The sequence below is a fragment of the Cryobacterium serini genome, from assembly GCF_004404025.1.
Lineage (GTDB): Bacteria > Actinomycetota > Actinomycetes > Actinomycetales > Microbacteriaceae > Cryobacterium > Cryobacterium serini.
This window is the reverse complement of the sequence record NZ_SOHN01000016.1, coordinates 282160-396705: the sequence shown is the minus strand read 5'-3', so window position 1 is coordinate 396705 and position 114546 is coordinate 282160. Positions and strand designations below refer to the sequence as shown.

The 114546-nt window shown below is 63.6% G+C and carries 105 protein-coding genes, 3 tRNA genes and 3 pseudogenes (2 of these 111 cut by a window edge); 51 read left to right on the top strand and 60 right to left on the bottom strand.

All coding sequences use genetic code 11. The features are described from left to right. Together E3T51_RS13840 and E3T51_RS13835 are read left to right on the top strand one after the other, a co-directional pair. On the top strand, positions 1–59 hold the 3' end of the coding sequence (locus E3T51_RS13840; protein WP_134530319.1) for an ABC transporter permease. Its footprint begins 805 nt before the window's first position; the window shows 59 of its 864 coding nt (coding positions 806–864); its start codon lies off the left edge, out of view; the stop codon is at positions 57–59. Beyond that, entirely contained in the window at positions 56–1057 is a 1002-nt protein-coding gene (locus E3T51_RS13835) for an ABC transporter substrate-binding protein (protein ID WP_134530318.1), read from the top strand. Before E3T51_RS13840 ends, E3T51_RS13835 begins: the two co-directional genes overlap by 4 nt. Positions 1058–1212: 155 nt before the next feature. Here the strand turns inward: E3T51_RS13835 and E3T51_RS13830 are convergent, their stop codons facing one another. After that, on the bottom strand, positions 1213–2223 hold the full coding sequence (locus tag E3T51_RS13830) for a PDR/VanB family oxidoreductase (RefSeq protein ID WP_134530317.1): 1011 nt from the start codon (positions 2221–2223) through the stop codon (positions 1213–1215). A 12-nt stretch (positions 2224–2235) separates the two neighbouring features. Further along, positions 2236–3357: an aromatic ring-hydroxylating dioxygenase subunit alpha gene (locus E3T51_RS13825; protein ID WP_134530316.1), complete on the bottom strand. Its 1122-nt coding sequence runs from the start codon at positions 3355–3357 to the stop codon at positions 2236–2238. 97 nt (positions 3358–3454) lie between these two features. Here E3T51_RS13825 and E3T51_RS13820 point away from each other — a divergent pair, with 97 nt between their 5' ends. The 3 genes from E3T51_RS13820 to E3T51_RS13810 all read left to right on the top strand — a co-directional run bounded on the left by E3T51_RS13820 (position 3455) and on the right by E3T51_RS13810 (position 6447). Next, a complete protein-coding gene (locus E3T51_RS13820) occupies positions 3455–4054 on the top strand; it encodes a PadR family transcriptional regulator (RefSeq protein WP_134530315.1) in 600 nt (199 codons plus the stop codon). Positions 4055–4438: 384 nt separating this feature from the next. Then, positions 4439–5659: an NRAMP family divalent metal transporter gene (locus E3T51_RS13815; protein WP_241989332.1), complete on the top strand. Its 1221-nt coding sequence runs from the start codon at positions 4439–4441 to the stop codon at positions 5657–5659. Further along, positions 5656–6447, top strand: coding sequence for a putative hydro-lyase (locus tag E3T51_RS13810; protein WP_420898442.1), 792 nt, complete (start codon positions 5656–5658; stop codon positions 6445–6447). Before E3T51_RS13815 ends, E3T51_RS13810 begins: the two co-directional genes overlap by 4 nt. A 24-nt stretch (positions 6448–6471) precedes the next feature. Here the strand turns inward: E3T51_RS13810 and E3T51_RS13805 are convergent, their stop codons facing one another. The 4 genes from E3T51_RS13805 to E3T51_RS13790 are packed head-to-tail and all read right to left on the bottom strand — an operon-like array spanning position 6472 to position 11239. Next, positions 6472–7152 (bottom strand): GntR family transcriptional regulator, encoded by a 681-nt coding sequence (locus tag E3T51_RS13805; RefSeq protein ID WP_134530314.1) that lies wholly within the window; start codon positions 7150–7152, stop codon positions 6472–6474. A 25-nt stretch (positions 7153–7177) separates the two neighbouring features. Continuing rightward, the gene (locus E3T51_RS13800) at positions 7178–8908 is read right to left on the bottom strand and encodes an acetyl/propionyl/methylcrotonyl-CoA carboxylase subunit alpha (protein ID WP_134530313.1); all 1731 of its coding nucleotides are present in this window, start codon (positions 8906–8908) and stop codon (positions 7178–7180) included. 3 nt (positions 8909–8911) lie between these two features. Beyond that, positions 8912–10477: a 5-oxoprolinase subunit B/C family protein gene (locus E3T51_RS13795; protein WP_134530312.1), complete on the bottom strand. Its 1566-nt coding sequence runs from the start codon at positions 10475–10477 to the stop codon at positions 8912–8914. 3 nt (positions 10478–10480) lie between these two features. Further along, positions 10481–11239: a LamB/YcsF family protein gene (locus tag E3T51_RS13790; RefSeq protein ID WP_134530311.1), complete on the bottom strand. Its 759-nt coding sequence runs from the start codon at positions 11237–11239 to the stop codon at positions 10481–10483. 226 nt (positions 11240–11465) lie between these two features. On the opposite strand from E3T51_RS13790, the gene E3T51_RS13785 reads away from it, so the two are divergent. Then, positions 11466–12446, top strand: a complete 981-nt coding sequence (locus E3T51_RS13785; protein ID WP_134530310.1) for a trypsin-like serine peptidase — start codon at positions 11466–11468, stop codon at positions 12444–12446. Continuing rightward, positions 12427–12642 carry a hypothetical protein gene (locus tag E3T51_RS13780; RefSeq protein ID WP_134530309.1) on the top strand — a complete coding sequence of 72 codons (216 nt, stop codon included), beginning with the start codon at positions 12427–12429 and terminating at the stop codon, positions 12640–12642. Before E3T51_RS13785 ends, E3T51_RS13780 begins: the two co-directional genes overlap by 20 nt. A gap of 56 nt (positions 12643–12698) precedes the next feature. Here the strand turns inward: E3T51_RS13780 and E3T51_RS13775 are convergent, their stop codons facing one another. Continuing rightward, complete coding sequence (locus E3T51_RS13775) at positions 12699–13346, bottom strand: CoA transferase subunit B (RefSeq protein WP_134530308.1); 648 nt, start codon at positions 13344–13346, stop codon at positions 12699–12701. Between the two features lie 15 nt (positions 13347–13361). Further along, positions 13362–14078, bottom strand: coding sequence for a CoA transferase subunit A (locus E3T51_RS13770; protein WP_134530307.1), 717 nt, complete (start codon positions 14076–14078; stop codon positions 13362–13364). A gap of 170 nt (positions 14079–14248) precedes the next feature. Here E3T51_RS13770 and E3T51_RS13765 point away from each other — a divergent pair, with 170 nt between their 5' ends. Beyond that, positions 14249–15088, top strand: a complete 840-nt coding sequence (locus E3T51_RS13765) for an IclR family transcriptional regulator (protein WP_134530306.1) — start codon at positions 14249–14251, stop codon at positions 15086–15088. Between the two features lie 410 nt (positions 15089–15498). On the opposite strand, the gene E3T51_RS13760 is transcribed toward E3T51_RS13765, so the two are convergent. The 4 genes from E3T51_RS13760 to galU all read right to left on the bottom strand — a co-directional run bounded on the left by E3T51_RS13760 (position 15499) and on the right by galU (position 18286). Next, positions 15499–15571: transfer RNA gene (locus E3T51_RS13760), tRNA-Ala, on the bottom strand. Positions 15572–15635: 64 nt separating this feature from the next. Further along, complete coding sequence (locus E3T51_RS13755) at positions 15636–16577, bottom strand: hypothetical protein (RefSeq protein ID WP_134530305.1); 942 nt, start codon at positions 16575–16577, stop codon at positions 15636–15638. A 105-nt stretch (positions 16578–16682) separates the two neighbouring features. Beyond that, positions 16683–17342, bottom strand: coding sequence for a GNAT family N-acetyltransferase (locus tag E3T51_RS13750; RefSeq protein ID WP_134530304.1), 660 nt, complete (start codon positions 17340–17342; stop codon positions 16683–16685). Between the two features lie 50 nt (positions 17343–17392). Beyond that, positions 17393–18286, bottom strand: a complete 894-nt coding sequence (galU, locus tag E3T51_RS13745; protein WP_104192076.1) for a UTP--glucose-1-phosphate uridylyltransferase GalU — start codon at positions 18284–18286, stop codon at positions 17393–17395. A 34-nt stretch (positions 18287–18320) separates the two neighbouring features. Here galU and E3T51_RS13740 point away from each other — a divergent pair, with 34 nt between their 5' ends. From E3T51_RS13740 to mscL, 3 genes are all read left to right on the top strand, one after another. Continuing rightward, on the top strand, positions 18321–18899 hold the full coding sequence (locus E3T51_RS13740) for a 5-formyltetrahydrofolate cyclo-ligase (RefSeq protein ID WP_104192075.1): 579 nt from the start codon (positions 18321–18323) through the stop codon (positions 18897–18899). A gap of 107 nt (positions 18900–19006) precedes the next feature. Next, entirely contained in the window at positions 19007–19381 is a 375-nt protein-coding gene (locus E3T51_RS13735) for an FmdB family zinc ribbon protein (RefSeq protein WP_134530303.1), read from the top strand. Between the two features lie 4 nt (positions 19382–19385). Next, on the top strand, positions 19386–19871 hold the full coding sequence (gene mscL / locus E3T51_RS13730; protein ID WP_241989330.1) for a large conductance mechanosensitive channel protein MscL: 486 nt from the start codon (positions 19386–19388) through the stop codon (positions 19869–19871). Between the two features lie 218 nt (positions 19872–20089). Here mscL and E3T51_RS13725 read toward each other — a convergent pair whose 3' ends face one another. Together E3T51_RS13725 and E3T51_RS13720 are read right to left on the bottom strand one after the other, a co-directional pair. Continuing rightward, positions 20090–23872 (bottom strand): ATP-binding protein, encoded by a 3783-nt coding sequence (locus tag E3T51_RS13725; RefSeq protein ID WP_134530302.1) that lies wholly within the window; start codon positions 23870–23872, stop codon positions 20090–20092. Between the two features lie 77 nt (positions 23873–23949). Further along, on the bottom strand, positions 23950–24966 hold the full coding sequence (locus tag E3T51_RS13720; RefSeq protein ID WP_134530301.1) for a magnesium and cobalt transport protein CorA: 1017 nt from the start codon (positions 24964–24966) through the stop codon (positions 23950–23952). 62 nt (positions 24967–25028) lie between these two features. On the opposite strand from E3T51_RS13720, the gene E3T51_RS13715 reads away from it, so the two are divergent. Beyond that, a complete protein-coding gene (locus E3T51_RS13715; protein ID WP_166806486.1) occupies positions 25029–25637 on the top strand; it encodes a 4'-phosphopantetheinyl transferase family protein in 609 nt (202 codons plus the stop codon). 177 nt (positions 25638–25814) lie between these two features. Here E3T51_RS13715 and E3T51_RS13710 read toward each other — a convergent pair whose 3' ends face one another. From E3T51_RS13710 to E3T51_RS13670, 9 genes are all read right to left on the bottom strand, one after another. Next, entirely contained in the window at positions 25815–26879 is a 1065-nt protein-coding gene (locus E3T51_RS13710) for a type IV toxin-antitoxin system AbiEi family antitoxin domain-containing protein (protein ID WP_134530299.1), read from the bottom strand. Positions 26880–27190: 311 nt separating this feature from the next. Further along, entirely contained in the window at positions 27191–28519 is a 1329-nt protein-coding gene (locus E3T51_RS13705) for a M1 family metallopeptidase (protein ID WP_134530298.1), read from the bottom strand. A gap of 17 nt (positions 28520–28536) precedes the next feature. Next, positions 28537–32496 (bottom strand): Pls/PosA family non-ribosomal peptide synthetase, encoded by a 3960-nt coding sequence (locus E3T51_RS13700; RefSeq protein WP_134530297.1) that lies wholly within the window; start codon positions 32494–32496, stop codon positions 28537–28539. Positions 32497–32956: 460 nt separating this feature from the next. After that, positions 32957–33298, bottom strand: coding sequence for a DUF1129 domain-containing protein (locus tag E3T51_RS13695; protein WP_134530296.1), 342 nt, complete (start codon positions 33296–33298; stop codon positions 32957–32959). 34 nt (positions 33299–33332) lie between these two features. Next, entirely contained in the window at positions 33333–33497 is a 165-nt protein-coding gene (locus tag E3T51_RS17550; protein ID WP_166806485.1) for a hypothetical protein, read from the bottom strand. A gap of 436 nt (positions 33498–33933) precedes the next feature. After that, positions 33934–34008 (bottom strand) — tRNA-Arg (locus E3T51_RS13685). Positions 34009–34146: 138 nt separating this feature from the next. After that, the gene (locus tag E3T51_RS13680) at positions 34147–34644 is read right to left on the bottom strand and encodes an HNH endonuclease (RefSeq protein WP_134530295.1); all 498 of its coding nucleotides are present in this window, start codon (positions 34642–34644) and stop codon (positions 34147–34149) included. Between the two features lie 346 nt (positions 34645–34990). After that, positions 34991–35704 carry a C40 family peptidase gene (locus E3T51_RS13675; RefSeq protein WP_241989329.1) on the bottom strand — a complete coding sequence of 238 codons (714 nt, stop codon included), beginning with the start codon at positions 35702–35704 and terminating at the stop codon, positions 34991–34993. Positions 35705–36077: 373 nt separating this feature from the next. Further along, positions 36078–36797, bottom strand: coding sequence for an iron-dependent transcriptional repressor DtxR (locus E3T51_RS13670; protein WP_134530294.1), 720 nt, complete (start codon positions 36795–36797; stop codon positions 36078–36080). A gap of 133 nt (positions 36798–36930) precedes the next feature. Between E3T51_RS13670 and serC the strand changes: the two genes are divergently transcribed. Next, the gene (gene serC, locus E3T51_RS13665) at positions 36931–38049 is read left to right on the top strand and encodes a phosphoserine transaminase (RefSeq protein ID WP_134530293.1); all 1119 of its coding nucleotides are present in this window, start codon (positions 36931–36933) and stop codon (positions 38047–38049) included. A 183-nt stretch (positions 38050–38232) separates the two neighbouring features. Here the strand turns inward: serC and E3T51_RS13655 are convergent, their stop codons facing one another. Together E3T51_RS13655 and E3T51_RS13650 are read right to left on the bottom strand one after the other, a co-directional pair. Then, complete coding sequence (locus tag E3T51_RS13655; protein ID WP_134530291.1) at positions 38233–38970, bottom strand: DUF3027 domain-containing protein; 738 nt, start codon at positions 38968–38970, stop codon at positions 38233–38235. Beyond that, complete coding sequence (locus tag E3T51_RS13650) at positions 38963–39343, bottom strand: cold-shock protein (protein ID WP_104192184.1); 381 nt, start codon at positions 39341–39343, stop codon at positions 38963–38965. Before E3T51_RS13650 ends, E3T51_RS13655 begins: the two co-directional genes overlap by 8 nt. A gap of 93 nt (positions 39344–39436) precedes the next feature. Between E3T51_RS13650 and E3T51_RS13645 the strand changes: the two genes are divergently transcribed. From E3T51_RS13645 to E3T51_RS13635, 3 genes are all read left to right on the top strand, one after another. Beyond that, complete coding sequence (locus E3T51_RS13645; protein WP_134530290.1) at positions 39437–39712, top strand: hypothetical protein; 276 nt, start codon at positions 39437–39439, stop codon at positions 39710–39712. Then, entirely contained in the window at positions 39712–41604 is a 1893-nt protein-coding gene (locus tag E3T51_RS13640; protein WP_134530289.1) for a helicase-associated domain-containing protein, read from the top strand. Before E3T51_RS13645 ends, E3T51_RS13640 begins: the two co-directional genes overlap by 1 nt. 226 nt (positions 41605–41830) lie before the next feature. After that, on the top strand, positions 41831–43486 hold the full coding sequence (locus E3T51_RS13635) for a DNA repair helicase XPB (protein WP_134530288.1): 1656 nt from the start codon (positions 41831–41833) through the stop codon (positions 43484–43486). Between the two features lie 99 nt (positions 43487–43585). Here the strand turns inward: E3T51_RS13635 and E3T51_RS13630 are convergent, their stop codons facing one another. Both E3T51_RS13630 and folP read right to left on the bottom strand, forming a co-directional pair. After that, complete coding sequence (locus E3T51_RS13630; protein WP_134530287.1) at positions 43586–44308, bottom strand: pyrimidine reductase family protein; 723 nt, start codon at positions 44306–44308, stop codon at positions 43586–43588. After that, the gene (folP, locus tag E3T51_RS13625) at positions 44308–45216 is read right to left on the bottom strand and encodes a dihydropteroate synthase (protein ID WP_134530286.1); all 909 of its coding nucleotides are present in this window, start codon (positions 45214–45216) and stop codon (positions 44308–44310) included. The genes E3T51_RS13630 and folP overlap by 1 nt, the downstream gene beginning before the upstream one ends. A gap of 143 nt (positions 45217–45359) precedes the next feature. Between folP and E3T51_RS13620 the strand changes: the two genes are divergently transcribed. The 3 genes from E3T51_RS13620 (at position 45360) to E3T51_RS13610 (ending at position 48256) form a co-directional block, all read left to right on the top strand. Then, the gene (locus E3T51_RS13620; protein ID WP_092112483.1) at positions 45360–46052 is read left to right on the top strand and encodes a response regulator transcription factor; all 693 of its coding nucleotides are present in this window, start codon (positions 45360–45362) and stop codon (positions 46050–46052) included. Positions 46053–46098: 46 nt separating this feature from the next. After that, on the top strand, positions 46099–47832 hold the full coding sequence (locus tag E3T51_RS13615; protein WP_104192057.1) for a sensor histidine kinase: 1734 nt from the start codon (positions 46099–46101) through the stop codon (positions 47830–47832). A gap of 133 nt (positions 47833–47965) precedes the next feature. Then, a complete protein-coding gene (locus E3T51_RS13610) occupies positions 47966–48256 on the top strand; it encodes a WXG100 family type VII secretion target (RefSeq protein ID WP_104127599.1) in 291 nt (96 codons plus the stop codon). A gap of 158 nt (positions 48257–48414) precedes the next feature. Here E3T51_RS13610 and groL read toward each other — a convergent pair whose 3' ends face one another. The 5 genes from groL to E3T51_RS13585 all read right to left on the bottom strand — a co-directional run bounded on the left by groL (position 48415) and on the right by E3T51_RS13585 (position 52732). Next, positions 48415–50043, bottom strand: coding sequence for a chaperonin GroEL (groL, locus tag E3T51_RS13605; RefSeq protein ID WP_104127600.1), 1629 nt, complete (start codon positions 50041–50043; stop codon positions 48415–48417). Positions 50044–50184: 141 nt separating this feature from the next. After that, the gene (locus tag E3T51_RS13600; protein ID WP_134530285.1) at positions 50185–51237 is read right to left on the bottom strand and encodes a DUF3048 domain-containing protein; all 1053 of its coding nucleotides are present in this window, start codon (positions 51235–51237) and stop codon (positions 50185–50187) included. A 71-nt stretch (positions 51238–51308) separates the two neighbouring features. Next, a complete protein-coding gene (locus E3T51_RS13595; protein WP_035834941.1) occupies positions 51309–51512 on the bottom strand; it encodes a cold-shock protein in 204 nt (67 codons plus the stop codon). Positions 51513–51794: 282 nt separating this feature from the next. Beyond that, positions 51795–52358, bottom strand: coding sequence for a LytR C-terminal domain-containing protein (locus E3T51_RS13590; protein WP_166806484.1), 564 nt, complete (start codon positions 52356–52358; stop codon positions 51795–51797). 56 nt (positions 52359–52414) lie between these two features. Next, positions 52415–52732, bottom strand: a complete 318-nt coding sequence (locus E3T51_RS13585; protein ID WP_134530283.1) for a DUF3263 domain-containing protein — start codon at positions 52730–52732, stop codon at positions 52415–52417. Positions 52733–52962: 230 nt separating this feature from the next. Here E3T51_RS13585 and msrB point away from each other — a divergent pair, with 230 nt between their 5' ends. Further along, positions 52963–53364, top strand: a complete 402-nt coding sequence (gene msrB, locus E3T51_RS13580; protein ID WP_104192053.1) for a peptide-methionine (R)-S-oxide reductase MsrB — start codon at positions 52963–52965, stop codon at positions 53362–53364. A gap of 10 nt (positions 53365–53374) precedes the next feature. Next, positions 53375–53950, top strand: coding sequence for a nitroreductase family protein (locus E3T51_RS13575; RefSeq protein WP_134530455.1), 576 nt, complete (start codon positions 53375–53377; stop codon positions 53948–53950). A 26-nt stretch (positions 53951–53976) separates the two neighbouring features. On the opposite strand, the gene E3T51_RS13570 is transcribed toward E3T51_RS13575, so the two are convergent. The 4 genes from E3T51_RS13570 to E3T51_RS13555 all read right to left on the bottom strand — a co-directional run bounded on the left by E3T51_RS13570 (position 53977) and on the right by E3T51_RS13555 (position 57853). Then, the gene (locus tag E3T51_RS13570) at positions 53977–55002 is read right to left on the bottom strand and encodes a DMT family transporter (protein ID WP_198417873.1); all 1026 of its coding nucleotides are present in this window, start codon (positions 55000–55002) and stop codon (positions 53977–53979) included. 64 nt (positions 55003–55066) lie between these two features. Then, positions 55067–56662 carry an ABC-F family ATP-binding cassette domain-containing protein gene (locus E3T51_RS13565; RefSeq protein WP_134530282.1) on the bottom strand — a complete coding sequence of 532 codons (1596 nt, stop codon included), beginning with the start codon at positions 56660–56662 and terminating at the stop codon, positions 55067–55069. A gap of 93 nt (positions 56663–56755) precedes the next feature. Beyond that, a tRNA-Thr gene (locus E3T51_RS13560) sits at positions 56756–56831 on the bottom strand. Positions 56832–56944: 113 nt separating this feature from the next. Beyond that, a complete protein-coding gene (locus tag E3T51_RS13555; RefSeq protein WP_134530281.1) occupies positions 56945–57853 on the bottom strand; it encodes a DsbA family protein in 909 nt (302 codons plus the stop codon). 210 nt (positions 57854–58063) lie between these two features. Here E3T51_RS13555 and E3T51_RS13550 point away from each other — a divergent pair, with 210 nt between their 5' ends. Continuing rightward, positions 58064–59161 (top strand): ABC transporter ATP-binding protein, encoded by a 1098-nt coding sequence (locus tag E3T51_RS13550; protein WP_134530280.1) that lies wholly within the window; start codon positions 58064–58066, stop codon positions 59159–59161. Between the two features lie 68 nt (positions 59162–59229). Next, positions 59230–60540 (top strand): DUF4032 domain-containing protein, encoded by a 1311-nt coding sequence (locus E3T51_RS13545; RefSeq protein WP_134530279.1) that lies wholly within the window; start codon positions 59230–59232, stop codon positions 60538–60540. A 121-nt stretch (positions 60541–60661) separates the two neighbouring features. Here E3T51_RS13545 and E3T51_RS13540 read toward each other — a convergent pair whose 3' ends face one another. From E3T51_RS13540 to E3T51_RS13520, 5 genes are all read right to left on the bottom strand, one after another. Beyond that, entirely contained in the window at positions 60662–61648 is a 987-nt protein-coding gene (locus tag E3T51_RS13540; RefSeq protein ID WP_166806482.1) for a type IV toxin-antitoxin system AbiEi family antitoxin domain-containing protein, read from the bottom strand. A 223-nt stretch (positions 61649–61871) separates the two neighbouring features. Then, positions 61872–63023 carry a 23S rRNA (guanosine(2251)-2'-O)-methyltransferase RlmB gene (rlmB, locus tag E3T51_RS13535; protein WP_134530277.1) on the bottom strand — a complete coding sequence of 384 codons (1152 nt, stop codon included), beginning with the start codon at positions 63021–63023 and terminating at the stop codon, positions 61872–61874. After that, on the bottom strand, positions 63023–64438 hold the full coding sequence (gene cysS, locus E3T51_RS13530) for a cysteine--tRNA ligase (RefSeq protein ID WP_134530276.1): 1416 nt from the start codon (positions 64436–64438) through the stop codon (positions 63023–63025). Before cysS ends, rlmB begins: the two co-directional genes overlap by 1 nt. Continuing rightward, positions 64435–65796, bottom strand: a complete 1362-nt coding sequence (gene ispD, locus E3T51_RS13525; RefSeq protein ID WP_134530275.1) for a 2-C-methyl-D-erythritol 4-phosphate cytidylyltransferase — start codon at positions 65794–65796, stop codon at positions 64435–64437. Before ispD ends, cysS begins: the two co-directional genes overlap by 4 nt. Before the next feature lie 123 nt (positions 65797–65919). Beyond that, positions 65920–66402, bottom strand: a complete 483-nt coding sequence (locus E3T51_RS13520) for a CarD family transcriptional regulator (protein WP_104192043.1) — start codon at positions 66400–66402, stop codon at positions 65920–65922. A 177-nt stretch (positions 66403–66579) separates the two neighbouring features. Here E3T51_RS13520 and E3T51_RS13515 point away from each other — a divergent pair, with 177 nt between their 5' ends. Then, the gene (locus E3T51_RS13515) at positions 66580–67095 is read left to right on the top strand and encodes a hypothetical protein (protein ID WP_134530274.1); all 516 of its coding nucleotides are present in this window, start codon (positions 66580–66582) and stop codon (positions 67093–67095) included. A 62-nt stretch (positions 67096–67157) separates the two neighbouring features. On the opposite strand, the gene E3T51_RS13510 is transcribed toward E3T51_RS13515, so the two are convergent. Both E3T51_RS13510 and E3T51_RS13505 read right to left on the bottom strand, forming a co-directional pair. Then, the gene (locus tag E3T51_RS13510) at positions 67158–67841 is read right to left on the bottom strand and encodes a response regulator transcription factor (protein ID WP_134530273.1); all 684 of its coding nucleotides are present in this window, start codon (positions 67839–67841) and stop codon (positions 67158–67160) included. After that, the gene (locus tag E3T51_RS13505) at positions 67838–69028 is read right to left on the bottom strand and encodes a sensor histidine kinase (protein WP_134530272.1); all 1191 of its coding nucleotides are present in this window, start codon (positions 69026–69028) and stop codon (positions 67838–67840) included. The genes E3T51_RS13510 and E3T51_RS13505 overlap by 4 nt, the downstream gene beginning before the upstream one ends. Before the next feature lie 180 nt (positions 69029–69208). On the opposite strand from E3T51_RS13505, the gene phoU reads away from it, so the two are divergent. Beyond that, on the top strand, positions 69209–69865 hold the full coding sequence (gene phoU / locus E3T51_RS13500) for a phosphate signaling complex protein PhoU (RefSeq protein WP_134530271.1): 657 nt from the start codon (positions 69209–69211) through the stop codon (positions 69863–69865). 323 nt (positions 69866–70188) lie between these two features. Here phoU and E3T51_RS13495 read toward each other — a convergent pair whose 3' ends face one another. The 4 genes from E3T51_RS13495 to E3T51_RS13480 form a co-directional block, all read right to left on the bottom strand. Then, the gene (locus tag E3T51_RS13495) at positions 70189–70941 is read right to left on the bottom strand and encodes a phosphoglyceromutase (protein WP_104192038.1); all 753 of its coding nucleotides are present in this window, start codon (positions 70939–70941) and stop codon (positions 70189–70191) included. A 30-nt stretch (positions 70942–70971) separates the two neighbouring features. Then, positions 70972–72234 (bottom strand): CAF17-like 4Fe-4S cluster assembly/insertion protein YgfZ, encoded by a 1263-nt coding sequence (ygfZ, locus tag E3T51_RS13490; protein WP_420898441.1) that lies wholly within the window; start codon positions 72232–72234, stop codon positions 70972–70974. Positions 72235–72489: 255 nt separating this feature from the next. Further along, complete coding sequence (locus E3T51_RS13485) at positions 72490–73185, bottom strand: heme-binding beta-barrel domain-containing protein (RefSeq protein WP_134530269.1); 696 nt, start codon at positions 73183–73185, stop codon at positions 72490–72492. 142 nt (positions 73186–73327) lie between these two features. Then, on the bottom strand, positions 73328–73579 hold the full coding sequence (locus E3T51_RS13480; RefSeq protein ID WP_104192035.1) for a hypothetical protein: 252 nt from the start codon (positions 73577–73579) through the stop codon (positions 73328–73330). Positions 73580–73651: 72 nt separating this feature from the next. On the opposite strand from E3T51_RS13480, the gene E3T51_RS13475 reads away from it, so the two are divergent. The 8 genes from E3T51_RS13475 to pstB all read left to right on the top strand — a co-directional run bounded on the left by E3T51_RS13475 (position 73652) and on the right by pstB (position 82839). Further along, positions 73652–74344, top strand: a complete 693-nt coding sequence (locus E3T51_RS13475) for a response regulator transcription factor (protein ID WP_134530268.1) — start codon at positions 73652–73654, stop codon at positions 74342–74344. Then, positions 74313–75185: a mycothiol synthase gene (gene mshD, locus E3T51_RS13470; protein ID WP_166806481.1), complete on the top strand. Its 873-nt coding sequence runs from the start codon at positions 74313–74315 to the stop codon at positions 75183–75185. The genes E3T51_RS13475 and mshD overlap by 32 nt, the downstream gene beginning before the upstream one ends. A 254-nt stretch (positions 75186–75439) precedes the next feature. After that, a complete protein-coding gene (locus tag E3T51_RS13465) occupies positions 75440–77611 on the top strand; it encodes an RNA degradosome polyphosphate kinase (RefSeq protein ID WP_134530266.1) in 2172 nt (723 codons plus the stop codon). Then, a complete protein-coding gene (locus E3T51_RS13460; RefSeq protein ID WP_241989327.1) occupies positions 77611–78558 on the top strand; it encodes an NUDIX hydrolase in 948 nt (315 codons plus the stop codon). The genes E3T51_RS13465 and E3T51_RS13460 overlap by 1 nt, the downstream gene beginning before the upstream one ends. Positions 78559–78766: 208 nt before the next feature. Then, entirely contained in the window at positions 78767–79858 is a 1092-nt protein-coding gene (pstS, locus tag E3T51_RS13455) for a phosphate ABC transporter substrate-binding protein PstS (protein WP_134530265.1), read from the top strand. Positions 79859–80002: 144 nt separating this feature from the next. Beyond that, positions 80003–80944: a phosphate ABC transporter permease subunit PstC gene (gene pstC, locus E3T51_RS13450; RefSeq protein WP_134530264.1), complete on the top strand. Its 942-nt coding sequence runs from the start codon at positions 80003–80005 to the stop codon at positions 80942–80944. Then, on the top strand, positions 80944–82032 hold the full coding sequence (gene pstA / locus E3T51_RS13445; protein ID WP_134530263.1) for a phosphate ABC transporter permease PstA: 1089 nt from the start codon (positions 80944–80946) through the stop codon (positions 82030–82032). Before pstC ends, pstA begins: the two co-directional genes overlap by 1 nt. 27 nt (positions 82033–82059) lie before the next feature. Continuing rightward, positions 82060–82839 carry a phosphate ABC transporter ATP-binding protein PstB gene (gene pstB, locus E3T51_RS13440; protein ID WP_104192028.1) on the top strand — a complete coding sequence of 260 codons (780 nt, stop codon included), beginning with the start codon at positions 82060–82062 and terminating at the stop codon, positions 82837–82839. A 182-nt stretch (positions 82840–83021) separates the two neighbouring features. Here pstB and E3T51_RS13435 read toward each other — a convergent pair whose 3' ends face one another. Next, entirely contained in the window at positions 83022–84524 is a 1503-nt protein-coding gene (locus E3T51_RS13435; RefSeq protein ID WP_134530262.1) for an amidohydrolase, read from the bottom strand. Between the two features lie 441 nt (positions 84525–84965). Here E3T51_RS13435 and E3T51_RS13430 point away from each other — a divergent pair, with 441 nt between their 5' ends. Further along, a complete protein-coding gene (locus E3T51_RS13430; protein WP_134530261.1) occupies positions 84966–85280 on the top strand; it encodes a hypothetical protein in 315 nt (104 codons plus the stop codon). Positions 85281–85390: 110 nt separating this feature from the next. Here E3T51_RS13430 and E3T51_RS13425 read toward each other — a convergent pair whose 3' ends face one another. Beyond that, on the bottom strand, positions 85391–87856 hold the full coding sequence (locus E3T51_RS13425; RefSeq protein WP_134530260.1) for a DUF262 domain-containing protein: 2466 nt from the start codon (positions 87854–87856) through the stop codon (positions 85391–85393). Between the two features lie 234 nt (positions 87857–88090). On the opposite strand from E3T51_RS13425, the gene E3T51_RS13420 reads away from it, so the two are divergent. The 8 genes and pseudogenes from E3T51_RS13420 to E3T51_RS17425 all read left to right on the top strand — a co-directional run bounded on the left by E3T51_RS13420 (position 88091) and on the right by E3T51_RS17425 (position 96674). Continuing rightward, positions 88091–89560: a sugar transferase gene (locus E3T51_RS13420; protein WP_134530259.1), complete on the top strand. Its 1470-nt coding sequence runs from the start codon at positions 88091–88093 to the stop codon at positions 89558–89560. Positions 89561–89586: 26 nt separating this feature from the next. Then, positions 89587–89718, top strand: a pseudogene (locus E3T51_RS13415) (sugar transferase); the annotation flags it as partial. A 1-nt stretch (position 89719) separates the two neighbouring features. Then, positions 89720–90829 carry a glycosyltransferase gene (locus tag E3T51_RS13410; RefSeq protein WP_166806480.1) on the top strand — a complete coding sequence of 370 codons (1110 nt, stop codon included), beginning with the start codon at positions 89720–89722 and terminating at the stop codon, positions 90827–90829. A gap of 51 nt (positions 90830–90880) precedes the next feature. Next, on the top strand, positions 90881–92065 hold the full coding sequence (locus E3T51_RS13405) for a glycosyltransferase family 4 protein (protein ID WP_134530256.1): 1185 nt from the start codon (positions 90881–90883) through the stop codon (positions 92063–92065). Next, positions 92046–93173, top strand: coding sequence for a glycosyltransferase (locus E3T51_RS13400; RefSeq protein ID WP_134530255.1), 1128 nt, complete (start codon positions 92046–92048; stop codon positions 93171–93173). The genes E3T51_RS13405 and E3T51_RS13400 overlap by 20 nt, the downstream gene beginning before the upstream one ends. Before the next feature lie 83 nt (positions 93174–93256). Beyond that, positions 93257–94516: an O-antigen ligase family protein gene (locus E3T51_RS13395; protein ID WP_241989348.1), complete on the top strand. Its 1260-nt coding sequence runs from the start codon at positions 93257–93259 to the stop codon at positions 94514–94516. After that, complete coding sequence (locus E3T51_RS13390) at positions 94513–95535, top strand: hypothetical protein (RefSeq protein WP_134530253.1); 1023 nt, start codon at positions 94513–94515, stop codon at positions 95533–95535. Before E3T51_RS13395 ends, E3T51_RS13390 begins: the two co-directional genes overlap by 4 nt. A gap of 119 nt (positions 95536–95654) precedes the next feature. Continuing rightward, complete coding sequence (locus E3T51_RS17425; protein WP_338145161.1) at positions 95655–96674, top strand: glycosyltransferase; 1020 nt, start codon at positions 95655–95657, stop codon at positions 96672–96674. Positions 96675–96922: 248 nt separating this feature from the next. Here the strand turns inward: E3T51_RS17425 and E3T51_RS13380 are convergent, their stop codons facing one another. Beyond that, positions 96923–97282: an ATP-binding protein gene (locus tag E3T51_RS13380; protein ID WP_277613344.1), complete on the bottom strand. Its 360-nt coding sequence runs from the start codon at positions 97280–97282 to the stop codon at positions 96923–96925. A gap of 53 nt (positions 97283–97335) precedes the next feature. Here E3T51_RS13380 and istA point away from each other — a divergent pair. Beyond that, a pseudogene (gene istA / locus E3T51_RS13375) lies at positions 97336–98106 on the top strand (IS21 family transposase); the annotation flags it as partial. Between the two features lie 171 nt (positions 98107–98277). On the opposite strand, the gene E3T51_RS13370 reads toward istA, so the two are convergent. Both E3T51_RS13370 and E3T51_RS13365 read right to left on the bottom strand, forming a co-directional pair. Continuing rightward, positions 98278–99201 carry a glycosyltransferase family 2 protein gene (locus tag E3T51_RS13370; RefSeq protein WP_166806478.1) on the bottom strand — a complete coding sequence of 308 codons (924 nt, stop codon included), beginning with the start codon at positions 99199–99201 and terminating at the stop codon, positions 98278–98280. Position 99202: 1 nt separating this feature from the next. Continuing rightward, positions 99203–100675 carry a lipopolysaccharide biosynthesis protein gene (locus tag E3T51_RS13365; RefSeq protein WP_241989347.1) on the bottom strand — a complete coding sequence of 491 codons (1473 nt, stop codon included), beginning with the start codon at positions 100673–100675 and terminating at the stop codon, positions 99203–99205. A gap of 537 nt (positions 100676–101212) precedes the next feature. Here E3T51_RS13365 and E3T51_RS13360 point away from each other — a divergent pair. Next, complete coding sequence (locus E3T51_RS13360; RefSeq protein WP_134530248.1) at positions 101213–102496, top strand: IS256 family transposase; 1284 nt, start codon at positions 101213–101215, stop codon at positions 102494–102496. A 120-nt stretch (positions 102497–102616) separates the two neighbouring features. On the opposite strand, the gene E3T51_RS13355 is transcribed toward E3T51_RS13360, so the two are convergent. Both E3T51_RS13355 and E3T51_RS13350 read right to left on the bottom strand, forming a co-directional pair. Next, positions 102617–103612, bottom strand: a complete 996-nt coding sequence (locus tag E3T51_RS13355) for an adenosine deaminase (protein WP_198417872.1) — start codon at positions 103610–103612, stop codon at positions 102617–102619. Between the two features lie 193 nt (positions 103613–103805). Beyond that, on the bottom strand, positions 103806–104147 hold the full coding sequence (locus tag E3T51_RS13350) for a hypothetical protein (RefSeq protein ID WP_166806476.1): 342 nt from the start codon (positions 104145–104147) through the stop codon (positions 103806–103808). A 580-nt stretch (positions 104148–104727) separates the two neighbouring features. Between E3T51_RS13350 and E3T51_RS16890 the strand changes: the two genes are divergently transcribed. Both E3T51_RS16890 and E3T51_RS16815 read left to right on the top strand, forming a co-directional pair. Continuing rightward, positions 104728–105093 carry a VapC50 family PIN domain-containing toxin gene (locus E3T51_RS16890; RefSeq protein WP_174844597.1) on the top strand — a complete coding sequence of 122 codons (366 nt, stop codon included), beginning with the start codon at positions 104728–104730 and terminating at the stop codon, positions 105091–105093. Beyond that, entirely contained in the window at positions 105087–105248 is a 162-nt protein-coding gene (locus E3T51_RS16815; RefSeq protein WP_166806475.1) for a hypothetical protein, read from the top strand. The genes E3T51_RS16890 and E3T51_RS16815 overlap by 7 nt, the downstream gene beginning before the upstream one ends. A 409-nt stretch (positions 105249–105657) precedes the next feature. Here E3T51_RS16815 and E3T51_RS13340 read toward each other — a convergent pair whose 3' ends face one another. After that, positions 105658–105978, bottom strand: coding sequence for a GIY-YIG nuclease family protein (locus E3T51_RS13340; protein WP_134530246.1), 321 nt, complete (start codon positions 105976–105978; stop codon positions 105658–105660). 225 nt (positions 105979–106203) lie between these two features. Here E3T51_RS13340 and E3T51_RS13335 point away from each other — a divergent pair, with 225 nt between their 5' ends. The 5 genes and pseudogenes from E3T51_RS13335 (at position 106204) to E3T51_RS17200 (ending at position 108354) form a co-directional block, all read left to right on the top strand. After that, positions 106204–106884, top strand: a complete 681-nt coding sequence (locus tag E3T51_RS13335; RefSeq protein WP_134530245.1) for a hypothetical protein — start codon at positions 106204–106206, stop codon at positions 106882–106884. 272 nt (positions 106885–107156) lie between these two features. Continuing rightward, a complete protein-coding gene (locus E3T51_RS16960) occupies positions 107157–107474 on the top strand; it encodes an RCC1 domain-containing protein (protein ID WP_198417871.1) in 318 nt (105 codons plus the stop codon). Beyond that, a pseudogene (locus E3T51_RS17545) lies at positions 107422–107550 on the top strand (hypothetical protein); the annotation flags it as partial. The gene E3T51_RS16960 and the pseudogene E3T51_RS17545, both read left to right, overlap by 53 nt. Positions 107551–107593: 43 nt before the next feature. After that, a complete protein-coding gene (locus tag E3T51_RS17205) occupies positions 107594–107953 on the top strand; it encodes a hypothetical protein (protein ID WP_241989326.1) in 360 nt (119 codons plus the stop codon). Continuing rightward, on the top strand, positions 107950–108354 hold the full coding sequence (locus E3T51_RS17200; RefSeq protein WP_241989325.1) for a hypothetical protein: 405 nt from the start codon (positions 107950–107952) through the stop codon (positions 108352–108354). Before E3T51_RS17205 ends, E3T51_RS17200 begins: the two co-directional genes overlap by 4 nt. 472 nt (positions 108355–108826) lie before the next feature. Here E3T51_RS17200 and E3T51_RS13320 read toward each other — a convergent pair whose 3' ends face one another. The 5 genes from E3T51_RS13320 to E3T51_RS13300 form a co-directional block, all read right to left on the bottom strand. After that, positions 108827–111412: a hypothetical protein gene (locus E3T51_RS13320; RefSeq protein ID WP_134530243.1), complete on the bottom strand. Its 2586-nt coding sequence runs from the start codon at positions 111410–111412 to the stop codon at positions 108827–108829. 477 nt (positions 111413–111889) lie between these two features. Further along, positions 111890–112210, bottom strand: coding sequence for a hypothetical protein (locus tag E3T51_RS13315; protein ID WP_134530242.1), 321 nt, complete (start codon positions 112208–112210; stop codon positions 111890–111892). Between the two features lie 110 nt (positions 112211–112320). Continuing rightward, on the bottom strand, positions 112321–113295 hold the full coding sequence (locus E3T51_RS13310) for a hypothetical protein (protein ID WP_134530241.1): 975 nt from the start codon (positions 113293–113295) through the stop codon (positions 112321–112323). Next, complete coding sequence (locus tag E3T51_RS13305) at positions 113295–113918, bottom strand: arsenate reductase/protein-tyrosine-phosphatase family protein (RefSeq protein ID WP_134530240.1); 624 nt, start codon at positions 113916–113918, stop codon at positions 113295–113297. The genes E3T51_RS13310 and E3T51_RS13305 overlap by 1 nt, the downstream gene beginning before the upstream one ends. Next, positions 113915–114546, bottom strand: the 3' portion of a protein-coding gene (locus E3T51_RS13300) for a tyrosine-protein kinase domain-containing protein (protein ID WP_134530239.1). It continues 805 nt past the right edge of the window; 632 of the gene's 1437 nt are visible here — the last part of the coding sequence; its start codon lies beyond the right edge, outside the window; the stop codon is at positions 113915–113917. The genes E3T51_RS13305 and E3T51_RS13300 overlap by 4 nt, the downstream gene beginning before the upstream one ends.

Sequence of the window (114546 nt, the reverse complement as noted above, 5' to 3'; positions counted from 1 at the left end):
GGGTGTTGCTGCCATGGCGTCATTCGAACAGCCCCAAGAAGAAGGAAATGAAAAAGTGAAGAAACTGAAAATCGTCGCAGCACTGTCGCTGGTCGGGTTGGCGATGTCGGGGTGCGCCACTTCAGAGGCTCCGGCAACATCGTCGGATGCCCTGCAGACGGTGAACGTGGGGCACGTTCAGCTCGCGATCTTCTCGCCGCTCTATGTGGCCGACGCCAAGGGCTATTTCGAAGACGAGGGAATCGAGCTCAAGCTCGAGGCGATCAAGTCGGGGCAGGATGCGGTTCCGCTCGCCGCGAGCGGCAAGCTCGACGTCGTCGTCGCCGGGTTCTCTGCCGGACTGTTCAGCGCGGTCGAAACCGGTCTCGACGTCAAGGTCGTCGGCTCGATGGGCGTCTCCGCCGGAGACGAAGAAGAACCGCCCTCGGCGCTCATCGCGTCGAAGAAGCTCGTGGATGATGGCACCATCAGCGATGTCTCCGACCTCGAAGGCCGCACTGTTGCGGTCGCCGGCGGCGCCGGCGGCACCGGGGCGTTCTACGTGGGAATGGCCCTTGAAGAAGCCGGCCTATCCATTACTGACGTAGAACTGGTAACGCTCGGCAACCCGGACATGCCCACGGCGCTGGCGAACGGAAGCATTGACGCTGCGTTCGCGTCGGCACCGTTCTGGAACATGCCTGTTGAGGACGGTACCGCGGTGAGCCTGTGGACCACGCCCGCCGGGACATCCGGCACCGGGGTCATCTACGGCGGAGATTTCGCGTCCTCGGACCTCGCGCAGAAGTTTTTCACCGCGCTGGCCAGAGGCGCGCAGGATCTGCAGGGTGATGACCGCTACACCGACGAGCATCTCGGCATGATCGGTGCCGCAACCGGCCAGACCGCCGAGCAGGTGGGCGCCGTGCCGCTGTACCGCTGGCTGACCGACCTCGCGCCGCTGCCGGAGCAGCTCGCAGCGATGGAACGCATGTGGATGGAACTCGGGGCGATCGTCTACACCGACCCGATTCCTGAAGCCGATTATGTCGACGCTACGTTTGCGCAGAACTCCTAAAAGCTGACTTGCGGCGTGGTGCGGTAGCTCCACCCGCGCAGCATCTGCGGTCCGCGCTCACGCGTTCGAAAGCTGCACGCGCGCACGGCTAATGGTTGCCAGCCGCGCGTGCAGCAATCGCGGGCGCAACCGGCGGCAGGCGTGCGGCGAGACGCCTAGGAGACGCCGATGGTGACGATCGCGGGGCCGCCGTGCGCGGCATCCGCGTGGAGGCCGGACGGCGAGGTGACAGCGCGGGAGACGCAGCAGCACATCGTGGCGGCGGTGTGCTGCTGACGTTCGCTGTAGAACACGTCGCGGTGATCGATGGCTCCCTCCAGGGCGAGCACCTTGACCTCGCACAGGCCACATTCGCCCTTGCGGCAGTCGAACATCATCTCGACGCCGGCGTCTTCGAGAGCTTCGAGCATTGAGCGGCCAGCCGACACGCGCGTTTCAACGCCGAGTCGCGGCACCCGCACGATGAACTCCTCCGGGTCGTACCAACCGCTGTTGCCGAAGGTTTCGAACCGCAGGTTGGGATAGGTGAGCTCGCGTTCGCGCCAGGCGCGGCGCACCGCATCCATCAGGCGGATCGGCCCGCACATGTAGAGCTCGGTCTGCTGGTCAACGCTGCCGACCAACTCGGCCACCGACAATTCGGTGCCCTCGTCGTCGATATGCACCCGCAGGTTGTCGCCGTGCAGCGCATGCAGCTCAGGCAGGTAAGCCATGCGCTCCCGGCTGCGGGCCGCGTAGACGAGTGTGTACTTCGCGCCGAGTTTCCTCAGTACCCGCGCCATATTGACGATCGCGGTCACACCGATGCCGCCGGCCAACAGCACGTAGCTTGGTGCGCCGACCCGCAGCGGAAAGTTCTGCAGCGGCTGGGTGATCTCGAGCGTATCGCCCGGGTTCAACGAGTGCATAAAGATCGAGCCGCCGCGGGACAGCGGCGCCTGCAGCACGCTGATCGCCACCCGCGAGCCATCGTCGGTAGAGTCGACGACGGAGTACGAACGCTTCTGCCGCTCGCCATTGACCGTGACGAATACGTCGAGGTGCGTACCCGGTTCGGCCCGTTTGGGTGAGGCTGGCTCCAGCACGATGCGCTGGATGTTGGTGGCAACGGCCACGGTCTCGATGACCGTCGCCTGCTGCCAGACCTCAATATTGGTGGCTGCCATGGTTGTGCCCGCCTAGTTGGCGTCGCTCACGCGGCCAGTGCGGCCGGCGGAGACCGATCGGCCTTCGTCCTCGAGCATCTTCTCAATGAGGCGGCGCACCCACAGACCGCCGGCATCGATATTGAGGTTGTAGAACTCGTAGTCGGGGTTGGCGTCGATGGCGGTCTGCTGGGCCAGGAGCATGTCCTCGTCCTCCTTGAACACGCCGGAGACGCCGGCGCGCAACTGTGAGGTGATCAGCTGGCTTTCCAGGCGGTAATTGCGCATGAAGGCCCAGAAGTAGTGCGCACTGCGTGCTGTTTCCGGGGTGATGGTGTTCATCACATAGCCGTTGACACCCTGGCTGCGGTCGCCTTCAGGCGCGCCAGTACCGGCCTTGGCAACTCCCACATCAATGTTGATGGTCGAGGGCGCTTCAAAGTGGATGATCTGCCACCGGTCGACCTTGCCAGTGAAGCCCGGAAACTTGTCCCGCATGTTCTTCAGCCAGAACGGCGGCGCGTCGATGCCCCGCATCCAGCGTGAGACCGTGACGGTGGTGTCGTCGTGCGTGACCTCGAAGTCGGATTCGCTCAGCTCAGCCTGGCCAATGCTCGAGCCGTGCACGAATTCTTCGTGGGTCAGGTCCATCAGGTTGTCCAACACGAGCTGGTAGTTGCAAGTGACCGGAATGGTGAGGCCGTCGCCGGCCCACTCGGGGTGGTCCATCTGGTGCATGTCGGGAATGGTGTCGGGGTTGGCGAGGCTCGCGTCGCCGAGCCAGACCCAGACAAAACGGTGGCGTTCGACGATCGGGTACGAGGGCACGGTCGCGCTCGGGTTGATGGTCTCCTGCGCGGGCATCGACACGCAGCGGCCGGCGGAGTTGTAGACGATGCCGTGGTACGGGCACTGAATCTCGTCCTTGGTGAGCAGCTTGCCCTGCGATAGCGGGGCGAGGCGGTGCCAGCATGCGTCGGCGAGCGCCACCGGCCGACCATCTTCGGTGCGGTAGATGGCCAGCGGCTTATCGGCGACCTTTCGGGAGATCAGCTTGCGGGTGACCTCGTGGTCCCAGGCGGCGACGTACCAGGTATTGAGCGGGTAGTTGAGTACCTTGTTCGTGGTCGAACTCTTGGTCTGGATGATCGTCATTGATAACCTCCGGTCAGCTAACTATCCCCATAGATAGTTAGCGCAGGTTCAGACTATCTATGCTGGTAGTTACTCACAAGACCGAAATGAGAACGCCTTGAGCCTTCGACACGCCCTGTTGGCGCTTCTCACCGTGGAACCGATGACCGGCTACGACCTGTCCAAGGCGTTTCAGGCATCCGTTTCGCATGTCTGGCATGCCCCCGACTCGCAGATCTACCCGGAATTACGCCGCATGGAAGCCGACGGCCTGCTCATCGGCGCCGAGGTTCCGTGGGGGCCGCGCGGCAAGAAGCGCGAATACCACGTGACGACGGCCGGCCTCGACGCCTTTCGCGCCTGGATGAACGAGCCGCTCAGCTACACCCGCGAACGCGACCCGGCCCACCTCAAGGCCGCCTACCTCGAGTGGGCCGAGCCCGACGCGGCGCGCGCTGCGCTGCACGCCCATATCGCCAACTTCGACGAACAGCGGGTCGAGTGGCTCGAGAAGGTGCGCGAGATCGACACCGGAACGAGCGCCATGCTCGAAAAACGCCTCGTCCACGCGCCGGCGAGCGAGCACGCGAGCATCCGTGCCTATAAGCGCTATACCTATGAGGGCTTGATCGCACGGGCCGAGCACGAGATCCAATGGGCCGAGCGGGGGCTCGCGCTCATCGATGAGCTCAATAAAACGGATGCCCCACTTGGTTGACCACCTGGAAAATCGCGGCGTGGGTACCCGCGAGCAGGATCCGCGCGATCGCCGCTCCAGGGTGATCGCGGCCGCGCCGGCCGGCCGCCGGCATCCGTTCCACCCGCCGTGCGCATAACTCCTGCAATCTGCACGGTCGCGGGAATCCCACTGCGGAATCCTGCGGAAGCCTGTGGCGCTCCCCACGATTTGCAGGAGTTATGCGCCGGGAAACCCGTGCAACAACCGAGTGCGCGCGCTCCAACCGGCCGCCGCGTTTCAAGCAGATTACAAGATGACCCAATTCGTGCAGAAGAGTTGCGATGATTGTTGAACAATCATAGGCTTTCTCACAATCAGTGACCGCCGGTGGTGACTCGTATCCCAAAGAAGTGAGCAGCACCTATGGCCACGACCGTTACACGCAAACCAAAGAAGCTGAAGAACAAACACCGTGGCGCACTCCTCGGGGCGATGTTTCTCATGGCGACCAGCGCGGTCGGCCCCGGCTTCATCGTGCAGACCACCACCTTCACAGTGCAGCTCGGCGCCGCCTTCGCTTTCGCCATCGTGGTGTCGATCCTGGTGGACATCGCCGTGCAACTGAACGTGTGGCGAGTGATCGGGGTCAGCGGCAAGCGCGCCCAGGAACTCGCCAACACCGTGTTGCCCGGCGCCGGCTGGTTTCTCGCCGCCCTGATCTTCACCGGTGGACTGATCTTCAACGTGGGAAACATCGCCGGAACCGGCCTCGGCACGAACGTTCTGTTCGGCATCGATCCGAAGATCGGCGGACTCGTGTCGGCCGCCGTGGCCATCGCCATCTTCCTGAGCAAGCGCGCCGGCGTGGCACTCGACAAGATTGTGGTCGTGCTCGGCGCCGTCATGATTCTGCTCATCGGCTACGTGGCCATCGTGTCGCAACCGCCGCTCGGCGAAGCGCTCAAGAACGCCGTCATTCCCGACAACGTGGACTTTCTCATCATCACGACCCTCATCGGCGGCACCATCGGCGGGTACATCACCTATGCCGGCGCGCACCGCATGATCGATGCCGGCGTTTCCGGCCGCGAGAACGTGGGCGAGATCACCAAGAGTTCCATCCTCGGCATCATTATCACCGGCGTCATCCGCGTGCTGTTGTTCCTTGCGATTCTCGGCGTTGTCGCCGGCGGCGTTGCCCTCACCAGCGACAACCTCGCGGCCGAAGCGTTCCAGTCCGCGGCCGGCGACATTGGCCTCCAGTTGTTCGGTGTGATCCTCTGGGCCGCATCGATCACCTCGGTGATCGGCGCCGCGTACACGTCGATCTCGTTCGTCACCACCGCCAAGACCTCGCCGCGGGTGCGCAGCATCGCCACCTGCGTGTTCATCGCGGTGTCGGCAACGGCCTTCACTCTGCTCGGCCAGGCTCCGGCCACCCTGCTCATCATGGCCGGCGCTGTGAACGGGCTGATCCTTCCGGTTGGCTTTGCGGTCATCCTCTGGGTGGCGTGGCGCCGCCGCGACCTACTCGGCGGCTACGTATACCCGAAGTGGCTGCTCGTCGTCGGTGTCGCCGCCTGGCTCCTCACCCTCTATCTCGGCTACCGCTCGCTCGGCGGCCTCGTGCAGCTGTGGGCGTGAGTACCATCGACCGGGCCAATCTCTCGCCTGCCCAGGCTCGCGCACTGTTTCGCGACGGCCTCGCCACGCCGACGGCGGGCTGGTCGAGCGGTTTCACCCAGGCGAACCTCGTCATCGTGCCGAAGGAGCAGGCCTTCGACGTTCTGCTGTTCGCCGAACGCAATCCCAAGCCGTGCCCGATTCTCGGCGTGCTCGAGGCCGGGCAGACGACTGGCCCGCTGCTGCTCGGCGGTGACATTCGCACCGATGTCGGGCGCTACACGGTCTATCAGAACGGGGTGCTCGTCGATGAGCCCACCGACCTTTCGGCGTGGTGGTGCGACGACCTGGTGACCTTCATCGTCGGCTGCAGTTTCACCTTCGAGGCGGCTCTTCAGGGCGCGGGCATTCCGATCGCCCACATCGAGCAGGGCCGGAACGTGCCAATGTACCGCACCAACCGGCGCTGCGCATCCGCTGGCAGCATGGCGGGCCCCCTCGTCGTGTCGATGCGCCCGATCGCCGCTGACCGGGTAGCAGATGCCGCGCGCATCACCGCCCAGTACCCCGCCGTCCACGGCGCCCCCGTACACATCGGGGATCCGACCGATCTGGGAATCCGTGACCTCGCCAACCCCGATTTCGGAGACCCTGTGACGGTGGCCGACGGCTTCGTTCCCGTGTTCTGGGCCTGTGGAGTCACACCGCAAGCAGCCGTGATGGAGTCCCGTCCGCCGCTGGCGATCGGCCACGCCCCCGGCCACATGCTCATCACGGACGCCCGCGACTCCGATTATCTGGTGCTGTAGCGCGCCTCAACGGATGCCGCAGCTTTACGTGCGGGCGTGCGCCTCGAGCAGCTGCTGCTCGGCGCGACGCAGGTAGTCGACCATGAGTGCGGCAGCCGCCGGCCGCTCCCCCGCCTCGAACTTCGCCAGAATGACGGCGTTGTCGTCGATGTAGGGCGAGTGAAACAGCGGATCGGCCACCATCGAGTGGAACACCAGCCGCATCTCGGCGAGCACCTGGGTCATCTGCGCGTTGAGGCGGTCACTTCGAGTCAGCGCGACGACGCCCGCATGAAAGTCCTGGTTGGCGCTCGCCATGCCCGGCACCGAACCGTCACTTCGAGCAGCCCGGGCGCGCGCGATCGCGGCGTGGAGGGCATCCGTTGGCGACGCGGTCGACCAGGTGAGCGCGGCCGGTTCCAGAAAGCGTCGTACCCGGTAAATCTCACGGATATCGTCGGCGGTCGGCCGGGCCACGAAGACACCACGATTGGGGATGCGGGTAACGACGTGCTCGCCGGCGAGGGTGGCGAACGCCTCGCGCAGGGTGTTGCGAGAAACGCCGAGCACCTCGCAGAGCGGCTCCTCCGACAGTTTCGCGCCCGGCGCGAGCTGGCCGGCCGAGATGCGGTCGCGCAGCATCGACGCCGCCCACAAGCCGGTTTCGGCGTGGCGCACGTCGACGCTCTGGCGACGCAGGTCGGGAAGGATCTCGTCGAGGGTCATAGCCACACAGTATCGACTCTCGCGCTCAAGCCTCGATCTCAGCGACGACGGCGTGCACCGTCACGGCGTCGCCGGCCGCCACGAAGAGTCCAACGAGCGTTCCGGAGCGGTGTGCGGCGACGGTCGATTCCATCTTCATGGCCTCGAGCACCAGCAGAGCCTCGCCCTCGGTCACCGTGGCGCCGGGCTCAACGAGCCATTTCACAACGGTGCCACTCATAGTGGAGCGCAGTTCGGCCGGGTCGGATTTCGGGATCGACGGCGCCACGGCAGCAGCGCCACCCTGCACGAGCCCACCAAGCAGGTTCTCAGGCAGGCCCAGGGCCATCCTCCGCCCGTCGAGTTCGATCGTGACGGTGCGGCGGCTCACGAGCGGGGCGGCCGGGGCGAGCGAGGGATCGTGCGCGAGTTGCTCGGCGAACTCGGTTTCAATCCAACTCGTGTACACACCGAGCCGGTCGGGCCCGGCGAATACGGGCAGGTCGACGACCGCCCGGTGAAACGACAACACGGTCGGCAGGCCCTCGATCTCGAACTCGGCGAGCGCCCGGCGGGCACGTCGCAGGGCCTGCGGGCGGTCAGCGCCGGTGACGATGAGTTTGGCGAGCAGCGAATCGAATTGCGGGGCAACGGCATCACCAGAACGGATGCCGGAATCCACCCGGATTCCCGGCCCGGTCGGCACGGTGAACGTCGTCACGGTGCCGGGTGACGGCAGAAATCCGCGGCCGGGGTCTTCGGCATTGATGCGGAATTCAAACGAGTGGCCGCGCGGCACGGGGTCTTTCGACACCGGCAGCCCTTCGCCGGCCGCGATGGCGAGTTGGGCGAGCACGAGGTCGATTCCTGACGTCTCCTCGGTGATTGGATGCTCCACCTGCAGCCGCGTGTTGACCTCGAGAAAGGAAACGCTGCCGTCGTCGGCGAGCAGGTATTCCACGGTGCCGGCGCCGACATAGCCCGCCTCACGGCAGATGGCTTTCGCCGAGGTGTAGATGAGATCGTGCTGGTCTGTGGTAAGAAAAGGGGCTGGCGCCTCTTCGACCAGTTTCTGGTTGCGGCGTTGCAGCGAGCAGTCGCGGGTGCCGACGACGATCACGTTGCCGTTCCCGTCGGCCAGAATCTGAGCCTCGACGTGCCGGGGCTTGTGCAGAAAGCGCTCAACGTAGCATTCGCCGCGGCCGAAGGCTGCAACGCTCTCGCGCACCGCCGAGTCGAACGATTCCTCGATGGCGTCGAGTTCCCAGACCACCTTCATGCCGCGACCGCCGCCGCCGAACGCCGCCTTGATGGCAACCGGCAGGCCATGTTCCTCAGCGAACGCGCGCACCTCGGCGGCGGTCTCGACGGTGCCGTTCGAACCGGCCACGAGTGGAGCGCCCACCCGCACGGCAATCTCGCGTGCCGAGACCTTGTTGCCGAGCACCCGGATGCTTTCCGGGCTCGGGCCGATCCAGGTCAGCCCTGCGTCCTGCACGGCTTGGGCGAAGTCGGCGTTCTCGGAGAGAAAGCCGTACCCGGGGTGCACCGCATCCGCGCCGGCCCGGCGAGCGATGGCGAGCAGTTTCGGAACGTTGAGATAGGTGTCGGCCGGGCTGTTGCCGCCCAGGGCGTAGGCCTCGGTGGCCAGGCCAACGTGCAGCGCGTCGGCGTCGACGTCGGCGTAGACGGCCACGGAGTCAAGCCCGGCGTCTGAGCAGCCACGAATGATGCGCACGGCGATTTCGCCGCGGTTGGCAATGAGTACTTTCTGCACGGTTCAGCTCTCGTTCGGGGTTTCAGTGGTGACGGCGGCAAAGCGGATGCGCGCGCCCGTGCCGAGTTGCGCCGCCCGGTCCAGGTCGGCGTGCAGCACGACGCCGAGCACCGGGTAACCACCGGTGACCGGGTGGTCGGCGAGGAACAACACCGGAACGCCCGAGGCTGGCAGCTGGATGGCGCCGGACACGGTGCCCTCGCTTGGCAGTTCGCCGCCGTGCGCGCGTTCAAGGGCCGGCCCGTCCAGACGCAGGCCGATGCGGTTCGACTGGGCGGTGACGGCCCAGTCGGTGCGGTCGAAACCGGCGAGCGTGTCGGCGCTGAACCAGTCAGCACGGGGGCCGAGAACATAGCGCAGCACGGTCACCGCGTCCGGCGGGTCGACCGCGGGTTCAGCAGCACCGACCACGCTCGTTGGAGGGGCCGGCAACACCCGTAATCCGGTGCCGGCCACGAGCGGCCGCGGGCCGATGCCCGACATCGAGTCGGTCGAGCGGCTACCGAGTACGAGCGGCAGGTCCAAGCCGCCGCGCACGGCGACGTAGCTGCGCACGCCCCACGCGGGGGCGTCGAGGGTCAACCGTTCGCCGGCGTGCAGCGCGAAGGGCGCGTTGGTGGGCACGACGCGGGGGGCGGCATCCGTTTTGCTGATCGTGATGAGAACGGAGGCTCCCGCCACCGCTACCACCTGCTCGGTGCGCGCGTCGAGTACGAGGCCGCCGAGGGCGTTTTCGAGCGCAGCGGCGGAGGCGGGGTTACCGACCAGGCGATTGCTGCGCCGCAGGGCTCCGCGGTCGAGGGCGCCGGCGCCCGCCACGCCGAGGTGAGCGAGACCAGGGCGACCGAGATCCTGCACGATGGTCTGCGGCCCGGGTTGTACGACGAGGAGGTCGGGCGGGAGGTCGAGGGCTTCGGTCCCGCTGGGCGTCGGCGCGGCACGCACGAACTCGCGCACAGCGCGGAACTGTACCCGATTGCCCGGTTGAATGAGCGCCGGCTGCTCGCGGTCGAGGCTCCATAGGGCGGCATCAGTGCGACCGATCAGCTGCCAGCCACCGGGAGTGACCCGCGGATAGACAGCCGAATAGGCGTCGGCGAGCGCCACTGCACCGGCCGGCACAGCCGCACGCGGACTGTTGCGCCGGGCGACCCTCAGTCGGTCGTCGCCGACGAGGTAGGCGAAACCGGGGGCGAAGCCGCCGAACGCGGCGGTCCACAGCTGCCCGGTGTGCACTGCGATCACGCCGTCTGGGCCGAGGCCGGTGACTTCGCCGACCTCGTCGAGGTCATCCCCGTCGTAGATAACGTCGATGGTCACGAGCTCGTCGCTTTCGGCGGCGGCCGTGCGCGATTCGATCGCGCGCAGCCTGGCGGCGAACCCGCGTGCTGCCGCCGCGGTGTCGGCCATCACGAGCACGGTTTCGGCGGCGGCAACCAGGTCCACCTGTCCGGGCAGCGGATGCTCGCGCAGCGCCTCGTAGAGCCCGAGCACTTCGCTGAGGCCCCCGAGCTGCACGAGTACGGCCCGGTCCCCAACGGGACGGATAGATCGAATGGGGGGCGGCATCCGCTATACGAAACTGGTGATGGAGATGCCGGCCGCCAGCAGCGCGGAACGCACCGCTGCGGCGAGGTGCACAGCGTCGGGGGTGTCGCCGTGCAGGCAGATGCTCTCTGCAGGCATGGCGATGACCGAGCCGTCGACGGCGACCACTGTGCCCTCGAGGGCGAGGCGAACGACCTGAGCGGTCACAGCCTCAACCGAATGCAGCACGGCTCCGGGCAGCGTGCGCGACACGAGACTGCCGTCGGGGTTGTAGGCGCGGTCGGCGAACGCTTCGGCCACTGTGCGCAGCCCGGCGGTCTGGGCGATTCGTTCGATGTCGCTGTTGGGCAGAACCATCAGCGGCAGGGTCGGGTCCACGGCGATTATGGCGTCGACCACAGCCTGCGCCTGCACTTGGTGGTGGGCGATGGTGTTGTAGAGGGCGCCGTGTGGCTTCACGTAACGTACAGCGGTGCCGGCTGCGCGCGCGAGGGCCTGCACCGCGCCGATCTGGTAGATCACATCGTTGCTGAGTTCGGCTGGATCCATCTCGATGAAACGGCGGCCGAAGCCGGCCAGGTCGCGGTACCCGGGGTGTGCGCCCACCGTGACGCCGGCGGCGGCCGCCGCAGCGCAGGTCGCGCGAATTGTCGTTGGATCACCGGCATGGAAGCCGCCAGCCACATTGACGCTCGTGACCGAGGCGATGATGGCAGCGTCGTCGCCGAATGTCCAGTTGCCGAAGGACTCCCCGACGTCGCTGTTCAGATCGATGGTTGGCATGGTCCCCGTCTTTCGTTCCCCTTAGACTGCCGTATTTCCAACTATTGTTCAACAATCGAGTCGAAATCGAGTGTTCTTCCGACCAGATCCCGACAAAGATACCCGCGCTTGCACCCCATAATAGGCGCCGCCCATAAGGGGTGGACAACGAATGCACTGCCGAATATTGTATGAATACTCGCGGCAAAACAGTCCGCTGGATGCGATCGATAACTGGAGTGAAGCAATGATGCGCAGCAAAGTGAAATCTGGCGCCTTCTCGGCGCTTCTGATCGGCACGTTGGTCGCGACCGGCGGTTTCTTGTCGGCTGGCGCTGCCTCCGCCGCCATCGCACCGGAGTCAGTAGTTTCTTCTGCGTCCTCGGATGTCGAACGCTGGGTCGTTCCGCAGACCCAACAAGGCGGCAACTATTGGACGTCCGAACGCATGCAGTCCGCCATCCCCGGCGAAGTCCTGGTGCAAGATAATGTGGCCGCAGGAGCAATCGGCGCGGTCGCGGCCGGAGCAACGTCTCTGGTGTCCCCACAGAAGGCCGACCCCGAGCCGTCACCCACGGCCTCTCGGGTCTCCCCCATCTCCCACATCGGCAAAATTTTCTTCACCCTCGGCGGCACCGACTACGTTTGTTCCGGCAACTCGGTCTCGGCCGCGAATGAAAACACTGTCGTCACCGCAGGACACTGCGTCAACGAGGGCCCGGGCAATTTCGCCACACGACTCATCTTCGTGCCAGCCTACGAGAACGGCTCAGCACCGTTCGGCCAGTGGAATGCCACCGTGCTGTACGCTCCCACCCAGTGGAGCAACAGCGGTGACATCAGCTATGACACCGGCTTCGCCATCGTTTCCTCACCCACCGGCTCGTCTCTGAGCGACAGTGTCGGCGCGTCGGGCGTCACCTTCAACCAGAGCCGCGGCCTTACGTACACCGCCTACGGCTATCCGGCAGCCGCGCCGTTCAACGGTGAGACCCTGCAGTCCTGCTACGGCACCGCCACCCCTGACCCCTACGGCCAAACCCAGTCGCAGGGCATCCCCTGCGACATGACCGGCGGATCGTCGGGCGGCCCGTGGATGATCGGCAGCGGTTCCACCGGCCTGCAGAACTCGGTCAACAGTTTCGGCTACAACAACATCGCGAACACTATGTTCGGACCCTACTGGGGGTCTGTCATCGAGAACACCTATGTCGCCGCATCCGCGTGACCCGAGCGACAAACGCCCAGCCGCCCGGCAGCGCCTCAACTCCGATGTCGAGGACTGGACTGACGAACGGATGCGCGCGGCCCGGCCGCGCATAATCCGCCTCAACCCCGACGGGTCACGCGAGCTCGACGACGCCACGACCGTGCCAGAGGCCAAACGGGCCGCCGACGCGGAAACCCCGCCGACGGAATCCTGAACCAGTGAAAGCCCCGTCCGAGACTTGGACGGGGCTTTCACTGGTTGATCGGATGACTAGACCGGAGCAGTTTCCCCGATCGTGAACGCTGCCTCTGTGGTGTCTTCGATGTCTTGCAGGCTCACACCGGGGGCCCGCTGTCGGAGCACGAGGCCGGTCGGCGTCACGTCGAAGACGGCCGTGTCGCTGATGATGCGATCGACGACCCGCACGCCGGTGAGCGGCAGGGTGCACTCGGTGACGATCTTCGGCGTTCCGTCTTTCGCGACGTGTTCGGTGAGCACCACTACGCGCGGGGTGCCGGCTACGAGGTCCATCGCGCCGCCCATGCCCTTGACCATCTTGCCGGGAATGGTCCAGTTGGCGAGGTCACCGAGCGCGGAAACCTGCATAGCGCCGAGAATGGCAACCTTCACATGACCGCCGCGGATCATGCCGAAGGAGGTCGCCGAGTCGAAGATCGCCGCCCCCGGCAGCACCGTGACGGTCTGCTTGCCGGCGTTGATGAGGTCGGCATCTTCCTCACCCTCAAACGGGAACGGCCCCATGCCCAGCAGCCCGTTCTCGCTCTGCATCGTCACGTGGATGCCCTCAGGCAGATTGTTGGCAACGAGCGTCGGGATGCCGATGCCGAGGTTCACGTAGTCGCCATCGTTGAGTTCCTGCGCCGCGACCGCGGCCATTTCATCTCTAGTCCAAGCCATGGTTCTACTCCCTCACTACAGGCTGGCCAGAACAGGCCGGCTGCGCACTGTGCGCTGTTCGATGTCTTTAACCCGCGCCGAGGACTGGATCAAACGCTGCACGTAGACGCCCGGGGTGATGACGTGGTTCGGATCGATGCCGCCGGGCTCAACGATTACCTCGGCCTCAGCGATCGTCACGAGGCCGGCGGTCGCCACGACCGGGTTGAAGTTGCGGGCGGTGAACCGGTACTCGAGGTTACCGAGGGTGTCGGCGCGCCACGCCTTAACCAGGGCGACATCGGCGACGATGCCGCGTTCCTGCAGGTAGGTTTCACCGTCGAAGTCGGCGAGCGGTTTGCCCTCGGCGATGAGCGTGCCGACGCCGGTCTTGGTATAGAAAGCCGGAATGCCAGCGCCCCCGGCCCGCAGCCGTTCGGCGAGCGTGCCCTGGGGGCTGAATTCAACCTCGAGCACGCCGGCCAGAAACTGCTCGGCGAACAGCTTGTTCTCACCCACATACGAGGCGATGACCTTCCGCACCTGACCGGCTTCGAGCAATACGCCCAGTCCCTTGCCGTCGACACCCATATTGTTCGAGACGACCGTGAGATCTTTCACCCCGGATGCCCGCACCGCGTCGATGAGGTCGGCCGGAATACCGCTCAGGCCGAATCCGCCGACCGCGATGACCATCCCGTCGCGCAGAACGTCGCGCAGCGCCTCACTCGCGCTGGCCTGAACCTTGAACATACATTCTCCTCATTGAGTGATGGTCATTGCTACGTGTCCACCTTGTGGACGCTACTGCCTAACGCCATGGTATTCAGCGCCAACAAGCCCTGTCAATCGTTATAGCATTGCGACTCCATGTCATGAACAGTAGGCTTCGAATTATCCACATTATGGACAAAGGAGTCGATATGACCGGTCAGTCGGCCACACCTGCGGCGCTGAAGGCCCGCGGCGGCCAGCTGGCCCGCCTGGCCCAACCGGTGCAGGGCGCACAGGTTGTCGGGCGCGTTGCCCTACTGCTGCGTCTCGTCGGTCAAAATCCTTTAGGCACTTCCCTGGCCGAGATCGTGCAGCACTCCGGCCTGACCCGGCCCACCGTGCACCGGCTGCTCACCTCGCTCGCCGCCGAGGGCCTGCTCGACCACGATGTCGTGCGCCATACCTGGCACTACGGCCCCGAGGTCTTCGTCATGGGAACTGTCGCCGCCGCCCGCTACCCGATCGAAGAGCTTGCCCGGCCGAGCCTCGTGCGCCTGGCCGAAGAGACCGGGGAGAGCGCGTTCCTGTCTATCCGGCGGGGCGGTGAAACCGTGTGCCTCCTCCGCGAAGAGGGCAGCTTTCCCATCCGCTCCTTCGTGCTGCACGAGGGGGTGCGATTTCCGTTGGGCGTCGCATCCGCTGGACTGGCCATTCTGGCCTATCTGCCCACAGCAGAAGTGGATGCCCTCCTCGACGACACCGACGCGTTCTCGGCTCGCTGGGGCGCGCAGCACTCACCCGCCAGCATCCGTGCCAATCTCGAACGAACCAGGGAAACCGGCTATGCGGTGAATCCCGGACTCATCCTGGAAGGAAGCTGGGGCATGGGCGCCGCGATCTTCGACCGCAGCGGCCGCCCCGGCTGGGCGCTCTCGCTGACCGGCATCGAGCCGCGGTTCAAGCCCGAGCGGCAGAAGATCCTCGGTCAACTTCTGCTCGACGAGGCCAGCCGCATCAGCCAGACCCTGCAGCGCCCGCCGATCACCTAGCGACCCGCGAGCCGAGGTATCGGTCGTGCTCCGTCACACCCAAGATGCGCAGCGCACGCACGCACGCACGTGACGCCTCGGACGTTGCAGGGCATCCCGTAAGAGTTGAGCGTGATCTCTAATTCTGTCAGCTTTAGCAACGCTCGCAGATTACCGCATGCAATTTCACTGGTACGTTGCGGACAGTAGAGACGTCGGCCTTAGAAGACGTCCCACCCCGCTTTCGCGGGGCGGGATTTTCACCATAGCTCCCGTAAATTACAGGTAACTATACGCTTGTAGTCAGGGTCAGGACGCCCTGCTATCGGCCAGGCTCGGCTCACCCTCCTGTGCCATCCACGGACAGAATAAAGCAGCCGCTCCAAGACGACGAAGGGCCAGCACCCTTTCGGATACTGGCCCTTCTACAGTGGAGCTAAGGAGATTCGAACTCCTGACCTTCTCATTGCGAACGAGACGCGCTACCAACTGCGCCATAGCCCCAAACTGCCTTTGAAGAATATCACGGGCTGGCCAACAGTTTTGCCGCTTTGGCGCGGGGCGTCAATTAGACCGCGCGACGACGACGCAGCACGGCATCGAGGTCGGTCATGCCCGGGACTGTCTCGCCGACAATACCCATCGACGCGAAGCGGCTGGGCACCGCAGCAGTGGTCGCCGCCACGACGGGCCGGGCGATCGGCGTGACCACTCGGTTGGCCTCCTCCGCGAGTACGGCGGCACGACGAGCGACCTCCGCTTCGGCGGCTGCCCTGCGCAGTTGGTTGGCCGCTTCAACGGATGCCATCGCCGTCTGCGCAATGGACCCGCGCGAGAGGTGCAGCGCTCGCGGCACCGGTTGCGGCGTCCAGGTGGCCGCCGCGACCGGAGTCTGCTCTAGCTGCACGGGTTCGAAGGTTTGCCTGATCAGCACGGGCAACTCCATGGGGGCTTCCAGTCGAACGATGCGCGCCGAACGTGCGACTGTGGCGAGTCTTCCGAGAACGGTAAACGCGGCGACCATTACGACTCCGCCGCCGACCAGCGCCGTGAACGAACCGGTCAGAGCGGCAGAGATCCCCGATACCGCCAGCACGAAACCGGTCAGGAGAATCAGCGACACCAGGCCGCGAAAGCGCCGAAGACGCCGAAGTTTCTTCACCGGAAACTCCGGCAGGCGTGGCGCGGCCGCGGCGGCCACAGCGGCGGCGGCGCGGCGAGCGTCGCTGGCTGCATCCGCTATCGCCTGCGCTTCAGCCCGCTCCGATTGCTCGGCCCTGGCCAGAATGCGTTGCTGCTCGGCTACGGTGCGTGCATTCGCTTCAAGCCGCACTTGCTGCGGAACCTCGGCGGTTTCAGCCAGAATACGCAGTGTCTGTTGCAATCGCACCGCATTTCGTTCGGTTGCCTGAAACTGCTTGCGGCGCGACCAAGTGGGCATCAAGTAGGCAACCCAGAGCACAGCAGCCACCGCCACCATGACCCCGCCACCCAATGCCTCACTACTCATGTTGACAACGGTAGGAGGCGCGGGCACATCCACCGAGGATTACTCCCGGTGTGTCACCCAAGTTAATACACTGATTTCGCCCCCGAACAGGGAAATTCTTGACCGTCATCGGGTGATGACACGCACCGGATGCGCGGCCGACTCCAAATCTGCCGCGGTGACGCTCGCCGCATCCGCTGGTACCAGGTCATCTTGCCAGCGGCGCATGACGCCCTGGCTGAGTTCCTCGGCGACCAGGCCGAAGCAGAAATGGTCGCGCCAGTCGCCGTTGATGTGGATATACCGTCGGCGCAGACCCTCATATCGAAAGCCGAGCTTTTCAACGACGCGCAGGCTGGCCTTGTTCTCGGGGCGAATGCAGATCTCCATGCGGTGCAGGCCGAGCTGATAGAAGCAGTAGTCCGTCGCGAGCGCGACAGCCGTAGGGGTGACCGACTGGCCGGCAAACTTTTCACTGACCCAGTAGCCGATGGTGGCCGACGACAGCGATCCCCAGGTGATCGACGACACGTTCAGTTGACCGGCCAGTTCGCCGTTGTGTTCCACAATGAACGGCAGGCCGTTGCCCGACCGCGAATGCGTCAACAGGCTGCGGATGCTCGCGCGCGTGTCGAAAGACATCGGCGCGTAGGGGTTGGTCGCCTCCCATTTGCGCAACCACGAGCGGTTCGCCAGCAGTTCGCCCTCGAGAGCGCGCGAATCGCGCAATCGGATGGGTCGCAGGGTGACTGCCCCCTCACGGAGGGTCGGAATTGCGATCGGCACGGTTCGCCTGTCTGTCGTGGGTGAGAAGCCGGGTGGGGCGGGGAAAATCGTTAGTGCAGTGTGGCGACGAATTCGCGCAGCCACGGCTTGAGGTCGGCACCGAGATCTTCACGATCGACGGCGAGCTGCACGATCGCCTTGATGTAGTCGAGCCGGTCGCCGGTGTCGTAACGACGGCCACGAAAGATGAGGCCGTACACGCCGCCGGTGGACTCCGGGGTGACAGCCATCTCCTGCAGGGCATCGGTGAGCTGAATCTCGTTGCCCTTGCCGGGCGCCGTGTGTTCAAGAATATCGAAAATTTCGGGACGCAACACATACCGGCCGATGATGGCAAGGTTGGAAGGGGCATCTTCGGCGCTGGGCTTCTCGACGAGGCCGGTGATGCGCACGACGTCAGGGTCATCGGTAGCTTCGACCGCAGCCGCCCCATACATATGAATCTGTGAGGGGTCGACCTCGAGCAGGGCAACGATGCTGGCGCCACGCTTGATCTGCTCTTCGAGCATGCGGGTCAGCAGCGGGTCGCGCGAGTCGATGATGTCGTCACCGAGCAGCACGGCGAACGGCTCGTTTCCCACGTGCATCCGCGAGCGCAGTACGGCGTGGCCAAGTCCGCGCGGGTCGCCCTGCCGCACATAGTGGATATCGGCGAGCTCGTTGGATTCACGCACCTTGGCCAGCCGGGTCTGGTCCCCCTTGCGTTCCAACATGGCCTCGAGCTCAGTCATGCGATCGAAATGGTTCTCCAGGGCGTTCTTGTTGCGCCCGGTAACCATCAGCACGTCGCTGAGCCCGGCCGCGACCGCTTCTTCGACGACGTACTGGATAGCCGGCTTGTCGACGACGGGCAGCATCTCCTTTGGCATGGCCTTGGTCGCTGGGAGGAAGCGTGTTCCGAGTCCAGCTGCGGGAATGACTGCTTTAGTTATCGGGGTACCCATGGGCACTAGGTTAGTGGCAAGTAGGATGCCTTATATGGACTCCGACATAGCTCATCGAAAGCGTGCGCTACGAGCGGAATTACGCGAACGCCGTCAGAACCTGACGTCCTCCGAGCGCGACTTCGCCACGGCCGGTTTCACGGAAAATCTGCAAAGCCTTGTGCTCGACCTGTCAGCGCGGTCTATCTCCTGCTACCTGTCAGCCCGCAACGAACCTGATACCCGACCTTTTCTCAACTGGGCTACGGCAGAAGGTATTCGCGTTCTCTTCCCCATTTCGCGCGAAGACGGCTTGCTCGATTGGACCGTCGGCGACGGTGACGAGGAATTCACCGGAATTTCCGGCGTACCAGAAGCCGTGGGAACCCTGCTCGGGCCAATCGCCATCAATGACGTCGACCTCATCATTGTTCCCGCGGCGGCCGTGGACGAGTCGGGACTACGCATGGGCTGGGGTCGCGGCTACTTCGACAAGACCCTCGGCTCGATGGAGAAATGCCCGCCGGTATACGCCGTGGTCTTCGACAGCGAGTACCTCGACGAAGTTCCCCGCGAAGTGCACGATCAGCCCGTCAACGGCCTCGTGACGCCGACCCGAATCATCGCTTTCTAACCGTTTTCACCGCCTGGGACCCCGGTTCTGAACCTGCGGGGGTCTGTGCGCGCATAACCTTAGTCTTGGCAGGCGTTTGCCTGTCGGCTCAACCAGCTGGAGATGCAGTGCCTACCTACTCTTACCGTTGCACCGCGTGCGACACCGCTTTCGATATCCAGCAGGCCTTCACCGACCACTCGCTCACGGTGTGCCCGACCTGCCAGGGAAAGCTGCGCAAGGTGTTCTCCTCGATCGGCGTGACCTTCAGCGGCTCGGGTTTCTACAGCAACGATTCCAAAGCGGATGCGAAGCGGTCCAACCCGAATCTCGACCGCAAGCCGACCGAGAAATCAGCCGATAAGTCCGACTCTTCGGCGAGCAAACCCGCGGAAACCAAGACCGAGAAGAAGTCCGACAGTACGCCGGCGAAAAAAGACAGCTCGGCGTCCTCGCCCTCGCCTTCCTCGTCCTCCTCCGTTCCGGCCGCGAAGGCGTCTTAGGCAGATGGCGCTGACAAAGACGGTCGCCCAAGTCATCCGTTTGGAGCACCCCGTGATCAACGGTTTCAAAGAATTCATCATGCGCGGCAACGTCATCGACCTCGCGGTCGCCGTCGTCATCGGCACGGCGTTCACCGCGCTCGTCACCGCCATCGTCACGAGCATCTTCAACCCGCTGATCGCGTCGATCTTCAGCGCCGAGTCCCTGGCAGACTCGCTCGTCCTCCCGCTCCGGGGTGGGGACGGCATTTTGTTCGGTGCCGTCATTGGCGCGCTGATCAACTTCCTGCTGATCGCTGCGGTGGTCTACTTTGCGATCGTGCTGCCGCTGAACAAGCTCAAGGAGGCGCAGGACCGCCGTCGCAACGCGGGTATTCCTGCGGCCGTCGTTGTGGACCCCACGACCGAGCTCGACCTGCTTACCGAGATCCGCGATCTGCTGGCCAAGAACGCCGCCCCAGCCGCGCCTGACCAGGGCCCCAAACACTAGCAGCTACCAGTGCGGCGGGCGATCCTGCCGCAACTGTGCCTCGTTCGCGCTCGGTGCGCTGCCAGTGTGGGCGACGCCGCCCTCTTCGCGCAATACCGGCGGGTGCGGGTTGGGGTCGGTATCCGGCGCCGGCAGAAGTCTGGCGCGCCGGGCCCTGCCTGCCGCCTTCACGATCGGCTGGCGGGCCGATCCCAGGCGCGGCACATCCTCCGAGCCGCTCATGCGCCCGGGCGTTTCGGGGTGACTGTGGGGGCGTCGCCGGCTGGAAAGGCACGGGGAGCGGCATCCGCCGGCGGAACACCGGCGATTGCGGCCACGCGCGCCGCGACGGCGTCGGGGTTGCTGAACAGTTCGAAGCTGTGCACGCGCAGGTAGTGCCAGCCGAGTCGGCGCAGCACTTCGGGGCGCAGCCGAAGCGACTCGCGCAGGCTCGCACGATTGACGACGGCATCCGTCTCGACCACGATGGCGCGGATGCCATAGGAGGCGGCGAGGGCCAGCTTGCCGCGGTGGCCGAGCCGCACACTGAGGCCGAGCTTCTCAAGGCGGTGGCCGAGATCGACCAGCATGGCCTCGCTCGCGTCGGGAACCTGCACCTCGTCACGACGGGCTTCGGTCTCGCTGAGCACCTGGGACAGGGCGAGGATACCGTGACGCTGGCGGTCCTCGTCAATGTCGGCGGGACGAAAGCAGGAGACGATGTCGAGCGCGCGACGTGCACGGGTCATGCCGATCGCAAGCAGGCGTTCGCCGCCCGGTTCGCCGAGTGAACCGAAGTTCGACAGCAGGCGACCGTGCGGAGTGCGGCCGTAGCCGATCGAGAAAATGACCCGGTCGCGGCTCTGTGCCACGGCCTGCTCGAGGGTGAGTACGGTGAACGGTTCGCTGCGGTCTTTGAGAATGAAATCGGAAAGGTCGGTGCGCTTGGCAAACGCCGCGAGCACGGCCTGCTGCACACGCACGGCGTGCCGGGTGCTCGCGGTGATCACCATAAGCGATTCGCGCGGACGCTTCGAGGCGTGGTCGAGCACGAGATCGACAACCTTCACGACCTCCGCGTCGACGCTCTCGATGGCGCCGCTGTCGGCGTCGGGCATGCCGCGGCCGCCGGCCACATAGTTGATGGTGAGGCTGCCGTGGCCGAGAAAACTTCCGGCCCAGGGCAGGGAATCGATGCGTCCGCCATAGAAGCGATGGTTGACGAGCTCAGCGAGGTCCTCCCCGCCAGCCCGATAGCTACGAGTGAGCGTGAGGGTCGGCAGCAGTTCGCCGAGGCGGGCCAGGGCAGAATCGGCGTGCAGGGCGTCCACCGATGCGTCGGGCACGGCGGTCTCCCCCGAACCGGCGATGCCGGTCTCGAATGCTGACGGCGTCTGTGTGACCGGATCACCGAACGCGACGATCTGTCGGCCGCGGCGAATCGCACCGACGTTTTCAGCGAGGGTCGTGGCTCCGGCGTCAACCAGCAACACGGTATCGAAGGTGATCTGGTCGCTGATTCCGGCGATCTCGTAGGGCGAGGCCAGCCAGACCGGGGCGAGCACTCGACCGAGGTGGGGTGCGACCTCATTGAGTCGGGCCGGGGTGGCACGATCGGCGCGCAGCAGGCGGCGCAGCTGGTCGGCTTCCTCGGGAAAGTCGACGACGCCGATCTTCCAGGTTTCGGCGAGCAACCAGGCCAGCAGCTTGCCGGTAGCGGATGCGTGCGCTTCGTCGACGAGTTTGAAATCAGCCTCGAGGCGGTCCAATACCTGGGTGTTAGCACCCAGCAGTGCCCGGTCGCTCGCGAGCATGATTTCGAGCACCGACTGCCACCAGGCCAGCTCGAGCTCGACGGCGACGTTCTCTTCCGACACGTGGCGCTGGGACAGGTCGGTCATCAGCGGGTCAAGGTTGTGTTCGCGTAGCGTCGCCAGCAGCGCTGTGCGCTCGTGCAGGTTCGCGAGCACCTCGCTCTCAGCGGCGAGGCCGGAGATCATCGCTACCAGCTCATTCAGCTGACGCCCGGCCAGGACCCGGGGCGTGCCGCTGGTGCCGAGCGGAATGTCGAGCAGACCGAGGTCTTCCGAGACTCGCTGAAAAGCAACGTGCACGTCGTTAATGCCCACCGGCACCTCCGGAGTGACGCCGGCGGCTGCGTAGCGCTGCCAGAGCGTGCGCTGGCTCTGGATGCGCCGCAGGCTCTCGTTCATGTCGTTGACCCGCACGCCGGGGCGCTGGTATTCCTCGGCGAGCTTTCGCAGTCTGCGCCGACTGGCCGAACTCATCTCAGACGATTCACGCCTCGACGACGTGGCGGCGATCAACTCGGTGAGCGACCGGTCGTAGACGCCGGGCTGAAATTTGTCGAGGGTTTCGCGAATATCCAGCAGCAGACGCAGGTAGATCCCGAGTTCGTTGATCGTCTCGAACGGGCGCAATCGGGTCTGACCGATCAGGCCGTTGGCGCGTTCAAGCAGCCGGGGCAGTTCGATCTGGTTGATGCGTTTGGCGAGCTGGTGCGAGTTGGAGGCATCCGCTGTGGAGGTGAACGAGGCGCCGTACCAGGGCGAGTCGCCGGGCCCATACCGAAATTCGCCGAGAACGGCGGCCTTGATCAGGGTGTTGGCGGCGGCCGACCGGGAATGGGCGAGAAGTTCGAGGGCGTGCCGGTCGAGGCGGGCCGTGGTCGACGGCGGCTCAGGCAGCTGAGCAAGCCGGGCGAGTTCGCCCAATGCGTCGAGCACAGAGACACCGAGAGCGGAGTCGCGGCGAGTGAGCGCCGAACGGTAGTCGAGCAGCACCTTGCGCAGGCGCACGAGTGCGTCATCGACGTCGCCGACCCGCGGCTGGGCCGCTTTCTCGTTTCGGGTGATCGACTGGATCAGGTCGCGGCGCAGGGTGCGCGGGGTGACGGCGATGCCGGGCAGGCCCACCTGCACGAGGCGGCCGCGGATGCCATCGAGGCTGGAGCGGCGGGCGCTCACCACGAGTACCCGCTTGTGCTGGGCCACGAGCGAGCCGATCGCATTGACGATCGTTTGGGTGCCACCGGTGCCGGGCAGCGTTTTCACGACGAGGGAGTTGCCGGCTGCGATCTGCGCGACAACGTTCTCCTGCTCGGAGTCGGCATCACCGAGCAGCGTGTCGGTGGCGGGCGGGCGGGCGTCCTGCCCGATTGGTACGACCGGGTTATAGGCGGTCTCGATGTTGCGCCGAGCGGTCATGTTGCCGGCAACGGCGTCGAGCAGCGGATGGTCGAGGTTCGACGCGTCGGCGGCGAGCGCCCGGCCCACGTCTGCGAATGAGGAGACGACGAGGCGGGGTACGACGTTGAACCAGGGCAGGTGCGAGGTAAGCCCGCGCAGCCGGTCGATGACAGGTTGCGGCTTGAAGGCGCCGTTGGTCACGGCGAGCGCCACAAAAGCGTCGGCGTCGAGCACGATCTGAAACTGGTCTTTCAAGGCACGGGCGAGTTCGGGATTGAGAAAAGGTTGGCCCTTGAGCTTGAGTTCGTAGTCGCGTCCGTACCGACGAATGGCGAGGGGACGCAGCAGCACCGGGGCGCTGTAATCAATGTCCTGATAGCGCCACTCCGCAAGGCCGATGGCGAGGTTGACAGACTCGAGGCCGCGCATGGAGCGCAGTTCGATACCTTTCTGGGTGATCTCGTTCGCGGCCAGGCGGGCGTTGCGCAGCGCCAGTTCGTCGCGAATAAGGTTGGACAGCAGCGTCGTTTTGCCGATGATGAACTGCGGCAGGCCGCCGGGGTGCGTGGCGCTGAGCTCGATGCGGGTGCGGGCTTCGTCGGTGAAGTGCAGCAGGGGCGATCGTCCGCCGAGGGCTGCTAGTTCGTCGCGCCAGCGTTGCCAGACCGGTTCGGCGATGTTTCCCGCGGTGAAGGCCGGGTCGCCCAGACTGAGGTTGTGTGGACTGGTCACGTTTTGCGGGTCGGCAGGGACGCCGCCCAGGTACTTGGAAAGCACGTCGTCGTCATCTTGTTTTTTATCGAGGTGCCACACAGGGATACCCTAATTGGCAAATCACCGGTTTACCCTGAGGCGGCCGGGGTTTCGCGGGTTTTGGCCCCAACTGACGTTCACAGCCAGTCGCGCCGTTTGAACACGACGTACAAGCTGATACCCATCGCGAGCATCAGGCTGAGGGCAAACGGATAGCCCAGGGCCCAATGGAGCTCGGGCATGTGGTCGAAGTTCATGCCGTAAACAGTTCCCACCAACGTCGGTGCGAACAGGATCGCCGCCCAGCTGGAGATCTTCTTGACCTCCTCGCTTTGCGCGAGGCTCGTCTCTGACAGGTGGCGCATTTCGTCGTTCTGGCGCTGGCCGACCAGGGTGCTGTGCACGGTGAGCGCATTCTGCAGCAGTTGCCGAAAAGCGTCGCCACGTTCCACAACCCGCAGGGTGTGATCGAGCACGTCACGCAGGTGCCGGTGCAGTTCCAAATCGACGTTGTATTTATCGAAGCCACGCTGCATGGACTCGAACATGGTCACGAGTGGTTGGGTTGCCCGCTGAAACTCGATCACCTCGCGCGACAGCGCATAGATGCGCCGGGAGACCTCCGGGTCGCCGTCGAACAGCTGGTCTTCAATCTCGTCGATGTCATTTTCGAGGCCGGCGACGACCGGTACGTATTCGTCGACGACCTGGTCAAGAATGGCGTAGAGCACGGCTTCCGGACCGAGTGCGAGCAAGTGCGGCGTCTGCTCCATGCGCTCCCGCACCTGCGCGAGGTTGGGCGATTCAGCGTGGCGGATGGTGACGACGAAATCCGGCCCGACGAACACGTGCAGCTCGCCGAATTCGACGCGTTCCTCGTCGTCCATGTAGCGGGCCGGGCGCAACACCACGAACAGAATGTCCCCGTACCGTTCGATCTTCGACCGTTGGTGACCGGCGAGCGCGTCCTCCACGGCTAGATGGTGCAGGCTGAACTCGGTGGCGACGGCCCGCACTTCCAACTCGCTCGGCCGATACAGGCCGATCCAGGCGAAACCCTTGTTCTGTTTCATGACTTCAAAGGTCTCGTCGAGCGTGTGCGGGGTGGAGACCCGGTGCCCATCCACGTAAACCGCATTATCAACCAGCGCCATCGGCTCTCCTTGTTCGATCTTCTAGTGTGTCATTCGCCTACACCGCCCGGTAACGTTTGAGGGTGCCGCAAACGGATGTCTCCCTTTTTCTCGCTCCGCGCGCGACGCTCCCCCAGACCGACCGCGCACGGCTCACCGCCGCCGTGGCCCTGGTCTGCTCGGCGCGGGGCCCGGTCACCATCGAGCAACGCTGCGAGCGCTGCGGCGGAGCGCATGGCCGCCCGCGCGTCCTGGAGCCAAGCGCGGTGCACGTGAGCCTGAGTCGAGCCGGCCATACCGTCGCCGTCGCCGTCTCCCTGGTCGGGCAGATCGGGGTCGACATCGAGAGCGTCACGGCGGTCGGCCGTGCCGGGTTCGATGATGTCGCGTTCAATGCGACCGAGCGCACAGCGCTGGCCGCTGTGCCGGTCGGCGAGCGCGACCGGGCGCGCGCCCGGATCTGGACCACGAAGGAAGCCCTGCTCAAGCTCTCGGGCCAGGGCCTGACGGTGGACCCGCGAGAGCTGACTGTGGGGTGGGCGGGGGCATCCGTTTTATGGAGATGGCCGACTTCCACCCTCGATCTGAACCGGGTGCACGTCGTGGGCTTCGACGCAGGCCCCGGACTGATCGGCACCCTCGCCGTTTTCAGCGCCGAGGCCCCCGAGGTGGAGCTGCGCCGCGATTCGTAGGCTCGGCGCCAGCGCGCGGCCATCCGTTTCACGCTGAGCGGGAGTTGCGCCGCTGCGCGGGAGGCGCAACTCCCGCGCACTGGCGCAGGTCCAGCGCGACGCGTGGCGCTGGGGTTCCGCCCAGGCCGGAACTCCCGCGCACTGGCGCAAGTCCAGCGCGACGCGACCACCCCGCCGTTACGGCTGGGGGCGTTCCAGGCCGCGCAGGGCGCGCTGCGGGCCGGGCTGCAGTCCGAGCTCCAGGAGCCGCCGCCGCAGGGAGTACTGGCTCATCCCGACCGAAGCCGGCCAGCGGGTGAATCCATGTACCTGACGGCGAATTCCGTCCTCGCGCAGCTTTTCGTCATACTGCACCTGCTCGGGAGAGCGACCGGCCAGATACTTCGCGTTGAAATACTTCTCCCGACCGTCACACTCCCCCACACCGTCGATCTCGGGCCAGTAGAAGTCGGTCTCGCACTCCTTGCCATCGACGATGAACGGATGCTGCAGTTCCGGTTCGGGAAATCCGCTCAGGGCGATGTTCACCCGACTAGCCGATTCCGCTGGCGAACCGGAGAGATGCGTTCCGAACTGGATGATCGCACGGGCGCGGCGGGAACCGCGAAAGGGCAGCATCCGCTCAAGCGTGGCCAGAAGCGCAACCTTGGTAGTCAGGGTTAGGGTGCGTCTAAACCGGTCCTGATAGAGCGCGCGGTCGACCACTGCCACGGCGGATTTCAGATCGAGGGTCGCGGCCAAATCGACCACGGTACGTTCGATGGTCGTCACGAGTAGTCCGTCGATGGTCGTGACGTCGCGGGAATCCATGCCGAGAGCATGCCTGCGGATACCCGGATCCGATCGTCCGCCCGAGGCTCGTTCCGTGAGCAGATGCACCTCCCCCGGCCAGCCGACGAGCATCGGCAGCCCCCAGAGCACGGCGGCCGAGTGGTGGCAGAGCACCGCCTGACCGCGCCGGATGAGGGCAGCCCCGCGCACCCGGATCAGATAGCGCTGGTCCTCCCGCAATTGGTTCCAACGCGCGCTGGGGTAGTACAGACCGCGGCTCACCCGCTGCAGTCGGCCCCGTGTTGATTCCCGTCGCAAGCGAAAATCGACGCCCAGGGCGCTTGCCAGATCAGACGCGAGGATGAGGCCGTCGCACGGATCGGGGTCGGTGCTCGTTTGGGAGATGAGACCGGCGCCGCCTCGGGGAACGATGCCGAAGCTGGCGCTGGGTTCTGGGTCGGGCTGAGACATAGAACCAGAGTGTCCGGAAGGCGCCTGCTGCGGGAGGCGGCTTGCCCCCTCCGTGCAGAACCCAGGGCCCACACCCACCTGTGGAGGAGGAACACGCGGTTCGTCCTAGCGTGCCATCCGCTGAGCGACGGATGACCGCGAGCATCCGTTTCACGCCACGCGGGAGTTGAGCCGCTGCGCGGGAGGCGGAACTACCGCGTACTGGCGCAGGTCCAGCGCTACGAAAGGCGCGGGAGTACTGGCCAAGGCGCAACTCCCACGCAGCGCAACCACACCCACGCCCGAACCCGGCCACGCCTCGTGCCCTGTAATCAGAGGCTCGGCAGCGCGCTGTCCTGCACCCAGCGGGCCACGAACCCGCCGATCGCCCGGCTGCCGGTGTGTTCGGAGAAAAATTCTATGAAGTCGTCGGTCGAGACCTGCCCGTATCGCCGGGCCGCCGTGTAGGCGCGCAGGGTCGCGAAGAAGTCCTCGTCGCCGAGAGATTTGCGAATGGCGTGCAGGGCGAGCGCGCCTCGTTTGTAGACACGGTCATCGAACATGGCGTGCGGGCCGGGGTCGCCGATCACAATGTCACGGGGCAGCGCCGCAACCCGGCCGCGGTGCAGCACGGCGAGGGCGTCGGCCGTGCGGCCACCGCGCTGCTCCTCCCACAGCCATTCCGCGTAGCACGCGAAGCCCTCCTGTAACCAGATGTCCTGCCAGCGGGCCACGGTCAGGCTATTGCCGTACCACTGGTGTGCCAGCTCGTGGGCGATCAGCCGGTCGCTGCCGTGCTCGCCGTCGATGTGGTTGCTTCCAAATATGGCCAGGCCGTGCGCCTCGAGTGGAATCTCCAGCTCGTCGTCGGTCACGACGACCGAGTAGGACGCGAACGGATAGGCCCCGAACCGGTCGGCGAAAAACGCGATCATCTCGGTGAGGCGGGCGAAGTCGATACCGACACGGGTCGCCAGATGGGCGGGAAAGTACAGGCTGTGCGCGACCGGAGTGTTGGCCAGGTCAAGGCGGCGGTAGCGGCCGATCAGCACCGTGGCGAGGTAGGTCGCCATCGGCTCGCGCACGTCGAAGATCCAGGTGGTGCGGCCGGAACGGCTCGACCGGCTCGACAACACCCCGTTCGACACCACGGTGTAGCTGGATTCGCAGGCGATCGTGATGCGAGAGGTGGCCTTGTCGCTCGGGTGGTCGTTGCACGGAAACCAGGACGGGGCCCCACACGGCTGCCCGGAGACGAGCACGCCGTCGTCGAGTTCTTCCCAGCCGACGTCGCCCCAGGCGCTGCGCACCGGATGCGGCGCCCCGCGATAGCGCACCACCACCTCAAATACGGCCCCGGCGTCGATGGTCGTGGCGAGGCTGATCACCAGCTTACGAGCGCTGTGGGTGACTTTCGTCGGCCGCGCGCCGTTCACGGTGACTTTCTCCACAGTGAGCCCGGCGAAGTCGAGGCTGAACCGGTCGAGCATCATGAGGGACCGCGCCGTGATGATCGCGGTCGCATTCAACCGGTTGGTGGCTACTCGGTAGTCCAGGGTCACGTCGTAGTGCACGGCGGTATAGCCACCATTACCACTGGTGGGAAGGTAGGGATCACCGGCGCTGGCCGACCCGTAGGTCGTCTGCTTAGTCTGAGCCATCGCTGAACTATCCACGCTCAACGAGCCCACGGCGGCTGGTGCCACGGCGTGATCGGGTTGCCAGACCAGAGCGAACCGGTCGGCACCCGTTCGCCGCGCATCACGAGCGACCCGGGCCCGACGGTCGCCCCGGCATCGATGGACGCCGCCGGCAGAATGACTCCGTTAGGCCCGAGCGTGGCGCCCTCGGCGAGCACGACCATGTCAAGCTGCATGATCCGGTCGTGAAACAGATGAGTTTGCACGACGCAGCCGCGGTTCACGCTGCTGCCAGCCCCCAGCCGCACCAGGTCGGCTTCGGGCAGCCAGTACGTTTCGCACCAGACGCCTTTGCCCACGGTGGCACCGAGGGTGCGCAGCCACACGGCGAGCGCCGGCGTGCCAGATGCCTTCTCGGCAAACCACGGCCGAGCCACCATCTCGACGAAACTGTCCGACACCTCGTTGCGCCAGATGAACGATGACCAGAGCGGATGCTCCGACGCGTCAATGCGCCCGACCAGCGTCCACTTGACCACCGTCGTGACCCCGGCAGCCACCGCACCGGCCGTGAGCATGACTACACCCGAGAGGCCGATCGCTGCACCGAGGCCGAGCTGCAGCCAGAGCAGGTCTAGCAGCGCCAGTACCAGAAGGGCGATCCAGGCGGTGGTGAAGCCGGCCACGATGCGCAGCAGTTCCCACAGCGAACGGGCTACTTTCAGGCGAACGGGAGGGTGGAAGGTTCGCGAGTCATCGGCATCCGTTTGCCTGCGGCGCAGGCGGGCCGGCGGGTTGCCGAGCCAGCTCGAGCCGCGTTTGGCTTTGCGGGGCGTCGACGAGAGCACCGCGACAAGCCCATTGCGCGGCACGGTGCGGCCGGGGCCGGCCATGCCGCTGTTGCCGAGGAAGGCCCGGCGGCCTACCTTGGCGGGCCCGATATGCATCCAGCCGCCGCCAAGTTCGTAGCAGGCGACCATGGTGTCGTCGGCGAGAAACGCGCCAGGCGCAATGGTCGTGAGCGAGGGCAGCAGCAACACGGTCGACGCCTCGACATCGGCGCCGACTTTAGCCCCGAGTAGTCGCAGCCAGGTGGGCGTGAGCAGGCTCGCGTAGACCGGAAACAACACCGTGCGGGCACCGTCGAGAGTGCGTTCGGTCATCCAGACCTGCCAACCGATACGGCTGCGCACGGGATAGTAACCCTCCCGCAGGCCAACGCCGAGCGCGCGCACGAAGGCAATCACCAGAAGCGCATAGGCGAGGCCGCCGCCAACGACGGCGACCGGCATGATCAGAGCCGCGCGCAGCACAGCAACGCCGAGGCCGTCGGCGTCGCCGACGGCGGCGCCGACGATGAGCACGCCGAGCACGATTGCAATCGTAGGGATAGCGGTCATCGCCACCGACCCGGCCGCGAAGGCGCCAAGCCAGCGACTGGCGCGCGACGGACGTTCGGCCGGCCACGGGCGGCGGCCCGACCCGACGCGGCGAGCGGGGGAACCGGCCCACCGCTCCCCGGCTGGCACACGCGACGAGACCGCGGAACCGGGTTCAATCTCGGCGCCGTCGCCAACGTGCGCGCCCCCGAGCAGGGTGCTGCGGGAGCCGATCCGAGCATCGGCACCGACATGAAGATGGCCAATGCGGAGCACGTCACCGTCGACCCAGTGCCCGGCCAGGTCGACCTCGGGTTCGATCGACGCCTGAGCACCGATGGTGAGCAGCCCGGTAACCGGCGGCAACGAGTGCAGGTCCACCTCGGAGCCGATCTCGGCGCCGAGGGCCCGCGCGTAGTAGCTGATCCAGGGCGCCCCGGCGAGACTCGCCGCGTCGACGAGCAGCGCGATCTGTTCGGCCAGCCATAGCCGCAGGTGCACGGAGCCGCCCCGCGGATAGTTGCCGGGCATCACGTCGTGCAGCAACAGTCGGGCCGCCACCACGGCGATGAGCATCTTGCCGGGCGGGGTCACAAACAGTGCAAACCCAAGCGCTACCCACCACCACGACAGGGTTGGGGCGAAGGTCGCGCCGGCCAGGCTGAGCAGGTTGTTAGCGATGGCGAGGTAAACCAGCCAGCGGGCGCCGCTCAGCACGTGCAGCGGAATGCCGAGCACCGTCTGGGCAAACTGACTGCGAGCCGGCGTCGGCAACACCTGCCGTACGACAGTCGGCGTCACGGGGGTGCGGGCGTCGAGTTCCTCGGCCAGCGACCCGATGCGCGGGTGGTCGTATAGGTCGGCGACGGTGGTTTCGGGGTGTCGGGCGCGCACGGCTGACACGAACTGCGCGGCCGAGAGCGAGCCGCCGCCCTGGGCAAAGAAATCGTCGTCGGGCCCGGTCACCGGCACCCCCAAAATGGATGCCCACGCCTCGGCCAGCCAAGCCGCCGTCGGTGACAGCGCCTTCGCATCGTCGTCCAACCCGGGCTGCGAGGCGGGCAATGGCCACGGCAATGCCGCCCGGTCGACCTTGCCAGAGGTGCGGGTGGGCAGCGCATCGACGATGGCGAGCAGCGGCACGAGCGCGGCCGGCAGTTCGTCCCGCAGCCTGACGATCGCGGCCTGCCGGTCGAACGGCGCGCTGGTGGTGGTCAGAGCGATGTAGCCGACCAGAATGTGGTTACCGGCCGGGGTGGTCTGCACCACAGCGGCACCGCCGGCCACTCCGTCGAGAGCGCTCAGGGCAGCATCCACTTCACCGAGCTCGATCCGGCGCCCGCCGAGTTTCACCTGGTCGTCGGCACGGCCAGCGAAGACCAGACCGCGCGGGTCGAAACGCACGAGGTCGCCGCTGCGGTAGGCGCGGCTCCAGCCGAGCTGCGGGTGCGGAGCATACTTCTCGGCGTCCTTGGCGGCATCGAGGTAGCGGGCCAGACCCACGCCGCCGATAATGAGCTCGCCAGTCTCTCCTTCGGCTACCCGGTTGCCGTGGGCATCGACAACGGCGAGGTCCCAGCCATCGAGCGGCAGGCCGATGCGCATCTCACCGACACCGTCGACGAGTGCGCCGCAGGCTACGACGGTCGCTTCAGTAGGGCCGTAGGTGTTCCACACTTCCCGGCCGCGGGCATTGATGCGGGCGACCAGTTCGGGCGGGCAGGCCTCGCCGCCGAAGATCAGCAGCCGCACTGCTTCAAGCGATTCTTCCGGCCAGAGTGCGGCGAGGGTTGGCACGGTCGAGACGACGGTGATGCCGTGGGCAATCAGCCAGGGACCGAGGTCGGCGCCGCTGCGCACCAGGGAGCGCGGGGCCGGCACCAGGCAGGCGCCGTTGCGCCAGGCCAGCCACATCTCTTCGCAGCTCGCGTCGAAGGCCACTGACAGGCCGGCCAGAACCCGGTCGTTGGTGCCAATCGGCTCGTCGCGCAGAAACAGTCCGGCCTCGGCGTCGACGAAGGCAGCCGCTGAACGATGTGTGACCGCGACGCCCTTGGGGAGGCCCGTCGAGCCGGAGGTGAAGATGACCCAGGCGTCGTCGCCGGGCTTGGGTATGTTGCCAGTTGGAAAAACCAACGCCGGGTCATCGTGCCGCGGCACGGGTCGCCCCCGGAGCGCCTGCAGGTCGAGGCCCGCACGCGGCATGAAAAAACTGTTCTCCCCGATGATGCCAACCACGTGTGCCTCGGCAAAGACCAACCGCGCGCGTTCTTCCGGGTCATCGGTGTCGACAGGAACGTAGGCGGCCCCCACGAACAACGTGGCCAGGATCGACACGTACAGGTCGCGGGTTCCAGAGGGAATGCGAATGCCTACGGTGTCCCCGCGGCGTACTCCGGCCAGGCTCAGCGCGTTCGCCTGGGACTGCACCCGCCGCAACAGGCCGCGATAGCTGATCGTGCCTGCCGCATCTTCCAAGGCTAGAGCGTCAGGATGCTGCGCCGCGGTCTGCGAAAGGATGTCGGCGAGGGTACGAGCTGGCGGTGCCCGGTGGCCGGCCGCGAGCACAGCCTGCGCGTGCCCGCTGTTGCCCGCTGGGCTGTACTGGTGCTCGCTCACACGACTCCTCGTTCAGGTCGTGGCAGTAATAGTGAGGCCCGCCGCGAAAGTACCAGTCTAGAACTTGCGGGTAACGCGCGCGTGAACAGTGCCGTCGCGTAGGGCCTGCGCTGGCGGCGAGCCTGCCACGTCGGGCGCAGCAGTTGCATGAGGAGTCTTTATGATTCTCACGGTGTCGAGTGATCTGCAGGTGTTTGCGTGTCGCTACGACCAATATGTGAACCGTTTGCTCGGCGTGCGGCCCAGCGCACTGCACTTTCCCAGGCGTTCCCCCACTCACCCCGGCACTCGCGGGCGCTCTCGTGGAGATCGAAGCCGTCGCCGCAGTTCCCGCTGGGTGACCGGTCCAGCCTGCACGGCCAGTGATCTGTAGGTGCGCAGCCAACACACCAACGCTCATCCGCTGTGGACTGTGTAGGTAGATATAGCGCGCCATGACTCTGCGCGCGGGCAAGGTCTGCTACGCACGATTCGCGCGCGGCGGCGGCCGAAGGTAGTCGATCAGGAACCCTCCGAGAACACCGAGCACGATGATGAGTAACGCGGGCCACAGCGTTACCGGGCCGGTGACTGCTCTGATGTCGAAATTGAAAAGCACCATGAGCGCGAGAACGGTAACGCCGTAGGCGATCGCGATAAGTACGGCCGCGGTGACTACGCGAACTCCTCGTGTGCGCCGTTTACTTTTAGGGAAGCTCGAAGCGTACTCCTCGGGTGTCCCGAACTCCGCTTCTGCAGAAACGCCGTTCGCCGCGTGCGCGCGAACTTCGCTGATCACTTCGATGATCTGAGATTCCGACATCCCGCGGGTGCGTAGATTGAAAGCTAAGTCCTTTTCATACGACATCGTGCGTCCTATCGTTTCGTCGCAAGGTAGCGAGGGTGTTGTTCATACTGTTCCATGTCGCGATCGAGAGATTGAGTTCCTGTTTGCCCCGTGCCGTCAGCGCGAAGACCTTCCGACCAGGTCCCGCGGCCTCATGCTCCCATACGTGATCCACGAGACCTTGCTCCTCAAAATAGGTAAGGCACTGGGAACGTCCCGCCAGGCAGCCCAGCAGCGTTTCGATAGCCGTCGTACCACCCCAGTCGCTGACACCGAAGCCACTCGGATCGTGGGTCCAGTGTCGCGCGCCGAGGAAGTTGACTACATCAACGCGGCGGGGCGGAAAGGCTGGACGTTGGTCCGGTCTCTACACGGCGAACATGTTCTCGAACGGAATGAAGGCGCATGGGAGGTCGCGCGTGTCTCCATCTTTTCACCGCGCGCGTTGCCTTCGGCCGCCGAAGGATGGGAGGCTGCCTCGACTCGATTCCCTGATTGTTTCTATATCCGGCAGCAAAGTCACTAATCGAGCCTTTGAACTGGCCAAAATACGTCAGAATGGCGAAAGCCCTACAGCCCAGTGTTTACAGGGGATGCAGGGCCTCAAAGCATGGTGCCCCTGGAGGGATTCGAACCCCCGGCCATTTCCTTAGGACGGAATTGCTCTTCCACTGAGCTACAGAGGCTGGTCCGGCAAGTTTAGCCGATCAGTACGCTCGGTCGAGCGCGCCACCCGCGTTGTCGCGTGGCAAGCTTTCGCCCCGTCAACACGCTTGTGACGATGTTTTTAATGTCGCCTGTTGCCCCGGCGGTAAAGCGCCGTGCTAGGCGGCCGGGGCCAGATAGGCGTCCCATTCCTGCTCGGGGCGCTCGACTCCGCGCACAATCCAGGTAGTGCCCTGAGGCATCCGCGGAGTGAAGCGCAGCTCCCAGCCCATTTCGGCCGGAGTGTGGTTGCTCTTGAGGTTATTGCACTTTAGGCAGCACGCGGCGAGGTTGTCCCAGGTATCACGGCCACCGCGCGAACGCGGCAACACGTGGTCAATCGTGGCCGCCGACTTGCCGCAGTAGCAGCAACGATGCTCGTCACGGCGCAAGACTCCGCGGCGACTGACCGGAACCAGTCGCGACATGGGGATGCGCACGTACCGCGTGAGCAGAATGACGCTCGGACGATCCCACGAGCCCGAGGCCGCGAAAACGGGATGGCCCTGATCGGACTGCACGATCGTGGCTTTCTGATTCATCACCAGAATGAGCGCTCGTTTGAACGAGACGACGGCGAGGGGCTCATAGCCCGCATTGAGTACCAGTGTGCGCATGCGCTCCCTTTCGAAGGAGGCTGGACGGCTTCCAGCCATTCGAACTACATCCGATGCGTGAAGAACGGGAGCGCGACGGGGCGAAAAAGAGTACAAAAAAAGGCGCCGTCGCAATGACAACGCCTTCTGGCTGCTCACACAGCTCTTCTCGCTCTGACAACTATGCCGAAAGCACTCGCGACCGCGTACATCCATGGTGTGGATAGTGCGTCGCTTGTGCATTGGCTCTCCTTTCGGACCTACAAACTACATCAGGGCACTAGGTTAACCCACAAATGGCGCAACAGGTAAACCTGTATGCGCCATTCGTGTGAGCTGTTACCTAGTGTTCACCGGAAGGGGCGAATTAGATGCCGATCCGCACGATGTAGTAGTCGCTAGTCCAGATGGGCTGGATCCGCACGGACTGGCCGGTGTAGGGCGCGTGCAGGATGTTTCCGTTGCCGGCGTAGAAGCCATCGTGACCGTCCATGATCACGAGATCGCCCGGCACGGCGTCTTCGATCGAGATCTTCGTTCCGGCCGCTCCCTGGCCAACAGAGGAGTGCGGCAGGCTAATTCCGAACTGCGCGTAGACGTACATGATGAAGCCTGAGCAGTCGAACCCGGCCGGCGTAGCGCCGCCGTAGACATACGGTGTGCCCTGGTACTGCGAGGCCACATTGAAAACGGATGCGAGATCGAAATTTGGATAGGTCGGGTTTGCCAGGAAGTCGGCAACACTCGGACCGGAATAGCTCGCGGCATAGGAGGTCATCTGCGCGGCGACTTCGACGCGACGGGTTTCCGCCGCGGCGGCAGCGGCGGTTGCCGCCAGCTCTTCGGGCGTAGTCGCAGTGAAACCCTCTCGGGCAACGCTCACGGTTGCCGCCTCGGCATCGACATCAACGGCCTGCGCTTGCGCCTTGGACATCTCCGTGGATTCGGTGGCCTTGAAGGAGGCATCTTTCGAGCCGGGAGCAAAGGCGTATGCCGGAAGGGCCATTGTGGCAACAAGGCCGGTAGCGAGGGTCATGACGACGATGTTGGCGATACCGCCACGTCGCTTCTTCGGTGCCACCCGAGGCACGGCACGGTAAGAGTGTGCCGACGATTCCACTTTTTCCAGAGAATCCGATGCGCGGTTCAGCCCATGACGGGACCTTCTTGTTCCTAATGCAGCCAAAGTTTTAACCTCCGGCGCCTCGACAACACTAGGTTGTTGTCCCGTCCACTTCGCTAATCGCGGGTGTGTTCGTAGATCAAGAGACGGGGCAAGCAGGCGTCTTGATCAGAGTCCTTCGACCTTTCATGGTCTGTGGGACATCCCGAGGCTACAAGAGCGACGCCCATTTGTCACCCTGAAACGGCACATTTCTAACGGATTGGTAACGAACCAGTTAGCAGGTCGAGACGACTGGATCGATTCAACGCGCTGCGAACCCGGCGCAGCGTCAGTGAGCGACCGGGCTGTAGCCGGTCGGTGTGGTGACGAAGATGTGCCCGGCGACCTCATTGGGCAGCTCTAACCCGGCACCGAAACCTTCGACCTGAACTAGAACGTACGATCCGGCGGCTGAAAACACCCCGGTCGCGCCGGGCATGACGCCGCTCTGCTTGAGCTGCAGGAGCAGCTCAGGGTCGAACTGCACCGGTTCACCAAGACGGCGGATGACCGCCGTTACCGGCACGGTCGAACTCGCCACCACGGAAAGAACGTTGGTCACGCCGGCCATGAACGCGACCGCAGGGGAATCACCGAGTTCGTCCAGGCCCGGAATCGGGTTGCCGTAGGGAGATTCGGTCGGGTGACCGAGCATCTCCAAAATTTTGCGTTCGACCTGCTCGCTCATCACGTGTTCCCAGCGGCAGGCTTCATCGTGCACGAACTCCCATTCGAGACCGATCACGTCGCTGAGTAGGCGTTCGGCCAGACGATGCTTGCGCATTACGTGCACGGCTTTGCTGCGGCCGGTTGGGGTTAGTTCCAGGTGCCGATCGCCGGACACGATAACGAGGCCGTCACGTTCCATGCGGGCGACGGTCTGCGAGACGGTCGGGCCGGAGTGTCCGAGTCGTTCGGAGATGCGGGCCCGCAGGGGCACGATCTGTTCCTCCTCCAGGTCGAGGATGGTGCGGAGATACATTTCGGTCGTGTCGATCAGATCGCTCATCCGCAACCCTTCATTCGGCTCGTGCGCGCACCGCTCATCGACTGATAGAACGGCGCTCCGTTGGCGGCCTCGGTAGTGGCCCGCACAGCGTCACAAGCCTACCCGCCCGCGGCAGGGCAACTAGAATCGCCGTATGCCCGACCTATTGATACCCACCGATCTACTCCCCCTCGACGGTCGATTCGGCTGCGGCCCATCGAAAATCCGGCGCGAACAGCTCGACCATCTGCTCGGATTCGGCACCGGAGTGCTCGGCACCTCGCACCGCCAGGCACCCGTGAAAGACCTCGTCGGACGCGTGCGCGCCGGCTTGGGCGAACTGTTTCGCATTCCCGACGGCTACGAAGTTGTGCTCGGCAACGGCGGCTCGACCGCATTCTGGGACGCCGCAGCCTTCTCCCTCATCGAAAACCGCGCGCAAAACTTAGTGTTCGGGGAGTTCGGCGGCAAGTTTGCCAAGGCGGCCGGTGCCCCCTGGCTTGAAGCCCCCGACGTAATCACGGCCAACACTGGTTCACGCAGCGATTTTGTGGTGCGCGACGGCATCGACGTCTACGCCTGGCCCCAAAATGAAACCTCGACCGGCGTCATGGCCCCGGTTACCCGAGTCAATGGTGACGCTGGCGCGCTCACCGTCATCGACGCCACCAGCGCCGCCGCCGGCATTGACTTCGACGCGAGCCAGGCGGATGTCTACTACTTCGCTCCGCAGAAAAACCTTGCCTCCGACGGTGGCCTGTGGATCGCATTGTTCTCCCCTGCGGCCCTCGAACGCGTCGAACGCATTGCCGCGAGCGGCCGGTACATACCCGAGTTCCTCAGCCTCAAGAACGCGGTCGACAATTCCCGCCTGAACCAGACGCTCAACACGCCGGCCCTCAGCACCCTCCTGCTGATGGAAAACCAGATCGACTGGATCAACCAGAGCGGCGGGCTGGCGTGGGCGTCTGCGCGAACGCAGGCGTCGTCATCCGTTCTGTATGACTGGGCGGCAGGCGTCGATTACGCGACCCCATTCGTGGCCGACCCGACGCACCGCTCACAGGTCGTCGTGACGATCGACTTCGACGACGCCATCGACGCCTCATCAATCAGCAAGACTCTGCGCGCCAATGGCATCGTCGACACCGAGCCATACCGCAAGCTCGGCCGCAACCAACTGCGCATCGCCACCTTCACCGCCATCGACCCCGGAGATGTCAAGAAGCTCGTGGCATCCATCGAGCACGTCGTCGCGCACCTCGGAAACTAGCAGCACAAAACACAACGAAAGGATCGCACGATGCGTCTCTGGTTGAAAGACAGCGAACGCCGACCCGATCCGCTGCCTGCTAGAACGGATGCCCGCACGGCACTGTTCGTCGGCACCCTGCTCTGGCTGGTCGCTCTCGGCGCCGCCCTCTTCATTGAGGTAACGGCGCCAGGCACCGCAAAGTCAGGCGCGGCGAGCGCGCCGGGACCGGGTTGGTGGCTGTGGTGCACTGTGATCGGCGTCGGCCTCGGCGTCGTGGGGTTCGCCTGGGTTCAGTTCCGCCGCCGCTAGCGCTTCGTCGAAGTCGATGCCGTCGAGAGCATCGAGGGAGTCATCCGCGTCGTCGTCGACCGAGTCTGCGTCGTCTTCCGTATCTTCGTCTGACTCCGCATCGTCTGCGTCCGAGTCGTCGGAGTCGTCGGAGTCGTCGTCGTCGGAGTCGTCGTCGTCGGAGTCGTCGTCTTCGTCCTCGTCCTCGTCCTCGTCAGACTCGTCATCATCCGCTGTCATGTCGTCGTCGACGAGACGATCCGACCACGGCACCCACTCAGGCGCGAGCAAGGAGTCATCACCAGGAGTCAGCTCGGTTTCAAGAACCTTCGGCTCGGAACTCTCGTCGACCCGCGCAAGACTGACCGTCCAGCGCCAGCCCGGATAGCCGGTCAGCAGGCAGTCAAACAACAGCGACACCACGAGGTCGCCTTCGTCGATGTGGCCAATGACCTCGCCGATGGTGTCGTCGGTCGTGATCTCCAGCAGCGCCGTGCGCGCCAGCTCCACGGCCGCGAGCAGGGTGGCGTCGGTCGATCTAGTTGTTTCGGCCGGCTGCGCGTCGGCCGGCTGCGCGTCGGCCGGCTGCGCGTCGGCCGGCTGCGCGTCGGCCGGCTGTGCGTCGTTCTGTGGGTCAGCGACCTCAGGCATCCAGTTCCTCGGCGACCTTGCGCAACATCGCCGCGATCTTCTTGCTGTGGCTCGATTCTGGGTAGCGGCCACGCTTGAGATTGGTGCCGATACCGTCGAGCAGCTTCACCAGGTCTTCGACGATGATCGACATGTCGTCGGCCGGCTTGCGGTTGAATTTCGACAGGCTCACAGGAGCCTCAATCACGCGCACCGACAGCGCCTGGGCGCCGCGTTTTCCGTCGGCGATTCCGAATTCGAGCTTCGCGCCGGCCTTGATGGTGACGCCGGACGGCAAGGCGGAAGCATGGAGAAAGACCTCCTGACCGTCATCGGATGTGATGAAGCCAAAGCCTTTCTCCTCGTCGTAGAACTTGACCTTGCCGGTGGGCATCTGAACCTCACTGAGTTTTGGGCGCACAGGAGAGCGCGGGGTGTACTCCCAGCATATTCGGTTGCGGCACCCGCGTGCCCGTATCCTTAGTCTGTGACCAATCAAACTCCGCAAACCGTCAGCCGGCTGGAACGTGTGCTCGCTTATATGGTGGCGAGTGTGGTGGGGCTGTCGATTCTCGCGTTTATCGCGGTGATCATCGCAACCGCGATGGGCGTCGGCCAAAATGACGGGTTCAGTCGCGGCATCTGGCCGCCAATCTTCATCCTGCCGCTCTACGGCCTGCCCATCGGTTTCGTGCTTATTATCGTGCTCATCATCTCTGTGGGAGTTCGCCGCAGTCGCGCCGCTCGACGAGACCGCGAGTAATGCTCGGCCTCGCATCGAGACTTCGGGTCCTGTCCGATGCCGAGCTGCGGCACGTTATCGGGGTGCGGGGCGTTTCTGCGAACGGCATCCACGACTTCTTCGATCTGGCCGAAGCCCTGCTTGAGGCGGGCAATGTGCAATCGGCCCTCAGCCACCTGGACCGCCCGACCCTTGCCGTTCTGGCCGTAGCCGCTCAACTCACCAGCAGCAATTCTGTACCGACGCTGGGCGCGGTGACGAACCGTTTGTCTGAATTGGGTTCAACCGAGGTCGTGCCCGCCGCAGTGGCCCGCCGGGTCGACACCCTGCACGCTTTGTTCTTGGCCGAGCTCAGCGAGGGATGCTGCATTCCCTACGACGCCGTCTCGGCTCATCTAGCGCGCTGGCCAGCCCAGGGCCTACCGGGTACCGCCGACCTCGCCGTCGCTCTACCCCCGGTCAATCTCGCCGCCGTGCCCGACACCGAGATTGTGTTCGTCGACCAGCTGGCCGCTGAGCGCGCCTTCGGGGTGGTGTCGTCGATCGCTGAGCTGGTCAACGAGCTGTGCCGCGAGCCCGCCCGGCAGCTGAGTCGGGGTGGGCTCGGACTGCCCGACACCAAGCGCCTCGCCGCCGTAATGACGGTCGACATCGATCTGGTTGCCCCGATCCTGGCCTTGGCTTCCCGGGCCGACTTGCTCGCCCACTCCGACGGATATTGGATGGAGACCGAGGCCGGAGAGGCCTGGTTGCTCGAGCACACGACCTCCCGCTGGGCGGCCTTGGCCGTGGCGTGGTTGGCGGCGCTCCCGCCGATCGTGGCCGATATTCTTCCGCGCCAGGCCGGACTGCACTGGGGTGACGAACTCAGTGCGTTTATCGCCTGGCTCTATCCGGCCGGCGGCGAGTGGATGCTCGCCCAGCTAACCGAGTTCGCCCGCGACGCTGAGTTGCTCGGCATCACCGCCCATGACACCACCAGCACGGCCGGAGCCAGCGTGCTGCGCGGTGACCTCGAGGTAGCCGTCGACATTATGGCGACCGCGCTGCCGGCTGAAGTCGGCGCGGTGTATCTGCAGCACGACCTCTCGATCGTCGCGCCAGGCCCGCTCGCGCCGTCGATAGACTCCCGGCTGCGCGGGATGGCCGACGTGGAAAGTCGAGAGCTTGCGTCGAGTTATCGCATCACCGCGGCATCCGTCAATCGCGCCCTGGCCGCGGGGGAGAATGCAGACTCGCTGCTCGCTTTTCTGGCGTCGATCTCACTCACCGGCATTCCGCAGCCGGTCGATTACCTCATCAACGAATCGGCTTCGCGGTACGGTCGGGTGCGAGTTGGAAGTCTCACCGATGGGCCGAACGCCCCGATCGCCCCGGCTGGTAACAGCACCGTTTTTCTCAGCTACGTATGCTCAGCTGACGCGGCGCTGCTCGGCACTATCGCCGTCGACCAGACGCTGGCACCGCTCGCACTCGTGCGCGCCGGCGACAGCGAACACCTGCTCAGCCGTTTTGCCGGTGACGCCGTTTTTTGGGCGCTGAGTGACGCTCGTTATCCCGTTGCCGCCGAAGACGACCTCGGTGAAATCGTGCACTTGCGCCGACACCAGATCGCCCGCGTCACGCAGACACCGACGGTTGACACCGCCCGCAACCTGGTCGAGAAGCTGCGGCTCCGCGCTGAAAGTGGCGTTTCAGTAGCGGATGCCTGGCTCGCCCGCCAGCTCGACACCGCGATCAAGGCCAAGCAGACCATCCTGGTCAGCATCGCAATGCCCGGCGGCGCCGTTGTGGACTACCTGCTCGAACCGGCCAGCGTCAGCAACGGACGCTTCCGCGCTCGCGACCGGCGGGCCGACATCGAGCGCACACTGCCACTTAAAAGTATCCTCAGCATCACCCCGGCCCCCTGACCCCTGGTGCGCTGACACCAACCGATCCCCGGAGCACCGCCGCACGGGCGTACCAACTGAGTGCGCGGCCACCGCCCCGTACCGGGAACCCCGCAAGACGGGCGTACCAACTGAGTGCGCGGCCACCGCCCCGTACCGGGAACCCCGCAAGACGGGCGTACCAACTGAGTGCGCGGCCACCGCCCCGTACCGGGAACCCCGCAAGACGGGCGTAGAGTTGGGGGCTATGTCTGATGGCCCCCTGATTGTGCAAAGTGACCGCACGGTGTTGCTCGAAGTTGCCCATCCTCTTGCCGAGGATGCTCGTCACGACCTCGCCGTTTTCGCAGAGCTCGAACGCGCCCCCGAACACATCCACACCTATCGCATCACGCGGCTGGGCCTGTGGAATGCCCGGGCGGCGGGGCACGATGCGTCCGACATGCTCGCAACGCTCGAGAAGTATTCCAAGTTCGCCATACCGCAGACGGTTAGCGTGGATATCACCGAGACGGTCGGTCGCTACGGGCGGCTCGTCATCGAACGTGACCCCGAGGGTGCCCTCGTGCTGCATAGCAGTGACCAAGCCGTTCTCACCGAAATAGCAGGGGCGAAGCGCATTGCGCCACTGTTGATCGGGCATCCTTCTCCGGAAACGTATCTCGTAGGGGCGTGGGCTCGCGGGCAGCTCAAGCAGGAACTGGTGAAGCTCGGGTGGCCGGCCGAGGATCTTGCCGGTTACACACCGGGTACCCCGCACGATATTGCGCTGAAGGAAGACGGCTGGGCGCTGCGCGACTACCAGAACAAGGCCGTTGCGAGCTTCTTTGACGGCGGCAGCGGCGTCGTCGTGTTGCCGTGCGGCGCTGGCAAGACCCTCGTTGGCGCCGGGGCCATGGCCACCGCGAAGACCAACACGCTCATTCTGGTGACCAACACCGTCTCGGCCCGCCAGTGGCGCGACGAGTTGCTCAAGCGCACGACGCTAACGCCGGACGAGATCGGCGAATACTCCGGACAGGTGAAAGAGGTCAAGCCGGTGACCATCGCGACCTACCAAATTCTTACGGCGAAGCGCAAGGGCGAGTACGCCCACCTTGAGCTGCTCGATGCCATGGACTGGGGCCTGGTGATCTACGACGAGGTGCACCTGCTACCCGCGCCCGTGTTTAAGCTCACCGCCGAATTGCAGGCGCGCCGCCGTCTCGGCCTCACCGCCACCCTGGTGCGCGAGGATGGCCGCGAGGGCGACGTGTTCAGCCTGATCGGCCCGAAGCGCTTCGACGCCCCGTGGAAGGAGATCGAAGCCCAGGGCTTCATCTCCCCGGCCAACTGCTTCGAGGTGCGCATCGACTTGCCGCAGTCGGAGCGGCTGAGCTACGCCGCCGCCGCGGACGATGAACGCTACCGCATGGCCGCGACCGCACCGGCCAAGCTCGGCGTGGTGCAGGCCCTGATCAAGAAGCACGAGGGCGAACGCATCCTGGTGATCGGCCAGTACCTTGACCAGATCGATGAACTCGCCGAGGTCTTGAACGCCCCGCAGCTCACCGGCGCCACCCCCATCGACGAACGCGAACGCTTGTACCAGGCGTTCCGCGTGGGCGAGGTGAAGGTGCTCGTGGTCTCGAAGGTCGCGAACTTCTCGGTCGACCTGCCCGAGGCAACCGTGGCCATCCAGGTGTCCGGCTCGTTCGGCTCGCGCCAGGAAGAGGCGCAGCGTCTCGGCCGGCTGCTGCGCCCGAAGGAGTCGGGCCTGTCGGCGAACTTCTACACGCTCGTCGCCCGCGACACCGTCGACCAGGACTTCGCCCAGAACCGCCAGCGTTTTCTCGCTGAACAGGGTTACAGCTATACGATCCTTGACGCGCAGAGCCTCACCGCCCCCACCCTGGCGGCCTGACCCCCTTCCGGCGGATGGGGCCTGGGCCCCGTCCGCCGGCCCAGCTTATAAACTGGGCCCGGGGACGTAAGGTGGGCCCAGCGCATCCGCCCGCCCGCGTCAGGATTGTCGACGGGCGTACCGCAGGAACAGCATGTCGCCAGCGCGCAGCACGTGCACCAACTCCATGGCGCGGGTCGCCGCGGTCGCCCCGACGGCGATGCGCCCGGCGGATCCCCCCTCGAGCACCGGGGCGAGACTCAGGCAGAGCTCGTCGACCCGGTCCGCGGCCACGAGGTCGCCGAAGAGATGCGGACCGCCCTCGCAGAGAATCTGGGGCAGACCGCGCCGAGCGAGCTCTGCCACCATGCGTCGCGGGTCGACCGCGTCCTCACCGCAGTCGACCACCTCGGCGCGCGAGGCGAGTGCCATCCGCCGGTCGGTCGGCGCTGCTGCATGGGTCAGCACAATGGGTCGGGTCGCCGCATCCGTGAAAACCGGATGCCCAGGGTCAAGATCCAGCCGCCCCGACACGATTGCGACCCGGGGCTGGGCGGCCAGGCCCGCCTGCACGCGCCAGGCCGCGTCATCCGCTGGCAGCAGAATGCCGCCGTAGCCCTCGGCGCGCACCGTTCCGGCACCGACCAAAATTACATCGGTGAGCAGCCGCAGAGTGTCGAAGACCATCTTGTCGTCGGCGTTGTTCAGGCCGCCGCTGAGCCCCTCATGCGTTGCGGCACCATCGAGGCTGGCGATGAAGTTGACGCGCACCCGCGGCACCGATCGGGCGGCCACGCGGTAGTCCTCGATCAATTCGGCCCGAGGCGGCAGTTCAGCCCTCATCAGGCGAGGTTGTGGCGCTCGTAGGCGGGTTCACGAAACCCGAGGATGGCCTCGGTCATGCGCACCGCGTCGACGGCGGCCCGCACATTGTGCATGCGCACGATGCGGGCACCCTGCAGAATGCACACGGTCATGGCTGCCAGAGAACCTTCCACGCGTTCGCCGCGTGGCCGGTCCAGGCTCTCCCCCACAAAATCTTTGTTGGAGACGGCGACCAGGGTAGGCAGGCCCAGTGCGGTGATCTCGCCGAGCCGCCTGGTCAGTTCGAGCGAGTGTCGCGTGGTCTTGTTGAGGTCGTGGCCCGGGTCGATGATGATCCGCTCGCGCAAAACGCCGCGCCCCATAGCCCGATCGACCCGCGCCAGCAGAAACTCGCTGACATCGGCAACGACGTCGTCATAGTGCGGCGCCGGGTAGGGCCTCCGCGGCGCCGCCAGGCTATGGGTGATCACGAGAGTGGCGTCACTGTCCGCGACGATGTCGGCCATGGCCGGATCGTGCACTCCGGTGGTGTCGTTGATCACGTGCGCGCCGGCGGCGATGCTCGCAGCGGCCACCGCGGGGTGAAACGTATCGACCGAGATGACCACGCCCGAGCCGCGCAGCGCCTCGACCACCGGCACCACCCGCGCGATCTCCTGCTTGACGGGCACGGCCGGCCCTGGAGCGAATTTAGCCCCGCCGATGTCGATCCAGTCGGCTCCGTCGGCAATCGCCCGATGCGCCGCCACAACGGATGCGTCGAGCGCGAACGTTGCGCCCTGGTCATAGAACGAGTCCGGCGTGCGATTGATGATGGCCATCACGGCCACCTCTCGATCGAAGTTGAAGGTGCGGCCGCCGATCAGCCGCTGCGGGGCATCCATTTGAGGCAACGTCAACGTCGTGCCGGTACTCGTGCGGTTCATAGCGGTCCTCACCTGTGGGACGAGTCGATCGTCCTCTCCCATCATGGCGGTAATCCGCGTTGCACGACGGTTATCTGCCACCGATCGCCGCACACACCGTCCACTATCAGCAAAGCTTCAGCTAACGCGCAGATACTGGGGGCATGACTGACGGCCCCCGCATCCTTATCGTCGATGACGAACCTAATATCCGCGACCTCCTCACCACCAGCCTCCGCTTCGCCGGCTTCGCCGTGCGCGCCGTCGGCAATGGCGCGCAGGCTATTTCCGCCGTACTTGAGGAGGAACCCGACCTCATCATCCTCGACGTCATGCTGCCCGACATGAACGGCTTCGGGGTGACCAAACGCCTACGTTCGGCCGGCTACACCGCACCGATCCTGTTCCTGACCGCCAAAGACGACACCGAAGACAAGATCACCGGCCTCACCGTCGGCGGTGACGATTACGTGACCAAGCCATTCAGCCTCGACGAGATCGTCGCCCGCATCAAGGCCATCCTGCGTCGCACCATGCACGCTGACGAAGACGCCGTGATCCGCGCCGGCGAGCTCACCATGGATCAGGACACCCACGAGGTTCTCGTAGGTACGGAAGCCATCGAACTGAGTCCTACCGAATTCAAGCTGCTGCGCTACCTCATGCTCAACCCCAACCGGGTGCTGTCGAAGGCGCAAATTCTGGACCACGTCTGGGAGTACGACTTCAACGGTGACGCCGGAATTGTGGAGAGTTACATCTCCTACCTGCGTCGCAAGGTCGATGTGCACTCGAGCGAACCGCTCATTCAAACCAAGCGTGGCTTCGGTTACATGCTCAAGGCTGCCAAGGCGTAGTCCCGGCGCACGTTATACACAGCGAGCTTTCGTAGACTAAATCCAAATGCACGAAACCCTGTCGAGACGGTGGAGCAGCATCTCCCTCCGTTCCAAGATCACCGGTGTCACGGTGCTGATGCTCACGCTCGGCCTGCTCGTTTCGGGCATCGGCACCATGGCAATGCTGAAGCAGTATGTCGTGACTCAGGTCGACACGCAGCTGCAGGTCGACACACAAACCGCGCTCAGCGGCTATTCGTCGAGCGTCTTCTCGCAGGGAGACACCGAAGGCGTCGCGTCGGACTACTTCGTGGCACTTTACGACCAGGACGGTGCTCTGATCACTCGAACCTGGCAGGAACGCGACCATGCTGAACTGCCGGTCGTGGGCATGCCGCTCGATCTGAAACGGGTGTCCCAGCTTGACGGGCAGATCCAGACCCTGTGGGACGCCGCCCACGACACCGAGTTTCACGCGATCATGGTGCCCGTGGTGATCAGCCCCACCGGCACCTACGGCACCCTCGTCATGGCGGTGTCGCTGCGGCCGACCGAGAACACCATGGCCACCTACCTCACGATTTTTCTGGGCTTCGGCGCTGGCGTGGTCTTGATCGGGGCCATGCTCACCCGGGTGCTCGTCACGACCACCTTCGTGCCGCTGCGGGAAGCCGAGCAGACCGCAGCGGCCATCGCCGACGGTGACTTCAGCCAGCGCCTCGGCGGTGCCACCCCAAACACCGAGGTCGGTCGCCTCAACCGTTCGCTCAACATCATGCTCAGCCGCATCGACCGTGCTTTCAAGGACCGAGCCCGCACCATCGACCAGATGCGCCGCTTCGTCGGCGATGCGAGCCACGAATTGCGCACCCCGCTCGTTTCAGTTCGTGGCTACGCCGAGCTGTACCGCATGGGTGCGCTGCAAACGCCCGAAGATGTTGCCCAGGCCATGGAACGCATCGAAAAGGAGGCCATTCGCATGGGCGGCCTGGTCGAGGATCTGCTCGAACTAGCGCGCCTCGACGAGACCAAGCCGCTGGCTCTGACCCCGGTGGATCTCGTTCCGCTGGCCCGCGACGCCGCCCTCGACACCATGGCCAGCTCCCCCGGCCGCCAGATCACCGTACTCACTCCCCCGCCGCCGAGCGGGCCGCGGGGCGACGACCTCGACGTGAATATTGACGGGGACTCCGGAGAAATTCTTCCATTAGGGAACGACTCGTCGGAGAGCGCCACCACCGGCACCATCACGCGGTCGTCGGGAACCGGCACACCGACGGGAGCCATCGCCTTTGCCGGCGCCACCCTGGCCCGTCTGCGCACTCGCAAGCCCCGTCGGGGAGGCCCCGTCCTGCCCGACGTCACCCCGACCGCGCTGCCGATGGATGCGCAATTACCGCCGATCGTCATGGCTGAAGAGAACAAGATTCGCCAGGTCATCACCAACCTCATGGGCAACGCGATGCGCTTCACCGCTACTGACAGCCCGATCGAACTCGAAATCATGGTGGATTCGCGCGCCCAGCGGGCATCGATCGCCGTGATCGACCACGGCGAAGGTATTCCGCCGCAGATTCGAGAGAAGATTTTTCAGCGCTTCTGGCGTGCCGACTCCTCGCGCGCCCGCGAAACCGGCGGCAGCGGTCTCGGACTGGCTATCGTCGCGGCGATCGTCGCGAGCCACAACGGCACGGTCGACGTCGTCGACACCCCCGGCGGCGGCGCGACCTTCCGCGTATCACTCCCGCTCGCCGGCACACCGAGCGCACCACAGCACGCGCAACCCGTCATTCCGTAGGGATTTCGCCGCATCCTCCACAGGTTGCCGGTAGCGGCATCCGCTCACAGATCAATTTCAGAGAGCGGATGGCGCGCCCCCACCTTCTACGCTCGCAGTCACCAACCACTGCTATGTAGGAGAAGGGCACACCATGACGAGCTTCCAGGTCGACAGCGATGCGGTACAGAGCACAGCGAGTACCGCCCGTGGCACCATTGCGCGCGTACAAGCAGATGTCGGCGATCTCAACGCCCAGCTGACCAGCCTCGAAGGTTTCTGGACCGGCCAAGCCTCCGCGGCCTTCCAGGGGGCGTTCGCCGAGTGGCGTGGCATGCACCAGCAGCTGGAAGAGAGCTTGACCCTGCTCAACCAGGCCTTGAGCGTCGCCGGGCAGCAGTACGCCGAGACCGAGCAGGCCAACACCCGTCTGTTTGTGCGATAGGCATCTGCTGTAATCGTGGGGCCGCCGGTCATTCCCGGGAATTGATTTTCGCGCCCCTTGTGGCCCCGTACGCACGAGTCGTCCGAGCGAGACGCACAAAGTGGGCGCCTCCCAAGGGAGACGCCCACTTTGTGGTGTTCGGTTGTGCTGGCTCGGACTTAGAAGTCCATGCCACCCGAGGGGTCGCCGGCCGGAGCCGAGTTCTTCTCGGGCTTGTCGGCAACGACGGCCTCGGTGGTGAGGAAGAGTCCGGCGATCGACGAAGCGTTCAGCAGCGCAGAGCGGGTAACCTTCACCGGGTCATTGATTCCGGCAGCGATCATGTCGACGTACTCGCCGGTGGCGGCGTTGAGGCCCCATCCGACGGGCAGGTTGCGCACCTTGTCGGCGACAACGCCGGGCTCCATGCCCGCGTTGAGTGCGATCTGCTTGAGCGGGGCGTCGATGGCGACGCGCACGATGTTCGCGCCCGTTGCCTCGTCGCCGACGAGGTCAAGGACTGCCTTGCTCTCGAATGCCGTCTTGCCAGCCTGGATGAGTGCAACGCCACCACCGGCGACGATTCCCTCTTCAACAGCTGCCTTGGCGTTACGCACTGCATCTTCGATGCGGTGCTTGCGCTCCTTAAGCTCAACCTCCGTTGCGGCTCCGGCCTTGATAACAGCAACGCCGCCAGCAAGCTTGGCGAGGCGCTCCTGGAGCTTCTCGCGGTCGTAGTCGCTGTCGGTGTTCTCGATCTCGGCACGGATCTGCGAAACGCGACCGGCGATGGCTTCGACGTCGCCGGCACCCTCAACGATCGTGGTCTCGTCCTTGGTGATGACGACCTTGCGGGCGTTACCAAGAAGGTCGAGCGTGACGTTCTCGAGCTTGAGGCCGACCTCTTCCGAGATGACCTGTCCACCGGTCAGGATGGCGATGTCCTGCAGCTGAGCCTTGCGACGGTCTCCGAAGCCCGGAGCCTTGACGGCGACGGACTTGAAGATGCCGCGGATCTTGTTCACAACGAGCGTGGCCAGGGCCTCACCGTCGACGTCTTCCGCGATGATGAGGAGCTGCTTGCCGGTCTGGATGACCTTGTCCACGATGGGGAGCAGGTCCTTGATGTTGGAGACCTTGGAGTTGACGATCAGGATGTAGGGGTCTTCGAAGACCGCTTCCTGACGGTCGGGGTCGGTGACGAAGTACGCCGACAGGAAGCCCTTGTCGAAGCGCATGCCCTCGGTGAGCTCGAGCTCGGTGCCGAAGGTGTTCGACTCCTCGACGGTGACAACACCTTCCTTGCCGACCTTGTCGATGGCCTCGGCGATGATCGCGCCGATTTCGGTGTCTCCGGCGGAGATGGACGCGGTAGCGGCGATCTCTTCCTTGGTCTCGATCTCCTTGGCGCTGGCGATGAGCTCGGCGATGACAGCTGCCGTGGCCTTCTCGATGCCGCGCTTGAGGCTGATCGGGTCGGCGCCGGCTGCGACGTTGCGCAGGCCTTCGCGAACCAGGGCCTGGGCGAGAACGGTTGCGGTGGTCGTGCCGTCGCCGGCTACGTCATCCGTCTTCTTGGCGACCTCTTTGACGAGTTCCGCACCGATCTTCTCGTACGGGTCGTCGAGTTCGATCTCCTTGGCGATGGACACACCGTCGTTGGTGATCGTGGGGGCGCCCCACTTCTTCTCCAGAACGACGTTGCGACCGCGCGGGCCGAGGGTGACCTTGACGGTGTCGGCCAGAATGTTCAGGCCGCGCTCAAGCCCACGACGGGCCTCTTCATTGAATGCAATGATTTTTGCCATATGTGTAACTCGTCCCTCCCGGACGTTCCAAACGATGATGGGGTTAGCACTCAGGTGACGAGAGTGCTAAAACGATTCTGGCACTCTGGGGTCGAGAGTGCAAGCGAGCATCCGGGGTTACGTCTGACCAGCTATCGACGGTCAGGGAACAAGATCGGTCGAGCCGGTGCCATTGGGCACCAGCTGAAACCAGGTATTGCCCGGAGCGAGCCGAATTGTCACGCCATGAGCGTCGACAAGGCGGATCGGTGCGGTCTGAGAATCCTTGCTCCAGGTAGCCGCCAGCGTTTTTCCACCGGTCGAGATCGACGCTTCACCCGAGGCGACGAGCTCGGTCTTGGGGATGCTCTGATCGACGGTGACGTTCACCCGCAGCACGACAACGTTGGTGGCCTTGAGCTGCACGCCGTCGCCGGTGAGGTCGGGCGCGCCGTCCTGCGCACGCAGGTAAGCGGTAGCTTCAGCATTCCAGGTCCAGCTTCGGGCACTCGCGTTGGAGAACCGGGCATTGATCACTGAAATTGAGGCCCCGTCCACGACCGCGGACGCCCCGGCGAGCGTGGCAGCATAGGCGTATTGCTGGGCAGGCGGGGCGACTGTAGCGTTGCGGTTGACGAATTCCGAGGCGGCGAGGATGACGTTGTGCGGGGCCGCGGTAGCGTTCGAACGGGAGAACAGGCCAGTCGTGTCGTAGTCGAAGATGGCACTGATCTGACCGGTCGCGGCCATGGCATCGACGAATCGCTGCTGGCCGCCCGAGAACGCCACGAGGCCGCTGAACGGGGCGATGATGTCCGGGTCCATCGGGCGGATCGACCGTACCGGCCCGACCTGGTCGGGAATGCTCGACTGCCACACGGCGACGTACCGGGTGATGCCGCCCTCAACCAGTTCTTCGAACACGACGTCGGTGCGGTCGATCGCGACCTGCGGCCGGGCGGCCACGTGGTTGTCGATCTTGGCCGCGAGTGAAGGGCGCGCCGTCGATCCGACTGCCGCAGCAATGCCGGTGAGCGGAGCGATCTCCGTGGCGGCGGGGGCTACATAGCTCGAAGCCCAGGCGGGAGCCGGCGTCTTGGTCGGCGTCGCGCTACTGCCGGAGCATCCGCTCAGCAGCAGTGCCGGCACGATCAGAGCGAGCAGGACCGAGCTCTTCAACGGTCGTGTGGTGCGGGCTGTCTTTTTCTTGATCACCGGTAAACACTAACGCCGCCCGTTGCAGCGGGCGGCGTTAGGAGGGGGACAGACCCCGATTATTGGCTGTGTCAGGCCGGTCGAACCGATTCGGCCTGGGGGCCTTTCGCTCCGGCACCGACCTCAAAGACGACCTGCTGGCCTTCTTCGAGTACCTTGTATCCGCTCATGTCAATGGCGGAGTAGTGGACGAAAACGTCTTGCCCTCCCCCATCGACAGTGATGAAGCCGAAACCCTTTTCAGCGTTGAACCATTTAACGGTTCCGTTCGCCATGTGTTACTCCTTGCTCAATTTCGACGGCACCGCCCATTGGCTGTTCCGGGCCGTGTCGCAAAAGCTGCGTTCATTCTGTGCAAGCAGCAAATCCCCGAGAGCAAGTCTTCTGTTGCAAGTTACCTACTGGTGCAAGTTACCTTGGGCGAGTGTTCTTGATCCGGGCGGGTATTGCCCGAACAAAATGTGTGACCAAAACCAGATAATACTGAAGCCACGGCGAAAGAAAAGGGGCTTGACGAATCGGGCCATGCCCACTAGGTCGGAAGTTTCGAGTCCCTGTCAGCCAGCTGGCAGCACGTAGTCGTTACCGACGACGACGGTGAGGGCCGCTCCCGAACCGACGAAGCCGGTCGAGACGACGATTTTCGATCCGGGCAGTGAAGCAGCGATGCCGCGGGCGGCGCCTTCCTGGCTGGCATCGGCGTAGTAAATGACGGTGGTCGGTTCGGTGTCGGTGCTCGCGTTGCCGGTGGCGGTGACTACCCAGCCAGCGGCGGTAAGCGTGTCGCTGACGGATGCTGCGACACCGTTCGTCGCGGAGCCGTTCAGCACGTTCACGGATAGCGCCGGGTCGACGGTCGCTTCGGCGGTCGGAATGGCGGTTTCGGTGGGGACCGGAGTCGAGCTGGGCGACGACAGGCCCGGGATGTTGGAGAAGTCGAGGCGGTTGTTGATCGCGAAAATTCCGACCACGCCGACCACGATCAAGAGCACGGTGGCGCCGAGCGCCCACCAGAACCCAATCCACCCGCGGCCCTTTCTACGAGGGGCACGGTGGGCGCCCACTCGGTCGAGGGCATGCAGGTGGGTATCGAAACGGTCTTTCGCGAATTTTCGCGCCATAGTGATTGGATCCTTGATTGGCCGGCCGCTCCATGCCGGCGACATGCGGTCAGGTACTAGTCGTGAGCGGGCAGCGAACGACTGGCGCGCGCCTCGGAACGTGCGGAACGCATCCGCTGCAGTCGGTTCACGAGCATCGGGTCGAAGGCCAGTGCCAACGGTGAATCGACCAGTGCCGCCAATATCTGATAATACCGGGCGGCCGAAAGACCGAAGGTGGCACGGATAGCTTCTTCTTTGGCTCCAACATGCCGCCACCATTGCCGCTCAAAGGCAAGCACGGCGGCGTCGCGTTCGCCGAGTTGGGTCAAAACCGGGGCGCTTTCGGCGGCCGGAGCGGGAGGGTGTGCGTGGGTCGGTGTTCTCTCACTCATTGATATATCTCTCCCCCAAGGCAGTTTCGACGGGTTATCCGACGGTCTCATCCTATTTGTGGGTGGCTGGATGTTGCCTCCGGCACGCCCGGAACGCCCGGAGTCGCAGGGGCTATCACCGTGCAAACGCTGCAAAAACGGCCCAGCCCGGAATGCGGGCAGCGCCACACGAGTTTAGGCTGAGTAGACGTTGTCCGTTTGTGGGCGGCCGGATCGAAGGGACCTCCACCATGGACTACGCAATCAAGAAGTCAAACAGCGAGTGGCGCTCCGAACTGGGCGACGAAAAATATGCCGTGCTGCGCGAGGCCGGTACCGAGCGTCCCGGCACCGGCGAGCTGCTCGACGAGAGCCGGGCCGGCACGTACACCTGCGGCGCCTGTAACGCTGAATTGTTCAAGAGCGGTACCAAGTTTGATTCCGACTGCGGCTGGCCGAGTTTCTACGAGTCGGTGCGGCCCGAAGCGGTCGAACTGCTCGAAGACCGCTCCCTCGGCAGCGTGCGCACGGAGGTACGCTGTGCAAACTGTGGCTCGCACCTGGGTCACGTTTTTCCCGACGGATTCGGCACTCCGACCGGCGATCGCTATTGCATGAACTCGATTTCGCTCAGCTTCACGCCCGCCGAGTAGAGCGGTGAGCCTGCCTCCCTCAACACCGAATGTTGCCACGTCTGCGGTCTTTCAGGCCGTCAATTGTCGGCGCAGCTACTCCAAAGTGACGGCTCTTGCGCCTACGCGGGCCCAGTTGCTGCCCCTGGTGGCCGCGGCGGCACGGGTGGCCGACCACGGCGCGCTCCGGCCGTGGCGTCTACTCGAACTACGCGGCGACGCACGGGAGCGGCTGGGAACGGCATTTGTGGTGGCATCCGCTTGCGAAGGCAGTGAAGCCATCAAACTGGCCGGCAAGCCGCTACGAGCGCCGCTGCTAATTGCAGTGGTCGCCGTACGGCGAGCCAACGACAAGGTGGCTGATTGGGAGCAGGATGCGTCGGCGGCGGGCGTCGCGCACCTGCTCACGCTTCTGCTCGACGACGCCGGCTGGGGTGCGATGTGGCGCACCGGACCCCTCGTGCGCTCGGCAGCGGTACGTGCGGTGCACGACCTCGCCGACAACGAGGAGCTGCTCGGATGGCTGTATATCGGCGGCATCCCGGCGGACTGCAAACCTGGTGTGCGGCTGTCAATCGACCCCGCAGATTTTCTCAAGGTTCTGTAATCGAACGCTAATACTCGGCGCGGGATTTAGGCGCCGGCCCTCGGCGTGGGATTTCGGCGCCGGACGTGGCCGGGGCGACGCCAGCGCACCGCGGCGATGACCACGGCCACGAGCGCCAGCGCGGTTCCAAGGATGGTCGTCATGCCGAGCGGATGCCCCGCCGTTGGCGCCAGCAGGTCCAGCGCGAGGGCGCAGACCAGCTGGCCGGCCACGATGCACAGGCCAAGCATCAGTACCCCGGTGGTGCGCACAACGACCGCGGCCCCGGCAATGAAGACGCAGCCGATGAGTCCGCCGGTGTAGAGCCACGGGCTCCCTGGCAAGTCGAGCGCGAAACCTACCAACAGGCCGTTTACGAGGGCGGCGAGTACGAGGGCGATGGTGCCGGTGAGAAAGTTTAGAAAGGTCGCCGTGAGCGCGCTCTGGGCCGTGACCCGCACCTGACCGTTGACGGCCTGCTGCCAGCCCTGGCCGATACCGGCAACGAGCGGCAGCGCGAGCAGCCAGAGCGCACCGCTGCCGCTCACTTCGCTGCTCACCGTGAAGGCGACGGCGATCAGGGCGAGCGCGGCACCAACGATTTTGGACGCGTGCAGCGGTCGTCGACCACCCGGGCCGATACCGAAACGATCCATGAGCACACCGCTCACGGTCTGGCCAGCCACCACGGCAACCGTGAACAACGCGATGCCGAGCGGCGCGGCGACGAGGCCCTGCGATAGTACGAACAGGGCGCCGGCCAGTCCGCCGAACAGGTGCCACCAGGACAGGTGTTTTGCCGATACAGCGCGCGCGACGAGTTGGAGTCCTCGGCGTCCGCGGCGAAACGCGATGACTCCCAGGCTCAGAATGATCAGGCCGGAACCGAAGGAGATGACGGCGGCGATGAATCCGTCGCCGATTTGGTGGCCGAGTTCGCCGTTCACGCGTGATTGCACGGCGTACAAAGCGCCGATCAGCACCGAGAAGACGAGGGCCAGCCAGACCGGCACAGCGGATGTCGCGAGCGCGGCTGACGCCTCCGTTCGTTTTCGTGCGCGGGCTTGGGTCACCCGGTAATACTACGAGATGGGGTGCGCTGTGCGCCGCCGGGCCCCGTCCCTAGCAGAGGGCGGGTCAGGCGGCGCGCACTTGGATCTGGCCGGGGGCGGCTCCCTCGCTGCCGAAAACCAAGCGGCGGTTGGCAATCTTGTCGGTGAAGAAGCGGTCGTGGCTGACCACAACGACGGCGCCGGGAAAGTGCACGAGGGCGCGTTCCATGACCTGGGTGCTCGACATGTCGAGGTGGTTGGTCGGTTCGTCGAGCAACAGCACCGAGGCTCCGGAAAGCAAACACTGGGCCATGGCCACGCGGGCGCGCTGACCACCCGAGAGAGCACCGATCTTCTGCTTGAGATCGGCCTCGCTGAACTGGAACATGGTCAGAAATCGGTTGACCGACTTTTTCGTCGCGGTGAGTGCAAGGCTGCCGGGCATGGCGTTGACGGCGTGACTGACGGTGTCGCTGGCATCAAGTTCAGCCAGAATCTGGTTGTACGAGACGACGCCGGCCCCGCTGGCCCAGGCAACCGAGCCGTGGTCCGCCGTCTCTTCTCCGGTGAGCACGCGCAGCAGGGTAGTTTTGCCGCTGCCGTTGCTGCCGAGCACCACGATTCGGTTGCCGCGGCGCACCTCAAAACTGAGGTTTTCGAACAATAGTTTGTCGCCGTAGCTCTTGGCGAGGCCCTCGACCCGACACAGGACGTCCTTGACGTGCAGGTTGCCGTAGATCTCCGTGATGATCTGGTCGACTGGGCGCGGTGTGCGCGACTTCTTGATGTGGGCCAGCTGGTTGCCGAGCTGGCGGCTCTCGGCCTTGGCTGCTTCACGGCGGTCGGCGATGCCCTCCGCTTCGAAAGCGAGCAGCTCGGATTCATGCACGAACTGGGCCTCGAGCGTCTTGAGCCGAAACTGCTTCTGCACGATGTACTCGCCGAAGTTGCCGGGATACTCGTGCAGGTGAAAGTTCTCCACCTCGATGATGCGAGTGACGACAGCGTCCAGAAACTTGCGGTCGTGTGAGACCACGATGGCGGCGCCTTTGAAGCTTTTGAACCAGGCCTCGAGCCACTCAACGCCGGCCACGTCAAGGAAGTTGGTGGGTTCGTCAAGCAGCAGCACGTCGGGGGCTTGGAGCACGATTTTCGCCAGGGCTGCACGGTTGCGCCAACCGCCGGAGAGCTCGTCGATGGCGCAGACGCGGTGTGCATCGTTAAAGCCGAGGGTGGTCAGGGCGGTGTCGATGTGGCGTTTGTACTCCCAGCCGTCGAGCCGCTCCATCTCCTCGAACAGTTCGCCCTGCCGGGAGATCAGCCGGTCGAGTTCAGAGCTGGCCGATGAATCGAGGGCGATTGCCGCGTCGATCGCCGCGAGCTCGGCCTCAACCGCTTTCACGTCCACGAACAGCGCGTCGAGAACTTCGGTGATGGTCTGGGCACCGTTGAGTTCGGAGAACTGGGAGAAGTAGCCGACCCGGATGTCGTCCTCAAGCGTGACCTCGCCGGTGTCGGGCGAGACCTGGTCGAGGATGAGCTTGAGAATGGTGGATTTGCCGGAGCCATTCTTGCCGATCAGGCCGACCCGGTCACGAGGTTCGAGGCGAAAGAACGCTTCGCGCAAAATCTGGGTGTTCTCGAAGCGGATGCTGACATCGTTCAGCCGGATCAGGCTCATGCGTGTTTCCTCTCAGGGCGCGCGGGCATCCGCTTCGGCGTCGGGGCGAGCGCCCGGGAGGTCGAAGACTCACTCACGGTTCGGAGCAGGAAATGGGGCCGGCCACGGGACTTGAACCCGTAACCCCCACTTTACAAGAGTGGTGCGCTACCAATTGCGCCAGGCCGGCATGAAGCGCAAGGCCTCAGTCCACCATCCTAAATCATTTCAGCGCTGGCACGGGCAACACCCGAGCGGATGCGCGCGAAACGAGGTGGCGCATCCGCTTTGCGAAGTGGCAGACTACCCGCCGGGGGTCGGCGTTGGCGTTGACGTGGAGTACGTCTCACCGAGGGCGACCTGCACGAAGGACGCAAACTCCTTCGGGTCTTCGAGTGACCCGGTATAGGGCTTGCCATTGACCAGAATGGTCGGCGTTCCGATGATGGACTCCATCGAGGAATTGGGGATAGGACCGTCAAGCGCACGGCTGGTTGCCGCCGTCACCCAGGACTCGTAGGTGCCGTCCTCAATACATGAATTGATATTGGAGAGGGCCGTGCTCACACCGGATTCCCGGACGACAGCCTTGATCTCGTCGTTGCTGCGGCCGGGCGATGTCTCTTTGGGCTGGTCGACGAACAGGGCGGAACTGAAGGCGAAGAAATCATCCGGCGAATAATTGGCAACGCATGCTGCCGCGTTCGCCGCGCGCAGGGAGTACTTGGTGCCGGCGGATTTGCTCGTGAGAATGGCTACCGGGTGAATTTCGACTGTCGCAGCGCCGGACCCGACCCATTGAGCGATCTGTTCATTGTTAGCGTTTTCGAAGTCGCCGCAGAGTGGGCACAGGTAGTCGACGTAAACGCGAATGTTGGCGACGGCGCCGGTGGGATCCGGCTCGGACGGCCTCGGGTTCGCGTTGGGCTGCAATGCGGGCGTCAGAGCGGTGACCATGCCCTCGCCGATGAGCGCGCCGTCACTGGCCATGTTTTTAGGGCCCGGACCGGCCGGTTTGATTGAATTCACGATGATCACGGAAACCAAAACGACGATCGCGATGGCTGCAAGGGCGATGCCGCCTTGCAAAAATACCTTGTTGCGGCGGTCCTTCTTCTTTTGACTGACTCGAAGCTGCTTGGCTTTCACTCGGGCGGCATCACGCCGCCGGTTTTTTGAGGGACTGCCGTCGCCTGGTCCGCCAATAGTCATAAAAGATCGCTTTCGAGAAGTGGGGGCGCACGTGAAGGCACCTCATAAAGAGTAGGTCCCCTGACTGGGAAACGGCCAAACGGGGCGCGAACCCGCGCCGGGGCATCCGTCGTGTAATACTGGAACGATCGTGCGCTCTGGCATGCGACGCAAAAATCCTATTCACAACGGATCGTCCGGCACGTTCCTGCCGGTGAAGGAGTAATAATCATGGCTTCAGTGACCTTTGACAAGGCAACCCGGCTTTACCCTGGCTCTACCAGGCCGGCTGTTGACCAGCTCGACCTGCAGGTCGCCGATGGCGAATTCCTGGTTTTGGTCGGCCCGTCCGGCTGTGGCAAGTCCACCTCACTGCGAATGCTCGCCGGCCTCGAAGAGGTCAATGACGGCAATATTTTCATCGGCGAGCGCAACGTGACGGATGTTCCGCCGAAAGACCGTGACATCGCCATGGTCTTCCAGAACTACGCGCTGTACCCGCACATGACTGTCGCCGAGAATATGGGTTTCGCGCTCAAGATCGCGGGCATCAACAAAGACGAGCGCGCCGCCCGCGTGCTTGAAGCGGCCAAACTGCTCGACCTGGAGCCCTACCTCAGCCGCAAGCCCAAGGCCCTCTCCGGCGGCCAGCGTCAGCGCGTTGCCATGGGCCGCGCAATCGTGCGTCAGCCGCAGGTGTTTTTGATGGATGAGCCGCTCTCCAACCTCGACGCCAAGCTGCGTGTGCAGACGCGCACCCAGATCGCGTCGCTGCAGCGCCGCCTCGGCGTCACCACCGTCTATGTAACCCACGACCAGACCGAGGCCCTGACCATGGGCGACCGGATTGCGGTTCTGAAGGACGGCGTCCTGCAGCAGGTCGGTTCGCCACGCGACCTGTACGCGAAGCCGCAGAACGTGTTTGTGGCCGGCTTTATCGGCAGCCCCGCGATGAACCTGTTCCTCGCGGACACCGTCGATGGCGGCATCAAGTTCGGCACGGCGACCGTTCCCGTGCAGCGCGAGACGCTCGCCAGCTCGACCGGCAAGAAGGTCACCGTTGGCATTCGCCCGGAGGACATCCAGATGTCGTCCGCCGCCGGCGAAGGCCTGCAGATCGAGGTCGACCTGGTCGAGGAACTCGGCGCTGACGGCTACCTCTACGGTCACTCCACGATCGAGGGCAAGCGCACCGACATCGTCGCGCGCGTTGACGGGCGTTCGCACCCGAACGCTGGCGAGACGGTGTACCTCACAGCCACACCGAACCACCTACACGTGTTCGACGCCGAAAGCGGCCTGCGCCTCGGCGGCGCCGTCACCGACTAGTCAGTAACGTACAACGGCTGGAGGGGGTTCGCTCCGTCCAGCCGTTTGTTGTTTGTTAGGGTCAAATAATGAGCGGTTCACTCAATATCACGTCGGCCACTGTCGATCCTGCCCTGCTCGACCTGCCGTGGCAGCTGCCCCTCGATGCCTGGCCAAATGAGAGTATCGCCTCGCTGCCCAAGGGCATCTCGCGCCACCTTGTGCGGTTCGCCCACCTGAGTGGGCGGGTGGTCGCCATCAAAGAGACCACGAGCGAGATGGCTAAGCGCGAATACGACATGTTGCGCACCCTGGCCAACCTGGAGATTCCCTGCGTCGAGCCGGTCGCGGTCATTACTAACAGAACAGATGCTGCGCTCGATCCGCTTAATTCGGTTCTGGTCACCCGTCACCTCAAGTTCTCCCTCCCGTACCGAGCGCTGTACTCGCACGAGCTGCGACCGGATACCGCCACCCGGCTGGTCGACGCCCTCGCGGTGCTGCTGGTGCGCCTGCACATGATCGGTTTTTTCTGGGGAGACGTCTCGCTGTCGAATACCCTGTTTCGCCGCGACGCCGGCGCTTTCGCCGCCTACCTCGTCGATGCTGAAACCGGGCAGCTGTACTCGGGCGGTCTGTCGAATGGCCAACGCGAAAACGACCTCGAGATCGCCAGAGTGAACATCGCGGGCGAGCTGATGGATCTGGAAGCTGGCGGTCGTGTCGCCGATGAGCTCGACCCGGTGCGCGTCAGCAACGGCATCGTCGCGGCCTACCGGCTGCTCTGGCAGGAACTTACTGGCTCCGAGTCCTTTTCCAACTCCGAACGCTGGCGAATTGCGCAGCGGGTGGAACGCCTGAACGACCTCGGCTTCGACATCGAAGAACTCGCCATCAAGACCGATAGCACGGGTTCAAGCGTGCGCATCCAGCCGAAAGTCGTCGACGCTGGCCACCATCAGCGCCGGCTACTGCGCTTGACCGGTCTCGACGCAGAAGAAAATCAGGCCCGCCGCCTGCTGAACGACCTCGACTCTTATCGGGCTGCCTACGGTGACCCCCGAGTTGACGAAGAGATGGTCGCGCACGAGTGGCTGGTGCGGGTGTTCGAACCGGTAGTGCGAGCTATTCCGGAGGAGCTGCGAGGCAAGCTCGAGCGGGCGCAGGTGTTTCATCAGTTGCTCGATCACCGCTGGTACATGGCGCAAAACCAGTCGCGGGATATTCCGCTCGCCGAGGCCGTCACTTCGTACGTGCAGGACGTACTGCGCCACCGTCGCGACGAGGCGACCGTGATCGACCCGCTCACCGGGGCCATCACCCTGCCGATTCGCACGCAGGTCGGCGACGACGCGTCTGCTGACCCCGACGATGCCGACGACTGGATGCTCAAGGTCTAGCCGCCTTCGACCGGGCCCGGGCCCGGAAACGGGGCCCATGATAGATCATGGGCCCCGTTCCGTAAGGTGGGCCCAGACGCACCACGGTCGGATCGTGAGGCAGCGGGCATCCGCTACCGGATCAAGCGCGAGGGACGTCGTGCTCGGCCAGAAAATCGCAGAATCGGCGCGGCGAGTAGGCCGTATCCCAGTCCCATCGATCGAAGCTCTTGGCAAACGGTCTCAGCAGATTCTCGCGATTCTTCTCGACGACGACCACATCACCCGGGTGCCGGTCGCCCAATATTGCGCCCCGGGTGTACTTGATTTTGCCGTCGAACTCGCCGATCTTGCGCACACCGCGCCAGAAGAAGTCGACCCAATACTCGTGGCCCTTCACCACGAAGCTCACCTGGAGTTCGGGAATCTCGAAGCCCAGCTCCTGCAGGCGAACACGACTGAGCGACTCGCCCGGGTTGGCCGAGAGGGGATTCGCGAATTCAATGACGCGGCGAACCTGGGCGCCTCCGCTGCGCGGATTGACACTCGCGAGTTCGGCATATAACGCGTCTTTGGTCAGTGCCGGGGTACCGAGGGTGCCCCGGCGGCGTTCCACCTGAACGCGCTCCTGATCCACTCGGAGTGCGTGGTCCATCATCGTGACGCCGACGAGGAAAATCGAGCTGGCGGCCACGTCGATGAGGGTGCGGGGAAGGCTGGTGACTGCGCAGCCGTTCACCATGACGGTTTCAGGCTCGGCTACGCTCCTATGACTCGTGGTGAATCGGGCGCTGCTCCCGCCGGCGGTGTCATTGTTTATCGCGTGCACGACCTGCGGCCATGGGCCGATGATGGGCAGGTCGTGCAGCACCGCCGCCGAATGATGCGAAAGCACCAACGGCTGCTCGGCTGCGAGAACCGTGGCGCGTACGAAGAGTCGATACCGGTCCGCGCTGTGACCTCCGCGCCACGCAGCGCCCAAGATATAGATTCCACGACGGATGCGCACCAGCTCGCCACTCGCAAGGAGTGCGCGCACTGCATGGGTGGTGAGTCCCGACGCGCGCAGGGATTCGGCAAGAATGAGGCCCTCGTTGCGGGCATTTGGTAGATCCAGGCTGTCAAGCATGGTTGATTCTGACCGGGCACGGGTCTCGAGCGTCGAGCAGTCGGCAAATCTGTGGAATGTCGGCGGCGGCATCCGCCGGGGAGGACGAGCCGCGGGCGTGGCACGCCCCGCCCGCGGCGCCCGCCGGGCCCACCTTATGGAACCGGGCCCACGATCTATCATGGGCCCGGTTTCCGGGCCCGGGCCCGGTTCAAAAAAGGGGAGAAAGGAGCGGGAGCGGGGGCTAGAGCTTCGCTTGGGCCTTTGCCTGCTTGATCTGGGCACGGAGACGGGCCACCTCGTACAGGGTGACGCCGGCGGCGATTCCGGCGTTGAGCGACTCGGTCGCCGCGCTGATGGGAATCGAGACGATCGCGTCGCAGGTCTCGGTGACGAGGCGGGACAGGCCCTTGCCCTCGCTGCCGACGACGATCACGATCGGGCGCTCGGCGAAGCCGGTACCAAGGTCGGGCAGTGACACGTCGCCGTCGCCGTCGAGTCCGAGCACGAACACTCCCTGCGCCTTGAGCGCCTTGAGCGTCTGGGTGAGGTTGCTCGCCATTGCGACGGGTGTGCGGGCGGCGGCGCCGGCGCTGGTCTTCCAGGCTGAGGCGGTCACGCCGACCGAGCGGCGCTGCGGCACGATGATTCCGTGGCCACCGAACGCAGCGGTCGAGCGGATGATCGCGCCCAGGTTGCGCGGGTCGGTGATGCCGTCGAGGGCCACGAACAACGGCTTGTGGCCGCGGCTGATGGTGAGTTCGAGCAGCTCCATCGGGTGCGCGTACTCGTAAGCGGGAACTTTGAGCGCGAGGCCCTGGTGCACGGCGTCGCGACCGGCGAGACGGTCGAGTTCGGGGCGCATGACCTCGAGAATGGGAATGTTGCGGCTCGTCGCCATGAGCAGCACCTCTTTGACCCGCTCATCCATCTCGATGCGCGCGGCAATATAGAGGGTCAGCGCGGGGATCTTCGCCCGCAGCGCCTCGAGCACCGAGTTGCGGCCGGTGACAATCTCGTGCTCGTCAATCTGCTGCGCCCGACGCGTCGAGGATCCGCCGCCGCCGCTGTTACCGGTGCCGCGCTGGGGTGCACCCTGCGAGGCGCCGCGGGCGCCGCCCCGAGGAGCCCCGCCGCGCGCCGGGGTACCGCCCCGGGCGCCGCCCCGATTGGCGGAAGCATCCGCTGCGGGCCGCGAGTTGAAGCCGCCGGCGGCGGTGAACCGTTCGGCAGCCGCCTTGCGCTTGCCGGCGGGGTGGTACGGACGGTCTTCAGCCTTGGGGGTGGGCTTTTTACCCTCGAGCGCCTGACGGCCCTGGCCGCCGGAGCCGACCTGGGCTCCACGGCTGCCCTTGCGCACCGCTCCGGTACGCGATTTGCGGTCTAAGTTCTTCATTAGTCAAAACTCCAATGGGCACCCGACGGGGTGTCTTCGATGGTGATTCCGGCGGCGACGAGTTCGTCCCGGATTCGGTCTGCGGCCGCATAGTCGCGGTTTTCCCTGGCAAAGTTGCGGTCGCCGAGCAGTCGCTCGACCAACGCACTCAGGGCCACCATGGCCGGTTCGTCTGTTGCCACGGCCCAGCCGGGCGACAAAGGGTTGATTCCCAGCACTTCGCTCATCGCGAGTACTTCACTGCGAGCGGATGCCGCAGCGTGCAGGTCTTCGGCATCGAGCGCGGCGTTGCCGGCGCGCACGGTGTCGTGGAGCACGCCGAGCGCCTGTGGAACGGCGAGGTCGTCGTCCATGGCAGTGGCGAAATCCTCGGGCACGACCTCGACGCCGCTCCCGGCGAACCGGGTGCCGGCCAGCCGGCGATCGGCCCGGTCGAGAAAGCTTTCGACGCGCTCAAGGGCTGCTTCGGCCTCGGCGAGGGATCCATCGTTGTAGTCGATGGTGGAGCGGTAATGGGCGGCGCCGAGAAAGTAGCGCACGACGATGGCGCGGGCCTGGTCGAGCAGTTCGGCCGCGAACACCGAGTTGCCGAGCGACTTGGACATCTTCTGCCCGTTCACGTTGACCAGGCCGTTGTGCACCCAGTAGTTCGCGAAGTCGCTGCCGGCCGCTGTCGACTGTGCCAGCTCATTCTCGTGGTGCGGAAACCGCAGGTCGAGGCCGCCGCCGTGAATGTCGAAGTGGTCGCCGAGGTAGCGGGCGGCCATGGCGGAGCACTCGATGTGCCAGCCCGGCCGGCCCTGGCCCCACGGCGAGGCCCACGCGGCCGAGGCGGGCTCGCCGACCTTGGCCCCCTTCCACAGGGCAAAATCGCGCGGGTCGCGTTTGGCCCGGGGTGAGGCGTCTGTCGCCGCTTCCATATTGCCCGGCGACTGGTGGGTGAGGGCACCGTAAGCCGCCCAGCTGGCACTGTCGAAGTAGACATCGCCGGATTTGTCGGGGGCCGCATAAGCGTGGCCGCGGTCGATCAGGGTGGCGATGATGGTCTGCATCTCGGTGATACTCGCCGTCGCGCGCGGCTCATACGTGGGCGCAAGAATGCCAAGACGCTGGTAGCCGGCGGTGAACTCGAGCTCGAAACGGTAGGCGAGGGCCCACCACTGCTCGCTGGACCCGGTCGCGTTGATCAAAATCTTGTCGTCAATGTCTGTGACATTGCGTACAAAGGTGACGTTCAGTCCGCGGTAGCCGAGCCAGCGACGCAGCTGGTCGTAGACCAGGGCACTGCGCAGGTGACCGATGTGCGGGCTGGACTGCACGGTGGGTCCACACACGTACATCGAGACCTGCCCCGCTTCGAGGGGGACAAAGTCGCGCAGGGCCTGCGCCTTCGAATCGTACAGTTGCATGGTCACGCCTCCCAGTTTAGGTCAGGGGTCTGACCCGACTCGGGCAGGGGGGCGGGCGCGGCCACCTGCCCGGCAAATCGCCCTGCACGGGGTGCGGGGTAGACCAACGCGGTCGCCGTCGCCGCCACGCCTTCAGCACGGCCGGTGAAGCCGAGCGTGTCGGTCGTCGTCGCGGCAATATTGACCGGTGCAGAGAGGATGCCGGCGAGTCGCGTTTCGGCTTCGCCTCGACGCGGTGAAAACTTAGGACGATTGCCGATAATCTGCACCGAAACATTGCCAACGAGATAGCCGGCTGCGGCGACCAGGCGCACGGTTTCGGTGAGGAAAGTCTCGCCGTGAGCACCGGTGAACCGGGGGTCGGCCGTGCCGAAAACGCTGCCGATATCGCCGAGTCCGGCAGCGCCGAGCAGGGCGTCACAGATGGCGTGGCAGGCGACATCGCCGTCACTGTGGCCGCTGAGCCCGCGCTCCCCCGGCCAGTGGAGACCGGCCAACCAGAGTTCGGTCGTGTCGTCGGCCGCGAAGGCGTGCACGTCGAGGCCGGTGCCGATGCGCGGAAGGAGCTGAGGCTGTGGTTCCCCCAGCGCAGCTTGCAAAATCAGCTCGGCACGTTCGAGATCTTCGGGGGTCGTGATCTTGAAGGCGAGCTGGTGGCCGGGGATAACGCTTACCGGGAGTCCGGCGTCGGCGACGAGCGCCGCATCGTCGGTGAGGGCTTCGAACCGGCCGTTCTGCGCGGCCCAGGTGTGGGCCTCCGCGAGCATTGAGCGCGGAAAGCCTTGCGGGGTCTGCACCGCGGAGAGCTCAGAACGATCGACGGTTCCGAGGATGGCGCCGGAATTGGCGATGCGCTTAATGGTGTCGACCAGGGGCAGCCCCGGAATAATGCCGTGTCCAGTGGAGCGCACCGCAGCGACGACCTCGTCACAGAGGGCGGCCGGGGTGAGTGCGCGCGCAGCGTCGTGCACGAGCACGATGTCAATGCTCGGTATCAGTGCACTCATGCCGCGATCGACCGAGTCCTGGCGAGTGCGCCCGCCGCCGACGATGGTGACCGTGCGCGAAGGAGGCGCCGCGGGGCCGGACGCAGGCCGGTTGGGGGAAACGGGCGCCTCGTGACGTGCAGCGACCTGAGCGGCGATGCCTCGGGCATCCGTCAGCCGGTCACTGGGAGCAACCACGATGATCTGCACGGCCTCACGCATTCTAAAAATCGAATCCAAGGCACGCTCCAGGAGGGGGCGCATTTGTAGCGGAACGAATGCTTTAGGCACGGCGTGACCGAGGCGCGAACCACTGCCGGCGGCCACGACGATGACGGCAACCGAGGGCGCAGCCGATAGTGCTGGTGAATCAGTCATATCTGGAGGGTATCTATCTGAGCATCAGGCTGGAAAGTATGGTCGGGACAAGCATGCAAAAGGCGACGCCTGTCGGCGCCGCCTCTCACGAAGCACACTGGTCGAGCTAGGTAGTTCGGACGTTCACGAAGCCAGAACCTCGTCGAGTACGGTAGATGCCTTCTCTTCGTCAGTCTTTTCAGCCAGGGCCAGCTCGCTGATCAGAATCTGCCGAGCCTTGGCCAGCATCCGCTTTTCACCGGCGGACAGGCCTCGATCCTGGTCGCGGCGCCACAGGTCACGCACCACCTCTGACACCTTGATTACATCGCCGCTGGCCAGCTTTTCGAGATTAGCCTTGTACCGGCGGGACCAGTTCGTGGGCTCTTCCGTGAACGGAGCCCGCAGCACTTCGAAGACCTTGTCGAGGCCGTCTTGGCCAATGACATCGCGAACGCCGACAAGATCGACATTTTCGGCGGGAACTTCGATAGTCAAATCACCCTGGGTGACATTCAACTTGAGGTACAGCTTCTCTTCACCCTTGATGATGCGGGTCTTCACCTCGGTGATCATCGCCGCGCCGTGGTGGGGATATACGACAGTTTCGCCAACCTCAAACAGCATGGATGTGATCCCTTCAGCGACTGCAAGGTTACCACAGCTAAGAGGTGCTACAGTACGCGCGCCCCCGCGAGGCACGTCGGCGACAATTGCGCGCCTACCCACGCCGCTAAGCTAGTGACAAAGTGAATTTTGCAGCGCCGGCCCTTGCCGACCGCTGCTTCAGTAAGTGGAGGTCTTGTGAGAGCGCGCATCGCTGCATCCGTCGTCTTGGCGGCTGGCATTCTATTGGGCACGAGCGCGTGCGGGTTCTTCGCAGCGCCGGCCACCTCGATCGCCTACAATGCCAGCGACGGCGTTAGCGGCGAGGTGGGCGAGATTCACATTCGCAACGCCATGTTGTTCTCCACCGATGGCGAACTGGCCAACCTGGTCGTCTCCGTGGTGAACCCGACGGACTCCGTGCAGAGCCTGCTCGTGCAGTACGAATCGAGCACCGGAAAGGTCTCGCAGAACGTTCCGGTCGAGCCCAATACGACCGTGACCTTCGGCACTGACGGCGCGGCCTCGGTGGTTCTGGAGAACATGGACAGCCAGCCCGGTTCGCTGTTTCCGGTGTTCTTTCAGTACGGCGAAGAGACCGGCATCGAGCTACTGCTGCCGGTACTGACCGGTTTTCAGGAAGAATACGACGGATTACTGCCGACGACCGCACCGACCGAGACTCCAACACCGTCGGCCACGCCCGCCGCGTAACCTCCCGACGTCTCACTCAGGCCGCCGTCCCTTATGGGTCGGCGGCCTGAAGTGTATTCGGGCTACGCTTCGAATCGGTAGCCGAGCCCGCGCACAGTGACGAGCATGACCGGTTCGGAGGGTGCAGTCTCGATTCGCGAGCGGATGCGTTTGATATGCACGTCGAGCGTTTTGGTATCGCCGAAGTAGTCGGTGCCCCAGACCCGGTCGATGAGCTGACCGCGGGTGAGCACACGCCCGGCGTTCCGTAACAAGAATTCGAGCAATTCGAATTCTTTTAACGGCATATTGACGAGCTCGCCGGAGACGGTCACGGCGTGCCGCTCCACGTCCATGCGCACCGTGCCTGCCGTGAGCATGGTGTCCACGTCGGTTGCGCTCTGGTCTTCGTGCCGCCGCAGCACCGCGCGAATGCGGGCAACCAGTTCACGAGTGGAATAGGGCTTGGTGACATAATCGTCGGCGCCCAGTTCGAGCCCGACGACGATATCGATCTCGGAATCCTTTGCCGTGAGCATGATGATCGGCACGGTCGAGCGGGTGCGTATATCCCGGCACACCTCGGTGCCCGGAATGCCGGGCAGCATCAGGTCGAGCAGAATAAGGTCGGTGCCGTTCTGGTCGAACTCGCTGATCGCGCTCGGTCCGTCTTCGGCAACGACGACCTCATAGCCCTCACGTTCGAGCAGGAAGCTGAGCGGCTCGCTCAGTGCGCTCTCGTCTTCAACTAAGAGGATGCGTGTCATAGTGTGTCTCCTGCGGCCGCACGGGCGACCGGTCGCGGTTTGTTCGGGCGTGGTTCGATGATCGGTGCAGCCGCCTCCGGAAGGCGGATGGTGAAGGTAGATCCGCTGCCCGGTTGTGACCAGACGCGAATGTCGCCGCCGTGGTTCTGCACGACGTGCTTGACGATGGACAAGCCGAGGCCGGTACCGCCGGTGTGCCGCGAGCGAGCCTGGTCGACGCGGAAGAAGCGTTCAAACACCCGGTCGAGGTCACTCTCGGCGATGCCGACTCCCTGGTCGGTAACGGTGATCTCGACGATGCCCTTCTGCAGGCGCACGCCGACGCCGACTCGCGACCCCTCGAGGGAATAGTTCACCGCGTTTGCGACGAGGTTGTGAACGGCGACGATGAGTAGGGCTTCGTCACCGAACACCCGGGCCCCAGACTTCTTGCCGATGACGATCGTGATGCGCTCAGCCTCGGCGACGACCCGACTTTGATCGACCGCTGCGGCGACGATGTCGTCCACGCTGAGAATCTCCGGTTCGGCGAGGGCGTCCTGCGCTTGCAACCGGGACAGTTCGATAATCTCCTGGGTGAGGCGGCCGAGCCTGGCCGACTCTGTCGTTAACCGGTTGGCAAAGCGGCGAACCTGCTCCGGTTCATCCGCTGCCTGGTTGAGAGCCTCGGCGAGCAGACCGACGGAGGCGATGGGAGTTTTCAGTTCGTGGCTGATATTGGCCACGAAGTCGCGGCGCACCTCGTCGAGGCGAAAGGCTTCGGTGCGGTCTTCGGCCAGCAGCAGCACGTAACGGGTGCCGAGCCGGGCCAGGCGCACCCGAAATCGCATACTCGCGTCGCCGAACGGACCGCGGGAGAGCACCAGGTCTTCGGAGATCGGGTCGCCAGTCTGCCGTACCCGACGGGCGAGTTCAAGCAGTTCGGGGTGCACGAGCTGCTGGTTCCAGACCAGGCCCAGGGTGAGGGCGCCCGGGCTGGTCTTGATGACGTTGTTCGACGGGTCGAGCACAACGCCGGCTGTCTCGAGGGCGTCGAGCACCTGATCGATACCGTCGGGCACAGCGGGGTTGACGACATCCGCAGCGCGGCGACCGTGACGCTCGGCGACGTGCACGAGCGACACGAAGCCGGCGCCCACACCGAGCCCGAGTGCCAGCGACAGCAACACCAGCCACGTCGATTCCATCTCTACAGATTACTGACAGTATCTGCCCGTCGTTCGCAACGCCCCTACGCCTGGCCCTGTACTTTAGTAAGTGTTCAAGTGGGCGGCACCTGCCGTTAACCTAAATTCGACATCATAAACCGGTGGCTAAAGCTGGTCACACAGATCGTGCGTGTTCGCGCGGCCGGAAGGACCACCCCTATGCGCGATGTATTCCAACAAGAACTCGCCGAAGTTCAACAGCGACTCGTCGATATTGCCCGGCTCGTCGCGATTTCCATGGACAAAGCAACACGCGCCTTCAACGAGAGCGACGTGAGCCTCGCCGAAGAGGCCATCACCGAAGACGAGAAGATCGACGAACTCACCGTTGAGCTCGATGAACTCGCCATAACCATTCTCGCGCGCCAGCAGCCGGTCGCCCGCGACCTGCGCATCGTGGTCAGCGCCTTGCGCATCAGCGCCTCCCTCGAGCGGATGGGCGACCTCGCCACCCACATTGCCCAGCTGGCCCGCTACCGGTTTCCCGACAAGGTCATCCCCAAGGGGTTGCGCGGCACGTTCGCCGAGATGGGCGCCCTCGACGTGGTTATCGCAAACATGCTCACCGAGTTGCTCACCAACCAGGACATGCACCTCGCCGAAAGGATTCGCAACGAAGACGACAGGGTCGACGCCCTGCACCTGAGCGTCTTCGACGCCGTGCTCGGCGAAACCTGGAAGGGACTGGCCGCCGACACCGTCGACGCGACCCTGGCCAGCCGGTACCACGAACGCTTTGCTGACCACGCGGTCTCCATCGCCAAGAAGGTGCAGTACCTCGGTACGGGCGCCTGGCACCAGGACGACATCGTCTGATCACCTGGTAACGACTCGGATGCGCGTGCCCGGTCTCGGTAGTCGCTACGGTAACGGGCGCAGCGCCCACCTAAATGAGACGCGGCCACGAGGCGTGGGGTGCCGCAGGCATCGAAATCCTGTCACCAGACCCGAAGCCGGCACTCCGGGTCAGTTTTTGCTAGCTCGCCGAGGCGCCACTCGCATAACTCCTGCAATTTGCGCCCCGACGATATTTCGACCGCGGGATTGCACGGTACTTGTGCCGGCGTCCGACAATTTGCAGGAGTTATGCGCCTGACGAAGTGCGCCGGACGGCCGGGTGGCCGATTTAGCCGGCGAAACTACTTCTTATTGCCCTGGGCGGCGACGGCGGCCGCGCCGGCCGCAGCGGCTTCGGGGTCGAGGTACTGCCCGGGGCCCAGTGGCATGAGGTCTTCGCCGAGCTGGTAGACGAGCGGAATTCCGGTGGGAATGTTCAGCTCGGCGATATCGGCATCGCTGATGCCGTCGAGGTGCTTGACCAGGGCACGCAGGGAGTTGCCGTGCGCAGTTACCAGTACGGTTTTACCCGCGCGCAGGTCGGGCGCGATGTCGGACTGCCAGTAGGGCAGCATCCGCTCGACGACGTCTTTGAGGCACTCGGTGCGGGGCAGGTCGGGGCCGAGGTCGGCGTAGCGGGCGTCGTGCGCCTGCGAGAACTCGCTCGAGTCGTCGAGCACTGGCGGAGGGGTGTCGTACGAGCGGCGCCAGAGCATGAACTGTTCCTGGCCGAATTTGGCCTGGGTCGCGGCCTTGTCAAGGCCCTGCAGCCCGCCGTAGTGGCGTTCGTTGAGACGCCAGGAGCGCTTCACCGGGATCCACGAGCGATCAGCTTCTTCGAGCGCCAGGTTCGCGGTCTGGATAGCGCGGGAGAGCAAGCTGGTGTGCAGCACGTCCGGCAGGAGGCCGGCATCCTTCAGCAGCACGCCAGCGCGCGCGGCTTCGCTGGCGCCCTGTTCGCTGAGGGGAACGTCCACCCAGCCGGTGAACAGGTTCTGCTGGTTCCAGGTGCTTTGGCCGTGGCGGAGAAGGACGAGTGTGTAGGGGGCAGGCATGTGCCCACTCTATCGAGCGCCGGGGCGGACTCAGTGACCGGGCGTGCGAATGCCGAGGCGGGGCAGGCGGGGGATGTCGGCGACGGATCCGGCCGACTGCGGCACGATGATCTCCTGGCTGGCCGAGATGACGATGCCCTCGGACTCGACGTAGAGCGTCGACGCCGCCGGGATGGTGCGCTTGATCACCGCGAGCGCGATCGGCCCGAGCTCGTAGTGGATTCCGCTCGAGGTGACGACGCCGACGGTAACCCGCTCGGCTTCTTGCTCTGGCCTGACACGGTCGGCCTGCACCGGGTCGCCGGGGGCGGGCAGTACGCCCTCGGATCCGTCGAGGTGAAGCATGACCAGCCGGCGCGGCGGGTGGCCGAGATTGTGCACCTTCGCGACAGTTTCCTGTCCGCGGTAGCAGCCCTTGCTCAGGTGGACGGCGGTGCGCAGCCAGTCCAGCTCGTGCGGGATGGTCTTCTCATCGACCTCGCGGGCGCGGCGCGGCCGCCAGGCCGCGATGCGCAGCGCTTCGAGGGCGAGGAGACCTGCGGGTTTCACGGGCGAGGCGGATGCTGCGGCGGTTTCAGCAAGCGCGGGCGTGACTGCCGCGGCGGTTTCAGTAAGCGCGGGCGTGACGGTCACGGTTCCGGCGGCGAGGGCATCGCGCAGGGCCGGGAGGCTGGCCCGGGGCACGAGGGTTTCCGTGTAGGTCCAGTGGGTTCCGGGGTGCTCGGGGGTTTCGGCATACTGGTAGCCGCCGCGGGCGACTTCGGCCCACGGGTCGCGCCAGGTCAGGGGCACGTCGTTCGGGGCGGCGGGGAAGAGGCCGACGGCGGCGGGAGCATCCGTCATGGCGCCGATCGTGGCGTAGGCCAGAGTATGGTCGACGACCTGCACGCGCAGCATGAACTTCATGCGGTCGAGAAACTTCTGCAGGCCGGGCAGCTCGGCCGCCTCGATCAAAAGCCAGGTCTCGACGCCATCGTCGAGCACGCGGATGGCGTACTCGAGACGTCCGGTGGGGTCGAGCAGCAGCATTTCGGTGGATTCGCCCGGCTTCAGGCTTTTCAATTCCTGGCTGGCGATGGAGTTGAGCCAGGTGAGGCGGTCGGGACCGGAGACGGAGAGCACGCCGCGGTGGGAGAGGTCGACGATGGCGCTGCCGGCAGCGAGCGTGCGCTGCTCGATCATGGGGTTGCCGTAGTGCGCGGCGACGCCGGCATCGATTCCTTCGGCCTGAACCGCGCCGGGGAGGCCGAGCAGCGGGGAGGAGGTCAGGGCCGGGTCAGTCATGTCGCTCAATTCTGCCGGCCCGGGTTGAGGGGCGGCGATCGTGCTTCGGTGCGTGGGTCGCGCCTATCACGTGATTCATTCGTATCAACAGTACGGCCGCGCGATTTATTCGGGTGAGCGCGGGGCGGGTGGGCGCGGGGCGGGCGGGCGCTGCGAGTCAGGTGGGCGACCGGGCCCACCTTAGCGAACCGGGCCCATGATCTAGCATGGGCCCCGTTTCCGGGCCCGGGCCCGGTCAGAAGCGAGTGCGAGTGGGGGGGGGGGCTATTGCACTCGGGCGAGGCGGCCGGAGGCGTGGGTGCGCAGGTCCTGGCCGAGGGCGGCGATGTCCCAGGCCCAGAGCAGGTGGTTGTCGACCAGGCCGTAGAGGCGGGTGGCGGCGGCGTAGGGCTTGGCGCCCGCGGTGCGGAGCACGGCATCCGTTGCCAGATCGATGCGCGGGCCCTTGACCTGGCCGAGGTAGAGCTCTGCGACACCACCGGGGTGCACGAGGGTGACCTCAATGTCGAAGCCGCCATCCCTGTTGCGCAGGGTTTCGACAGCAGCCGCCGAGGTGAACGGACGCTCGCCGGTGCCGGGCAGCATCCCGGGGCCCGGATCGCCGTCACCCTGGTGACGGCTGAGCCGCCAGTATCCGGTTTCGGTGACCAACGGTATTTTCTCGTCAGACATCATCTCGGGGGGCAGCGCTACGGCTGGGGCGGCGGTATCCGTTTCGGCGGGAGCGTGCGCGCCAGCGGCATCCGTTTCTGCAGAAGCAACCTCGGGCTCGAGCCAGGTGTAGGAGCTGTAGTTCAGGTGTGGCAGGCCGTCATGGCTGAAGCTGATGCGGTGCCCGAAGGTTTTACTGACCGACTCTTCGCCAATTTTGTATTCGAGCACACCGGAGCCTTCCCAGACCCCGATCAACCACGAGAGTGGAACGAGTTCGGACGGCAAGCCGACCGGCAGGTCAATCATGCGTGGTTACCGCTGCCCCCGGAACAGCTTGAACACGACTATGCCCGATACCCAGGCAATCGACAAGCTGGCCAGTCCGAGCAGGCCCAGGAAGAAAAGTTCTAGCGCTAACAGATCCATGCTGCGAGTCTAGTGCGAGCGGTCAGATCGAGACGACGACCGTGGCCACCACCAGAATGACGATGGCTCCGGTGATGCTCATGGTGACCCGTTTGACGTAGCCCTCTTTGGTGCGGGTAGCGATCTGCAGGCCCAGCGTGACGAGGGTACAGACGGCCAAGGTAAGGCCGATCCAGCTGATCGCGGACCCGTCGGTGGCGAGAATCGCGGTCAGAATTGCGCCCGCAATTGCCAGTACCCACACGGTCGCGATCGTTTTCCAGTGCCAGTTCACGTCTCTATTCTGCCTGACCGCCCGTGTTCCATGGCACGCTAGTATGAAATTCGAGATGCTTGGAGGGCGCCCGTGGCGCAGTTGTTGATCCTGACCTCGGCGGCCAACAATGATGTCCTCCCCGCCCTGGCATTGCTGTCGCACAGCGCGAGGCTGATTCCCGCCCAGGCGGACCAACTCATCAAGGCGCCCGATTCGGACCTCATCCTGGTCGATGCCCGCAGCAATCTCGCCGCGGCCAAGTCGCTCTGCCAGATTCTGCGCACCATGGGCAGCTCCATTCCCCTGCTGCTGGTGATCACCGAAGGCGGCCTCGCCGCTGTCAGCCCCGATTGGGGCGTCGACGACGTCATTCTCGACACGGCCGGTCCCGCCGAAGTGGATGCCCGAATCCGCTTGACCGCAGGCCGCCTCGCTCGCACGGAGCCGTCGAACACGATTCGCGCCGCCGGAGTCGTCATCGACGAGGCAAGCTATTCGGCGAAAGTGCACGGCAAGCCGCTCGACCTCACCTATAAGGAGTTCGAGTTGCTGCGGTTTCTGGCGGCGCATCCAGCACGCGTTTTCACCCGCGAACAACTGCTGAGCGAGGTGTGGGGCTACGACTACTTTGGCGGAACCCGCACGGTTGACGTGCACGTGCGGCGCCTGCGCGCCAAGCTCGGCGACCAGGAGTCGCTCATTGGCACGGTGCGCAACGTGGGCTACCGTTTCAATGTGCACGAAGAGAACGATGAACGGGTTCCCCATTCTGTCCGCGCTTAGTACAGCGGATGCCGCTGGGCTGGCCACCTTTCACCAGGTCGCCGACTCCGCGCTGGCCTTCGACGGCTACGCGCCGTTCAACGAGCAGGCTCTGTATGACCTGCAGTCGGGCCATCGCACCGCCCATCTGGTGCGCACGAACGAACTCGTCGTCGGGGCGTCGCTGTCAGGGCACGGCGAGATTGACCTCGTGATCAGCCCGGCCTATCGGCGGCGCGGGTTCGGGCGCACAGCGGCGCGCGAACTCGTCCAGGCCGAGCCGAACGACGTGACGGCCTGGTCGCACGGCGATCATCCGGCCGCCCGGGCGCTCGCCAACGAGCTCAACTTCGTCGCTGCGCGCACGTTGCTGGAGTTGCGCAGGCCGCTGCTCGACGAGGCGGAGGCATCCGCTCTACCCAGTGGCGAAAATATCTCGGCATTCCGGGTGGGCATTGACGAGCCGGAGTGGGTGGCGCTCAACGCGCTCGTGTTTGCAACGCACCCGGAACAGGGTTCCATCACCGAGTCCGACCTCGCGGCGCGGCAGGCGGAGTCGTGGTTCAACGCCGACGACTTTCTGATTTTGCGCAACGCAGCAGGCGACATGATCGGCTACAACTGGCTCAAGGTCGACGGGGCGATCGGCGAGATCTATGTGGTCGGGGTGCATCCGGATGCCGCTGGCCGCGGCCTCGGACGCGTACTCATGCAGGCCGGCCTGCACCGCCTGGCCGAGGCTGGTTGCACGACCGCCTCGCTCTATGTCGAGGCCGACAGCCTCGGCCCGGTGCACCTGTATCGGGCGCTTGGTTTTGTCGATTACACGGTTGACGTGCAGTACCGTCGCTTCGCGAACTGACGGCGCCGTACCCGCCGTCGCGGGTGCATAACTCCTGCAAATTCTCGGACGCCTCCGCAAGTTCCGCATGATTTAGCGGACGGAAAAGTGGTGGCCCACAAATTGCAGGAGTTATGCGCGCGGCGCGGGGCCACTGCGGTGCGACGTAATACTGAGCACGCGACGCAGCGGAAAGTCAACAGCCCAGAGATTATTTCGCCAGACGTTCACCCCGTTCGTCGCGGCGGCGCGACCAACGGTGTCAGGATGGTCAGATGGACGGCGAAATCACCCAAGCAGACTCGGGACTCACAGATTACGATGACGATTTCGACCCACTCATCGAAAAAATTGACCCGGCGCTGCCCGACGACCGCTACCTTGACCGCGAACTGAGCTGGCTCGCCTTCAATCAGCGCGTGCTCGAACTGGCCGAAGACGAGAGTCTGCCGGTGCTGGAGCGCACGAACTTTTTGGCCATCTTCGCCAGCAACCTCGACGAATTCTTTATGGTGCGTGTTGCCGGTCTGAAACGTCGCATCCTCACCGGCCTCGCGGTGCCGACCAACGTGGGTCGAGCCGCCCAGGATGTGCTCAGCGACATCTCGGCGGCCGCCCACGCCCTGCAGGATCGCCACGCCCTCGCCTTCCAAAAACTCGTGCGCCCCGCCCTCGGCGAGGCCGGGATTGACGTCGTCGACTGGCAGAGCCTCGATGACTCCGATCGTCGTTCACTCCGTACCTATTTTTCTAACCAGATTTTTCCGGTGCTGATGCCCCTCGCGGTTGATCCGGCGCATCCATTTCCGTATATTTCGGGCCTGTCGCTCAACCTGGCCGTGCGCGTGCGCAACTCCAAGACCGGCAAGCAGGAGTTCGCCCGGCTCAAGGTGCCACCAATGCTGCCGCGCTTCGTGCGAGTCGACCGCCGGGAGTCAGTTGAGCGCATTCGGTACATCGCGCTGGAAGATCTCATCGCCAACCAGCTCAGCGACCTGTTTCCGGGCATGGAGATTTTGGAACACCACGTGTTTCGGGTCACCCGCAACGAAGACGTCGAGATTGACGAAGACGAAACCGAGAACCTGATCAAAGCGCTCGAGAAAGAGTTGCTGCGACGCCGGTTTGGCCCGCCGATTCGCCTCGAGATCACCGAAGATATGGACGACGTCACCCTCGGCCTGCTCGTGCGCGAGCTCGACGTGACCGAGCAGGAGGTCTATCACCTGCCAGCGCCGCTCGACCTCGGTGGATTGTTCGACCTGCGCATCGACCGGCCCGACCTGCACTTCGCCAAGCACGTGCCGACCACGGCGGCCCAACTGCTGCCGAGCGAGCCGAACGCCGAGCAGGACATCTTCGCAGCGGTCGCCAAGCACGACGTGCTGCTGCACCACCCTTATGAGTCGTTCGCGACGAGCGTGCAGGCATTTCTGGAGCAGGCTGCGGCCGACCCGAACGTGCTCGCCATCAAACAGACGCTGTACCGCACCTCGGGCGACAGCCCCATCGTCGAGGCACTCATCGCCGCCGCCGACAGCGGCAAGCAGGTGCTCGCGCTGGTTGAGATCAAGGCCCGCTTCGACGAACAGGCCAACATCACCTGGGCTCGCAAGCTCGAGAAGGCCGGCGTGCACGTGGTCTACGGCCTGGTCGGCCTGAAAACGCACTGCAAGCTCGCCCTCGTCGTGCGCTATGAGAAGGGCGTGCTGCGGCACTACAGCCACGTCGGCACCGGAAACTACAACCCCAAGACCAGTCGCATCTACGAAGACCTCGGCCTTCTGACAGCGGATCCCCAGGTCGGCAAGGACCTTACCCGCCTGTTCAACGAGCTGTCGGGTTATGCCATCGAGAAGAAGTTCAAGCGCCTGCTGGTGGCTCCGTTGCACCTGCGGAAGGCTTTGCTCAAGCACATCGCCATCGAGACCCACAACGCGCTCGAGGGCAAGACGAGCGGCATCCGCATCAAGGTCAACTCCATGGTCGACGAGGACATCATCGACGCGCTGTACCGGGCCAGCCAGGCCGGCGTACAGGTCGATGTCTGGGTGCGCGGCATCTGCAGCCTGCGACCCGGCGTCGCGGGCATGAGCGAGAACATTCGGGTGCGGTCGATTCTGGGCCGGTACCTGGAACATTCGCGCATCTTCTCCTTCCACAGCCTCGGCGGCACCCAGGTGTACATCGGCAGCGCCGACATGATGCACCGCAACCTCGACCGCCGGGTCGAGGCGCTTGTGCGGCTGGTCGATCCAGAGCACCTGATCGAGATCGATAACCTGTTCGAGCGAGCGATGGATCCGCGCACGTCAAGCTGGTGGCTCGACGAAACCGGCCAGTGGACCCGCCACGACGTCGACGAAAACGGCGTGCATCTAAGCGACATGCAGAACAAACTGATGCAGCAAATCAGTGCGCGCAAGCGGCCGACCGGACGACGCTAGTGGCCGTCAAGACTATCGACCCCGCCGTGTACGCCGCCGGTGCTGTCTGCTGGCGGCTGGTCGAGGGGCGCGTGCAGGTGCTGCTGATCCACCGCACGGTGCACGGAGACGTCACCATTCCCAAGGGCAAGGTGGACCCGGGCGAGACGCTGCCCCGCACCGCGGTGCGCGAGGTCGCGGAGGAGACCGGGCTGGCCGTGGCCCTCGGAGTTCCGCTCGGGGTGTCGCACTACGACATGCCCGACGGCCGCACCAAGATCGTGCACTACTGGGCCGCCGAGATTACGCCCGACGCCATCGCGCGATCCACCTTCGTGCCGAACGGCGAGGTCGCCGCCATTGAATGGGTCACCATCAAGAAGGCGCGTACCTATCTGAGTTATCCAGCCGATGTCACCATTCTCGAGGCGTTCTCCGCTCTGGTCGATGCCGGTGTGACCCGCACGTTCGCACTGATCTCCCTGCGGCACGGCAAGGCGGCGGCGCGCACCGGCGCCTTGCCCGACGCACGTCGTCCGCTGACCGCTCGCGGAGTGAAGCAGGCGGCGAGCCTGGTCGATACGATCACGGCGTGGCGCCCACTGCGCATTATTACGAGCACGGCAACGCGATGTGTCACGACGGTCGCTCCGCTGGCCGCCGCCACGGGTATTCCCATCAAGCAGAGCGAGCTGATCAGCCAGGACGCTCTCGAGAGCGGCGAAGCGGATGTTCGCACCGTCGTCGGCAAGCGCGTGCGGGCCCGCAAGACGGCCGTGCTCTGCAGCCACGGACCGGTACTTCCGGAGATCATGCGAGAGATCGCGCTGGCGACGGGCAGCCAGACGTCGGCTGCGCTATTCGACGCCGCGGACCTGGACACGGGCGGGTTTTCTATCGTGCACCTGTCGTCGGAGAACCCGGCTGCTGGCATCCTCGCGATAGAGACGTACCCCGCGACGGCCTAGTCCAGCTGCACGGTCACGCATCCGCTGACCACGCGCGCCGAGACCACCAGGACGGGGGCCACAGACGCGGCAAGCGTTATCCTTCGTTTACCTCCCGTTTACCAATAGGTCGATCGATGGTTACTTCAAATCTCTAACCTCGTACACGGGCCAGCACCGGCTTGTATAAGCAAACACAGTCTTGTCAAACCCCTGAAAGGGAATACACGTGAACTTCAAGCGTTTCGGCCGCCCCGCGGTCATCGCCATTGCCGCAGGCCTCGCTCTTTCGTCCTGTGCAGCAAACGAAGGCGCCGCCCCGGCGGCCGACGAAGCATCCGCCAGCACCCTCACCGGAACCCTCAACGGCGCCGGAGCCAGCTCGATGGATGCCGCCCAGCAGGCCTGGATCGCCGGCTTCCAGACGGCCAACACCGGCGTCACGATCAACTATGAGCCCTCCGGCTCCGGCGGCGGCCGCGAAGCCTTCATCGCCGGCGGTACCGACTTCGCCGGCAGCGACTCCTACATGAGCACCGAAGAACTCGCCGGTACCTTTGCCTCCTGCGCTCCCGACAGCAAGGCCGTCGACCTGCCGGTCTACATCTCCCCCATCGCCGTGATCTTCAACGTCGATGGCGTTGACGAACTCAACATGGACGCTGACACGCTCGCCAAGATCTTCTCCGGTGCAATCACCACTTGGGACGACGCGGCCATCGTTGCGCTGAACCCCGACGCAACGCTCCCCTCCGATATCATTCACGCCGTGCACCGCTCGGATGACTCAGGTACCACCAAGAACTTCACCGACTACCTCGGCCAGGCCGCACCCGACGCATGGGCCGAAAAGGCCTCTGACACCTTCCCGTTCCCCGGCGAAGGCGCGAAGGGCACCTCGGGCGTCGTTGACGCTGTCACCAACGGCACGAACATGATCGGCTACGCCGACGCTTCGCAGGCCGGCACGCTCAGCACCGCCAAGCTCAAGGTCGGCACTGACTTCGTGGCCTACACCCCCGAGGCCGCGGCCGAGGTTGTTGCCGGATCGCCCCTCGTGGCCGACCGCGCAGCCGATGACCTCGCGCTCGACCTGAACCGCAAGACCACCAACCCGGCGGAATACCCGCTGGTGCTGGTGAGCTACGCGATCGTCTGCAACGAGTACGCCGATGCAGCACAGGGCGAGCTCGTCAAGGCCTACATCGAGTACATCGCCAGCGCTGCCGGCCAGGCCGTCGCTGAGGAGTCTGCCGGCGTTGCACCGCTGACCGACCAGCTCGAAGCCGACGTCGCCGCGGTTCTCGCGACCGTCAAGTAACAACTCCACACACCTGCCCGGTCCGTCCTCGCTCACCTGCGAGGGCGGATCGGGCAGACTGGGGTGTACGGCCAGTTGCGTCCAGCCGCATGGCACCCCCGTTTCACATAATTTCACCAGCTCGACGCTACTTAGGAGACCGGCATGACCACCGCTGCCGCCACGACCATTAAGGCCAGGCAACGTCCCGGCGACCGCATCTTCTCGTCGGCCACCGTGATTTCCGGAAGCCTGATCCTCGCCGTGCTCGCCGCCGTAGCCATCTTTCTGCTCGTCGAGAGCCTGCCGGCGTTCGTCGCGGCGCCAGACGAATTCAACGGAGACATCACCAACTTCTGGTCTTACGTGGGCCCGCTCGTATTCGGCACGATCTACTCGGCCATTCTGGCGCTGCTCATGGCCGTGCCGGTCTCCTTGGGCATCGCCCTGTTCATCTCGCACTTCGCCCCGCGCAAGCTCGCGCAGGGCCTCGGCTACCTGATCGACCTGCTCGCCGCCGTTCCCTCAGTGGTGTTCGGCCTCTGGGGCATCGGCGTATTGGCCCCCCTCGTGCAGCCGTTCTACACCACCATCGTGGACTGGTTCGGCTGGTTCCCCCCTTTTGCCGGCCCGGCCTCGGGCACCGGGCGCACCATCTTCACCGTGGCGATCGTGCTCGCCGTGATGATTCTGCCGATCATCACCGCCATCTGCCGCGAGATCTTTCTGCAGACCCCGCTGCTGCACGAAGAAGCAGCCCTGGCCCTGGGCGCCACCCGCTGGGAAATGATTCGCATGGCCGTGTTGCCGTTCGGCCTGCCCGGCATCATCTCGGCGTCGATGCTCGGCCTCGGCCGTGCGCTCGGAGAGACCATGGCCGTGGCCATGGTGCTCTCCCCCAGCCCGGAAGTGATCTTCCAACTGCTCACCGCGCAGAACTCCAACACGATCGCCGCGAATATCGCCCTGAACTTTCCGGAAGCGCACGGCGTCGGCGTGAACATTCTGCTCGCGACCGGCCTCGTTTTGTTCGTCGTCACACTGCTCGTGAACATGCTGGCCCGGGTCATCATCAACAGCCGTAAGGCATTTTCGGGAGCCAACTGATGTCATCCGTTCTGGAAGCTTCGCCGCTCACGAACTCGCTCACCGCCGGCAAACTGCCCCGGCGCTCGTCGCTGTGGGTACTGCTCGCCAGCTGGGCTGTGTCGGCCGCCGTCTTCGCGATGCTCTACCTGTCGGGAGCCGTGGACGGCTTCAACATTGTGGGCACGGTCGTGTTCGGTACCGTGCTGTACTGCGTGGCCATCTATGTGCTCTCCCGCCTGGTCGAGGGCTCGCGCAAGGCTAAGGACCGGTTGATGACCGCGCTGGTGACAGCGGCGTTCATCATTGCCCTGCTGCCGCTCATCTCGATCATCTACACGACCGTCGTGAACGGGCTGCCCGCGTTTTTGACGCCCACGTTCTTCACCTCCTCGCAGCGCAACGTTGTCGGCGCTGGCGGCGGCGTGCTGCACGCCGTTATCGGCACGCTTTTGGTGACCGGTATGGCGACGCTCATCTCGGTGCCGATCGGGCTGCTGGCCTCGATCTACCTCGTGGAATACGGTCGCGGACGCCTGGCCAAGGCCATCACCTTCTTCGTCGATGTGATGACCGGTATCCCCTCGATCGTCGCTGGCCTGTTCGCCTTCGCCCTGTTCGCGCTTCTGTTCGACGATCCGGGGATCCGCTTTGGGTTCGGTGGAGCCATCGCACTGTCGGTGCTGATGATTCCCGTGGTGGTGCGCTCGAGCGAAGAGATGCTCAAGCTCGTGCCGAACGAACTGCGCGAGGCCGCTTTTGCACTCGGGGTGCCGAAGTGGCTGACCATTCTCAAGGTCGTACTGCCGACATCCATGGCCGGAATTGTGACCGGAGTCATGCTGTCGATCGCCCGCGTTATCGGCGAGACCGCCCCGCTGCTGATCATTGCCGGGTTCACGTCGAGCATGAATTACGACCTGTTCAGTGAGCGGATAATGACGCTGCCGGTGTTCGTGTACACGCAGTACGCCAATCAGGGCGCCGACGCGCAGGCCTTCGTCGACCGCGCCTGGGCCGGGGCGCTCACCTTGATTCTGATCGTGATGCTGCTCAACGGGCTCGCCCGTCTGATCGCCTACTGGTTCTCGCCCAAACTGGGCCGCTAATTTTTCATTCAGTATAGAAAGGGACCTATGTCCAAGCGCATCGAAGTCAACGACCTCAACGTGTATTACACCAACTTTCTGGCCGTCGAGGGTGTCTCGATCGTCATTGAGCCACGCACGGTGACCGCATTCATCGGGCCGAGTGGTTGCGGTAAAAGCACCTTCATTCGCACGCTCAACCGCATGCACGAAGTCATTCCCGGCGCCCGCGTCGAGGGTGAAGTGCTCATCGACGGCAACAACCTGTACGGACCGGGCGTTGACCCCGTGCTCGTGCGCCGCCAGGTCGGCATGGTCTTTCAGCGACCCAACCCGTTTCCGACCATGTCTATTCAGGACAACGTGCTCGCCGGCGTGAAGCTCAACAACCGTCGCATGTCGAAAACGGATGCTGACGACCTCACCGAAAAAGCCCTCCGCGGCGCCAACCTGTGGAACGAGGTGAAGGATCGCCTGGCGCGCCCCGGATCGGGGCTGTCAGGTGGGCAGCAGCAGCGACTGTGCATCGCCCGCGCCATTGCCGTCGAGCCCGACGTGATTCTGATGGACGAGCCGTGTTCGGCGCTTGACCCGATCTCGACACTGGCTATCGAGGACCTCATCGAAGAGATGAAGCAGGAGTACACGATTGTGATCGTGACGCACAACATGCAGCAGGCTTCGCGGGTGTCTGACCGCACCGCGTTCTTCAACATTGCGGGTACCGGCAAGCCGGGCAAGCTCATCGAGTATGACGACACCACGACGATCTTCTCAAACCCGAGTGTTCAGGCCACAGAGGACTACGTGTCTGGACGGTTCGGGTAGGGATTTTTGGGGGGCGAGCTGGGCATCCGCTCACCGAGGCGTGAGTTTGGGTCGGCGAGACGTGAGTTGCAAGCGATTTGATCGATTAAAGGGAGCGAAACTCACGGCTCGGCGAGGTTGTTGGGTCGAAACTCACGGCTCGGCGTTGAGATCGCGCTGCAATCAGGTTGACTCGTGCCGGGTCAGAGGGCCAGGAGGGCGGCGCCGTGGGTCGCGCGACCGGCGAGCAGCGTGGCGGCCACGGGCATCCGCTCAAAGACGGCGTCGGAGACCTGAAGCGGGTCACCGTCGAGAACGGCAAGGTCGGCGACATCGCCAACGCGCAGGCGGGTGCGACCGCGGGTCGACGCGGCAAGTGCCTGACCGCGGGTGATGACCTGATCGGGGCGCCACGGTTCGCGGCCGTCGCTCCGAGCGCGGGACGACGCTGCACTCATGGCGCTGAAGGGATCGAGGGGGGCGACGGGGGCGTCGGGGGCGTCGGATCCAAATGCCAGGGTAGCGCCGGCCTCGAGCAGCGAACGCAGGGCGAAAACGCGGTCAGCGCCGGCCGCCCAGTTGAGCTCGATGGCGTCGCGATCGTCGAGGGCCTGCTCCGGCTGCACGCTCGCCGTGACGCCCAGACGGGCAAAGCGGGCGAAGTCCTGGCCCTGTAGAAACTGAGCGTGCTCGATGCGACCCGCCCGGCTGATGGGGGTGTCACGGCCGATTGTGCTGGCGCGCTCGAAGGCGTTGAGGGCGACGGTGTTGGCCGCGTCGCCAATGGCGTGCACCGCGGGCAGCAGCCCGGCGTGTCGGGCACGCAACAAAATGTCGGTGAGCTCATCTTCACTCACGGTGAGCACTCCGTGCCCGCCGACCGGATATTCGTCGACGCAGAAGGCCGTGCGAGTGTTCAGCGATCCGTCGATGAGCATCTTGAGCGGCCCCACGGTGAGCAGCCCGCGGGTGTCTGCGATGGCGTCGCCGGTGCGCATCCGCTCGACGAGGGCGCGGTCAAGGTCGGCGAGGTAGACGCCGGCGTCGATGCGGAGAACGTCGAATCCGTTGCCGATGCGGCGCTGCCACGGGTCGCGATTCCACGTCATTTCAAAGTCGACGATGCCCACGATGCCGCGGACGGCGGCCAGACTCCCGGCCTGGGCGACCAGAACGTCGACTTCGACGTCGGGCAGCTGGCCGAGTGCCATCGTGAGGTCGAACGCGGCCTGCTCCCTCAACAAGCCGGACTCGTCGACGTGCACGTCGAAACGAGCGGCGGCCGCGCTGTTGAGCCAGACGCAGTGCAGGTCATGGCTGATCAAGGCGGTCGGATGCCCCTGCGTCACCTCGTCGAGACCGCGCAGAGTTGGCCGGTCGGCCCAGATCGCATCGCGGAATCTGACTCCGATCAGCGGGGTCGGTTTCGCGGCCGGGGTGATCTGTGCGCGCACGATCTCGAGCGCTTCGCGGGCAGAGGAGGCAGCGGAGAGGTCGAACCGGGCGCCGGCGAGGGCCCACTGGGTCATGTGTACGTGTTCGTCCCACAGGCCGGGGATGACGGTGCGGCCCTCGAGGTCGACGGTGGGGGCATCCGTTGTGGTGCCGACGGGGGTGATCTGCGTGATGACCCCGTCGGAGATGTGCAGATCGGAGAGGATGGTGTCGCCGGGCTGCATGACGGAGCGCAGAACGAGGTCGGGCATGGTGCGTCCGTTCAGTGGAGGGAGCGGGATGTGCGCCCTTGCCACCATACAGGCGGGTGCGGCGTGGATTCATCAGCCGGTTTGTGATGCCTCCAACGGCACTTTCAGCTCGCGCGGGAGCTGCGCCGCTGCGCGGGAGGCGCAACTCCCGCGCACTGGCGCAGGCCCCGCGCAACTCGTGGCGCGGGCGCTCTGGCCAGACTGGAACTCCCGCGCACTGGCGCAGCACCCGCGCAGCATGCTCCACGCTCAAGGCCCTGCCGATGGAACGCTCGCGCAGCGTGCGGTATTGCGGTTCGAAAAGCACAACTCACCATAATCAGTGAGAATTTGTCAGCAACCCGTAGATATCTACGGGAAAAATCACTACGGTATGAGGCGTTCACGGCACACACTTAGCGTGATTCGTGCCGCACCTACCGTTCTGACAGGAAACTCTTCATGCTCAAGAAGCTCTTTGCAATCACCATGCTGGCCACGCTGGCCGTCTTCGCGGTGCCGGCCGCGGCATCCGCTGTCACGTACGTTCCAAATGGCAGTTCGAGTCCTAAAGTGACCGGCGCCGTCGTGCCTCCGGATGCGGGATATGTCGGCTCCGAGGAGGCGTATGTGGGCTACGTCGGGCTCGCCTCCACCGGCTATGACGCCTCCGTGCTGGCGATTGCGGGCGGAAGCGCAGCGCTCCTGCTCGGGTTGACCCTGGTCACCACGACCGCCGTGCGACGAAAGCGTTCCGAAGGCGCGGCACGCGCCTAAAGCGGATGCTGGCAGTCTCGTGGCACTAGTTAGCGAAGCGCGCACCCCTAGGAACTGGTGCCGTCATCTCCAAATGGTGCCGCGAGCGCCCGACACCTGCCCAACCGGGGCTAGTGACCGAACGCCAGCGGGATGGCCGGGTTGGGCTGCGGCTCATCCGCGCTGACGATGACCTTTCTGAACTCTCTTCCCTGGGCGACGAAGTGCGCGATCAACGCCTCCCGCTCAAGGTAGGCGGGGGCTTCCACCGGAATCCAGAGTCGAGTGCTTTCCCGCCCGGCAAGTTCGGCCTCGATCTCCATCGTGTTCGCGAGCATCGACGAGGTGACGCGCACCTCAACCGTTGACCATCCGCCGGTGCCCGAATTTACCTGGATCCACACCGGAGTGCGCCCATCGATGGCCCACCGACTGGCGATTCCGAAAGCAAAGTACGAGTCATCCTGTGGTGCGCCGAGCGCAATCCACCGAGCGTAGTCGAAGCCGCTCCAGGCACCCATCGGGAACGCGCGGCCGCTTGGATCAATCTGAAGCTGCTTGGCGGCCTCTCGCACGACCTCTCGGAGCCAGTCCTGTCGACCCACCCAATCGTGACCGAGGTCGAGTTCACCGCCGACAGCCGCCACAAATCTCGACTTCGACGTTGCCACCACGACGGGCGCGGTTATACCCAAGGGCTCGTGAAAACTGTGCTCGGTCGTGGCATCGCCACCGCCGTCGTCGGTGGCGTCGGCGGCAAATTGCCGCGCCAGAGCAAACCGGTCGAGCGCCTCAGCGAGGAGTCTTGCCGAGCGGCCTGTCACCACCTCACGAAAGGCGGCCATTGCTTGTTCGACGCTGGCCGCGTCATCCGTCAGCAGTCGATCAACCTCGCAGTGACGCGCAATATCCTCAGCGGTGAGCGACCACACTTCAGCAGCCTGCACCGGAAAGTTCGGGTCAGCATTTGCTAGCCACGATCGGAGCTTGTCGAACTTGACGGAGCCCACCGCATCTTTCAGGGAGCGGTTCACCGCGGCGTCCAGAACCCAGAAGTTGCCGGCCGTGTTCACCAGGCGCCGGTCCCGATGGTGTCGCCGACGACCGTCCCCACGCGTCCACATTCGTGCGGCCTGCGCCTGCGGAAAAATGTGGTCCCAGTCGACCGGCCTGGCCAGCGCATAGGGAAGGCGCTGCGCGAGGCTCGTGAGCAGCCATCCGTTCTGGTCGGCTATTCGCGCACGTTCAGCCTCGTCGTGCAAACCGAGAACCGCCTGCCGGGAGCCGCGGAGCCCACCCGATCGCGCCACGGCCAGAATCTGGTCGAAGGGAAAAAGCGCACCGGCTTTGCCCGCGGCCAACGCTTCCAGAAGTGCGGCGCGACGGAAACGGTCGCCCATGACGGCGGGGTAACGAAAGATCGTCGCGCCGAAGAGATAGGCATCGATGAGCGGCAGGTTCTCTTGGTACCAGGCAGCATCCGTTCGACGGCTGGCTGCAGCCCAGCCCAGCACCTCATCCCAGAGCTCTGGCGCGATCAGGCGCAGCCCGTATCCGAGTGCGGAGTTGCCCTGCAGCCATCTGGCGAAGAGGTCAACCCGCTGCAGGGCAACGGCGTCCGTTGCGGTGAGCTCCTGCAGTGCGTGAACGAGGGGCTCGCGTTGACGACCCGCTAGACGGTCGACTCGCAGCGGCAGCAAATCGCCCTGGCCGAGACCGCGGCTGGCAAGCCGGGACAGAAAGCGCAACGCATCCATGCGACTCGGCAGAAAAAGCGCGGCGAGTTGCACCCGATCAAGACGCGACTCGGCTTCATGCCAAAAGGTTTTGACCGCTGCGAAGTAGACGTCGGCGCCCTCAACCTGAACTCCCCCAAGGTTGATTCGGCTGAAAATCTCCAGAACATCGCTGGCCTCGCGAACCGTGGCGCGCAGCACAGGAATCACCGGATCGAGCCAGGCCCGAATGAGCCGCTTGAACCGGTCGACGGCAATCACCGCCGCCTCTGGCGTGAACACCGCGTCGAAGTCCGGGTCAAGTTCAGTGAGGAGCCGAGCCACGTTGCCGTCGTCGACAGCGAGTGCGTCGAGGGGCCCGCGTTGTTCGGCCCAGACCGTCCACCGGGTGAGATCGATCTGCAGGTGGCGGTCTTCCACTGCCTCATCGGAGTCCGCTGCACGCCACGCGATGTAACCAATGGCCCGGTTCTTCGCCGTGCGGGACTGCGTCGGCCCCGGAGGCTCGCGGCGCATGGTCATGTGCAGGTAGAAGCGCCCGTACTGGCCCCCGCCGGTCAGCATTGAGAAGAACGCGTTGATGCGTTGCTGGCCATCGAGCAGCTGCCAGGCGTGTGGGTCACCGTCGTCGACGCGGCGCTGCCCCTTCTCCACTCGAATGACCTTCGATTCGCCCTCCACTTGGCAGAGCAGAATGGCTCCGATCGGGTATCCGGCGAGCATTGAGTCCAACAGGTGACGCATACGCACCTGGTCCCACACCTCGGCCCGCTGCACGAGCGCCAGATTCCAGCGATCGTCACGGCTGAGTTTCTGCAAAACGAGATCACGAACCGAGACGAGGCCATCAGTATCCGACATTAGAGTTCGCCTCTCGCGCCGCACACCGGCAACACGGTCAACTTACCAACTCGGGATAGCTGATGCGCGGTGAGCGGATGCCAGTGGGCCGTCCTCCGACTCAGCTCCCGCCTCGTGACTGCGATCGGCATGCGAAACCAAACCTCCCTCCTCCCCTCAATGGGGAAAGCCCATTTAGGTAAGCTATAGGCGCGGCCAAATCGCCGCACATTCGAGGGGGGAGGTGACCGCACTTTGTCGAACACAACACGCACGCGAAAGCTCTCCAAAAGGTCCTGCGACTGGCACGCCGTCTACTCGGCCCGCCTCACTCTCAGCGACTTTCTCGTACTCCTCTGGGTGGTCTTCGGCGTACAGATCGCTTGGTTCGGTTTCGACAGGGCCAACCTGGCCGTGCGTTCCAGCGACCTCGCCGTGTCTTACACCGCGGTCTCGGTCATTCTCATCGCCGCTTGGATGGCCGCCCTCAGCATCTACGGCACCCGTAACGACCGCGTGCTCGGCACCGGTTTCGACGAGTACAAACTCATCGCCGGCGCATCCATACGATTGTTCGGCGTGCTCGCGATCGTCGCGTACCTTTTCAAAATCGACGTTGCCCGCGGCTACATTCTTCTGGCTTTCCCGGTCGGCATCGTCGTACTCATCTTCTCGCGCTGGATGTGGCGTCAGTGGCTCGTCGCGCAGCGTTCGCGCGGCCAGTTCACCTCCCGCGTTATTCTCATCGGTACTCAGGAATCCTCTGTCCACATCGCCGACGAGCTAAGAACCCGCCTCGGCGCCGGCTACCTCGTGGTCGGCGCGTGTGTCACCTCGGGTGAGGCCAGCGACTACTTGCCTGGCGGCACCATCCCCGTCATAGGCGACATCGACGACATGCACACCGCCCTCGACTCCTTCGACGCCGACACAGTCATCATCACGAGCAGCGACGACATCTCCTCCACGCGCATGCGCGAACTCAGCTGGAGCCTCGAGCCCGGCCGTCACCACCTCATCATGGTGCCGCGCCTCATCGACGTGGGCGGCCCGCGCATTCACACCCGCCCGGTGGCCGGCCTGCCACTCATTCACGTGGAGATGCCCCGCTACGAAGGCCACACCCTCTTCACCAAGCGCGCTTTCGACATCGTCATGTCAGCCCTGCTCATCGTTGCGCTCTCCCCAGCCCTCGCCGCGATCGCCCTCGCCGTGCGCTTCAGCGGCCTCGGTCCGGTGCTGTTCAGCCAGCAGCGCGTGGGCCACAACGGTCATCTTTTCAACATGTTCAAGTTTCGGTCGATGGTAGCGGATGCCGAAGCTCGCCTCGCCGCGCTGCAAGACACTCCCCGCGTGGTCGGCAACACGGTCATGTTCAAGATGCAAAACGACCCCCGCATCACCCGCACCGGCCGCTTTCTACGCCGCTACAGCCTCGACGAACTGCCGCAGTTGTTCAATGTACTTGCCGGAACGATGTCGCTCGTCGGCCCCCGCCCGCCCCTCGAAACCGAAGTCAGCGAATACGAGCTGCACGTGCACCGCCGCTTTTTGGTCAAGCCCGGCGTCACCGGACTCTGGCAGGTCAGCGGCCGCTCCAACCTCACCTGGGACGAAACCGTGCGCCTCGACCTCTACTACGTCGAAAACTGGTCGCTCGTCGGCGACCTCGTCATCCTCTGGCGCACCGCCAAGGCCGTGCTTGCCCGAGACGGCGCCTTCTAAAGCGGATGCGAGCTGGCTGCGTACCGCGCTCGGACTTGTCTTGGGAAGACTCCGTTCGCCTCGACCTCTATTACGTAGAGAACTGGTCCCTCACAGGCGACATCGTCATTTTGCATCGTACGGTGCGCGCCGTCACTGGTTCTGTTGGGGCGTATTAAAGTGAACCGCCTCGTAGTATTTGTCTTCTTCATTAGTTTGGCCGTGTTCCTATTCGGCCTCATCCTGCCGTTTCTTGCTCAATATTTTGAAAAGAAACTAGCCTCACGAACTACTGGAGCATCCTCTCGGCTCGTTGAGGGGTCTCTGGAAGTAATCATCCCTGCCTATCTTGAAGCGGGCGTCGTTCCCGAAACAATCGCACGGCTTAGGGATCAGCTTCGTTCCTGGCCGCACGCTTGCAGCATCACGGTTGTTGCCAGCGATCACGCGACGGTATTAGCGGCAGTCACAGCCGACAAGGTGCTTGTGGGGGAACCGCGTGGGAAGCCGACCGCAGTAAATCAGGGGATAGAAAATTCTGTGAGCACTTACATCGTCCTCACCGATGCCAATTGCGAAATTTATCCTCAAGATTGGCCGATCTATCTAAAGGCGGCTCTAAAAGATTCGAGTTTGATCAGCGCCCAGAAAGAAGAAATTTCCAGCCGAGAAGGCCTTTTTTGGCAGTACGAAAACCGCATCAAAAAGCGTTCTACAACCGCTGTAGGGACACTGTCCGTTATCGGAGAGTTCATGGCTTTTCGACGGGCAGATTTTCGACCGATACCTGCACGGATTCAGTCAGACGACTTGTGGATGGCGATGGACTTTAATCAGCAAGGACTCACAGTCGCCCTCAGCCTCGATATCTCCACGACTGAAATTCCGGCGTCTCCATCAGAACAATGGGAACGCAGGGTGCGAATCGCAGCCGGGCAGTTGGGAGAAGCACTTCCGCAATGGAAGCTGCTTGCTCGCTCGTCGGCAGGGCGACTCTACATGGCGCACAAACTCTATCGCCTCACCTTGGGACCATTGGGCTTCTGGACGGCAGCGATCTGCTTTGGGTTACTTTGGACACCAGTGACTTTGCCCGTTGTAATCCTGGTTGTTGGCTTCTCGCTTCTTTCGTACCTCGGAAAAATCGAGCGAAAAACCCCCCTGGATCCTATTTTCACGGTGGTGGCCTTGCAGACGATCCCTGTGATGGGTGTTCTCCGAGTGTGGAACCGATGGTGGATGCGCCGAAACGGCAAGCGCACTGAGGGCTGGATAAAAATTGCACGATAGAAACAGGGCGTTCCGGCTTCAGGCACCGACATTGAACTTAAAGGTCATCGCATGAGCAACAAGATTATTCTCGTCACGAAGACGAATATTAGTACGCCACGAGACGGCGGAAGCCTGCGTGTTTCGGCGCTGGTTGAAGAACTCAGAAGAAAAAATTTCGACGTCGTGTGGTTCAGTGCGGCAGAGACGCCTGGCGAGAACTTGAAGTCGCCCAGATTCACTCTCAAGGTCCTCGTAGCAAACTTTCGAGTGCTGGCCGCCGTTTTGGGAGTAGGTTCCCTCACCACTGCCCGATGGTACTCCCCGTCCCTTGTACGCGCGCTGGTCGACGCTCGAACCAGAGATACGTTCTCGATTTCAATAATCGAGTTCAGTCAATTGCTCATTTACAGAAGCATTCTTCCGGGAACCTTGATCCTGGATATGCACAACATCGAATTTGAGTTGATGGAGAGTTATGCAAACTCGACATCGAGTCCAGTGAAAAAGATGATCGCCAAATATGAGGCGATCCGATTACGAAAATTGGAGTCCAGAGCGCCTGACCTGGTCGCGACAGTGGCCGTTGTGAGCGAGCACGATCGAGAAATTCTCGAGAGAATATCTCGGTCGAATTCGGCGTCGGCGTCGGCGAAGATTGTCCTCGCGCCTAACGGTGTTAGTGCAGACGGGTTTATGATGGAAACGGCGAAAATCAATACCGTTGTATTTGTTGCTCACCTCGGCTGGCAGCCGAACGTTGATGCGGCGGTGTGGCTGGTCACTGAGGTGTGGCCGATCGTGCAAAAGCTCGATTCCTCGCTCCGACTTCAGCTCGTTGGCAGGAGCCCAAGCCCTGTTATTTCAGCGCTTGCTTCAGAGTGTGTTGAAGTGCACGCGGATGTTGCCACGGTGCTGCCATACGTGCTTGCAGCACAGGTAGCCACTGCTCCTCTTCTCGCCTCAGGTGGAACGCGTTTGAAGATTCTGGAGGCACTCTCGTGCGGTACTCCTGTCGTATCGACGAGCCTCGGTGCGCTCGGGCTGGAGCATCTGGATGACAGCCGGGGCCTGACTATCGCTGACTCTCCCGTATCCTTCGCAGAGAGCGTTGTAAAAATCGCTCACTCACAATCTGATACTGAGAACATTCGAGCATTAGCGAGAGCATACCTGTGGCCAAACGCATTTGCGCGGTTAGTCGAGGAGCTTCAAGACCAAGAAGAGGTTGTCGGCCATGTGCCCGAAAAAAAGTGAGGCCGACGCCGAACTTTATATGACTGCGGGGCATACAAAGGACGTGCACAGGCTCCGTTTCGTCAGCCTGTCAGTTTCTGTCTGGGGGGCGGAGAAGACCCTCTTGACGCTCGCATCCCACATTCGGCTGGAGTCGCCTGACACCATTCTGGAATTACTCGCGCCTGCAGGGGAGCTTACCGAAGCGTGGCAAGCAATGCAGCTGGGAGAAATTAAGCTGCTGCACGAAAAATACTCAAAAATGACGTCTAAAAAGGATCTTCTGTGGAGCCAGGTGACGTTAACGAGAATGCTGGCACGGCTTCCTGCAGCGGCTGCGACTCATAGTCATCACCAGTGGTCACACCTTCCAACGGCGCTGGTAGCGAAGAAGAGCATTCTTGACCTGCATGATTTTGTCCCAACGAAAGCAGGTCGGGTTATCCAGGCCCTGGCGGCACGCTTCGCTACACTAACTTTTGTTGCATCTGAAACAATTCGCCTGACCCTGCCTCGAAATCTGCGGGCCGCCCCGGTAACGTTAGGGCGCCCCGTCGACGTGTTGGCGGTGAGATCGAGGCGTCTGCCCGTTGGGCAGCGCAGCATGACGATCGTGATCGTTTGCCGACCGGACGTCAACAAGAACCTCCGAGAGCCGCTTGTGAATCTTCTTGGCGGTATGGGGTCAAGCGACTTCGTTATCGTGGCCGGTGGTGTGTCATCGGATTATGGCCTCGATGACCTTGGCGCAACGTATGGTTCTCAACTGCGTTTTCTCGGTCGAATCCAGCCTGGAGAAATGGAAACCGTCTGGTCGCGGGCGAGCGTTCATCTTCTCACTTCAGAAGCAGAGCCCTTCGGACGCGTTGTCATTGAGGCTGCTTCCCACGGTGTTCCTTCTGTAGTTCATGCCGGTGCGGGCGTTGCAGAGGCAGTCGCGCGGCACGGTGCGGGGAACGTGGTTGAAAACTGGGCTGGCCTTGCCCAGATATGTAGTCGAGTAGTGGAGAGTGCGCCAGCAATGCAAACGAATCTGAGCGAACTCGTGCAGGAATTTTCGCCCACACGAGTGGCCCGAGAATACTTAGGTCCTGTGCTGACGCTCCTGAATCAGGGCCGCAGCAAATGACCCAGACCTTGATGATAAGAAATTTTAAAACTCTTCAGCTGCGCTTGGACGATTCCCGTTCGGCGCGAACACTCCTCCTAGTGATGACTGTCAGTTTGGTCGTGCTCGCGCTGGAGTCCTTGCTGTATCCGTCACAGAATAATGTGCCCACAGGGTTATTTTCCTTGGAAATCAGAGGATTAAATTTACGCGTCCCCGATGTCGCGGCCCTGGGAATCTTCCTCGTCGGCCTGTTTTCTGCCCGAGCGGAAACGCCCAGATTAGTGCCGTATTTCGTCACTCTTGGAATAGCAGTTCTTTACGTTGCTATCACGGCGGCGGTAAATTCAGCTGATGGCATGGGACTAGGAACCATTTTCACCCAATCCCGTTTCTTGTTCTACTCCTTATTATTCTTGCCCGTGATCGGCACGGTGAGCGGTGTCGCGTTATTGAAGGTCGGTAATGACGCCCTGAAATGGGTTGCCGTTCCCGCTTTTGGTACTGTTCTGGTTTGGATCTCCGGGCAGTCAGCGTTTCAAGTCCCTGGGTTTCCAGGAAGTTCATATGGCCCGGTGGGAGCAGATGCCGGCACCATAATCGGGTTTCTTGCGCTGTGCGCTGTCGGCCACGCGGCGATGCAAGGAAAAGTGACGCTGTCGACGCTGTGGCTGCTCCTGCCACTCATCGGTGGCCAAAGAGCGTCCATTGTTGCGACGACAGTTATCGGCCTCGTGGGTGTTGCTATTATTCTTGGCAGAAAAGATGTTCTGACCGAGGAAAAACGGAGAAAGATCCGGCGACGATCCCTGGGAGCAGCAGTGCTGGCTCTCGTCGGCAGCAGTCTGCTCATCATCGCAGGATCCACTATGCCGGCTTTCCAGAGGTTGATTGGTGCCGTAACCGCCACGTTCACCAGTGAAGGAAAGGTCGCTTCCGCAGATACTCGCCCCTACCTGATCCAGCAATCCTGGGAAATCATTCAACAAAGTCCCTTGATTGGCCATGGGTTTGGCAAAACGGTAAATTTCTATGACATTTACCGCATGGCGTTCATCGAGACCGGGTCTGCCCATAATTTTATCGCTGATATTTTGATCCGTGGGGGGCTGGTGGGCGGATTGATTTCCCTGTGCCTCGTTATCGCCGCATTTTCTGCGACGAGACCCTGGGGCATAGACCGGTTGTTCTGGGTTGTTATCTTGATGACGCTCCTCGGCAAAGCAATGTTGGAGCCAGCGTTCGACAAGTATCGATTGGTCTTTCTGTTGGCCCTTGCGCTCACTGGAGTTCTTATTTCGTCTCGCCAGAAGAACAAAAAGCAATCGATTCTGCCTGGTCGTGCAAGCGAGTCTGCACAATGAGAATCTTCTTTCTCAATAACTACTCCATGACGGCCGCCGCCGAACGTGTGGAGAACGGGGATTATCCGGGCCATCATCTGTGGGGATACAACGAAAGAAGACCCGAAGATACCTGGGTTATCCCACCGAGTCTCTATGACCTGAATATTGGACCTCGAAAGTACGCACCGCTAGTTCGACGTGTCCTGGTGCGCTCGATGGGTGATCCCCGGCAACAACTCTTCACATTGCTTCGCGCGAGACGGGGCGACACCATTTACGCCGCAGATCAGCGCACGGCCCTTCTGCTAGGAATAATGAAGCGTTTACGCCTGATTCAAGCGTCATATCTGGTTGTCGTGCACCACGCCCCCCGGTTTGCTTGGGAGAAAGCGTCGTTGAGTGGCGCTAGTCATATTTTCGTTCTGAGCGCCCGAACGTTAGAAGTACTCACCGGTGCACTCACGTCCCCGCCAGCCCCACCGGTAACGATTGCGCCGTGGGGGCCTCATCTGGGCTCGCCTTTATATCGACGCAATAAAAAAGTCTCGGTAGATTTGGACTTTATCGCTGCAGGCAAAACGAACAGGGATTACGCGAACCTCAGGGAGGCCGCGCAAATCGGCAAACTGAGTGGCATTATTTACGATGGAGTCGGCAAGTCTGAATACAAGGACGGAGTTCCCACCCCTACCCAAGGTCCGTTCAACTACGCAGAGGTTGTAGCATCAATGATGCGCGCAAGGTGCGTCGTGATTCCACTGCTTGATCTGAAGGTAATGGCCGGGCTCACTGAAGTCGCAGATGCAATCGCGTTAGATCTTCCCCTCATCGTTTCTCGTTCAGAAGCATTTCCATACGATCTTGAGGCTAACGAGACGGGGTGTTTCATCGAGCACGGCAGTGCCGAAGAGCTATTGCACCTTATCCGACAGGCCGCCCAAGGTGCAGTGCCCTCGGCCGGTAGAATGCGTTCCACCAACAACACCGAGGCCTATGGTGACGCGGTCCATGAGGTACTTAAACGGTTCACATCGTAAAGGCCGCAGGTTTCTCACGGCCGGAACAGCAGCAAGCACAATGGAGTCTGAGTCAGCGCTGAGTCCTGATTGCGTCCTCGGGAGCGAGGTGTCACCTGCAGAATATAGAGAATGAGAAAATGAATTCATCGCACCGAATCACAGTGCTGCATTCAGCACACGAGCCCGGGCGCAACGTTGATTACCTGGTTCAGCTGGTGGGCGGCGCCTCGGAGGGCGTCAGTCATGTTTTTTTCTCGTGGCAGACAGCCTTTCTCGGTAGGTACAATGTGTTCCATGTTCACTGGCCAGAAACTCTCATTCGCGGTCGACGTGCACCTCAGAGAATAGGACGAGCCATATTTTTTGTGGGCCTTGTCTCCCTTTTGAAACTACGCCGCATTCCCATTGTTCGTACTCTGCACAATATCGAGCCTCACGAGAATGGGGGGAGGCTTGAACGCGCCTTGCTCAGGTACTGTGATCGGTCCACATCTATGTTCATCAGGCTAAACCCGATAACGGAATCCCCCGGGTCAAGCGCTGTCACGATTCTTCATGGTCATTATAAAGATTGCTTTTCGGCGGTGAGCCGAGCGGAGTCTGTTCCTGGTCGCATACTGTACTTTGGCCTGGTGCGTACATATAAAGGTATCGAAAGTTTGTTGCGCGCGTTTGAAGAGACGAAAGATGACAGACAGTCGCTGCGAATCGTGGGTCGACCCGACGTTCAGCTGAAGAAGACCGTTTGGGATGCGGCGCTCAGAGACCAACGCATTTCTTATCGCCTTCAGTTCGTCGACGATGAGGTGCTGGTGCGTGAAATCGGTGAAGCCAGCCTCGTCGTACTCCCGTACCTGCAGATGCATAATTCGGGGTCTCTCCTGCTTGCACTATCGTTGGGACGTCATGTTCTCGCGCCGAACACTCCAGTAAACGCGTCGATTCTGATCGAGGTAGGCGCTCGCTGGATGACACTCTTCGACGGTGATCTCAAACCTGAATTTATAGATCAAGCACTTACCAAGGCACAAGCGATGCTGGGAATAGGTCTGCCGGTATTCAACGGCAGGGATTGGAAGACCCAAGGGGAACTGCACCGGAAAATATATTTTCAAGCGATGCAGGTGAAGGTTTCTCATAAGCCTCTAACGCCGTAACGACACCGGTCAAAGGTGGGCTGCACACCAATTCACCCCACACCAATGTTCAAAGCATGTCGATGTAGCTATTTGTGACTTCCAGCAGACAGGTGTCACTGCCTACTTCATCGTGTGTCAAGGGCCATGAGAAACGGCCCACTGGCGGCCACGAGAAATGCCCGCTGGTGGCCGTGAAAACTGCCCAGGCATGGCCAACAGATCTGCCCACCAGGATTCGGCGGCGTTGGCCATGCTCGGGTGCAGGGTTAGCTCATCGGGGTCACGCCCTTTCCGGCGAGGGCCTGCGTGAGGCGGATGGAGTCGCCCGAGGTTTGGCAGACGTGAGCGTGGTGCAGGAGGCGGTCAACGGTCGCCGTGGCGAGGGTTTTCGGCATGAGCTCGTCAAAGCCGGCGGGGTGAAGATTTGAGCTGACCGCGATGGATCGCTTCTCATAAGCAGCGTCGACGAGGCGATAAAGCCCCTCGGCAGCGTCGGTTCCGACGGCGAGCAGCCCGATATCGTCAATCACGATGAGGTCAGCGTGAATATTGGCTTCTGTGGGCTCCGCCTGCGGTGCGGGTGAGCGCCCCTGTTCAGCACCACTACCGGCGTGGTTAAGCACCACCCGAAAGGCTCCTTCCACCATGTGATGGCCACGTGGTGGAAGGAGTGCCCGTAATGGTACGGAAGATCAAAGCGAAGCTGGTGTTGCAGCTACATAGTCAAAGTTTGTCGCGACGAGCGATTGAGTCTGCTCACGGGATATCCCGGCACAGCATTCAGGCAGTCCTTGATGCGGCGGACCGGCTGGGTCTCGGTTGGAACGGAGTCGCGGAGATGTCCGAGGCCGAGGTCTATGCGGTGTTGTTTCCTGGCCGCGGGGTCTGGGAGAGTGTCTTTGCGCAGCCGGACTGGCCCCGGGTGCACACCGAGCTGGCCCGGGTGGGAGTGACGTTGAAGCTTTTGCACCAGGAGTGTGTCGACGCGTCTTCTCGCGCCGGGCAGGCCGTGATGAGTTACGACCGGTTCTGCCGGCTCTATGGCGACTACGCCGCCGTGACTGGCGCGTCGTCTCGCGTTGGTCACAAGGCCGGCCGCAGTATCGAGGTCGACTGGTCGGGGCCCACGATGCAGCTGCTGGATCCGACCACGGGTGAAATCTCGAAGGTGTATTTGTTCGTCGCGTGTCTGCCGTTCAGTCGGTATGCGTTCGTGGAAGCCACGTTGGATATGCGGCAGGAGTCGTGGCTGCGCGCCCACACGGCGATGTTCGCTTTCTTTGGCGGCAGCGTCCCACGCTTGGTGCCGGACAACTTGAAGACCGGGGTGATCTCCCACCCGCGGGAGGGCGAGATTGTTCTCAACGACGCCTACCGGGAGATGGCAGCGCACTATTCGGCCGCGGTGCTGCCGGGCCGCGTCCGGGCACCCAAAAACAAGGCCAATGTAGCAGCTTCGCCCTTCATAGTTGCGTGCTTCCACTTTCCTGCAAATCTGGACTGTGACCGGCTCCGCTGTGCTCCCTGCGGCTGGACGGATTGGACGGATTGGACGGATTGGACGAGCTTCTTCAATGGGGACTTACCTAACATCCTCGCGCCTTCCGCATCTTTTCCTCATTCATGGGAACCAAATCCTCAATTTGGCTGACTGCTGCAAACGCCCCAGTTGGATCCCGAGTTGCTTCAACGCCTCAGATCTTCTCTGCGACCGCGGACGAGACGTCGCGAAGAGAAATACCATACGCGTTAGGCTGGCGAGCACGAGACGAAATGGGGTACGAGGCATTCCGTAAGAGTGAAATTTAGCGTAAAGGCTGACGTGTGACCGCCCATAAACCAAACTCTGACGAAATGCCGGTCTACCCAAAGGGCGCTGAATATAGGTGATTTCTGCGCCTTCGACGAGCATGAGCGCGTACCCGCGAAGTTGGGCCCGCCAAAAGAATTCAGTTTCGTCGCCTCCGTGAATGAATGTTTCATCGAATCCGCGCAGATTATCGAAGACGGTGCGAGACACAGCGCAGTTAGCGCCAGTTGGCCAGGGAAGAAAATTCAAGCCGTCGATCAAGCCTGTTCTTGCCGAAATGAGACCTTTATTCTCTGGATAGAATCGGTTGCACGTGCCACCCGCCAGTTCCACTCCGTCATTAAATGCTGTCCAGAAGGCGTCAAGCCAGCCAGCGCCGACGCGGTCGTCGGCATCGCAGAATACGAGGAGCGACCCCATCGCGACCTCTGCTCCGCGGTTTCGGGCAAAATTGGCGCCGCGCCTCTGACCGGCATCTATAACCCGGATGCTCTGAGCCGACCCCAGGGGGATAGAACGAACCTCTTCGGCGCTGCGATCCGTGGAACCGTTATCCGCCACCAAAATTTCAAAGTCTGCCGTACTTATCTGATCTGCAATGGATTCGACTTGCGCCCGGATGGACGCTGCACCGTTCCTACAGGGGATCACGATCGAGATGTCAACGACCGGCGCAGGCGCTTGGGAACGGTGTGGCCCCGATTGGAATTCAGTCGCCCGCGCGTTCACTGCCACGTCAAAGTGCTCCTCGCAAATAGTGCAGAACTTTCAGCGCGCGGCGAAAATCCGCGCGCAGCGTTGCAATGACACCGATCAACGCAATTATTGTCGAGGTGTAAATAAGCAGTCCGAAGGTTACCATCAACACGTTCGCTTCGATGCCGAACTGTCCCAGCAACCATTTTGCGGCATAAGACGTGCCAAGAAAGACGATCATAGCCCGAAGCGCGATCAAGAACATCTCGAGCAAGGGAGCCCGGACTATTCGGCTCAGCCACAGGAGAGCGCCCACCCATCCGATGAAGCTCGACACCATGAATCCGAGAGCAATTCCGGAGAGTCCACCGAGAGAACCAACAAATATGCAGCCAATCGACAGAGGCCTAAAGTAAAGGTCAAACCTTAAGTTTGAACTTGTTAGTCCTTTCGCCAGGAATATCCAGTAAGTGGCATACCCGGCTGCTTGAAATAGGCCTCCAATTGCAAGAATTCTAATGAGCGGTGCACATTCCGTCCATTGGGGCCCAAGAACTATTGCAACAATAGATTCCGAAAATGCAGAGACAAATGCCAGGAGAGACATCACTCCCCAAAGAAGCGCTGTTTGCCCCGTAATCAGAAACTCTGAAAAGCGACCTGGCTGCTCACGGAGTTTGGAAAGCACGGGGAGAGCAACTGTCGTCGCGGGTGCTTGCAATTGCTGGAGAGGCACCGTTATGGTCTGCAGGGCCCTGTTGTACAGTCCAACGGAGGACGATGAAAGCGTCGCGCCAATAATGAACACGTCAGCACTACGGCTCAAATAATTGAGCACCTGAGTCCCCGCCAAATTCGCGCCGAAAAATAGCAAAGCTCTTATAGAATGCCGATGATTATACCACCTGATCGGCCACCGTCCGAGCGGGACGAGTGCCGACGTCAAAACGACCTGGCTCAACATCACCTGCAAGACCAGTGCCCAAGGACCAAATCCCAAGACTGATAACCATATAGCGCACGTGACTGCGATAATTTGCGCAGAGACCTCCGCAATGGCGAGACTTGTGAATCTGAGTTCCCGCACGATGTTTGCCCTGAATTGCGCAGTGCCAGACGCGAGTACGAACTGCGCGGCGAGAACTTGAAAAATGGGAATGAGAGCGGGTTGACCAAAAACTCCCGCGAGGGGCACCGCGGCCAGCAGCGTTACGAGAGTTAGAACAGAACCCAGAGCAACGTTAATCCACATCAGATTTGAACGCTGGCCGTCGGACAAGTTGGTTGCTTGGATCGCTGCTGATGAGAGTCCCAAGTCCTGCAAAACCAGCGCCAAACCAATCACGACCATTGCCGTAGCAACGAGTCCTACATCCTCCGGCGACAAAAATCTTGACAGGACTACAAGTGACAAAAGCTGAATAACTAAGCGAATGACTTGGGCCAGAAAAGAGATCGCGGCCCCTCGCGCTGCTAACCGCCCTAACCCCAAGGGACGCCCTCCTCTGCTCACTAGTGGAGGAAGGAGCCGATCCCACTTGATTCGTTCCACCCCAGGGACCGAAACTGGCCGTTTTTTAAGTGTACATGGGCGTGTCGACGACGGCGGTGACTTATTCCAAAATCAACTGTGAAAACTGAGCCGCCGATTACCCCTTATGTGTGGAGAGCCCGGACACATCGCTGACAGGTTGTACGCGGGACATCCCTGACACTCTTTTGAATGAGAGTGATGAGTGTGAACGAGCGTTGGCTTGAAATCCTGTTGACCCCGTGTCAGCGCTTTTTGAAAAGTAGCCCAGTTTCGCTGACAGTTTCAAGCGGTCAATGCAAGAACGGCGGCGTTGTAAACCTCATGAGGAGTCTGCCACTTCAATGCTCTGCGTGGTCGGTTGTTGAGCTCGGTCACGATCCGTTGCTCCGGTGGATTTGGTTTCCATCCCATTTTCACTCCTTCTCTGGAGCAGATTAGGAGGCCGCACCGTTGCATTGACCGCTTGAAACTGTCAGCACCCACGGACCACTTTTCAAAGAGCGTCGACACCCCGTCATCACGGCACTTGATGCTGTGACGAAGAAGACGAAATCTGAGCCCACTCGTGAGGCGGTGGCGGCGAAGGAATGGGCCCGCCTGGATAAGGAGCAGGGCCTGGCTCTGGACGGTCCGAATGGGCTGCTGGGCCAGTCCACCAAAACCTTCCTCGAGACAGCGCTGAACGAGGAAATGACCGAGGATCTCGGCCATGAGAAGAACCGTGCCCCGGACGAGCGCGACGATACGAACGTGCGCAATGGAACTCGCACCGAGACAGTGATCAGTTCCACGACTGGGCCGGTGACGATCCAGGTGCCTCGTGACCGGGACGGGACGTTCACTCCGGTGATCGTGCCGAAACGACATCGGCGCTTGACTGGGGTCGATGAGATTGTGCTGTCGTTGTATGCCCGCGGCCTCACGACCGGCGAGATCAGCGCGCACTTCAACCAGATCTATGGCGCGCAGGTATCGAAAGAGACCATCTCCCGCATCACGGACAAAGTGGTCGACGAGGTGCAAACCTGGCAGTCCCGACCTTTAGAGAGTGTCTACGCGGCGATTTTCATAGATGCGATCGTGGTGAAGATCCGTGACGGACAGGTCGCCAACCGGCCCATCTATGCCGCCATCGGCGTGACCTTGGCCGGCGACAAGGACATCCTCGGGCTCTGGGCTGGCACCGGCGGTGAAGGCGCCAAGTTCTGGATGTCCGTCCTGACCGACATCAAGAACCGTGGCGTCACCGACACGTTCTTCCTGGTCTGTGACGGGCTGAAAGGCCTGCCCGATGTCGTCGGGAACGTGTGGCCGTTGACGACGGTGCAGACCTGCATCATTCACCTCATTCGGAACACGTTCAAGCTCTCGTCGAAGAAGGATTGGGATGCGTTGAAACGTGCGGTGAAACCGATCTACAGCGCTCCAACCGTCGACGCCGCCCGCGCAGCCCTGGATGAAATGGCCGAGGTCTGGGGGAAGAAATACGGTGCGATCATCCGGCTGTGGAAATCGGCGTGGGAAGAGTTCACCCCGTTCCTGTCCTACGACCCGGAGATCCGCCAGGTGATCTGCTCCACCAATGCGATCGAGTCGCTCAACGCCCGATACCGGAGGGCGGTGCGCGCTCGAAGACATTTCCCCACCGAGCAAGCAGCTCTGAAATGCTTGTATCTGGTCACTCGAAGTCTCGACCCGACCGGAGTGGGACGGGCCCGGTGGACGATGCGCTGGAAGCCAGCACTCAACGCCTTCGCCATCACCTTCCACGACCGCTGGCCGAACGCAGAATCCTACTAATGAAAAACGCCGGAAACACCGATAACGAGACACTCTCCCGGTGAAGGGCGTACCGGCTCCTCGACCGGCGGGTGGGTCTCGATCACTCGTTCCTCGCGCCTCGACCAGCGAGGGGCGGGGTTAGTCGGTGGCGGCGCACCAGGCGGCTACCTCGGCCAGCAACTCGGCCCGACGGGCGTCGGTGATGAAGGCGGCGTGTATGGCGTTGGTGGCTAGCGTCGCGAGCTGGTCGGCAGACAGGGCGAAGGCATCCGTTATGGCCGTGAAATTGTCATCGATGTAGCCGCCGAAGTAGGCGGGGTCGTCGCTGTTGATGGTGACCGTGAGGCCGCGCTCGAGCATGGCGGGCAGCGGGTGATCGGCGAGGGTGTCAACGACGCGCAGGCGCACGTTGCTGAGCGGGCAGACGGTAAGCGGAATGTTGTGCTGCACCAGGTAATCCACCAGCAGCGGGTCTTCCAAGCTGCGAATGCCGTGGTCAACACGCGACACCTCGAGCAGCTGCACCGCCTGCCAGACGTACTCGGGCGGGCCCTCTTCGCCAGCGTGGGCGACGCACTTGAGGCCGTGGGCGTGGGCCAGGTCGAACACCTCGATGAAGTCAACGGGCGGGTGGCCCACCTCGGCCGAGTCGAGCCCGATGCCGACGATAGGCGCGTTCATGGCGACCAGCTCGGTGAGCATGTCAAAGGCCTCCGCGGCGGGCCGGTCACGCAGAAACGTCACGATGAGAGCGGAGGACAGCCCAAAGTCGCTCTCGCTGGTGCGGAGCGCCGCGGCCACGCCGTTGATGCAGGCCGCCAACGGCACGCCGCGAACGGTGTGCGCCTGCGGGTCGACAAAGATCTCGGCGTGCCGCACTCCGGCCGCGCTCGCCCGGCGCAGGTACGCGCGGGTGAGGTCGGTGAAATCCTGCTCGGTGAGCAGCACCGCCATATTGGCGTAGTACAGGTTGAGAAAGGACTGCAGGTCGGTGAAGGCGTACCGGCTCTTGAGGTCGGCCAGGTCGGCGTAGGGCAGCGTGACTTTATTGCGGGCGGCGAGGTCGAAGATGAGCTCGGGCTCGAGGGTGCCCTCGATGTGCAGGTGCAGTTCGACGAGTGGGGGGTGGATCACAAGGGCTCCTTAGGCGCGGCGGGCGAAGATGGATTTTTCGGTCGTATGAGCGGCAGCGTAGAGGGCCAGCGAGACCAGCGGCACGACCACCACCCACATCATGCGGTAGTCCAGATAAACACGCGAAACCCCGAGTAACTCGCCGAAGCCCGGTGTCGCGAGCTACGCTGCGGCATCCACTGAGCTGGGCGGGCTAGTTGTCGAGCGGGGGAACTGCTTTCAGGTGCGGCGCGCCTGCGCGGCGCTGGCGCGGCGGGCGCTCGACCTCGGGCAGGGGCGGCACCAGGGTGAGTGGGGCGGGCGGGGCCTCGGAATTGGACGAGGTCATTCCGGTGCGGATCGGCGGGAGGCCGGCTGCGGCGCGCTCCTTGACGGCCTTCTGGCTCTTGGTGCGGATGAGCCAGAGCACCTCGTTGCAGGCCGGGTCGGGGCACTCGAAGCGCACGATGTGACCGAGCAGCGTGATGGTGCGGGGCTGCAGGCAGCGGTAGCAGAGCTCGCGGCCCATGACGATGGTCACGTCGGAGTTCATCATCTCGGCGAAGGTGGGACAGAATCGATTGACGCAGAGGTCGTTGGCGCAGGCCCACTCCCGATTGGGTGTTGTTTCGCAAGGCGCGCATCCAGCCGAATCCATCAAGCTCGGCGTTCTTTGGCGGTACGAGTTGCGCCCGGACGGCTTCCTCCACCGCCTTGTGACCCCCTTTCGTCGTTGCCCGGAGCCCCTGATTTTCGAGTACCGCTGCCAGAGCCTTGCGGCAGGAGTCATAAGCCATCGCGAAACTGCCGGTTGGGTCGGTTTCCGCGGTCAGCCGCGACGACGCGAGGTGCCGAACGGCCTCCTGCAGCATGAGGTCCGCCAACGTGCGGTCGGCTCGCACTCTCTCGATGTGACCTCGAGCGATGAGATCGTCAACTCCGGCTCGTCCCTGCTGCCAGCGCGCAATCACGATGCCCCCAAATCGAGCGGCACGAGTGGCCGGGCCTGCACCGTCTTGATAAATCCGTCGTCAGCGCGCTGCCAACGGTTCGGTGAGATCACGTTGATACTCACCTCACGACCCAGCATTTTCGTTGCCTCGAGTGCTAGGGGGTAGAACTGGCTTGGTTCTGGAATGACCAATGACAAGAAGGAGCGGCACGTCCTAGCGGCTGCCGTCAGAGTGAACGCGGGAGTCTTGGTCACCTTCAACACGAAGGATTTTCCTGACTCGTCGGTAGCGCTGTACGAGATTGAAATCATCGAGCCCGACGGCTTTCTTTTGGACCAGCTGGACCTGATTCCGGGCCTCATCATGGGAACGCTGTGCGATTGTGCCGAGGCCTGTACCTCGCCGGCAATGTCAGAAACGGACCTTCTCCAGGCTCTGGCAAAATCTGGCACACCGAAGTTTCCCATCGAGGTATTGCAACCATATAGAGGACTGACTCGCGGTCCGCACCCGATTTCGCCGAGACCGGCGCGGAAAAGTGGATGGTGACGATGGCCGTGGGATCGGGCGAAGCATTGCTGGCTGACTGGCAGACATCCACTTTCCGGCACGCCGCGCACCTGGTGAGCGCGTACATCGGTGGAGAAACCGTGCCCACGTTGCGAGCATCCGTTAGGAGTGAAAGCCATCGTGAAGACGGCTGACGGCAGTCTTGTTGCGGTCTTGAGCGATGAGATCGTCAGCTCCGGACCGTCCAGCGCCCAATCATGATGCTCGCAAATCGGGCTGTACGAGTGGCCAAGCTCACAATGCTCACACTCGCTCACAGGGGTCTCGATCGCTCGGACCTCACGCCTCGACCTGCGCGAGCGAGTGCAACAGACTGCACAGTTGGGGCGTCTTCGGGCGGCGCTGTCGAGAGCGCGTGCGCGGCATCCGCTCGGCGGAACCGCCTAGCAGACCCAGGTTAGGGGTCGAGCGAAGGCACGGCGCGCAGGGTGTGACAGTCGCCCTCGCCGTCAAGGTGCCGACTCACTGTTCAGCCACCGCGGCACCAGAGCGTGGTGGGGTCGCTTTGCGTCGCGGCCGGCGGCATTCGCTATCAGAGGATGTTCAGGGAGGTGTCCACTCGCTGCGTAACCTCACTTCCAACTCATGCGCTGCGATCGCGGTTGCACACCCCTGCCAACCCAGCTCACAGCCGGTCAGCCACTCGTTGACGTGTTTGATTTCGGCATCGGTCATAATGCTGGGACGCCGCCTGGCGTAGGCGCGGGTAACCCCGAGCTGCGCGACAGCAACGCTCGCACGGAGTGTGCTGCGGCTCAGATCTGTGCTGACCGCGAGGTGCGCGCGGAGGCGCCCTCTGAGCCCCTTCACGCCTTTCGCCTCGCCGACGTACACCGGTTCGCCGTCGCGGAACCAGATGTACACACCCGGACAGTTGGGGATATCTCGGGGCTGCAGTGAACGCGGTGGATACTTGGCTACAGCGATTGCCTGGGACCAGTGCTCACCGTGGATGCTCATGCATCATTGTTGCAGCCAAAGGGCTTGAACTGAGATGCGTGTAACCGGCACACTTGGCCAGTTGGCGATTCCTCAGTTCTTGCGCGATGGCATCCGCTAGGGCGCTCGCCAGCCCAGTTAGGGAGCACAATGGCAGACGACTTCGATCCAACCACCGCTCCGGCATACCAGGAGGGAGCCTTGAGGTGCGGCGTGCCAGCCGGGCGGGAACGAACTGGCGTGACCGTCAAGAAGGCGAGCGGATTCAAGTACGGCACCGCAACACTCGTGCTTCTCGGCTTCGTCTCAGGGGGCGCACAATTCGTCGCCGCATCGATTTTCGGCATCGTCGAATACTTCAGCTGGGACGTGCGCTCCACCGGTGGCCTGGTCGCTGTGATCGCGGGCGTCATCACGTGGATGAAGTGTCGGAGTTGGGAATCCTGGAGGAATTGGATCTGGCTCCCTATTCTCATCACCGCCACTCTGGTGCTGATCTACATGGGTTTCACCGCTCAGTCGATTGCACGACAGGAGGCGGTGATACGTCTGGCGGAGGAGGCGAGCCAGGCTGAACTCGTCCAGGCGTGCCAGGCGATGGGGCAACAGATCGGGGCCGCTGAGCTCGACTTGCAGGCGCAGAGCTTGCGGGAACGACCCTCCTGGGCTACCGCACCGAGACAACCCTCCTGGGAAACCAGATCGGAACCCTCCTGGGGATCCGCGCAGGAAATGCCCGCCTGGGCAACCTCACCTTCGAGCGGGGCCGACAACGTGGCCGTGGACGAGCTGCGCGCTGAGTACGACGCGTCATGTATCGGCGTCGAGTAGATTTTGAGCCAGCAGCAACGGTGAAAATTGAGCCACCCGTTTGACAGATACGGCATTGGTGGGTATCGCGGGCGCGGTGGCGTCGAGCGTTGGCGGTCTCTATAGTAAAAATCAATCAGTCTCGCCCAGAGTGACGGATTAATCTTGCCTCCTGACTTGGCGATGAGGGGATTTTTTGGTGTTTCTGGTGCGGCGTATAGCTGCACGCTCAGTACCCATTGCCTCGGCCGATGCATCAGCGTTGACTGCGCTGCCCGACAGCGGGTTCCAGAGTGCACCGCTCGGATTTGCCGCTCTACTGCTGGCCGGGGGCCGCGGTGGGCTGGGGAAACTTTAACTACGGCGCCACTGCCATTCCGTCAGGACTGACCGGGGTCACTGCCATTGCCGCGGGCATGTCGCACTCCGTGGCCTTGACCAGCGCGGGCACGGTGACTGCCTGGGGTAATAACGCCGATGGCCAGACTGACGTTTCCAACGATTTGGGCCCCGTGACGGCCATCGCGGCGGGCTTCTTTTATAGCCTGGCTCTAAAAAATGACGGAACCGTCGTGTCCTGGGGTGGCGGGATCGCGGTGCCGCCAGGTTAATAATGTGACAGCTATTGCGGCCGGTAGGTACCATTCCCTGGCCCTGCTGGCAGACGGCACCACCGTCAGCTGGGGCAACGACTCCTATAGAGGCGACAATTCCAGCCGGCCTGTCGGGCGTGACGGCAATCGCGGCCGGCGGCCATCAATCCCTGGCCTTGGCCAGTACGAGCACCGTGGTCGCCTGGGGCATAGATTCCTTCGGCGAGTCGCAGGTTCCCTCAACCTTGACCGGTGTGACCGCCATCGCCGCCGGCGGCTCGCATTCGATCGCCCTGATCGAGGCGGTTGCCCCCGCGTTCACCGCGGACTCGCCGGCCCTCGAAATCGTCGCCGGAGCCGCATACTCGTACCAGTTCGCGGCGGAGACGGCCGCCACCTTTGCTACGGCGGGCTCGCTGCCCGATGGACTCACTCTTACGTCCGGTGGGCTGCTCGCCGGCCTCCGACCAAAGCCGGAAGCTTCACCTTTGCGGTGACCGCCACCGGCGACCTCACCTCGCGGGCGGTGTTCACGAGCGACTGGGCCTCGGACATCATCGACGGCGCAACCGTACGATTCACGCACGCGTCGGTGCATACGATCACGGGCACGCTCGGTGGGCTGACGTCGACCGTGGCGATTCAACTCTCGGACCCGGTGGGGGTCGCGGCAGCGCTGGCGGCGTTGGAGCGGGCGGCGGCACTGGCGGCGGCCGAGCAGGCCGAAGCGGCGGCGGCTGCAGCTGCTGCTGCTGCCTCAGCTGCTTGGGCGCAGGCTGCGGGATCCGCTCCGGCATTGCCGAGTGCCGGGGCGAACATTCTGCCGGGGCTGATCGTGAGGGTCCTGTCGCTGCTGGCCGGCCTGATGCTTTGGATGCGGCAACGCGTACTCGCCTGATTGCCCGAGTTGCGCCCGCAGCATTGCAGTCTACTTTCGGCTGACCCGGCACGGCGTCGGCTTCGCTCGACGAACGGATTGGGTCGGGAGTCCGACACGAGTGGCCGTGTCGGGATCGCCGGAGGGAATCATGCCCGCCCAGTGGAGAACAATTTGGAGTGCGCTTCCCAGAACAAATATCGTGAGTATACGAAACTTGTATACCTTGGGGTTTTTAACCACGGAACGTGGCAACACGTGCAGGCGTCCGCCGATGCCGGTTCCGGCGACATCGCCCCTTGGAAAATCGTTGAGCGTGATAGCACCGGCACGAGACCGGGTCATCAAGAAAGGTATCGTGCACTCCCCCACCTTTGGAATGCTCGAATTTTCGGTCCCCGACTTTGCCAACTTTGTTGTGGCCCGCAGCACCACGCAGACCTCTAAGCACTTGAATTCGCGACGGGTGGCATCCGCCCGACTGGCTGAAAAGTTATGCCGTTTTAGGCACCCCGGCAGCGAACCACGCGCGCGCGGAGTCGATCGGAACGTCGTAGTCGTCGCCCAAATCGGCATTTGCCGCAACCAAGGTGCCGCCAACGAAAGCGATCGACCGCGCATATAGCCGAGCATCCTCCGTTTCGCCAAAAGTTTGCTTCAGCCGAGTGGACCACTCGTCGACAATGTCGGGCCGCTGCAACAGGCGCCCGGTCATAGCTCCTGCGACACAAAGCGACGCCACATCTATAATTGCTCCCGTCTGCTCGAAGTCGGCGAGCGCGGAGTGTAGCCAAGTGATCGATTCCTCTGCGTTACCGCGCCGAGCTGCAACTATTCCGCGGGCACCACACACCTGCGCCTGCCCGATTTGGGAATCTATCGCACTGTTCGCCACTTGCGCCGCGTCAAGGGTCATATCAACGTTTGGGTGATTCATTATCGCTTCCACCCTCGCCTGATGCCTCAAAGCACGGGCGAATTCAAGGTCGCGCTGGTCGGCACGGGCTGATGCTGCAGCCTGGTCAAAGTGCTCGTGCGCGAGAGTGAACTGCCCCTGCCAGTATGCGATGTGCCCCAGCAGATCGTTTCGTTCGTCGGCAATAGGCCACTCTTTCGCCAGTTCACGGCCCCGTTTCAAACGCCCCGAGCGAGAGGCGAATAAAATTTCCAGCTTTGCGCGACGATGAGCAATCGCTGGTGTTGAGTCCGTGATGGTCCCCATGATGGCAGCCGAGCGCGGTAGGTCACCAGCCAAGAGTAGGCGTCGCGCCTCGGCCACGGCCTGCGTGTCGACCAACCAATCCGGAGTTCCGATCGGCGGTAAATCTATGTTTGGCGCTTGAGAAGATTCCAAGGTAATGACTGAGCGAAGAACTTGACTGAAGTACCGAGACCTGAGGCCCAGCTCGGAGTCGAACAAACGCCCGCCACTCCCCGAGGTGTTCGCGGCGAAGATTAAGTCGACCGTGCGTGAGGGCAACGCGGCTCCGTTCTGCTCCACGTCAACGACGAATTTGACGGCCTGGTCAAGTTTTGTGCTGCTTTCGAACGTCGCCGCCCCTGCGCTTGCGAGACAGCCGTCAAGCACGGCCTCGACGGCTGCGGCCACCGCCACCGCGACCTGCGCCGGTGACCAGAGCTGAGACGAGGTGCGCCGCGCCGCTGTCACCAAATCGGTCACCGACGGCCGCAACCGTCGAGACAACCACTTGGCCGAGGTGTTCTCGATGAAATGTCGGCTCAGAAACCTGGTTACCTCGCTTGGAGCCGCTTGTGGCACCAAGCTCGCGAGAATCTGTTCGTTCAATGCGGGCACTAGGGCGGCGGCCATTAACAGGTCTTGTTCGATTGGAAACAACCCCCGGAAGACGCGCTGGTAGACCTGTGCCAGCCCGCCGCTCGCACTTTCCGCAGTGAGGCTCTCGCCATTGCTGGTGGCACTTTGCCAGAGATCGACGATCGCGTCGAGGAAGTCCGGGTGCCCGCCGCTTTGTGTAATAAGAGCGCTGAGAACAGTTGGGTCTATCGGTTGGGCCGCCGTAGCGCCGACGACGAATGCCGTGCTGTCTTTATGCGAAAGCGCACCGAGTAAGTGCTGGTTCGTCTCTCCCGATTGCGACAGCGTGAGCCCCGGCCAATTGATAGCCCCGGTCCGGGCAAGGTACGCCTCTGAACCCTTGTCGCCCCACTGAAGTCTCTCGCGGCCGGTTATCACGAAGAGAACGTTCGGCATAAGGAAGACCAGCTGGCTCAGCACATCTTCAAGGCAGCCGCGTGAAATGGAGTCGGCCTGCACGTCTTCCCAGGAGTCGAAGAAGACGACGAAGGTGGCACTTGAGTGGGGGTCCGTCGTCGTCTGGATTTGGTGCAGATCCCACGAAAGAAAATGCGGCAGGAACGTTCGAAGGTCTGACATGTTTTCTTCGATAAGCGCATCGCGTAAGTACAGGCAATTCTTTAAAATGCGCGAATGCATCAAATTCTGAGAGACTGTTGCGGCTAGTTTTTTCGTCAGCCGGAACGCAGTGCCCACCCCGCCGAAGCTGGCCACGTCGGCGACCACGCTGACAATGTCACTGGCAGCGTCTTGCATGATCGACCCGAGGTCGATCGAATCTCCGGCTTGGTTCGCGAATGTGCTCGGGGACAGGTATTCGGTTAGGGGCTGGCCGGGGTGAGTCTCCGACCAGTAAAACGAAAATGCCAGGTCGAATGCCGGCGCCTTAATGCCAGCGTGCGCGAGCGATGCCCGCAGTGCCAGCAGAATAGATTCTGCGTCTCGAGCCGATGTCGACGATAGGTCATAGCGCAGCGAGACGTTCGCCGGTAACCCCTTTGAATTCGTCCGATCGAGGGCGAGTCTCTCTAAATGTTTGGAGAGGGCTGATTTGCCAATTCCGCCATGACCATAAAAGGATAGAACATTCGTGCGTGCACCCGACAGATTGAGTTGATCTGCCCCGGCACGGATGCGATCGATCGCGTCGAAGAAGGCTTCCGCCTCACTCACGCGATTGGTGAAAACACGTCGAGCTTGAACTGGAGCCTCGCCGGCATTTAGTAAGTCCCTTATGGCCATTTGCTTACCCCCTAAATTGTGAGCGTACACAGTGTAAGCGGGGACTGCGGTCACGACGACGGGGATAAACCGGTCTGGCTTCGGCGGATCACGCGGCCGACGGCAAGTGAGACGGCTGAATGCACTCGTGCAGCCACCGCAAAATCGAAAAATTCGTCTTTCAGAGTGCGTGCATGTTCAGCACCCTGGGGTCGTTGCCAACCGAATCGAGAGCGTGGGCGACGATAATTATGGCACCATCTAGGCGATGAACAGGGTCCGCGGGAGCATATTCATGACGGATGTCGGATTGGGATTCGTGGCTGGCGCCGCGGCGAAAAGGTCCGACCGCATCCATTTAGGGAAGTGACGAATTTAACGTTGGCGCTTCTCGCGCGAGCCGGTTTACGCAGTTACTGGTTTTGGGCGGCGGTCATGCTCGTGTGAACGCATGCTACTGGCCGGACATGGTGAGGGTGGCGCGGGCGAGCTGGGTTGTCAGGAGTCGACGGGAGGCCAGATGCCGTCGCATCCGCTTTGATCGCAAGCGAACTGCCAGGCATCTCCGTCGGGCACGACCTGCATCGGCATGAGGCAGCGCGCGCAGTTGGGCGGGCCGAGCACGATTTTGCTGTCGCTGGCCAGTTCGGCCTCGGTATAGGGCGGACCGTAGTAGACAAGCGAGCACGCAAAGTTCTCGCAGCCGTAGTCGTAGGAGATGCCGTGCCAGGAGACCTGCATGGGGTCGTTACACTGCGGGCAGAGGCGTGGCTGAGCCACGTCGTTCTTTTGAAAAACCCACGACACGTTGTCGTCCATGAGGTGAGACTAGTCCTGCTGGTGGGCGCTCCGTGTGGTTTTGGCAATTTGTGGAGAGCCGAGCGGTTCCCTCTGCGGAGGCGCGGGGCACCCGATTTTAGGCGGCGCGGCTAGAGCCAGGTTTGGCCAGCGTCGGTGGAGCGCACGGTGGAGTCGCCGATCCAAAGCCAGAGCGTGTCGTCGGCGACGGAGATCGCAACTTGGCCGGCCAGGGTTGCGGGCGTTTGCGCGGTCGCGTAGCATCCGGTGACCGTGGGCTCGAGGTCTGCGGTGAGAGCGACGAGATGCACCCCGACGCAGTCGGCGGGTGTAGCGGCGCTGGTGGTGGTCGCGACGGCCAGGTAGCCGGTGGGCGTGGCGGTGAGAGTGACTATTCCGGCGACCGTGACCGGGGGCGACCAGGTGGCTGTGGCATCCGTTGTGGCGAATAATTGGCCGTCAGCGCAGAGCAGGGCTGCGGAATCAGCGTCGGCCGGGCTCGCGGCGAGGGCGACAACGGCGTCGCAGGGCGCGGGGGCCAGTCCCCCTGGGCCGTGCACCGTGGCACGGTCTGCGGGATCGACGTACCACGCTGGCTCGAGCTCGTTGGGGTAGCTCGAATAGTTCTCGCCGCTGATGAACGTCTTGACGAACTGCGGGGCGCAGTCTTCGTCGTCGAGGCCGATGAATTCGGCCACTGATTCACTCTGGGCGTTGATGCTCTGCAGGGCGGTGACTCCGGTGGGCGCGGTGGCGTTGCTGGTGGTCCAGCTGGCACCGGAGTCGACGCTAAGTTCGGGAGACGCTTCGGTGGCCGGGCAGGCTCCGGTCGTAACTCGCCAGGCCGCAGTGGCGGAGACGGCAGAGATCAGCCGGGACGACGGCACGGGGCTGACCGCGGGCGCCAGGGTGCGAGTGGGCGTGGGAGACGGCGTAGCGCTCGGGGTGGGGACAACGGATGCGATTGGAGCCGGCGTCGAAGACGCATTGACGGCCGCGTCGACCGAGGTGGAGCTGAGGGCACTCATGATGAGCACGGCGTCGATCAGAACGAACAGGCCGACGGCGGAGTAAGCGAGGACGCGACGACGATGTGAGTGCGGCATCAGGCTCCTGCCGCCACGAGGGCCGCGGTGATGGCGGTGACGGAACCGTTGATGGCCACCGCAGCGCGGGCGTACACTGCCGCGGACTGCCGGTAGGGGTCATCCACGTCGTCGAGAGTGGGCGGCGTGGGCGACGGGTGGAGTCCGCGGGTCGCGGCGACCGAGGCGATATAGGCCGGGAAATCGAGTGATGGCCGGGAGGCGGGTTGCGGCACCGGGATAACGGTCTCGACCAGCGGATTTGAGGCGTCATCCTGGCTCACCAGGCGAGCGAACTGGTTCAGGGTGAAGGTGTAACGCGTGGCCTTAGGCAACAGGGTGACGACGTCACGACGATGGTCCCGCGTGGCGGTCAGCACGAGGTCGGCATCAGCGATGAGCTGCTCGGTGAGTTGCCGAGCGACGTGTTCGGTGCTCGCGGCCCCGTACTCTACCGACAGCGCGGCAGCCTCTGGGGTCATAGCGCTACCGGTCATGGCGTGGGTCCCGGCGCTCGTGACCACGGCCTTGACTCCGGCGGCGGCGAGACTTTCCCGCAGCAGTTGCTCGGCCAGCGGCGACCGACAGATGTTGCCGGTGCAGACGACGAGGATGCGTACGGGGAGGCCTTCAGCGGGGGTCATGCTTTGGACCTCGATCGGCGGGAGTAGTTGGGAGCGACTACGTCGGGGGCCGGACCGACGTCACCGTAGGTATGGCCGTAGCCATACTGGCCATAGTGGCCGTAGCCATAGGCATCGGGTCCTTTAGTGGGCAGCATGGTCATGACGACGCCGCTGATCGGAGCGCCCACCTTGTCGAGAGCCGCGATGGCTCCCTTGAGCTGGTTCTTCTGGGTGCGGCCAGCGGCGACGATGAGAATGGCGCCGCCGACGCTCTTGGCGAGGATGGCGGCATCCGTTACCGGAAGCAGCGGCGGGCAGTCGAAGATGACGACGTCGAAGGTGGCGTTGAACTGCTCGATGATCTGCGCCATGCGCGACGACCCGAGTAGTTCGCTCGGGTTGGGTGGGATGTGCCCGGCGGGCAGCACGAACAACTGACCGCGACCCCAGGGCTGGATGACGTCTTCGATCTCGGCGCGACCGACGAGCACGTCGGTGAGTCCGACGCCGCCCTCGATGTTCATGTAGTCGGCGACGCGGGGCTTGCGCAGGTCGGCGTCGACGAGCAGAACGCGAGCGCCGGCATCCGCTAGCGAAATGGCGAGGTTGGCGCTCGTGGTGCTCTTGCCCTCACTGCCGATGGAGG

What these genes read in the sequence shown, in the direction of transcription:
- E3T51_RS13830 (WP_134530317.1), bottom strand. Translation starts at nt 2,223, where the DNA reads ATGGCAGCCACCAATATTGAGGTCTGGCAGCAGGCGACGGTCATCGAG.
- E3T51_RS13825 (WP_134530316.1), bottom strand. Translation starts at nt 3,357, where the DNA reads ATGACGATCATCCAGACCAAGAGTTCGACCACGAACAAGGTACTCAAC.
- E3T51_RS13815 (WP_241989332.1), top strand. Translation starts at nt 4,439, where the DNA reads ATGGCCACGACCGTTACACGCAAACCAAAGAAGCTGAAGAACAAACAC.
- E3T51_RS13805 (WP_134530314.1), bottom strand. Translation starts at nt 7,152, where the DNA reads ATGACCCTCGACGAGATCCTTCCCGACCTGCGTCGCCAGAGCGTCGAC.
- E3T51_RS13795 (WP_134530312.1), bottom strand. Translation starts at nt 10,477, where the DNA reads ATGCCGCCCCCCATTCGATCTATCCGTCCCGTTGGGGACCGGGCCGTA.
- E3T51_RS13790 (WP_134530311.1), bottom strand. Translation starts at nt 11,239, where the DNA reads ATGCCAACCATCGATCTGAACAGCGACGTCGGGGAGTCCTTCGGCAAC.
- E3T51_RS13785 (WP_134530310.1), top strand. Translation starts at nt 11,466, where the DNA reads ATGATGCGCAGCAAAGTGAAATCTGGCGCCTTCTCGGCGCTTCTGATC.
- E3T51_RS13780 (WP_134530309.1), top strand. Translation starts at nt 12,427, where the DNA reads ATGTCGCCGCATCCGCGTGACCCGAGCGACAAACGCCCAGCCGCCCGG.
- E3T51_RS13775 (WP_134530308.1), bottom strand. Translation starts at nt 13,346, where the DNA reads ATGGCTTGGACTAGAGATGAAATGGCCGCGGTCGCGGCGCAGGAACTC.
- E3T51_RS13770 (WP_134530307.1), bottom strand. Translation starts at nt 14,078, where the DNA reads ATGTTCAAGGTTCAGGCCAGCGCGAGTGAGGCGCTGCGCGACGTTCTG.
- E3T51_RS13765 (WP_134530306.1), top strand. Translation starts at nt 14,249, where the DNA reads ATGACCGGTCAGTCGGCCACACCTGCGGCGCTGAAGGCCCGCGGCGGC.
- E3T51_RS13755 (WP_134530305.1), bottom strand. Translation starts at nt 16,577, where the DNA reads ATGAGTAGTGAGGCATTGGGTGGCGGGGTCATGGTGGCGGTGGCTGCT.
- galU (WP_104192076.1), bottom strand. Translation starts at nt 18,286, where the DNA reads ATGGGTACCCCGATAACTAAAGCAGTCATTCCCGCAGCTGGACTCGGA.
- E3T51_RS13740 (WP_104192075.1), top strand. Translation starts at nt 18,321, where the DNA reads ATGGACTCCGACATAGCTCATCGAAAGCGTGCGCTACGAGCGGAATTA.
- mscL (WP_241989330.1), top strand. Translation starts at nt 19,386, where the DNA reads ATGGCGCTGACAAAGACGGTCGCCCAAGTCATCCGTTTGGAGCACCCC.
- E3T51_RS13720 (WP_134530301.1), bottom strand. Translation starts at nt 24,966, where the DNA reads ATGGCGCTGGTTGATAATGCGGTTTACGTGGATGGGCACCGGGTCTCC.
- E3T51_RS13710 (WP_134530299.1), bottom strand. Translation starts at nt 26,879, where the DNA reads ATGTCTCAGCCCGACCCAGAACCCAGCGCCAGCTTCGGCATCGTTCCC.
- E3T51_RS13705 (WP_134530298.1), bottom strand. Translation starts at nt 28,519, where the DNA reads ATGGCTCAGACTAAGCAGACGACCTACGGGTCGGCCAGCGCCGGTGAT.
- E3T51_RS13695 (WP_134530296.1), bottom strand. Translation starts at nt 33,298, where the DNA reads ATGTCGGAATCTCAGATCATCGAAGTGATCAGCGAAGTTCGCGCGCAC.
- E3T51_RS13680 (WP_134530295.1), bottom strand. Translation starts at nt 34,644, where the DNA reads ATGCGCACACTGGTACTCAATGCGGGCTATGAGCCCCTCGCCGTCGTC.
- E3T51_RS13670 (WP_134530294.1), bottom strand. Translation starts at nt 36,797, where the DNA reads ATGAGCGATCTGATCGACACGACCGAAATGTATCTCCGCACCATCCTC.
- serC (WP_134530293.1), top strand. Translation starts at nt 36,931, where the DNA reads ATGCCCGACCTATTGATACCCACCGATCTACTCCCCCTCGACGGTCGA.
- E3T51_RS13655 (WP_134530291.1), bottom strand. Translation starts at nt 38,970, where the DNA reads ATGCCTGAGGTCGCTGACCCACAGAACGACGCACAGCCGGCCGACGCG.
- E3T51_RS13650 (WP_104192184.1), bottom strand. Translation starts at nt 39,343, where the DNA reads ATGCCCACCGGCAAGGTCAAGTTCTACGACGAGGAGAAAGGCTTTGGC.
- E3T51_RS13640 (WP_134530289.1), top strand. Translation starts at nt 39,712, where the DNA reads ATGCTCGGCCTCGCATCGAGACTTCGGGTCCTGTCCGATGCCGAGCTG.
- E3T51_RS13635 (WP_134530288.1), top strand. Translation starts at nt 41,831, where the DNA reads ATGTCTGATGGCCCCCTGATTGTGCAAAGTGACCGCACGGTGTTGCTC.
- E3T51_RS13630 (WP_134530287.1), bottom strand. Translation starts at nt 44,308, where the DNA reads ATGAGGGCTGAACTGCCGCCTCGGGCCGAATTGATCGAGGACTACCGC.
- folP (WP_134530286.1), bottom strand. Translation starts at nt 45,216, where the DNA reads ATGAACCGCACGAGTACCGGCACGACGTTGACGTTGCCTCAAATGGAT.
- E3T51_RS13620 (WP_092112483.1), top strand. Translation starts at nt 45,360, where the DNA reads ATGACTGACGGCCCCCGCATCCTTATCGTCGATGACGAACCTAATATC.
- E3T51_RS13615 (WP_104192057.1), top strand. Translation starts at nt 46,099, where the DNA reads ATGCACGAAACCCTGTCGAGACGGTGGAGCAGCATCTCCCTCCGTTCC.
- E3T51_RS13610 (WP_104127599.1), top strand. Translation starts at nt 47,966, where the DNA reads ATGACGAGCTTCCAGGTCGACAGCGATGCGGTACAGAGCACAGCGAGT.
- groL (WP_104127600.1), bottom strand. Translation starts at nt 50,043, where the DNA reads ATGGCAAAAATCATTGCATTCAATGAAGAGGCCCGTCGTGGGCTTGAG.
- E3T51_RS13595 (WP_035834941.1), bottom strand. Translation starts at nt 51,512, where the DNA reads ATGGCGAACGGAACCGTTAAATGGTTCAACGCTGAAAAGGGTTTCGGC.
- E3T51_RS13590 (WP_166806484.1), bottom strand. Translation starts at nt 52,358, where the DNA reads ATGGCGCGAAAATTCGCGAAAGACCGTTTCGATACCCACCTGCATGCC.
- E3T51_RS13585 (WP_134530283.1), bottom strand. Translation starts at nt 52,732, where the DNA reads ATGAGTGAGAGAACACCGACCCACGCACACCCTCCCGCTCCGGCCGCC.
- msrB (WP_104192053.1), top strand. Translation starts at nt 52,963, where the DNA reads ATGGACTACGCAATCAAGAAGTCAAACAGCGAGTGGCGCTCCGAACTG.
- E3T51_RS13565 (WP_134530282.1), bottom strand. Translation starts at nt 56,662, where the DNA reads ATGAGCCTGATCCGGCTGAACGATGTCAGCATCCGCTTCGAGAACACC.
- E3T51_RS13555 (WP_134530281.1), bottom strand. Translation starts at nt 57,853, where the DNA reads ATGACTATTGGCGGACCAGGCGACGGCAGTCCCTCAAAAAACCGGCGG.
- E3T51_RS13550 (WP_134530280.1), top strand. Translation starts at nt 58,064, where the DNA reads ATGGCTTCAGTGACCTTTGACAAGGCAACCCGGCTTTACCCTGGCTCT.
- E3T51_RS13545 (WP_134530279.1), top strand. Translation starts at nt 59,230, where the DNA reads ATGAGCGGTTCACTCAATATCACGTCGGCCACTGTCGATCCTGCCCTG.
- E3T51_RS13540 (WP_166806482.1), bottom strand. Translation starts at nt 61,648, where the DNA reads ATGCTTGACAGCCTGGATCTACCAAATGCCCGCAACGAGGGCCTCATT.
- rlmB (WP_134530277.1), bottom strand. Translation starts at nt 63,023, where the DNA reads ATGAAGAACTTAGACCGCAAATCGCGTACCGGAGCGGTGCGCAAGGGC.
- ispD (WP_134530275.1), bottom strand. Translation starts at nt 65,796, where the DNA reads ATGACTGATTCACCAGCACTATCGGCTGCGCCCTCGGTTGCCGTCATC.
- E3T51_RS13520 (WP_104192043.1), bottom strand. Translation starts at nt 66,402, where the DNA reads ATGCTGTTTGAGGTTGGCGAAACTGTCGTATATCCCCACCACGGCGCG.
- E3T51_RS13510 (WP_134530273.1), bottom strand. Translation starts at nt 67,841, where the DNA reads ATGACACGCATCCTCTTAGTTGAAGACGAGAGCGCACTGAGCGAGCCG.
- E3T51_RS13505 (WP_134530272.1), bottom strand. Translation starts at nt 69,028, where the DNA reads ATGGAATCGACGTGGCTGGTGTTGCTGTCGCTGGCACTCGGGCTCGGT.
- phoU (WP_134530271.1), top strand. Translation starts at nt 69,209, where the DNA reads ATGCGCGATGTATTCCAACAAGAACTCGCCGAAGTTCAACAGCGACTC.
- E3T51_RS13495 (WP_104192038.1), bottom strand. Translation starts at nt 70,941, where the DNA reads ATGCCTGCCCCCTACACACTCGTCCTTCTCCGCCACGGCCAAAGCACC.
- E3T51_RS13485 (WP_134530269.1), bottom strand. Translation starts at nt 73,185, where the DNA reads ATGATTGACCTGCCGGTCGGCTTGCCGTCCGAACTCGTTCCACTCTCG.
- mshD (WP_166806481.1), top strand. Translation starts at nt 74,313, where the DNA reads ATGAACGGGTTCCCCATTCTGTCCGCGCTTAGTACAGCGGATGCCGCT.
- E3T51_RS13465 (WP_134530266.1), top strand. Translation starts at nt 75,440, where the DNA reads ATGGACGGCGAAATCACCCAAGCAGACTCGGGACTCACAGATTACGAT.
- pstC (WP_134530264.1), top strand. Translation starts at nt 80,003, where the DNA reads ATGACCACCGCTGCCGCCACGACCATTAAGGCCAGGCAACGTCCCGGC.
- pstA (WP_134530263.1), top strand. Translation starts at nt 80,944, where the DNA reads ATGTCATCCGTTCTGGAAGCTTCGCCGCTCACGAACTCGCTCACCGCC.
- pstB (WP_104192028.1), top strand. Translation starts at nt 82,060, where the DNA reads ATGTCCAAGCGCATCGAAGTCAACGACCTCAACGTGTATTACACCAAC.
- E3T51_RS13435 (WP_134530262.1), bottom strand. Translation starts at nt 84,524, where the DNA reads ATGCCCGACCTCGTTCTGCGCTCCGTCATGCAGCCCGGCGACACCATC.
- E3T51_RS13430 (WP_134530261.1), top strand. Translation starts at nt 84,966, where the DNA reads ATGCTCAAGAAGCTCTTTGCAATCACCATGCTGGCCACGCTGGCCGTC.
- E3T51_RS13425 (WP_134530260.1), bottom strand. Translation starts at nt 87,856, where the DNA reads ATGTCGGATACTGATGGCCTCGTCTCGGTTCGTGATCTCGTTTTGCAG.
- E3T51_RS13405 (WP_134530256.1), top strand. Translation starts at nt 90,881, where the DNA reads ATGAGCAACAAGATTATTCTCGTCACGAAGACGAATATTAGTACGCCA.
- E3T51_RS13400 (WP_134530255.1), top strand. Translation starts at nt 92,046, where the DNA reads ATGTGCCCGAAAAAAAGTGAGGCCGACGCCGAACTTTATATGACTGCG.
- E3T51_RS13395 (WP_241989348.1), top strand. Translation starts at nt 93,257, where the DNA reads ATGACTGTCAGTTTGGTCGTGCTCGCGCTGGAGTCCTTGCTGTATCCG.
- E3T51_RS13390 (WP_134530253.1), top strand. Translation starts at nt 94,513, where the DNA reads ATGAGAATCTTCTTTCTCAATAACTACTCCATGACGGCCGCCGCCGAA.
- E3T51_RS17425 (WP_338145161.1), top strand. Translation starts at nt 95,655, where the DNA reads ATGAATTCATCGCACCGAATCACAGTGCTGCATTCAGCACACGAGCCC.
- E3T51_RS13350 (WP_166806476.1), bottom strand. Translation starts at nt 104,147, where the DNA reads ATGATGAACTCCGACGTGACCATCGTCATGGGCCGCGAGCTCTGCTAC.
- E3T51_RS16890 (WP_174844597.1), top strand. Translation starts at nt 104,728, where the DNA reads ATGACCAATGACAAGAAGGAGCGGCACGTCCTAGCGGCTGCCGTCAGA.
- E3T51_RS16815 (WP_166806475.1), top strand. Translation starts at nt 105,087, where the DNA reads ATGGTGACGATGGCCGTGGGATCGGGCGAAGCATTGCTGGCTGACTGG.
- E3T51_RS13335 (WP_134530245.1), top strand. Translation starts at nt 106,204, where the DNA reads ATGGCAGACGACTTCGATCCAACCACCGCTCCGGCATACCAGGAGGGA.
- E3T51_RS13320 (WP_134530243.1), bottom strand. Translation starts at nt 111,412, where the DNA reads ATGGCCATAAGGGACTTACTAAATGCCGGCGAGGCTCCAGTTCAAGCT.
- E3T51_RS13315 (WP_134530242.1), bottom strand. Translation starts at nt 112,210, where the DNA reads ATGGACGACAACGTGTCGTGGGTTTTTCAAAAGAACGACGTGGCTCAG.
- E3T51_RS13310 (WP_134530241.1), bottom strand. Translation starts at nt 113,295, where the DNA reads ATGCCGCACTCACATCGTCGTCGCGTCCTCGCTTACTCCGCCGTCGGC.
- E3T51_RS13305 (WP_134530240.1), bottom strand. Translation starts at nt 113,918, where the DNA reads ATGACCCCCGCTGAAGGCCTCCCCGTACGCATCCTCGTCGTCTGCACC.